Below are 114,130 nucleotides of genomic sequence, written 5' to 3' on the forward strand. Positions count from 1 at the left end.
GACTACAATTTTACGTCATTACGAGCGTTCGCTGAAAGCGTTCCCGCAGGGTAGCGAAGTAATCGCAAAGGCTTAGTTTTTCGTCACGAGTGCGTAAGTCTTATAATTGTTCGGTTTTTTGTTTAATAATTATTTGTGAGCTTTGTTGTCAATGAATTTTCTGAACTGAACTTTATTGGCCTATGAGGGGAGCAAACCCTCTCGTCACTAATAGATTTCCGTGTGAAAATCAAATTCTAAATATTTTTCCTGGTCGAAGATTCCCCAAAACCGCCCGCTGCCATATATTTCCAGTGGAAAATGGCTGCATTACCTGGTTAGTCTTTATGAATCTTTGACTGTTTCTTTACGCAAGCTTAACCTAAATTTATTGAAATGTTAACCAAAAGGCTGTTTACTAAATAGTAATTCACTTTTTGCTGCAACATTTGGACCCCTCACATAGCCTAAAATTTGTAGGCATTGGGGGGATTCTTTGTTTTTTAAAGATGAGAATTTAAAGTTGAGTAACAAAAAGACTCAGCTAATGCGCTTCTAAATTGAACATTTTTTCGTGAAGATAATTAATAAATCAGAGATTTTTACTCAGCATTACGTAAATAAATATGTCTCTTTAATTGCATAAAAAATAGTATTTAAATTAGACATAATTTTGTCATAGTTTTGCAATAGCTCTGTCAATAAGATGTGTGATGCTTATTTCAACTCTGGATGAGTAAATAGTATCAAGCTACAACAAACACCAGTGTTTACTAGTTAAGAATCATCAGGCAATAGCCCTGATTCAGATTACTGACATTGCAATTTCTGTGTGGTGAAAAAAGAAATATGAATTGGAAATTACTCGCTGTGCTCCCAATGCTGACTCTAGCTACTGCTGTGCCAGCTTACTCTCAGACAAATACTAAAACTCCAAATACTACTAACCCTACTCAAGTTACACAACCTAGTCAGCAAGGCAACACCACCAAAAAGCCTAATGCTACAAAAAAACCTGTTACTACAGCAGCAACACAAACTACAATCCTTACATTAGGTAGCCAAGGACAATCAGTTAAAGTTGCTCAAGACTTTTTAAAGAAGCAGGGATTTTACACCGGAAATGTTAATGGTGTCTTTGATAAACAGACACGTTCAGCTGTGATGAAATTCCAGAAATCTAAAGGCTTAAGAGCAGATGGAATCGTTGGACGCCGGACTTTGGCTGCGATGAAGTAATAATAGCTAACTCAAGTGACACATCATTAGGGAGACTGGTTAACAAAACTACCAGTCTCTTTATTTTTCTTGTGATTTTAAGTATCAGAAATTTGGTTTTTTGCTTAATCTCAGACTTGACGGTAACCTTTAAAGCACGTCAAAATTAGTACAAAAGTTCCAGTGGATTAAAAGCTGGAGGTCTTAAAGATGACTACTGCATTAAGTTGTCGTAATTACATCGACGGTCAATGGTTGAGTGCTTTAGGGGAAGCTACTTTAGAAAGTCGTAACCCTGCTGATAAAAATGAAGTTGTTGCTACTTTCCCCCGTTCTGTAGCAGATGATGTGAATACAGCAGTAGCCGCAGCCCGCCAAGCCTACCAAAGTTGGCGAAAAGTTCCAGCCCCAGCCAGAGCAGAATATATTTTTCGCGTTGGGGAAATATTACTTAAATATAAAGAAGAACTCGCTCAGTTAATTAGTCGAGAGATGGGTAAACCCCTAACTGAAGCTAGAGGAGATGTTCAAGAAGGAATTGACTGTGCCTTTTACAGTGCTGGCGAAGGGCGGCGGCTATTTGGGCAAACTACACCCTCAGAAATGCCCAATAAATTCGCGATGACAGTCAGAATGCCTATAGGGGTATGTGCTTTGATTACTCCTTGGAATTTCCCTGTGGCGATTCCTTGCTGGAAAGCTATGCCAGCATTGGTATGTGGTAATACTGTGATTCTCAAGCCTGCTGAAGATACCCCCGCTTGTGCAACTAAGTTAATTGAAATTTTTGCCGAGGCTGGTTTACCACCTGGAGTAATTAACCTGGTGCATGGTGTAGGTGAAGAAGCCGGGAAAGCTTTAGTTGAACATCCTGATGTTGATTTGGTGTCTTTTACTGGCTCTTCGGAAACAGGTGCATTTGTTGGTGCTACTTGCGGACGCACTCACAAGCGCGTTTGTTTGGAAATGGGTGGTAAAAATGCCCAAGTGGTAATGGAAGATGCAGACTTAGAACTGGCGTTAGATGGTGCTGTTTGGGGAGCCTTCGGTACAACCGGACAAAGATGTACAGCTACTAGTCGCCTAATTTTGCATCGCGATATCAAAGAAAAATTTACTGCTATGCTTCATGAGCGTACCAGTAAGTTACGCTTGGGGGCTGGCACAGATCCTAATACGGAAATCGGGCCGTTAATCAATGAATCGCAACTTCAGCGGGTAAATCATTATATGGAAATTGCCCGTGAGGAAGGGGCAAAGATTTTAATTGGTGGTGGAATTGCTAACGAGGAGCAATTGAAAAATGGTCACTTCTTTCAACCAACGATTTTGGATGATGTAACTCCCGAAATGCGTGTGGCTCGTGAGGAGATATTTGGGCCAGTAGTGGCATTAATTGAGGTTAGTTCTTTTGATGAAGCGATCGCTATCCTCAACAACACCAATTATGGTCTTTCTTCCTCAGTTTACACCCGCGATATCAACCGGGCTTTTACTGCCATGCGCGACATTGAGGCGGGTATCACTTATATTAACGGCCCTACTATAGGTGCAGAAGTACACTTGCCTTTTGGTGGTGTGAAACATACTGGTAACGGTCATAGAGAAGCTGGGACTACTGCTTTAGATGTGTTCACTGAATGGAAAAGTGTTTATGTTGACTTTTCTGGAAGTTTACAACGCGCTCAGATAGATAATCGGGAGTGAAATGAACGGCGCATTTATAAGTTTTGTGGAACCAAAGTTAATTTGGTTCCACCATTTATAGAAAAGAATGGACTTTTCATAAGTTTTGTTTAACTAAAGTTAATTTGACATCAGCATTTATAGAAAAGAATGGAATTTTCATAAGTTTTGTTTAACCAAAGTTAATTTGGTATAAGCATTTATAGAAATGAACGGCGTTTTCATAAGTTTTGTCGAACCAAAGTTAATTTGATTCCAGCATTTATAGAAATGAATGGCGTATTTACAAGTTTGACTGCATTTTTGGCAATAAACACGAAGCTGTTCTTGTCACTCAGCGATGCCTAAGACAATAAAGTGGAGTTGATGATTGTGCGCTTCCTCTCTATTGTCCCAACTCTTTAATGTTGTTCATCACTTGCTGGTACAAGTCCTTATTATCTTCGCCTTGAAAGATATCGGCGGCTTTTTGTAAATCTTTGAGTGCGCCTGGTTTATCTCCTTGGGCTGCACGAGCATTACCTCGGTTATTGTAGGCAGGGCCAAAGTTAGGATTGATGCGAATAGCTTGATTGTAATCTGAGATTGCGCCTTGATTATCTCCTTTGGCGGCGCGGAGATTACCTCGGTTATTGTAGGCGATCGCATATCTGGTATCGAGGCGAATAGCTTGATTGAAATCTTCCAATGCTCTGTTTCTATCTCCCCCAGCGGCGTAAGCATTCCCTCGGTTATTGTAGGCTTCGGCATAGTTGGGAGCAAGGCGAATGGCTTCGTTATAATCTTCTAGCGCTCCTTTTTTATCTCCTTGGGAGGCGCGAGCATTAGCACGGCTATTATAAGCTTCCGCATCGTTAGGATTGAGCTTCAGTGCTTCGTTATAATCTGCGATCGCTGCTTGTTTGTTTCCGGCATCAAAGTGAGCTAGTCCCCGAGCTTTGTAGGCTGCGCCATATTGGGGATTGAGGCTTATTGCTTTATCATAAGATGCGATCGCAGCTTGCGAATTTCCTTTGGCGTGCTGATTTTGTCCTTGCAAATAGAATTCTACAGCCTTGGATGTTCTCGCTGGACGGCGGCTAGGAGGACTGACTCCAATTTCTGTTACTAATACATCGCTATTCTTACTACATGAAAGGCTGGTAATTGCACTCAATATAGTCATTAAACCTATAATTAATGCTCTACCTATTTTTGTCCACTCTTGCTCAAACAATTGCAATTTCATAAGTTGTTTTAAACCGTCATTATACCTAGATAAAATTATTTTTTCGATTAATCATTTGACTGTAAGCTTATATGGCAATCCAAGCTGATTTATGAAAATTATTTTTTTAGCGAACCGCCAAGGAAGAGAGAGAATATTCCACAAATCATTTAGGCTTGCTATATTATCTAGGTTTAATCAACGATTCTCTTGAGGATAAGATGTGAAGTGCGTAGATGTCACCATCATTTTTTGTAATAAAGAAACTACAGCAACACAGTATTAGACAGAGAGTGGCTTGTTCCAGGCTAGAGTGAAGTATAAAAACTGTTATCTCTCCTGATTTATCTGTTGAGTTTCTCTCTTTCTTCAAGTGATATTGTAAGCAGCAATACTCTATTTTTGCCGCCTTTAATTATACTTTTTAAAGTCTATCAAAATCATAATTTCATTGTTTTTACCAAAATCTTCATAAATATTAAGTTTTTTGCTGAAGGTCACTCAATACTGAACATTACGTGTATCTGTGTAAGTAATTTATTCACGCTCAATGTCACTTTCTGAGTTTTTGGGAGTCAACCGCCAAGCAGTAGTCTCATCAATCTCTACAGACAATTGTTCTAGGTTATTACCTAAATCTTTTTGGAGTTTCTGAGTCAGTGTGATGGGAAAATCTAGATTAATATCTTGGGTTTCTACTAGTCTGACTAGTTCAGCAAATGCTACTTTTACTGTTTTTCGTTCGTAACTAGTCAACTTGCAGTAAGATGTTTCAGATACATTCTGAGCCTGCATAGCTTTTTTAATTCGCTCTTGCAGATGCTCTAATTCCGAATTTAATAGTTGAGATTGCTGTTCAACTTGAGTATATCTTGCACCTAGTAATGCTAAATCTTCTGTTGTTGGATCGGGACTAATTTGCGATTGTAATTCTAATAATTTTAAATGCACTTGCGCAAGATATATACAGTCTAGGTAAGCATACTCAATTTGTTCTTCAGTTAAGGGTCGCTTTCCCCAATCACTATTTTGCTCTTGTTTATCAATATTATTAAAGTTACAAAGTACTGTTGCTAAAGTCTTGAGTTGATAGTTAGGTAAGGGCAAGAGATAGTAGGGTATTTTTTTAGATATTTCTAACGTACAAGTAACATTTTTAGCTTGCTTGTTACCAAGAAGTTTTAAATCATAACTGGCATTATGAAAAACTTTCTCAATATCAGGATTCAGCATTATTTTTTCAATAAATTCTTTGATGATATCAGGTTGATCTAACACATCCAAAAGGTAGACGCGATCGCCACTCATATCATGGGGGTCATTTAATACTTGAATCAGCGATAATCTGGGATTACGACTTTTATAATCAGCTACTTCGGTATCTATCCACAAAGTTTGAGCTTTCGTATATTTAGCGATAATTGCATGAATTTTACTGACATCATTCAAGTATGGCATTGGCTAATCTTTCTCGCAGCAAAAGGGATCAATATTTTTCAGATAAACCCAGATAGAGTTAAAACATCAACATCATTAACTAATTTCTAAATTCTCTTGCATTGCTGCACCTATAGCTTGAGCCTCAGGGTCTATACTTTCAAGCAAGGCATGAGCAACATTATATTGGTCTGTGTGACTGCGGTTTTGGCTGAGTTTATATTTTCCTTCCAGTCGTGTAGCTGTCATCTCAAAACCAACGATACCGTTCATCATTCCCTGACGAAATTTATCAGATAAGCTTTGCCACTGCGATTTGTAATCAGAACCATAGGTAGCAATCATTTCATCGATCATCTTGTCCATCAATTCTGGTGAGTCCTGAGAGTAATAATTTGAGGTATACCATAGGCATGAACAGCAATATAATTCCAAGTCGGTACACTCTCGCGCTGTTCATATAAAGATGGTGAAATGTAGGCATGAGGCCCGGTGAATATAGCAAGGGATTCACTCTGCTCAAAGACTTGCCACTGGGGATTTTGTTTGGCAAGATGACCTGTTAGCTTCACAACGTTGTTTTGCACAGTGACGACGAGTGGAACATGGGAAGCAACAGGAATATTATTTTGCAACGATACCAGTGTGGCAAAACTATTGGCACGCATGAAAGCGACTAGTTTCTCAATGTCTTCTTCGCGAAAGGCATTTGGAATGTACATGATACTGAAATCTTGCTCTCAGTCTTCAAAATTATCAGACTTTTACCATTGTGAGCGATCGCAGATCATTCTTGCAGGCATAAAGTTTTATCTCTCAAGCTGGATAAGCAAAGCTCTAGGTTTAGTCATTCTATAAGTGAAACAAGCGCAAGTTTTCTACTACCCCATCCATGCGTTACTTTGTATTAGCTACCGATTACGATGGCACTCTAGCCACAGATGGTCATGTAAATGAGAAGACTTTAGCAGCGATGGAACGCTTTCGGGCTTCCAGGAAAAAGCTAATCTTAGTTACAGGTAGGGAATTAGATGATTTGCAGCGCGTTTTTCAACGCATCGATTTATTTTGCGATCGCGCACTGGTCGTCCTCATTGGATAGTTGTAGATGAAGCACATCATCTCATCCCTGCATCCTGGCACGCCGCTTCTGTGACATTACCCCAAAAACTCAAGGGGATGATGTTAATTACAGTCCATCCCGATCAAGTTGCAACCGCAGGCTTATCATTGGTAGATACAATCCTCAGCGTAGGTAAATCACCAGAACAGAACATCAAAGCATTCGCAACTCACATCCCAAACTTTAGAACCAGGGGAAGCACTAGCCTGGTTTAGCGAAGAAGATTTAGAACCATTCCGCTTTCAGATTACCCCAGGACGTACCGAACGCCGCCGTCATTTTGCAAATATGCACAAGGTGAATTAGAAGAAGATAAAAGCTTTTACTTTTGCGGGCCACAAGCAAAGTTAAATCTCCGCGCCCAAAAATTGATTTTGTTCACGCAAATTGCTGAGGGTGTCGATGAAGAAACTTGGTTATTTCATCTGCAACGAGGAGATTATTCACGTTGGTTTAGAGAGGCGATTAAGGATGAATCCTTGGCAGAAGAAGTAGAGAAAATAGAAAAAAAAAAGCGATGTCTACGACGGGCTACGCTTACACACATCCGCTAGTGAAAGTCGCGATGCAATTAAAGCTGCGATTGAACAACGTTATACTTTACCTGCTAAATAGCCGCCATTAACTGTGTACACCAGGCAGATCTCAAAGCTACTATCTTAACGTTCTTGTACTAGTCAACACGAACACGGAAAATAAATTCCATTACCTCTATTTGAGAAGGTAATGGAGATCTAAAAGGTATGCTATTAACTAGAAAAACCGGAATTAACCAACGTTTTCAGCTGTGGACTGAAGCTTTTTGCTATACTTTTTCCTCATCAAGCTACCAAACCCAAGAGCGACTCCTGATCCAAGAATGGTAAGTGGTTCGGGAACAGAGGACGGAGATACAGGACTGGCAACATAACTTAAAATGTTGGCACGCAAAATGGTAGCTTCTGGCTGTGGTGAATGAAAGTTCGGCGTTGTCAATCCACCAAACAAAGCGCGTCCTGAACCGTAGTTTAATTCAGCTAAAACAGAGCCTGCTGTACCATCAATTATGGACTTTAATCCTGAACCACTTACGGTATCGTGAGCGAAATAATTTCCCGAAAAGGATGTTCCTGTGACTCCGTTTGGGCCAGAAAAAATGGGGTGGCTGGGATTGACTGCTGTTCCAGTATAACTAGCAGTATCATAAAAATTGTTATGCAGGTTCACACCAAAACCCAAATCTAGATCGCCAAAACCGTTATTTCTGGCAGCATTCAATAAGAGCTTACCGCCATTACTTACCCATGTTTGCAGGGTTGTGCGATTATTGTCGATAAACGTTCTGAAACTATCTCCATTACTATCGCTACCTTCAATGAATAGTACATGATACGCTCCTGGGTTAAAAATTGTTGGCAATGCACTGACAAAATCTAATTTATCCCAATTACTGGCACCAAAAGCAGTATTTAACGCAGCATCATTGGTAGTGTTACCCCAAGGCTCAGAAGCTGTGATATATCCTACACTAGCAGCAAAAGCACTGTTAACTGTGCCTACAATACTCAACACTATTCCAGCGCTAACAACAGAAAGCTTTTTGATACCTAACATTCAATTCATTCCTTAAAATTTGGTTCGTAGTTGAAGACAAATAAGCTACACAAGAAGAATTAGAACAGTATTTTTACAACACTAAGCTGTTGCTCAATTTACCAAGAAGAAGTTGGACAGCCAAAGCATTTTTTCTTTTAGCAGCAAATATGTTTCAGTAATTATCCTGCTTGAGTAACCTATTTAATCTATTTTTTATACAGCATTTTTTTAGCTATTTATAGATTTGCTAGATTCTTTATAGAAGATTAATAAATGCCCTATTGATTTTAAAGATAATATATTGTCTTTCAGTACTTATACTACAATTGCTAAATAAAATAAGTAAAATATAATACTTTAATATCTATGTATATTATTAAATCACGGAAAAACCCTTACCTTAACAAAGCATGAAAATTAATACCCCATGCCATATTTCAAGCTCTGTGAGAGGCTTGGGAAGAAAAGCCAAGACAAAATTTAAAGACAAAATTTACCTGAAATAGGCGATCGCATTGAGAGCAAACCTCTTGAATCAGCCGAGTAGCATCTTCTGGATTAGTCCAAGTCAAAGCCAACGCACCCATCACACCTGCATTAGAAACCGCCGCTGCTAACTCTGGCCCTGCAAGACTATCTGTCGGTGCTTGGAAGATGGGATAATCTAGTCCTAATTGGCGAGAAAATTCCGACTTCATAGCTTTAGATAGTTACCACAGCCTAAAATCATGCCATAAGTCTCGCGACTGATACCTGAATATCTGAAAATGCCAATGGTATAATTGTGCCTTTCCCAATGGTTTCTTCTGAAGTGTACTCACCATTTTGGGGATATCGAAACACAATTATCTGCTTGCTAGACAAATTTAAAACCCAATATTCCTGAATATTAGCTGTTGCATAAATAGACGCTTTCAGTTCCAAGTCTTTCTACAAACTAGTCTTAGCAACTTCCACAATCCAAAAGATATCCTCAGGCTGGGGATGACGATGATTGTAAGCAGACTCCGGTAATCGAACAATAGCAATGTCTGGTTCTGGTTCAGAGTTAGATAGAGTGATTGGCCCGTTGAAACGAACATCGGCTTTATCTATCAATAACTCTTCTAGGTATTTCGCCCCGCGTTTTGCAGTACTGTAATGGATTGGTGATTCTGGACTCATTTCTACAATTTCACCCGCTAGTAATTCCACACGGCGATCGCGCAGAATCCCTGCTTGGATCATCTGATGATAGTCATGCACAGACCATTTAGCTAGCGTCTTCATTGCAGAATCACACTTGATTTTCAGACCTGAGTCAATTTTATCTTCTCTTAATTGATGCTCTAAATAATGGTTCTGGTGCCGCACATTGTTAGCGATCGCCTACTTTATTCGACAATCTGGCAAAAGTGATGCTAAATTTGATTCAAATTTTGATTCAATATTTGGTTGTGAATAAAGTTCAAAAATTAGCACACAAAGTTTTGCAACGTCAAGAAGATTCCGTGAGATTTTCCATCACGCTCACAAAAACAGACAACTTGCGCTTAGAAAAACTGGCTGAAGTTATAGGTCGATCGAAAAGTGCCTTCTGTAGTGAACTAATTTCAGCTGCATTGGATGATTTTGAGGAAGTAATCGACACTCCTGACTTTAACATTGATTCTTTTCTCCCTTCTGCTGAGGAATATGCAAAAGCTTTCAATAGCATTGGAGAGAAATTAACTGAAGGACATAGAGCCATGCTCAAGGCTCATTACCATACACCTAATTACATTACAACCACTTCTGAACTAGGTAAAGCTGCTGGTTACGAGCACTCCGCAGCAGTTAACCTTCAATATGCAAGAGTAGGGAAGATGCTTGCAGAACAATTAAATTGGTCTTTACCTCAACACTCTGATGGCTCGCCATTTCCTACAGCATTTCTTGTGGAATGGCATAAATTTGAGGATGTCTGGTACTGCACGTTGCACCCACAAGTTGTTCAGGCATTAGAAATTGTTGGTTTAGTCTTTTGAGTTATCCACTCGATAACAACCACCTGGTATACACTAACTGCATAAATGATTGCAATTTTGCCTACTTTCACGAGAGCCTTTATATATGCCTGAAATTATTGAAATACCTGTTGAACTCACTCACTTTCAATTGCCTAACGCTGTTCAACAGCGTCTTCAATTTTTGCTGGATCGTCAAGATGCAGGTGAGGAATTGACACAAGCAGAGCGTCAAGAAGCAGAAGGACTGGTTGATTTGGCTGAATTTTTGTCTCTGCTTCGCCTACGGTCTCAGCGCGTTACAAAACAATAATCAATGTCTAAAATTCCAGCTTCTTTACGGCGGCTAGTTATTCAAAGAGCAGATAATCGCTGTGAGTATTGTGGGTTATCCCAAATAGGACAAGAAGCAACCTTTCATATTGATCACATCATTCCTATTGCCGCGAATGGTGAAACAACAGCAGATAATTTGGCACTGGCTTGTGTATCATGTTCGCTCCACAAAGCTGCTCAACAATTAGTTAAAGATCCAGACACAGGTGAGATGGTAAACATATTTAACCCTCGTCAACAAGTGTGGAAAGAACACTTTTCTTGGGATGGTGTGAGAGTTATTGGATTGACAAAGACTGGACGAGCAACCATTAATGCTCTTCGCATGAATCGTGCAGTAATACTGGCAATCCGGGCAGAAGAAGAACTTCTTGGTCGTCATCCACCATTATTATAATCATGCCAATACTATGAAATTGCTAATAGATAAATTAAGTTCGGAAATCTGGATCATTTCAATTAGTTTCTAAACTTTTTAGCCATTCTTTTGCAGCAGCTTGGCTATCAAAGTATTCCACACGGAACTTATCTGATTTAACTCTGTTGACTACATTTTCAACAGCTACACGATTGAAATAAAAGCGAGAGTTAACCATTCCACAAGCATGATAACCTGCTTCAATCGCACGGGGTAACCAGTCTTCATTCACCCAACGCTGATCCTCAGCTGCAATGATTGGGAGATTAGTTGTATCAGCAACAACTTTACTAAGGCCTTTATCGATCAGTAATTGTAATACGTTTTCACTAATCAGTCGGAACTGAGTACTCGTTCCATAGGCGTGCCATTCCATAATGATGCATGGGACATCTGAATCATACAAAATTGAGCAAGCTTCATTACTAAGTTCGTCAATACGGACTGAGTTCACAATGTAGATAGCCTCCATTCAAAACAAAATAACTCACGAATATATAGTAACCGCCACAAGTACACAGTGATTATTTTAGAATTAGAGCTGATAACTACATTTTTTCAGTCACGCCATTACTGTGAAATTGCTAGTTGATAAAATTAGTTCAGAAATTGGAACGATTTTGATTGTCTGGGATGGAGAGAAACTTTGCTCTCTGGACTTTGCCGATTATGAGCAACGAATGTTGAAACTACTCCAGAGACGTTATGGTAGCTTTCAGTTCCAGAATGAGAAAAACCCACAGGGCTTTAGTAGCAGAATTCAAGCTTATTTCAATGGCGATGTCTTACGACAAGCCGCTAGCCTGCGGGTTCTGCGTTGGGCGTAGCCCTTCTCGCAGAGTAGCAGTACGCGTCTACGCACTAGCTTAGATGATATTCCTGTAAGCACTGGCGGAACGGCCTTTCAGAAGCAAGTGTGGCTTGCATTACGAAATATTCCTTGGGGAACTGTAATTTCCTATGGTGAGCTAGCAGCAAGAATTGGTATGCCTACTGCTTATCGTGCTGTTGGCATGGCAAACTCACTTAATCCAGTGGCGCGCTCTTCCTTGTCATCGGGTGGTTGGTGCGAACGTTGCACTTACAGGATACGCCAGGGGACTGGAGCGAAAACGTTGGTTGCTCAACCATGAAGGAGTTGAAATAATTTAGCCCACGGGCGATCGCGCTGTGGGCTGGGTAGATACATACTAATTTAATAAGAATTTATCCTTGACTTGCACTACTAGAGGGAGGCATTATTACTTTTTTAGCTAAACCTAAACTCTTGAGAGCTTTGATGCTCCACCAAGTAACATCAATTTCCCACCAAGAAAATCCTGATTTCGCTACATGGGGATAAGTATGATGGTTGTTGTGCCATCCTTCACCATAAGTAACGATAGATACCCACCAAAGATTACGTGAGTCGTCAGTAGCATTAAAGGAACGATAGCCCCATTTATGAGTTGCTGAGTTCACAAACCAAGTGGAGTGCCAAAGTAACACTGCTCGCAGAAAAATGCCGTAGATTACGAAAGACCAACCACCTAAGGCGTATAACAACAGACCCAAAGGGATTTGCAGTAGCACGAAGTACTTATCCAACCAACGATAGAATGGTTGACGTGCTAGATCGGGCGCATATTTTTGATAAACTTCGTAATCAAAGAACTCCGCACGAGGATAGAAAATCCATAACATGTGACTCCACCAAAACCCTCGCTTGGCAGAGTATGGGTCTAGATTTGTATCTTCAGTGTGGGCGTGATGCTGGCGGTGTCCACCAACCCAGAAAATCGGCCCACCTTGGAGAGCTAAAGCGCCAATGAGAGCGATCGCATATTCTAACCACTTCGGTACTTGGAAACTCCGATGACTCAGTAGTCGATGATATCCCAAACAAATCCCAATGCTTCCGAATAACCAGTGCAAAAACAGCAGTAAACCTAACGCTGACCAAGAGAACAACCAAGGAGCTACTAGCAGAGCTAAAGCATGAAATGTACCGAAAAATACGACATTCGTCCAACTGAGGCGAAGTGACGTTCCTCGCTCTGGGGCAAACGCCAGAAATTTTGCAGTCATAAAAATTCCTGTTGATGAATAATCAAGCGACCTGCTTTTCTTTTGGATCTACTCTTGCATTGGGTGTATTTGGCTATTGCGCTTCACAACCTACAAGGGATTTACCCGTTCTGTATAAGTTGGTTACAGTAAAGTAGAGCAAGTATCACTTACATTTTTATCTTAACAACTTCCTTTTTTATATGCAAGTGCCGCTTGCATTGCTTTTATGGCATCTCCAACCCATTCAGCTCGTCAACGTCTGATTCAAGCAGCATTGGAACTATTTGCTGCTCAAGGAGTCAGTGGCACTACAACCCGCCAAATTGCGGAAAAGGCAGAAGTAAACGAAGTCACGCTATTTCGGCATTTTGGCAATAAGCATGGATTGCTGTTAGCTGTTTTGGAAGAATCTGCGGCCTTTAAAAATTTAGGTGAATCTTTGGTAAGACGCGCCAGCCCTCCTGGTAGCGTCTACCAAGCCCTCAAAGATTATGCAAGTGATAGCTTGCTTGCACTAGAGCGTGTACCAGAGTTTGTTAGGTCTGTAGTAGGTGAAGCTGACCAATACCCTGCGGAAAATCGCCGTGCTTTGGGAAGGGGTTTAACAGAAGCTAACCGCTATGTGGCCCAGTATTTAGCTACGGTAATTCAGCAAGGGCACTTAAATACCTATCTCCCGGCAGAAAAATTAGCCAGTTTGCTAAATGGAATGCTTTTAGGATATGCAGTTATTGAATTTACTAGCGAATTTCATGAACTTTGGGAAGACCGAGATGATTTTCTGGAGAATTTAGTGGAGTTGTTTTTACGCGGTGCGATGTCACCTTCACCAGAATCAGTAATAAATAACTTACCAGAAAGCGCAATTACCACAGAGGTAGCTGATTTACCTGGGACTTTAGTCCATGAAATTCTGCGACAAGCCAAGAGATTGGGACTACAAGATTATGCTTTGGCATATATATTATTTGCTGCTGGCTTATCTCCCACAGAAATAGTTAGCTTGCAGCGATCGCACCAAATCTATGATGAGCAAGGGCACTTTTTGCAAATTACCACTCCCGGATTAGTCCGCCAAGTGCCTGTAAATCAATGGATTATGGGTAAACACTATGGCTCTTATACTAATAATCCTTTAATTAAATGGCTGAAAAGTCGTAAAGATACTCAACAAGCTATGTTTCTCAACGTTTCAGGAGAACCAATTTCCGATTTAGAAATTCAGAGTTGCTGGGAAACTTGGACTCAGGGAATGTTAACACCCCAAGGACAACCACCAGAGATCACCCAAGCACAACATACCTGGCGTGTCGAAATGTTAATGCGAGGTATCAGCTTAGAAAATTTGAGCATCCTCACTGGTTGCGATCGCACCCAATTACAACCCTATGCTCGCAGATCTAGAGAAAAAGCCGCCTTAGAGCAAGCCACCCGTTTAGATCATAAACCTACGTAACTAAAAGGTAGTCTCAATGGCAGAAGGGTTAGCAGTTACAATCGTGTTCATGACTTAGCACTCAGCTTGACTAATTGGTCTAACTCTTGCTGCATCTGACTAACAACTAACTCATAACATTCATTGACATACTCGCGATCGCACGCCGCTTCTCTGCCATAATATTCAAACTTAATCGGTGGACAAACCCGCGTGTGGATAGTCACAGGCAATGGGATGTTGGGCAATGGGCCAAGTGCTAACCCCCAAGGTAAGCCTAGATAAATTGGAAATACTACCGGATCAATTCCAAACAACCAAGGCATCCCCAATTTGTGGAGTTGCTGCACAATGTTATAGCATTCAGTCAGTACAATTAGCGTATCGTGGGCACCAGTGGAAATCACAGGTACAATTGGTACTCGCTCCCGCAGTGCTAGCTTGATAAACCCTTGTCGCCCTGCAAAATAGATTTGGTTCCGTAAAGAATGCGGTCGAAAGACATCTTCAGCACCACCAGGATATACCACTACACTAGCGCCAGAGCGCAAAGCAGCATAAGCCATTTTAGGATGAGCTATGATTGCTCCAACTTTGGCTACTAGTTGTGCTATTGGCGGGGTTACCTCCCAGACTTTGGGATGCATCAAACCGTAAACTGGTTGCTCTACACCAAATCGTCGGAACCAGTCATACATCATCATCACCATATCAGGAGCCGCTAGTCCGCCGTTGTGGGAACCAACAAATAAAACTTTCTCTTGGGGTGACACATAGTGCCAACCACTAGTTTGGACTCGAAAATAGTGGTCATAGAACCACCCAATTAGTGGCATGAGTGATTCGATGAATCTTGGATCTCGCTCATCCAAAGACCAACCGAGTTTTTTCTGGAGGTGATGTTGTGTTTCTGACATCAAGGCATATTAACAGGATTGGTAAAGCTCAGACAATTACTCTTGTTTAGATTCCAGGACAATCTTTAAGAAGGCAATCCCAATGAGAAAACTTCATTGCTATGTATGAAAAACTGACAAGCAGGATAATTAAACACCCTTGCCTATTGCCTCTTGCCTTGCTTAGGTGATTCTGAAGTAATTGCTAATCAGTTAACAGTTTACAAGTTGTTAACTAATAACTGATCAAGATTTTTGAGTAGGTTGTGATACGCTATCTGCGAGAAAGAGCTAAGAGGTACTGAAGATGACTAAACTCCGGGTGGGGTTACTATTTGGCGGACGTTCTGGGGAACATGAAGTTTCGATTAGTTCAGCACGGGCGATCGCTAAAGCATTAAGTGCAGAACAAAATGCTAATAAGTACGAAATACTGCCTTTTTATATCCAAAAAGATGGATTTTGGCAAGCTGGGGAAGTTGCCCAACAAGTTTTAGCATCTGGCGCTGCTATTCAGAACCAAGGAACAACTCCTAATCTTTGGCAGTTTCCACCACAGACACAACAAGTAGATCTTTGGTTTCCGATTCTGCACGGGCCCAACGGAGAAGACGGCACAATTCAAGGATTACTTAGCCTGATGCAAGTTCCGTTTGTGGGTTCTGGGGTGTTAGGTTCGGCAACAGGGATGGATAAAATTGGTATGAAAGTCGCTTTTGCTCAAGCCGGACTACCCCAAGTCAAATACAAAGCAATAACAAGAGCGCAAGTTTGGTCAAATCCTTGCGTATTTCCGAAATTATGTGATGAAATTGAGTCCACCCTGGGCTACCCTTGTTTTATCAAGCCTGCGAATCTAGGTTCATCGGTGGGGATTGCCAAAGTGCGATCGCGCCCAGAATTGGAAGCGGCATTAGATAATGCTGCTAGTTACGATCGGCGGATAATTGTGGAAGCGGGAGTAGTTGCTAGAGAAGTAGAATGTGCTGTTTTAGGCAACGATCAAGCCCAAGCTTCCGTTATTGGCGAAATTACTTATAATAGCGATTTTTACGATTACGAGACAAAATATACTGAAGGTCGAGCAGATTTACTGATACCTGCCGCGTTGCCAGAGGCGATCGCTCGTCAAATTCAAGACATGGCATTAAAAGCCTTTGCTGCTGTTGATGCTGCTGGACTGGCAAGAGTAGACTTTTTCTTCGTAGAACCCACAGGAGACGTATTAATCAATGAAATCAACACCTTACCTGGTTTCACTGCAACTAGTATGTATCCTCAACTTTGGGCATATAGTGGAATATCCTTTCCTGAACTAGTGGACAAACTAATTCAACTAGCTATAGAGAGACATTCTGCTGTCGCACCGCAGAGTTAGGCAAAGCAATAAGCTAATAAAAACTCATACATGTGTCAAAATTAGCGTTTTTGTAGAAACTTATTGGATTTAGTAGCCTAAGCTGCACACAAAAGTTACTTTATTGCAAAATCTGGCTACGGATACCTGATACTTGAATCCTCCAGTATGATCTTGAATCAAGAGGGGTACAAATCTGAAAGTAATCTATGGAAAATAGTCAGAGTGTACAGCACGAGCCAACCCAATCTACTGGGGCCACTCCAGAGCTGACAAACAGTAAATCGAGAGCAGACAGTAGCTCACAAATTTTGATACGTCTGGTCACACGCCATCCTTGGCTGTTGTTGATTGGGTTATCAGCAACGTTTTTTGCAAGTGCTGTACTTGCCTTGTATAACCTGGGTTCTGTGGGAAATGTACAACAGACAGAAGAACCAGATAAAAACCCAGATGTAGCAACTACAACTGTAGCCGAAGTAGCAATCAATACGCCCTCTGAGAATAGCAATCCTATGCCTTTATGGATGGTTTTTGCGATCGCCCTCAGCTGTGCTAGTGGTTGTGTGGTAATTTTGCGCATCCTCAACCGTCCAGCGAAGGGTCAAAAAGTCCAGAAACATCTTAAACGCTATCCAACACGTACGGTACAAAGTCAACCGCAAAGAGTAGAACCACAGTCTCCCAAAGCTCCCCAAGTCTTTGTACCACCGCCATCACTAACGCCTCTAGCCTCCATGCAATCTAGAACAAAACCGCTGATGACAGTTTTACCACCAGAACACAGCTATCGTCTGGAGAAAAGTAAAGAGTCTTTGGCAGATTTGATGGATCTTCGGAAACAAAGTTCTTTGTCTGCTATTCTACGCAAGTATTAATATCGTTGCAAAAGAAAAATCTGTCAAATTAACTATTTTGTAATTAAGGGTATGGTAATTCCCATACCCTTACTTGTGTTTAATATTATATAGTCGATTTTTAATCACATTAATTAGATTACAGCAGTTTCCAGGTTATTGAACCACAGATCCAAAGTAGGGGCACGGCATCCACAATCTTCCGGTACATATAATAATCTTACTGGTGCCGTGCCCTAACTAACGCGTGGTCTATTTACTTAAAAAACGCTGTAAAAAAGTTAAACATGAACAATTCAAGTATTTTAAAAATGCCAATTTGGCAACTAACTTGCAATTATTACAGTTAAGGTATAGAAGATAAACGACTTCAAGGGTGTTGTTATCAGGGTCTACCAAGCCATTAGATTACTTCAGGAAAAACTGAGTAATTACAAGTTTTTCGTATTTATTTACTAGGAATATATTTATCTAAAAATTAGAAGATAAAAACATAATAATTAGACTTAACATTTACTGCACCAGGAATTCTAATCGCGGATAGATTTTGCCTTAATTATAAACATTAACCCTCAAAAAAAGGCAATTTCTCTAGATATTCCTGCTCTATACAGCGGTAAATGCCAGGGTGGAAGAATGAAGCGACTGTTATGCTTTCTTCCACTCTTTTTTTACCTATAGGATTCATACTTGATTTTTTAAATTTTCGTATGGAAGCCACTGCCTTGGAGAGCCAGTACGTTGCAGTGAGTCCAGCGCTCTTGGTAGGGTTTCCAACGCCCTTCGGGTTACCCAATTCCCTACGGTGGGAAACCCGTTTACCCTTCTCCTGCAAAGACGCTATGCATAGCTTGCTTCCCCATAGGGGTACGGGAACGGCTGCGCCGAGCAGGACTGGACTCACCACTTGCTACCCTGCGGGATACACTATTTTACATGGTTGGAAATAATAGCATCAATAGCTACGAACTAGGTAAATAAGAAATAACGCTTAATCGGCCTTAACACTTCTATAGATTATAGGAATTTATGGAAATTTAGCTAAAGATAAAGTCTCAGAACAAGGAGTTATTGATGTGTAGCACAATTGTTGAGCATAGGTCTAAGATTGGCTGCAACATCTCATCCTACAGCTAGAAGTAAATGGCTTAATATCTTAGTTACGATTACAGAGGAAATGTACCTCTAAACACCAGCGATCTAAAACCTTGTTTGTTGCGGAAAGAACTAATGAGGTCGTGACCTAATTTAGAGTTTTAGGACTTAGTCATGTATGAACTAGTTCAAGCTGCCTTAAACAGTGATGATAAAACGGCTCTGCATCAGCTAATTTTGATGCTGAGTAATACAGGTAAGCGTTATTTCCTGAGAAATGAAATTTTACAAGCTTTTGCGGAATACTGCCAGCAAACCCAAAGACCTAGTTATTTTTACCATTCTTCTTCAGTAGGCAAGCTCATTCACTACTGTCATGAAATCATTTTGGAAGAGGAAAGTACTTGGTTTGTTATTCGTCCCAGGATTGGTAGTCAGGAGGTTTGGCGATTAACAGCCGAATTTAGTAAATTTGAACTCATGACACCCCAAGCATTGCTGGATGTCAGAGATCGCCTAGTTAATCGCTACCAACCCCATATTCTAGACATAGATCTCCATCCCTTTTACGCTAATTCCCCAACGATTAGCGATCCGAGAAATATTGGACAAGGTCTAGCTTTTCTCAACCGTTATCTGTGCAGTCAAGTATTAACAGATCCTCACTACTGTTTAGAGGTCTTATTTAAAGTTCTACATCGGCTGAGTTATGACGGGATTGAAATGCTGATCAACGATCGCATTCACTCAGGTACTCAGTTAGCTCAAAAAATTCAGCAAGTCCTCAAATTTCTCAGTCAGCAACATCCTGACACACCCTACGAAAAATTTCGCTTTGACCTCGAAGAACTCGGCTTTGAACCAGGTTGGGGTAACACAGCCTCACGGGTTTCTGAAACCCTAGAACTTCTCCAACGCTTTATTGACAATCCACAGCCTGCAATGCTGGAAGCATTTGTGGCTCGTGTTCCCGCCGTCTTTCGTGTCGTGCTGATTTCCATACATGGCTGGGTGGCGCAGGAGGGAGTTGTTGGCAGAGATGAAACATTAGGTCAAGTTGTTTATGTGCTTGAACAAGCGTGCAGTTTAGAAAACAAACTACGTACAGAAATTAAACTTGCCGGTCTTGACCTTTTGGGCATTCAACCCCACGTAATTGTTCTGACTCGGCTGATTCCTAACTGCGAAGGCACATACTGCAATCTGCGCCGGGAAAAAATCGAGGGTACAGAAAATGGCTGGATATTGCGCGTACCTTTTAGAGAATTCAATCCCGAAATTACTAATAATTGGATTACTAGATTTGAGATTTGGCCTTATTTAGAAACATTTGCCCAAGATGCAGAAACAGAACTGCTAGCTGAATTTAAAGGTAAACCACATCTGCTGATTGGTAACTACACCGATGGCAACTTAGTCGCCTTTCTCCTGGCCAAACAACTCAAAGTCACCCATTGCCATATTGCCCACGCTTTAGAAAAACCGAAACACCTATTTAGCAATCTTTACTGGCAAGATTTAGAGGAGCACTACCACTTCTCGGCACAGTTCACTGCTGATTTGATCAACATGAATGCAGCCGACTTTATCGTTACCTCGTCCTATCAAGAAATTGTTGGCACACCAGAAAGCATCGGACAGTATGAGTCTTACAAATGTTTTACCATGCCCCAGCTATATCATGTGATTGATGGCATCGATCTATTTAATCATAAGTTTAATGTGGTGCCACCAGGAGTAAACGAGAACATCTTTTTCCCCTTTAGCCATTCGGAAAACTGCGATCCGAATCTGCGCCAAAATCTCAACGATTTACTCTTGAACCGCGAAGATCCGCAAATTTTGGGTTACTTAGAGAACCCTAACAAGCGGCCAATTTTGTCTATAGCTCCCATTATCTCAATCAAAAATCTCACTGGCTTGGCTGAGTGCTTTGGCAAAAGTCAGGCTTTGCAAGAACATTGCAACTTGTTCATATTAACTAGCAAGTTGCATACATCAGAAGCCGTCAACGCTGAAGAAGCCGCAGAAATCCAAAAACTTCACGATATTATCAACTATTATAATCTCCACGGTCATATCCGCTGGTTGGGGATGCGTCTTCCTAGCGGTGACATTGGCGAAGCCTACCGAGTAGTTGCTGATAAACAAGGTATTTATGTCCACTTTGCCCGTTTTGAAGCTTTTGGTAGAAGCATATTAGAAGCTATGATTTCCGGTTTGCCAACTTTCGCCACTCAATTTGGTGGTGCTTTAGAAATTATTGAGGAGCGAGAACATAAATTTACTCTCAATCCTACAGATTTGGAAGGATCTGCTAACAGGATGTTGGATTTCCTTCACCAATGCGATGCTCATCTCCAACATTGGGCTGAAGTTTCGGATTGGATGATTCAACGCATTCATAATAAGTACAACTGGCAGATACATAGCAATCAGTTACTTTTGCTAGCTAAAATCTACGGTTTCTGGAATTTTGTAGCCCCAGAAAATACCGAAGCTAGAGTCCGCTACGTGGACAGCTTATATCATCTGATTTATAAACCCAGAGCCGAAAAGATTTTAGAACAGCACATGCGCCGCTAGTGTGTAAGGGGATGAGGGAGACGCAAAGATGTGGAGACGCGGTGAGTCCAGTGCTGCGGGAGAATTTCCAACGCCACTTGCAACAAGAGCGGCTCGCCGCCCAACGCAGTGGCTCCTCCGCAGGCAACTGGCGTTAGCGTAGCGTTAGCGACGAAGGAGCGTCCCCCGTAAGGGTGACGCGGAGATAAATGAATGACACATGACCAATGACAAATGACAACAAAAGATATTAACAATGGATATAACAGGTCGTTCTCGCCATTTTATCTATAGCGATTGGATATTAACTGAAACCCAGTTTGACCCTGACCAATTGCACTCTAGAGAAACCATGTTCACAATCGGGAATGGTTACTTAGGAACCAGGGGTAGCTTTGAGGAAGGGTACATTCGTGCATTGCCAGCTACCTTCATTCACGGTGTCTATGATGAGGTTCCTGTAGTATACACAGAACTGGTAAACTGTCCTGACTGGCTACCATTGCTTGTAACGATTAATGGCGATCGCTTCCGCCTCGATCAAGGAGAGATATTAGACTATAATCGGCAACTTGATGTGCGCCGGGGTCTTCTCAGTCGTTCTGTGCGTTGGCGCAGTCCTACAGGAAATACGATAGACATACATTTTGAGCGCTTCGCCAGCATCGCAGATCAGCATGTGTTGGGTCAACGCTGCCAAGTCACCCCCTTGGATTTTGATGGTTTGATTGAAATTCAGGCTAGCATCAACGGCTATCCAGAAAATCCCGGTTTTAATCACTGGGAATGTCTAGAACAAGACAAAACAGAGCAAGGTGTTTGGTTACATCGCCGCACCCGCAACTCGCGAATGGATATTGGTCTAGCTACTAAGTTGACAATTTCTGGAGCGGAGGCATCTTTGCAGGTTAACAGTGCACCAGGGTATCCTACGTTGAGTGCCACCTTCTTAGCGTCATCAAACCAGACAGTAACGGCAGAAAAGCTTGTCACAGTTTTTACATCGCGAGATGTTACGGCACCAGAAAAAGCCGCGCGAGAAAAACTCAAGCTGCTAGCAGAATATGCAACGCTACTTAAAGACCAAGAACAGGCATGGCATGAGATCTGGCAAAAAAGTGACATTCTAATTGAGGGGGATAGTACCGCCGCTTTTGCTGTACGCTACAACCTGTTTCAGCTATTAATTGCGTCCCCAAAAAATGATGACAAGGTAAGTATTCCTGCTAAGACTCTGTCTGGTTTCGGTTATCACGGTCATATATTTTGGGATACAGAAATTTTTATACTGCCATTTTTTATTTATACTCAACCTAATCTAGCCCGGAATTTACTTAGTTACCGCTACCACACTTTGAATGGAGCGCGACGCAAAGCAGGCCATGATGGTTATAAAGGAGCAATGTTTGCCTGGGAAAGTGCTGATACAGGAGATGAAGTTACACCCCGGTGGGCATTACCTAACGATCCCTATGGAGAAGATGTGCGGATTTGGTGTCGCGATCGCGAAATTCACATCAGTGCAGACATAGCATACGCTGTCTGGTACTATTGGCAAGCGACTGGCGATGACGAGTGGATGCGAGATTGTGGTGCAGAGATTGTTCTCGATACAGCGATATTTTGGGGTAGCCGGGTTGAGTTCAACCCCAAATACGAACGCTACGAAATTCGCGGAGTCATCGGTGCAGACGAATACCATGAGTTTGTCCACAACAATACCTTCACCAACCGTATGGTGCAATGGCATTTAGAAAGAGCAATCAAAGTTTATGATTGGCTGAAGGTTACCTTCCCCGAACAGGCGGTGGAACTAGAAGAGAAATTGCACCTGAGTACCAAACAGCGATCGCGCTGGCAAGATATCATCGCTAATATCTGGATTCTCCACGATCCGGTAACAGGCATGATCGAGCAGTACGAGGGATTTTTTCAATTGGAAGATATCGACTTAAATCAGTACGAGCCGCGCACTCGTTCTATGCAAGCCATCTTAGGTATTGAGGGAGCTAATAAGCGCCAGGTACTAAAACAACCAGATGTCTTAATGCTGCTGTATCTGATGCGGCAATCAGCGGAATTTCCCTACGACCAAAAAACCTTGCAGACAAACTGGGATTACTACGCACCTCGCACAGATATTACCTATGGTTCTTCCTTAGGCCCAGCTATTCACGCCATCTTAGCCTCAGATTTAGGCAAATCAGCGGAAGCTTACGAACGGTTTATGCAAGCAGCAATGGTGGATTTACAAGATGTCCGGGGTAATACTAACGACGGGATTCATGGAGCGAGTGCTGGTGGTATCTGGCAAGCGGTGATTTTTGGGTTTGGTGGCATCCAAATGACAGAAAATGGCCCTGTAGCTCATCCCCAGCTACCCCCTGGTTGGACGCGCCTGAAATTCCAAGTACATTGGCGTGGTCAGTGGCACGAGTTTGATTTGCACCAGGAAGAGGCAGAGAAACAGGAAGCAGGTGAAACCAGCCCCCGTCTTGGCGATCTGCGTCACGATGGGGGACTGGCGAACCCGAAGGGGAGCAAGGGAGAAAGTTTGTCTTCCTTGGCTTCTGAACCCCAATTACAGAACGAAGCGACCCTTTCCTCTGATATCCGAGGAGTGATTTTCGATTTGGATGGCGTTTTGACAGATACCGCAGAGTACCATTATCGCGCTTGGCAAAGGCTAGCAGATGAAGAAGGGATACCCTTTAGTCGGCAGGACAACGAGGCGTTGCGAGGTGTGTCTCGTCGGGAATCACTCATGCTAATTGTCAAGGATAGACCGTATTCGGAAGCCCAAATCCAAGAGATGATGGAGCGTAAGAACCGCTACTACGTTGAATCTATTGAAAATATTACACCCCAGGATTTGTTACCAGGCGCGATCGCCTTATTAGATGAACTGCGCCAAGCTGGAATTAAAATCGCGATTGGTTCAGCTAGCAAAAATGCCCACACAGTTGTCGAAAAACTGGGGATTGCTGCCAAAGTAGATGCGATCGCAGATGGTTATAGTGTCCAAAAACCCAAGCCAGCACCCGATTTATTTCTGTTCGCTGCTGACCTGCTAAAACTACTACCAAGTCAATGTGTGGTCGTAGAAGATGCCGCAGCTGGCATTGAAGCTGCTTTAGCCGCCGGGATGTGGACAGTAGGACTCGGCCCCGTTGAGCGTGTAGGTACAGCTCACGTCGTTCTACCCAGTTTAGCTGGTATCAGATGGGCAGATCTCAAAGCCAAATTGAGCAATCTTGTGAGATCAAAAAAATAAGCCATCTCATCTGGGGTTGTAAGGTAAGTTTATTAGCAACTAAACTATGGGATTTTGATTATCCTTAGCCTACCACTAACATTAAACCCTCTCTCAATAAAGAAAAGAGGGTTTGACAGCTTCCTTGAAAATTCTTGGTATCCATCCAAAAAAGGATGTGGTTATATTTAGACACTATGCTGAATTAATGATACCTTGCCACTTGCAGAACGAGGAAGATTCAAGATAGCAACAAAAGATTTAAAAAGCGGTAAGTGAGAAACCAATAGTAAATAGCAACAAAATCCCTAATGCAACCAAGAAGATTTTAGGATATGGAGCATGATTAGCTTTGTCTAGATATTGATTTTTCTTGCGCTCTTCATCAGTTAAGGATATCAAGGGCATTTCACGCATGAGTTCTTACCTCCAAGTTTCATTAACTTAGGGAATAAAATTTATCTCCTTATGTTTTTCATTAAACTATAAACCAATAAATATGATGAGTAATTGATAGAAACATATATAAAAATTCAACTCTTGTAATTAATTACAAATATAATCAAAACTTAATACAGCTTAAACATGTAAGCTAATAATCATTAAAATTGCATCTTTGCGTCTTCCTTTCTCCGCGTCGCCGCGTCTTTCTGAGGCTAAGGATTCTGTAACTTAAAGGCGGGTTAGCTTATTTCTGGGTTGGTTGTTGTTAGCTGATTATAGTTCTTTTTCAAAATGGTAATAAAAAATCAGTTTATAGCATATAGTTGTTTTCTCGAATGGTAATAAAAAATCAGGTTGCAAAAATACTATTGAGTTAATCATAATTATAGGTATGCTAACGCACAGAGAAGAGGTCACTAACCGTGTGATTATTAAGTAATAAAGAAAAAATTTGGAAAATGGTCATAATCCTCTAAATTGGGTAAATAGCTTAGTTTTAAAAATATTGTAATTATCTCAACCACCTAGTTTTATAGTATGCCAGGAGAAAAGTGATGGAACAGTGCAACAACACAGACAAAGATAGCTTTTTCTATACTTACGCTCGTGATTATGGACGAATTAAAGCAGAAAATCGAGAATTTACTCTTAATCTCAGAGAATTTTCTCAAAGAGTAGAATTTATTACTTGTTTAGAGACTAGCGGAAAACTATCTACTGAAGAAGCCTACAAGCAGATAAAATCTTTATGGCAAGATTTGAAAAATTCTAAAAAAGTAAGAGAGATTAGCAACAACTCTTAAGCATTAAAATAAAAAAGGCTCACTAGCAACAATAAATCTTTGATTTTAAGATTTATTATCTCGTTAGGATGACAGTAAACGTAATTCAGCAATTTCTGATGCTATATCAGCATCAACAACACTTTAATAAGCTTAGTTTCCGCTTAAATCCAGAATTTAAAGACTTTTTGAGCATGTACTTTACGAGTTAAAGCTTATAACCAATTTGGCGTAAAAACACCTGACGCGTCTTTACATCCTCAGGTGTTTCTAATCCTTTAGGTGAAAATCCATCAATCACACCAAGAATCCCCTTTCCTTGCTTTGTTTCAGCTACAATTACCTCTACTGGATTTGCCGTTGCACAATAAATCGTGCAGACCTCTGGACACTGCTTGATCGCATTGAGGAAGTTGATGGGGTAAGCTTCTCTGAGTAGAATTATAAAACTGTGGCCTGCACCAATAGCTATAGCATTCGTAATTGCTGCTTCTTCTAAAGGGCGATCGTTTCCTGTGGTTCTGATGAGGCATGGTCCTGAGGCTTCACAGAACGCAATCCCAAATTTCACTTGTGAAGATATACCCACCATAATTTCATGCAGGTCTTCTACTGTTTTGATAAAGTGGGTTTGCCCCAAGATGAGGTTACAGCCTTCTGGAATTTGCATTGCAACTGCTTTGAGTTCCATGTTTGTTTTACCCTCGTAGCGCAGAACTCAGAGAAAACAAAGTTGTTATGTCACTATTGTTGTATCTCTAGGAATGTTTATCCCAAGAACTACACAATTCCTAACTCAAGGCTATTTTCCTATTTTTGATAGGACTAAGTGATGATTAAGGCTGAATCAAATCCGCTTGGCAGAGAATACGCTATATTAATAAATTCTATTTATTGAATTAAAAAATAAAAATATTTGCTTCTATCGTTAAGAGTCTCTAAAGTTAAATCAACTATTCAACTAAAGATTAATTATCAAGTTTTTTAGTTCAAAACTTGAAGCAAAAGTCAACAGTAACATTACAGATTTAAGCTTAACATATTACACCTGTGGAAATCTCTAACAAATCTGAATACGCACTTCTAGCTCTGTTAGAGTTGGCGAGTCGTTACCCTAGTGGTGAATCTCTACAAATCCGGCAGATGGCAGTATTGCAAGATATACCGAACCGCTATTTAGAGCAATTGCTAGCAACTTTGAGGCGTGGCGGCCTAATTAAAAGCATACGTGGGGCCAAAGGCGGCTATGTTCTGGCACGAGATCCTCGGAAAATTACTTTGCTGGAAGCTTGGAGCTGCATTGAGGGAGTAGATGCTGTTACATCTACAGTTGAGAAAAATTCTAAAACACTAGAAACTCAAATCATTGAAGAAATCTGGCAGGAAGCACGTCAAGCGGCTAATTCTGTTTTAGAAAAATATACGCTCCAAGACCTTTGTGAACGGCGAAGCCAACAGCGCGACAAAGAACTAATGTACTATATTTAACAGGGAAAAGGTGAGTCGAAGCGGTCTTGGGGATATCCTGTAAGAAGAACTACCGAAAGGGTTTCCCGACTTGAGGAGCCAGTGCGTTGCGTGGGTTCTCAAGACACTCAGTTCGATCGCTAGACTTGTTCGCTCTCAAGCATTCCCGTTCTCTCATACCCCTATGGGGAAGCAAGCTACGCGTTAGCATCTCCGCAAGAGAAGAAGGTTCCCGCAGGCGAGGGTAGGAAGTGCAGTCGCGTTCAAGCAACTAGCGTGCGCCTGGCATAGCAGGGAGCAGGGAAAAAAGTCGTGTTGAGTCCATAAATTTGGATAATTTATTTTTTAGAGTTCCCTAACGTTTTTCTATAAATCTGAAGAGAGAATAATCTAGGCGATTAGAAATCGCGCCTACACAAACAAAGTCTGCGTGGGCGGACTAAATTCAAAGTAGGGTTTCAAATTTAATCTGACGATAGTAATAAAACGTGAGTTCGAGGGTTGGAAAAAGGCAAAAATCTTGCTATAGGAATTTGATAAACTGGGCTGGGATATAGCGATCGCTAAGATTGATTGAGAATCGAGAAAAAACGCGATCCCCTAGTCCCTAAATTCAAGCTATAAGCCAATACGGTTCAGTTAAGGTGATAAGAGTTCTTATCTGTCAGACAAAAACCAAGATTTGGGGGAGAATCCCCCAAACCCCCGATTGGGGGACGCAAACGTCCCCCAAGCCCCCTCCAAAATAATTGTTCGGTTTTTTGTTTAGTAATTATTTGTGAGCTTTGTTGTCAATGAATTTTCTTAACTGAACCTGAGTTCGGGTTAAGCCAGAAGCTAAAAAGCTTATTGTGTATAGATTGAGCAAAATTCTAAGTGGTAAAAGAAGTGATTAAAGTGGAATCGTTTCGTCAATAAGGTTCACAAATGAGATTAATATCAACAACATGCCTTATTGAAAATATATGAAAACAAAGTTTCAGACCAGACAACGAAAAATCAAGGGGTTTGAGGATTTCTTATCCCGAACTCAGGTTAACTGAACTGTATTGAGCTATAAGCAGCAATTGTGGTCACTTCAGCCCCTCAAACTCACGTTGGTTTAAGAGAACTATTAAAAAATAACCCCTCCTCAGTGCCGAGGAGGGGTTTTAGAGTGGTTTAAACTTAATATCCGCCTTCTTCTTCGTATTCTGGCTGCTTTTCTTTGACTTTCTTGGGAATGTTCACAGGTTTTGGTGCATCATCCCAAGCATCGCCATCTACATCGTCATAATTGTCGTATTCGTCAACGTATGGCTTTTTGTAGGGTTGAGCTTCGTATCTAGCAGGCTGTTGATACCTGTCTTTATCTGTCGCCTCACTCCAGTTGTCTTCTTCGTCGTCTTCTTCGTATTGAATAGATTCGTACTGACGCGCCTGCATTACTTGACGCTGTGGTCTTTCTTCTTCCACATAGTCTTCATCCCATTCTTCCCGGGCTACGGGTTCGGGGGTGCGAACTTTTGGCTTGGGTGGTTGCAATGGTACACCGCTTGGTAGTTGATTCGCAGGTGCTACAGTGCGTGGAGCACTATAGCCGTATTCTTCATCAACATCACGTTCCCAAGGTGCTTTACCTATACCCAGTCGTTCTAGGAACCCGACTGTCAACTGATTGACTCTTTCTTCGGCTCCCTCAAAGACAATCAATCTGCTGGGGCCTGTGCTGACGATTTCATCGATTGAAAGTTCGTAAGTACTCAGCACTTGCTCAGGTATTTGTGGCAATCCGAAAGACGCGATAACTATAGAGTGAAGTTTCCCATTTTCACCATTGAATTTGAAGCCTCTCACTCTGCCTAGTACTTCACCGGTTTCTGTAATTACTTCCCAGTTAATCAGGTTGCTTAAAGTTTCAACTTCAATATCTTCAATTACGTCCTCGTTATCTACCAGGATTACATCACCAATCTGGCTGATACTGCTAAGGAACATATTGCGCGGTATACCAGAAATAGAGATCAGGCTGTCTCTCAAGCCAAGAGCCACAACCTCTCGTTGGTCAATATCCACCCAGACTTGACTGACGATGCCTACTCGCTTACCGTTATCGCGGGTAATCACCTGGGTATTTAGTATGTCGGAACGCCTAATTATCTGTTCAGAGGTCATTCTATACCGAGTCCTGATCTCGAATCCGGTTAATCTATACACTATTATTAACAAAAACTCAAGCAGATGTATGGTCGGTTTGCAATTTAATTCCCAAAACTTGGGTGTAAGCGCCCCGTGCTTGAGTAACGCCAATTGTGCGTTCGGCTGATTCTATCATCGGTCGGCGTAAACTCACAACTATAAATTGTGCTTGTTTTGCCTGTTGTTTAATCATTCTAGCTAATCGTTCTACATTTGCCCCATCCAAAAACATATCTACTTCGTCAAAGGCATAGAAGGGGGAAGGGCGGTAACGTTGCAGGGAAAAGATAAAGCTTAAGGCTGTTAGAGATTTTTCGCCCCCAGACATGGAAGCTAATCGCTGTACTGGTTTGCCTTTGGGGTGTGCAACTAAATTCAGTCCACTACTAAAGGGATCTTCGGGATCGTCTAGTTGCAGGTAGCCATCACCATCGGAAAGGGTGGCGAAAATTGATTGGAAGTTTTCGTTAACTGCATCGAAGGCTTCTTTGAAGGCGCGTTGACGCAATGTAGTAAAGTTTTCAATCCGCAAAAGTAATTCTGTGCGCTCTGCTTCTAAGGTTTCCAGCTTTTGTGTTAGTTCTTGCAGGCGGTTTTGAGTACGTTCGTATTCTTCCAAAGCCAGCATATTTACTGGTTCCATTGCTTGTAAACGTTTAGCAAGCGATCGCAATTCTTTCTGCAATTCTTCTAAGTCTACTTGGTCTGGCACTTCTGGCAGAGGATCGGGCAATTCTGGCGCTAGGGTTTGCAGTTGCTCTTTGACGTTAACTAATTCCTCACGCCGTGCTACTAGAGTTTCTTGAAGTTTTTGCAGTTCCCATTCTAATTGTTGCTGACGCAGAAGATGCGATCGCAATTCTTGTTCGGTGCGATCGCGTTTTTGCTTTTCTTCCCCTAAATTCAGTTCCATCTGGCTCAACCTTGCACGGATTTCAGCAATTTGCGTGCTGAGTGCTGAGTGCTGGGTGCTGAGTGCTGTTAGTTGATTTTGCTGTGTCTCTTGTTCTTGCTGGTATTGAGCAATCCGTTCTTCTGCTTCTTGAATTTTCTCTTGCAAGCGCTGTTGCTGATTTTCGAGATTTTTTAATCTTTGTTCGGCTTCCCGTAACGAAGTTTCTCTTTGTTGTAATTGTTGCTCTTGATTTTTAATAGTTGCTTGGATTTGTTGCCATTCGCTAGGAGTTTGCGATGCTTCTAACTCTGCTAAAGTTTGTCGCAATTGTTGCAACTGAGTTTCTTGCCCTGGTAATTCCCGATCTAGAACTTCCAAACGAGATTGAGCAGTAGCAAATTTTTCGCTGTTTTGAGCTAATTGTGATCGCGTATTTTCTAACTGCGATGTCAAAGTTTTAATTTCTTTTTGCAACTGTTCCAATTGCAACTGCTGTTCTCGCCGTGCTTGACGCGCTTCTGTGACTTCTTGCGCCAAGGCTTTAGTTTTGATTGACAGCTTATTGATAGCTTCACCACAACGATCTAAAACTCGCTCAATCTCCCCTAAGCGGTTTCTTAAGGCGGCGACTTCCTCAGGTTCGGCGGCTTCCACATTTCCAAACCGCAAAGCTGAACGCTGGGTGTTGCTACCACCAGTCATCGCACCGCTAGTTTCCAACAATTCTCCGTCAAGAGTAACGATGCGGTATAAGCCTAAGTTTTTCCGCGCTTGTTCTAGGGTAGAAAATACTACAGTGTTACCGAAAACATAGCTAAATACATCTTTATAACGGCGATCGCACTCAACTAAATTTACAGCATAGTTGACGAAGCCACTAGCTAAACGTAGGGTGGCATCTTGGGTAAATCTGGGAGCGTTAATTTTGTTTAAGGGTAAAAAAGTAGCTCTTCCAGCACGTTTCTGCTTTAGCAGTTCAATCCCAGTTGCGGCGACACCATCATCTTCCACCACGATATGTCCCAAACGCCCACCAGCAGAGATTTCCAAAGCCAGCTGATAGCGCGGTTCTACTCTGCCTAACTGTACCACTAAGCCACAAAGTCCGGGCATTCCCGATTGCATGATGACTTTGCTAGCTTGCGTTCCTTGGACTTCTTGCTGTGCTTGCGCTTGGGCCTCTAATTTATCTAACTGCCGTTGTTTTTCCCGTTGTTCTTGTAGTAAGCGCTTTTGGGTATCTTGTTGAATTTGCAGTTCTTGTTCGGTGGCTGCGAGATTTTGCGCTAAGTTTTGGATGGGTTCGCTAGAAGCATTAAATTCTGTTTCTAAGCGACTACAATCAGCTTGTTTTGTGGCTAATTCTGGCTCTAAAGTAGCAACTAGCTGGGTTTGCTCTTGAATTTGCTGCTGTAGTTGGCTATTGCGCTCTGTTAACTGCGCTTGCTCGGTGCGTTGAGGTTCGAGAGTTTGCAGCAGAGTTTCAATTTGACGATTTAAGGCTGTTTGTTGCTGTACCCATGCTTCCGAAGCCGAAGCAATTTCCGCTGCTGCTTGGCGAGAAGTTTCTAAAGCTTGTTGTGTCTCATCCCTTTGCTGCTGACAGTAAACAATCGATTGCTTTTCGACAACCTGAGTTTGGGCAATTTGTTCTAGGGAACGTTGGTGTTGCTGAATTTCTTGCTGGTTTTGCGCCTGACGTTTTGCAGTTTCCTGAATTGCTGTTTCTAATTCGCTGCGCTGACGCTGGAGTTGTTTGTACTCAGCTTCTTGGGTGGCGAGGGTAGATTGTACGGCTAAAAGTTCCTCTTCTCCCAAAGCTTTGACATGAGCATTTAGTTGATCTAGTTCAACAGTTTTTTGCGCAATTGTGGTGTTAAGAGTTGTCAGTTCCGCAGAAAGTTCTTCAGATTTGCGATCGCCACTTTGAATTTGATTAGCTAATTTTTCTTGCTGTGCTTGCAGAGAACGCCACGATAATACAGCTTCCCATGATTGCTTAGACAAAAATTCCGCCCGGAGTTTTTGGTATTTTTCCGCTTTGGCGCGGTCTTGAGAAAGGCGATCGCGTTGTACAGTTAATTCTGTCTCAATAATCCGACAACTATCTTCCTTCTCCTTCACCTCATCTAAAGTATCCTTAGCTTGGTTAATCTTGCGATCGAACGCCGCTACCCCTGCCAATTCATCAATAATTTCTCGCCGTTCTCTGGCATTCATTGAGATAATGCTGGTGACATCCCCTTGCAGTACAACGTTGTAGCCTTCGGGATAAATCCGCAGTGTCTCTAATGCTTCATGTAACTCTGTCAGAGTGCAAGATGCACCGTTAATATAGTAATTCGATGTATAAGTTCCCTGGTGTGTCACTCGCAGCTTTCTGGTGACACTCCATTCTCCCGATTTTAGATTTGGGATGTGAGATTTGGAATTTTCTTCCTCAACTGCCTCTACTACTTCTACAACTTCTACTTCCTCTAAGTTATCTTCGCTGCTTTGTGCCTTTGTATCGTTATGCGACACTGCATCAGTGATATCAAACGTCACTGTAACACTAGCTTCGACAGTGGCACGACTTTTAGCTGTTTGAGTATTATTTACCAAATCTGGGAGGCGATCGGCTCGCATTCCCTTAGAACTAGCGAGTCCGAGACAAAACAGCAGCGCATCAAGAATATTCGATTTACCAGAACCATTTGGCCCAGATATGACAGTAAACCCCCCCAGCAAAGGAACTTGGGTAGTACCACCGAAGGACTTGAAGTTGGTAAGTTCGACGCGCTTTACATGAACCATAGGCGCTCTTTTGCTGGGCTAATGAAGTAAAAGTGTAGCAAGGAAATATAGATTGTCTACTAGTTCAGCCAGAGAATTTCGGATTTATCCAACAACTCCCGGCGCAGAGAAATCAGATATAGAGCATGGGCTATGGGTCATTGGTAATTCTGCGCCATTCCCTTAATGCTCGTGTCGAACATTTGTACTATCGTTAAGATAGCAGTCTTACTTATATCATGTTTGAAAAATAAGTGTTAGCAGCAATGAAATTTTATAAACTAGTTTTCAATTGAATGTTATAGATATATTTTGCAATTCTGTAAAATTATATTTAGCCCAATAAATAATAATGTAAATTATGCTTCTAGAAGATTATTTTGATTTCCAGCGTCCTGATGATATTCGACTCAAAGGTACAAGGGTAGGCATTGAAACTATTCTTTATGAGTACATCTACCGCGCTCGAACTCCGGAGGAGATTGCTAACATTTATATTTCACTAACATTAGAACAAGTTTACGCCACTATTCTTTATTACCTGCATAACAAAGAAGCTGTCAGCGCTTACTTGACTGATTGGTTAGAGTGGAGTCATAGAATGCAGGAAGAACAGCGACGTAATCCCCCGCCAGTTGTTGCCAAGCTGCTAAAATTCAAAGCGGAAAGAGAAGCCATGAAACAAGCAAAGGGCAATGACTCTCAAATATCTGCTAGATGAAAATGTTGCTCCTCTTTATCAAGTTCAACTAAGACGACAAAAACCTGATTTAATTGTTTGGGTAGTTGGAGAACCTGCTACTCCTCCTAAAAGCACACTCGACCCAGAAATATTATGCTGGTGTGAAGAACACAACTTTATTTTAGTGACAAATAATCGTAAATCTATGCCTGTACATTTGGCTGAACACATCGCCCAAGGGCAGAATATGCCAGGCATTTTTATTTTGAATGATAAATTAACTATTGGTCAAAATATTAATGAATTAATTATAATTGCTGAAGCATCTTTTGATGATAAATATCAAAACCAAATAGTGCATTTACCATTGCTTCAGTAAAATCAAAGCTAAATCAATGCCTATAGATTGGCAGTGCATCGCAACCCTAACAGAACCTTTTGCAGTTAACTGTATCGCTGTTAGTGCAGACAAAAAAATCTTGGCTAGTGCTGGTTACAACTCACTCTCAATTTGGATCGCGATCGCGTAGTTCATGAAATGCTTGGATCAGAATAGGCACGCTATTATAACTACATATTTTTCCTAGCGTAGAGATTACCTGTTTGCGGATGAAGTGATTATTTATAAATACAAGATGCTCTAGTTCTGCAATAATTTTTGGCTGTAACAGAATTTCCCAAGATTCTTTGCAAATTTCGTTTCGAGAACCGCTAAGAACAAAATCTGTAATAAAATTAACGCCCTTTGTGATTGAGTAAACTTGTAATCGCCCTGACTAACACCTCTGGCTCCACTGGTTTTGAAACATGCTGTTGAAATCCAGCTCTTAATGCTTGTTGCTGGTTAAAGTCTCCTGCGTAGGCAGTGAGGGCGATCGCTGGAATTTGCCCCCCCTGTTCTGGCGGCAATGCTCTCACTTGTTGCATCAGCATATAGCCATCCACTTTTGGCATCCCGATGTCACTGAGCAGCACATCTGGCTTTGAGTGAATGAGTGTTGTCAATGCTTCATCGGCGGTCGTTGCGGTCATTACGTTTGCTCCAGCTTGCTCTAACACAAAGGCAACAAACTCCCGTGAATCCGGTTCATCATCCACGACTAACACTTGAATACCGTTCAAATCAGAAGATGAATCTGATGATTGATCGTTCTGATTGACGGTTGCTTGTATGGGCATGAGTGGAAGTCTGACAGTAAAGGTTGCACCCATGTCAATCCCTAAGCTCTCGACCCCAACTGCTCCACCATGCAGTTCGACTAGGTGCCGCACGATCGCCAGTCCTAATCCTAGCCCACCAAATTTTCGAGTCGTTGCCGCATCTGCTTGGCGGAAGTAGTCAAACAAGTAGGGCAGAAACTCAGGCGCAATTCCCTGCCCAGTGTCGCTGACGGTAATGTAAGCATGAGCCTCTTGGTATTCTAAGCGAATGTTCACCTGTCCTCCTACATCGGTGAACTTCACCGCATTTGAGAGAAGATTCCAAATCACTTGCTGCAACCGAGTGGAATCACCCCAAACCAAACCCACATCCGGAGCAAGGCTTGCCTCTACTTTGATTGACTTGGCTTCTGCCGCCAGCCGTACCGTTTCCATCGCCGCTTGAATGATGGAGACCAGATTAATCGAACTGACGTTAAGGTTGAGCTTGCCTTGTAGAATCCGAGAAACATCCAGCAGATCTTCAATCAATTCCGATTGTAGGTGGGCATTCCGTTCAATCGTCTTCAATGCCTGCTGGGTTTTTGTCGCGTCTAGTTTGCCGCTCTGCAACAGTTTCGACCAGCCCAAAATTGGATTGAGAGGCGATCGCAATTCATGGGACAGCACTGCCAAAAACTCATCCTTGATCCGGTTGGCACGGTCGGCTTCCGCTCGGGCGGCTTGTTCGCGGGCAAGAAGTTGTTCTCTTTCCACCTCAATGCGTTTTTGCTCAATCAGGTCAGCAGCTTGACGAGCGAGTAAATCGAGAAACCGCAACTCGCGATCTGCGCTTCGCAGCAGCGCTTCGCTATCGCTGGGTTGGTGGCGCTCTCGCCAATGCGTCGAAACCATGCCGATCGGTTTGCCCGAACGGGTAATCAGCGGGGTGGACTGCGCAAAGAGGTATCCAGCCTCCACATGCATTCGCAATGAACCATCAAGGTCTTCGCTCTCCGGCACATCGAAGTCAATAAAGGTGCGATTGCCATTCTTGAGGGCGATGCCACAAGACGTCTTAGAACTGGCATTCACGCGGTGAAAATGCTCAGTCAGGTTGCGCTCAAATCCCTGCGTGGCAAGCAGCACCAAGTCTTGTGTTGCGGTATCGAGAATTTGCACCGTTCCGGCATCTGCCTCTGTCAGCACAATAGCAGTTGCCATAATCTCGTCATACAGTACCTGAATATCGGTTTCGGTAGTGAGTTGTACGCTTAGGTCATGCAACAGTTTTGTATCTCGAAGGTCGGCTGCAATGGCTGCTTCTGCTCGTTTGCGATCGCTCAGATCGACGGTGACCGCTAGTACAGTGCGCGGACGACCCTGCTCATCCTCAAGGCTCCTGAGGCTGCTGTTTGCCCAGACAATCGTGCCATCAGGACGTAGATAGCGCTTGTCGAGCGAGACTGGCTGACCCGTTGCCAGCAGTTGTTCAAAAGCCTCCAGGCTCTTGAGTACGTCTTCGGGATGGGTGACATCGGGTACGCCTGCTGCCAGTATCTCCTCACGCGATCGCCCCAGAATGCGGCATAGCTCGTCGTTGACACGCTGAAAATGTCCATCTAGTGAGATTTCACAAAGCCCTACTGCGGCTTGTGAGAAGATCGCCGATAAGCGCTCCTCGCTATGACGTAAGCGATCCTCAGCCTGTTTGCGTTTGTCTTCGCTTTGCCTACGCTCAGTAATGTCCCGCGAAATGCACAACAGCCGTTCAACTTGCCCATCTACTCCTCGAATAGGACTAATTTTGCAATCCCACCACTTGGGTTCGCCCAAGAGCGTCGGACGATACCCTTGAAAGGAGCAAACTTCCCCGGCTCTTGCTCTGGCGATCCCCTCGATTGCCGCTTGCTGAGCTGCTCCTTCCCAGAACTGGGGCCAGGACGTGTTGAGGAACGGTGTTATATCCTGGATGCCCAGTAGTGCTTGCCCTCCCTCACTCATGAACAGAATTCGCCCCTCTAAGTCCAACACCTTGATGCAGTCATCACTACTATTGAGGATCTGCTGATTAAACTTCTCGCTTTGAGGCAACGCTGTTGTTGCCGCCTGTTGCAACTTTGGCATACTGTGAAGGGCAGAAGCGGCAAAGCCTCTAAAACTCATCATCAGCCGTTGATCTTCAGCATCAAACTGACGAGCTTCTGAATGCGATACAATCCACAGCGTGCCCAAGGGACGAGCGTTGACGCACAGCGGAATCAACAATTCTTCCACAATCGGAAACTGCGGATCAGCCAAATAGGTGAAATAGCGTTCAGGATGGGTGTAGAGTTGGGGCTGGTTACAAGAGACAGTTGTGCCACAGGGACTAAAATTGCCTGGTGTCGTGGTTTGTTCCCACTGCAAGAGCGCACCTGCGATCGCCACCCAGCGAAAGACTGATTCACCATTGGGTGCGGTTTCGAGTAGGCTGACTCCGACCGTATCGGCTCGACACAGATCGAGCACAAGGCCAACGAGAGTTTTAAGTATGGACTGTGGATCGTCTGTCAGATGTTGGGCAAGGGTGCGAAGCGCTTGGTTCTCAGCCGCAAAATCAGGCGATCGTGCGGGACGGCTAGCTAGTGCTGCTGCGATCAGAACATCCGCTTCAGTTATTTCCTGAGAACTTTGAAGTGAATCTTTACCTGCAAAGACAGAGCGGTGGAGGTCATTAGTCATATAGTCTCCGCCCTCACTACCAAAAGTATTTGGCGAGCAAAGCTTTGCCAGGCTCGCCCATTTGATGCAGCAAGTACTCAATCTGCTTCAACGCAATGGGTAAGGGTTTTGTCCGCCCGTTCTCCCAACAATTGACGCTCCCAAATGAAACCCCTAACTTCGTAGCAAACTTGGCTTGCGAAAGTTCCAAGCGTTGTCGCATTTCTCGCACCAGATATGCTATCTCTGATTGCTCGATCGCAGGCATAAGGCACGAAGGGTCAAAGTGCATTCTTACCACTTATAACACTTGGTATATCTGACATTGTATCCATCAAAGGAAACAAACCTGGCAACTGAAATTCTCGTGATTAATTTTTTGAGCAGTTTTAGTTTGGATTGATTGTTGTCATAGCAAACTTATTTTCTAACTGCTGCATTATTCTACAGTTTGATTTAACTACTCCACTATCACTCTAAATGGTAGAAACAGACTTTGCGTCTGTGTGTTTGAGCCAGTGGCTTCTAGCTGCGGGCTGATATGTGCGCAGCGATCGCGCGTATGTTGCTAAATTAACAAAGAAGAGACAAAATCACAACTAGGTGCAATCCACAATGGTATCTATTTCTACACCGTTCTCAGATATTAATAACCATTGGGCACGCTTATTTATTGAAGCTTTATCAGCGCGTCGCGTTTTAAATGGCTATCCTAACGGGACTTTTCGCCCAGATAACTCAGTGACTCGCGCTGAATTTGCTGCCATTATTGCGGCAGTATTTACAGTACCTCCAAAGCGGCAATATGTTCCTTTTAATGATGTGCCTGCTAACAATTGGGCTTTAAGTGCTATTCAAAAATCTTATGAGACTGGATTTATTAGTGGATACCCCGATCGCACTTTCCGCCCCAACAATAGAATTGCTCGGGGCGATGTTTTCGTGGCTATAGTCAACGGTTTAGATATTGCTACTAAGATAAAACCTGACTTGGTAAGTGCATTGCCGCAATTATACAAAGATGCAACAGCGATCGCAGCTTATGCCAAAAATCAAGTAGCCATTGCTACTAGTGCAGGGTTAGTAGCTAGCTATCCAAATATAAAATTACTCAGCCCAAATATTGCGGCGACTCGTGCTGATGTAGCAGTGATAGTCTATCAAGCATTAGTTTATCTGGGGCAAGCAGACAAAATTAACTCTGCCTACTTAGTAATCCCACCAACGCCAACACCTACTCCAACACCTACCCCCACTCCCATACCAACACCTACTCCAACACCCACTCCCATACCAACACCTACTCCAACACCCATTCCAATACCAATACCAACGCCAACGCCAACACCCATTCCAATACCAATACCAACACCCACCCCCACTCCTATACCAACACCAACGCCAACACCCATTCCAACACCTACCCCAGTACCATCTAATACGGTTAAGGTAAATCATCAACGGGAGTTTAGAGGGGCGTGGGTAGCAACAGTCTGGAATAGTGATTGGCCTTCTAAAGCAGGACTACCTGTTGCACAACAAAAATCTGAACTACTGGCAATTATCACCAAATTACAGCAGCTGAACTTTAATGCTTTGATTTTCCAGGTGCGGCCAGAAGGTGATGCCTTATATGCTTCATCATTAGAACCTTGGAGTGCTTGGTTGACAGGAACCCAAGGCAAAGCACCAGAACCATTTTATGACCCCTTAGAGTATGCGATCGCAGAATGCCACAAGCGCAATATTGAAGTTCATGCTTGGTTCAACCCTTATCGCGCCAAAACTTCAATTCAGCAAGGGTTGAATGTCAGTCCCCATATAGCGGTAACTAACCCCCAAGTTGTTTATCAATGGGGTAATCAGTTGTGGATGGACCCAGGATTGAAAATTGTTCAAGACAGGGCTTACAACGTTATTCTTGATGTTGTACGTCGTTATGAAATAGATGGCGTTCACTTAGATGATTACTTTTATCCCTATCCCATATCTGGTCAAAATTTCCCTGATAGCAAAACCTACGCAACTTATAAAGAAGCTGGCGGTGGACTTAGCTTGGGTGACTGGCGCAGAGAAAATGTCAATCTCATGGTGCTGCGTCTAGCTGAGGGAATTAAAGCTGCAAAGCCCTACGTTAAGTTTGGTATTAGTCCCTTTGGTATTTATCGTCCCGGACAACCATCAGGAATTACCGGCTTGGATGCTTACGATGTACTTTATGCTGACTCGAAGAAATGGCTAGAACAAGGTTGGATTGATTACATTGCTCCCCAACTTTACTGGCGTACCGACCAAACACAACAAAGTTATTCTGCCTTACTCAAGTGGTGGACACAGGTAAACACAAAACAAAAACACGTTTATGCTGGTAACAATTTAACGGAACCTAGCAACAAGAGTCGGGAGAGTGAAGAGATTGAAAAGCAGGTAATAATTAGTCGTAGCCAAGCTGGACTGTTATCACTGGGGAATATTTTCTTTAACTTGGGTGTGTTGATGGACAATAGCCAGGGAATTGCTGATAAGTTCCAAAGTCTGCTTTATAACAAGCCCGCCCTACCTCCTATTTTGCCTTGGCACGATACCACACCACCAGTACCCCCCATAGCATTGCAATATATTAACGGCAAACTTAATTGGCAACCTGGTGATAATCAACCAGTTCGTTCTTGGGCGCTTTATCGGCAAACTGGAGATAGTTGGGTACTTCAGCGAGTTTTATCTGCTGGGACAAACTTTGCCACTGTAGGGCCGGGAACCTATGCAGTCTCCGCAGTTAACAGGTTAGCGAATGAGAGTTTAGGAACAGCGATTACAGTCAGTTAATTTCTGAGCTTTACATTTGCAAATTGATGTCGCTTGTCCAACTTCGTGTCATCCAATTGATGACGCGGAGATTTTTTCTCATTAGAACGACAAATACATGAGGTAGGGACGTAAGGCTTTGCGCGGAGATTTTTTGAATTACTATTGCTTATTTTCTGAAATCTATTTCTAATACCAAATCAAATAATGTTTGCGACACATCAATAAATATTCTAGAGGTCACGGCAGTGCCGTGCCCCTACAATCTGTCGCATTCTTTTTTCAAATTGGTATAACATCCTAAAGTATCACAGTAGGGTATTTTGATTATTTTCTCGATTTATCATAAATGACTTGTTAAAATTAAATATAATGATAATGATGGTAGCGCCACAGTGCAGTTAGATAAAATTAACTGATACTACCAACTAGAAAAATGATTGAGACAGATGGATTTACAAAAGCTATGCCCAGAAGGCGATTGTAATCCATCTAAAATCAAAAATGTATGATTTGCAGTCTATTGTAATGACTTGAGATTAATCAGATTGTTTTTCTCCGCATAGCCTATTGTGAAAAAATACTACCTATGATTGCAAGTTAGTATGAGTCTAAAGCGGCAATTTGGAGTTTTATTTCAACATTATAAGTTATACAAAAATTTTTCAAATGTCCGTAATATATAGATATTTTTACTTGTTTATTAACTTAATTCGAGTCAATATTATGACAATTCAATCTAACCAGGATTATCAACATGACGATCAATCAAAACGGTGTACTAATGCAGCCTGGTCAAGGTGATTCTTACTTAGTAGCTGGTGATATAGTTACTTTTAAAGCAATTAGTGAAGATACAGATGGAAAATATGCTTTATTTGAAATTTTTGTAGAACCACAAATAGGGCCACCGCCACATATTCATACTCATGAAGATGAAGCTTTCTACATTCAAGAAGGTACGTTTGAGTTTCACCTAGACGACCAAACGATTGTCGCTAATGTTGGCACTTTTCTGCACTCCCCCAAAGGTCAACTCCACTATTTTAAAAATATTGGTTCAACAACTGGTAAATTGTTATGTTGGACTACACCAGCAGGTATTGAAAAATTTTTTGCAGAAGTGGGTACTAAAGTAGCAAGTCCACTAGCTCCACCTCCACCTATTACCCCTGAAGTCATCGAGAGAATTATCGCAACTGCCCCCAAGTACGGTATCCAAATTCTGATTCCTACTGCTGATGCTTCTGCTTAGGAATGAAAAATTCATGGGTCGGTCACTGATTTCAAGGTAAGCTCAATTGCCCAAGCTTTCAAAATCATGTGTGTTTTTCTCTCATGACCGCACTGATTCACAATGACAGAAAGAACAAACCTGATTAGTTACAGTGTAAATAGGTTATAGCTTAACCCTGGAAAACTTTTTGAGAATTGCTATCTCGATCATGCCTTCTCCTTTCCCCGGAATGGACCCTTACTTAGAACACCCAGAAATTTGGCCTGGGGTTCACTTGCTACTCATTGCTGCGCTGACAGAGTCTTTGACCCCCCAACTGCGACCTAAGTATTCTGTCTCCGTTGAGGTGCGAATGTACGAAACCAGTGGGGAACAGTCACTCTTAGTTGGAATTCCTGATGTTTCAATCCAGAGTTCAGTTAGTAACGCACAGAGACATCCATCCCAAGTTACCGTTTCTGCTTCTCCCGTACAACCAATCCGGGTGACTGTTCCTATTCCGGAGACTGTTCGCCAAGGCTATTTAGAAATCCGGAAGGTGGCAACAAAAGAGGTTATAACGGCTATTGAAGTTCTCTCACCTGTTAACAAGCGTCCGGGAAAAGGACGGCAAACCTACGAAAGCAAACGGGAACGAATCTTAGGGAGTTCTACTCATCTAGTGGAAATCGATTTACTGCGGGTTTGGGAACCCATGCCAGTGTTTGCCAACGGTAGTCAAAATCACTACCGGATTTTAGTCAGTCGGGGAGACTGCCGTCCCAGTGCAGATCTCTATGCTTTTAACCTACAGGATGCGATCGCGCCATTTCCTCTTCCTTTGCGGGCGGGCGATCGCGAACCTATTATAGATTTACAGGCTTTGTTAAGTGACATCTACGATCGCGCAGGTTACGATCTCAAGCTCGATTATACTTCCGATCCCATACCACCACTATCAGCAACCGATGCAGCTTGGGCAAATGCTTTATTAATAGAGAAAGGTTGGCGCTGAAACTATTTGTGTATTAAGTAGCTCAGTGTTAAAAATTATCGTTATGGTAAGGCAGGAGGCAGTAGGCAGAAGGGAAGAGGATTCTAGCTTTTTTTACCTTTCTTAACTTAGTTTTGTTTTTTCCCACTGACTTACTTATTAATTTCACAGTTTATTGTAATAATTTGGCATTGATAAGATGGCTTCCCTTAATAAAGTTTTTTACAAGGGAAGCGTGCCAATATCTGTTGCAATTACAGATATTAATTTTGATTCCAATATGGTACGAGATTGAGATGCTATTAAAGCAGCAAGCTGGATTTTTACGTATCAGGTTCAACGTTGAATAGTCTGGGCAGATTGATTAAATAATAAATCCCGTGATTTTTCAATATCTAATGCCTGATTTTTGAATGCTTCTGCTTTTTCGTAAGCGCGAATTGTTGCCGGACGTGCTTTGATTGCCTCAAACCAACGCTTTAAATTAGGAAAATCTTCTAAGTTTTGACGTTGATTTTCATAAGGCACAATCCAGGGATACGCAGCAATATCAGCAATGGAATAATCGCCAGCGACAAATTCTCTATCTGCCAATCTTTTATCTAGGACTGCATACAAGCGTCCTGTTTCTTTGACATAGCGATTAATAGCATAGTCAATTTTTTCTGGTGCGTATTGGCTAAAGTGGTGGTTCTGTCCCGCCATTGGCCCTAAACCTGCCATCTGCCAGAATAGCCATTGTAAAACTTCTACACGTTGGCGTACATCTTGCGGAATCAACTTCCCGGTTTTTTCTGCTAAATACAGCAGAATTGCACCAGACTCAAATACTGAAATCGCCGCACCTCCATTTGCAGGTTCACGATCAACAATTGCAGGGATGCGATTGTTAGGTGAAATCTGTAGAAACTCTGGTTTGAATTGATCGCCAGCACCAATATTTACCGGAATAATGTTGTAAGCAAGTCCAACTTCTTCCAAGAAAATTGTGATTTTGTGACCGTTTGGAGTTGTCCAATAGTAAAGGTCAATCATGATTATTTCTCCGGAATTTTGTGATTAAGTAAAAGACATGAAGGCGGAAGGAAAAATTTAATTTTTGAGCAATTTGAATTATCTCTACTTAGTCTGAGGTATTTCGTGCTACCGACTGATATAGTTTATGAATGTGGTGATTTAGCGATCGCAATGTAACCATCTTCTTTCAAAATCCGCTTGACTTCCTGCACAGCGCGGGGACGATCAAACCAATGCCAGCATTGTCCAGCAGTCACTACATCAGCGCTAGCATCTGGTAAACCAGTATTTTCCGCAGTTGCTATGCGATACTCTACCTGAACCTGGGCGGCTTGGTCTAATTGCTTGGCTTGTTCTACAAGTGATACTGATGGGTCTATGCCAATTACCTTCGCGCCTCTAGTAGCAAAGCCTCGTGCTAGGGTTCCTGTTCCTGTACCGAGATCAACAATGTTTTGCCCTGGTAAACCAATACCATATTCAGATAGTCTGTCAAATAAAGAACTAGGAAAACCAGCGCGGTGTTTGGCGTAATCAGTGGCAGTTATACCGAAATCTATTTTCATCTTTAGTAGCTCGGTAAAAATCTGAGAAACTTGATTAAAAACGCTCGACCCAAGGACGCAATTCTACTTCCCAAGTCCAAGCGCTGCGGGGTTGATTTAAGATGTTGAGGTAAGTTTGAGCGATCGCATCCGGATCGAGGGTACTATCAGGGTTGTCTGCTGGATCTTGGCGTTCTGCAGAACGAATGGCACCATCTATTACAAAATGCGCAACATGGATATTCTTGGGTGCTAATTCTCTGGCGATGCTTTGAGCTAAACCTCTGAGTGCAAATTTTCCCATTGCAAAAGGTGCAGATTGTGCATAACCCTTAACGCTGGCTGAGGCTCCGGTAAAGAAGATAGCACCGCCTCCTTGCTGTAACATCCTTTTAGCAGCAGCTTGGGCAACGAGAAAGCCTCCATAGGCAGTGATGTCTAAAGTTTTTGCAACTTCGTTAGGATCTAAATCAATCAGCGATCCGCGTACTCGAAAACTAGGATTGTAAACAACAACTGTCGGGGCACTGAGTTTATTTTCAACATCGACAAATAACTGATTTACCTCCTCTGGCTTGGAAGCATCAGCAGCAAAGCTAACCGCCCCAATTTCACTATTAAGCTGAGTCAGTTTCTCAATGCTGCGAGCAGCTAAGGCTATGTTCAGTCCTTCTTTGGCAAATAAGCGAGCGATAGCAGCACTTAATCCATTACCGGCTCCGACTATCAAAGCTGTTTTTGGCATAGGTGCGATTTCCTTTTGTTGACTAGGGATTAATGGTGGCTGAAGAAAGCTGTGAATTATTCTTAGTAGGGCTTTGACCGATTCGCAGCACTAAAACTGCGGCTATTAAGCAAAGAACACCGGAAAAAATAAATGCCTGAAGATAAGTACCCTGCCAGGTTCTTAGCGCTCCGGCTCCAAAGGCGGCTGTTGCTGCACCGAGTTGATGTCCGGCGACAATCCAGCCGAACATAACACCGACATTCTCTTTGCCGAAGACGTTAGCAACGAGGCGAACTGTAGGTGGTACTGTAGCAATCCAGTCGAGTCCGTAGAAGACTGCAAAGATTGAGAGTCCGTAGAATGAGAAGTGAAAACTGAAGGGAAGAAAAATTAAGGATATACCCCGCAGCCCGTAGTACCAGCAAAGTAAGTAGCGATTGTTCCACCTGTCAGACAACCAACCGGAGATAGTTGTCCCAAAAAAATCAAAGATTCCCATAATCGCTAACAGTCCCGCAGCCTTAACTTCAGGGATACCATGATCAATACAGGCGGGAATTAGATGAGTGCCAATGAGTCCGTTAGTGCTAGCACCACAGATAAAAAAACTACTAAATAACAACCAAAAATCTCTAGACTTAAAGCCCTGCGAAAGTTTGTTCAGAGTTGAAGTGATGGAATTGGCCTTTGGCGGTATTAATTCCACAGTTTCACTGTAATCGCCAAAAGGACGCAAGCCAACTTCCGCAGGGCGATCGCGCATGAATAAAGCGATCGCTGGAGTAACTGCAAGTGCAATACCAGCCAGAGCTAAAGTAGCTGTGCGCCATCCAAACCTTTCCACAACCGACGCCAACATCGGCAGAAATACTAATTGTCCGGTAGCTGTGCTGGCGGTAAGAATCCCCAAAACCAAACCCCGCTGCTTCACAAACCAGCGATTGACGACAACCGCACCTAATACTAAAGCGATGACTCCGCTACCACTACCGACGATGATTCCCCAAAGTAAGATTAGCTGCCAGGAAGCTGACATGAAAGTGGTTAAGCCAACACCAAGAGCGATAAAAGCCAGTGCGAATACCATTGTCCGGCGAATCCCGATGCGCTCCATGACAGTGGCGGCAAACGGGCCAATCAGTCCATACAGCACTAAGTTGATGGAGATTGCCAAGGAGATAGTAGCTCTACTCCAGCCAAACTCCTGCTCCAAGGGTACAATCAAAACTCCAGGTGCAGAACGAATCCCGGCTGCTACTAATAACGCTAAGAATGTTAAACCTGCGACAAGCCAGCCATAGTGAAGCGAACGACGTGCTAAAAACGAGGCTAGAGACATGGTTTTAAGGGATTTGGGAAAGGAAACAGATAAACACCAATAAATATCTGTGTTTATCTGTAGTTTTATTTCTACAACTAAGAATTACCCCTGATAAGGATTGCCGATTCTATCTACAGAAACGTTAGCAGATAGAGGCAAACGACCGGGATTGAGGCGTGGTTCTGCGGCATAGCCAACAGGTACTAAAACTGCGATCGCTAAATCTGGATCGTCTGTTGCACCAATTACTGCCTTTACTTGATCCTCAATCCAACCGTTCATAAAACAGGTGGATAAACCTAAACTTTCAGCTGCAAGTACCAAATGAGTAGCAGCAATGATTGCATCTTTGATTGCATATTCGCGTTGTTTGCCTCCTAGAGAAGCTTGAAATTGCGGTATGGCATTCTTAAAATAGTTGACTGTACCTTCATTCCATGCACCAGTTTCCAGCGCCTTTTCATAAATTGGAGTCAAGTCTTCTTCTCCAGCCTTGGGATTGGCAGCAAACACAAATGTTACAGGTGCTTGGATAATTTGTTGTTGATTCCAAGATGCTGCTGATAATGCTGCTTTTTGAGCTTCATCTTGTACGAGGATAATTTGCCAGTCTTGGATATTAAAACTGCTGGGTGCGGCTACGGTTAACTCTACTAGTTGCTTGAGTAGTTCTGGGGCTATGGGATCTGATTTGAAAGTTTTGATCGACCGACGCTTGAGAATAGCACTAGGTACATCTAGGGCTTGAGTTTGTGTAATAACACTCATGAGATTCTCCTGATTGTTGTAGTTCCTACGCTGTTATAGCGCTTTTTGTTCTCGGGCTAAATACTTTTTTGGTGTAAAAGGTTGCTTCCCATTACATCGCAGTCATTATAGACTAACTACTTGTTCGCTAGTAGCAGACCAAAACGGATAATCTGTATATCCTTTTTCGCCACCACCATAAAAGGTTTCTGGATTTGGTTGATTCAACGGTGCATTTAAAGCAAAGCGTCGGGGTAAATCTGGATTTGCTATAAATAGAGTGCCAAAAGCGACTAAATCTGCTTCCTTATTAGCCAAGACAGCATTGCCCTTTTCACGGGTATAACCAGCACTAGCAATCAGCGTCCCTGTATACTTTTCCCGTAAATATTTGGTTGGTACTGCTGTTCCACCATATTTGATATCTGCATCTGTGGAATCAACGATATGTAGATAGGCTAAATCAAATTTATTTAATGCTTGCGCGGTGTAACCAAATGTCTCTAAGGGATTGGAGTCACGCATATCGTTAAATGTACCGCTAGGAGAAAGGCGTACTCCTACCCGATTAGTATCCCAAACGCTAGTTACTGCCTCTATTATCTCTAGTAAGAATCTGACGCGGTTCTCAATACTGCCCCCATACTCATCTGTACGGTGATTCGTACCATCCCGAAGGAATTGGTCAATTAAATAACCGTTAGCTGCGTGAATTTCTATGCCATCAAACCCAGCTGCTAGAGCATTTATTGCTCCTTGACGGTATTGTTCGACAATCTCTGGAATTTCTGAGGTTTCCAAAGCGTGAGGAGTTACAAAAGGTTTAGGGCCATCGTAGGTGAATGCTTCGCCTTTGGGTGCGATCGCAGAAGGTGCTACAGGCAATGCCCCATCAGGTTGGAAGTCTGGGTGAGAAATTCTGCCTACGTGCCACAGTTGCAGAAATATTCTTCCTCCCTGTTGATGCACGGCATCGGTGACTAATTTCCAGCCCGCTACTTGTTCGGCTGAATAAATACCTGGTGTATTAGGATACCCCTGTCCTTGAGGCGAAATTTGAGTTGCTTCTGCAATAATCAATCCAGCAGAAGCGCGTTGAGCGTAGTATGTAGCATTTAGTGAGTGCGGTACATTACCCTTACCTGCTCTTTGCCTGGTTAAAGGAGCCATAACTATCCGGTTAGGCAGTTCTAAGTCACCCAATTGGTAGGGAGAAAACAAGTTAATACTATTATTCATTGGTCAGATCTCTAAAATAATGGTGAAAAATAGACTAAATAATCGACCGAATCACGCCACCATCTACCCGCAAAGCTGCGCCATTAGTAGCTGAAGCGAGAGGACTGGCTAAGTAAACAACGATCGCAGCGACTTCTTCACAAGTTGCAAAGCGTTTGAGTAGAGAAGTAGGACGCAGAGTCCGGAAAAATTCTGCCTCGGCTTCGCTAGGAGTAACGCCTCGTTCTTGCGCTATCTGAGTGATAAATTCTTCAACACCTTCTGAGCGAGTCGGCCCTGGTAATACAGAGTTCACCGTTACGCCAGTACCAACACTTATTTCTGCTAATCCTCTGGCGATCGCTAGCTGAGATGTCTTTGTCATGCCATAGTGAATCATTTCTACAGGAATCTGCACCGCAGACTCACTGGAAATAAAAATTATTCGCCCCCAATTCTGCTCCTGCATCTTTTGCAGATATTGCCGACTTAAACGAACACCACTGAGTACGTTAACTTCAAATATGTTCAACCAGTCTTCGTCAGTAATATCAAAAAATCCTTTTGGCTCGTAAATGCCGAGATTGTTGACCAAAATATCGACGTGAGGAACTTCCGCAAATAGTTGCTTGATTCCCTCTTGTGTCCCTAAATCCGCAACTACACCCGAAACTTTTGCTTCTGGATGACTGTGCTGAATTTTAGCGATCGCTTCTGTCACTCGTGCGGCAGATCGCCCATTGACTATGACTGATGCACCTTCTTGTACCAACGCTTGCGCAATGGCTAAACCAATACCTGCGGTTGAACCACTCACCAGCGCGGATTTACCTTGTAATTTCAAGTCCATTTTATTCTCCTGAGAAAGAAGGCAGGAGGCAGAGAAGGGAGTGTGGGGAGACAAGGTGAGACCAGCACTGCGGGAGGGGAGCGAGAGCCAGTGCGTTGCGGTGAATCCAGCCCTGAAGGCGGGTTTCCCGCCGTAGGGGACTGGTGAACCCGGAGGGAGGTTCCCTCCGTTGTAGCAACTGGCGTCGGGTTTCCCGGCTTGTACTCCTGCGGAGGTAGCAAGTGGCGTTTTCCCTCCGCAGGCGACTGGCGTTAGCGACGTTCGCGAAGCGTCTCCCCTTGGGAGAAGGAGCGTCACCCGAAGGGGAAAAATAACCAATGACAAATGACCAATGACTATTGACCCTTTACCCTTGACTTCAAGAAACAAAGATTCCCCTCATTCAAGTCTTATAATTAGCCCACTCTAGGCGGTTAACTTTCAGAAATATGCTGTGATAAAGTCTTAGCTAAAGTGGTTTTGGGCACGGCACCCACGACCGTATCGACTTGTCGGCCCCCTTTAAATACCATTAGCGTGGGAATACTCCGAATACCATAGTGACTGGCGACAGTGGGATTTTGATCTGTGTTCAGTTTTACCACTTTTACCTGGCCATCGTATTCGGTAGCAACCTCATCGACAACCGGAGCCACCATTCTGCAAGGGCCACACCAAGGTGCCCAAAAGTCTACTAAGACAGGAACGTGGCTTTCAAGGACTTCTTGCTTAAATGTGGCTTCGGTGACATTTGTAACGGATGACATAATCGTCCTCCTGATTTAATTCTATTATTCGATAATATCGAATAAGTAAAATATACGCCATTTTATGAGATAGTGCAACTATGAGATTCTTGTATCATCCAGATCGAAAAGATATATCTTTAGCGGGAGTGTTATACGCCTTAGGCGACCCAGTAAGGCTAGAGATTGTGCGGCTTTTAGCAACTCAGGGAGAACAGTGCTGTGCTGGATTTGATTTTGCGATCGCCAAATCAACAATGTCAAATCACTTTAAGATTTTACGAGAGGCGGGGGTAGTATTGACTCATAAAGAAGGAACACAGCACATCAATAGATTGCGGCGCGAAGATTTAGAGGTGCTGTTTCCGGGCTTGTTGGATGCTGTTTTACAATCGGCTCAACCATTAAATATCTGCGCTTCGGCTGATCAACAAACAGCCTCACAAGTTTAGCGTGAAAATAAGGCAGAGGAGCCAGTGCGTTGCGGGGGTTCCCACGGCAGTTCCTTCAAGTCGGCAAAGCCGCCCAACGGACTGCCTCCCCGTTGTAGCAACTGGCGTGGCAGGAGGCAGAAGGACAAAGGAGTGTGGGGAGTGTGGGAGAGAGTGGGGAGAAATAATTAATGACAAATGACTAATGACAACTCTCGCCAGTATTTTCTTTGTCCCGACCTAGTCAAGATTAAGCAATTTGAGGTGGTCGAAAGTGATAGATATCGCGAATCACTTGCACCCAACCGTCGGAGACAGATTCGAGAATGCGATCGCCTTTTTCTTTCGTTGCTGTTGTCGCATCACCAATGACTCCACTTTGACTGATATCTCGCGTTACCCAAGCCACAGGTAGTTGACCTTCCCAACTCAGCAAACTACTTTGTGATTGTTCTGGCGGATACTCAGCCAAAGCTTTATCCAGTTTCACCTGCTCTGGTAAAAGTGCCAACATTAAACTAGTTTCAGCATCTCCAGCGTGCATACCTAACTTTGCTTCCTTCGGAGTTAGCAACTCTTTCGTAATATTAGGCACACGCCATGTGAACAAAGGAAACACCGAAAAATCGCCATACTTAACGTGTAAATCCCGCGCTGCTAATTGCATAACTTGGGGCTGTCCGCCGTGGGAGTTCATCAACACTAATTTTCTAAATCCGGCTCGGTAAATACTATCTCCCACCTCCATAATTATTGCCGTGAGTGTTTCCGTACTCAGGGTAATAGTGCCAGGAAAGTGCCAGTGTTCGTTAGATTTACCATAGTTAATACTGGGCAAAGCGTAGGCAGGAATACTAGAGTCCAGTTTTGCCAAGGCTTTTCCCAATACCCCAACACCGATCGCAGCATCAACAATTAGCGGTAGATGGGGACCATGTTGTTCAATTGCTCCCACTGGTTGGATGATTACCACATTTTCTTTATCTGGCATCGTCTGGATGTCAGTCCAACTGAGGTAGGGAAAAAAGCGTTCTGGGGGTATGAAGCTATGCATTTGAATAATATCGCGCCATTTTTATATTATCGGGATGGGCGACTGGAATAGAGCAGGGGGGCAAGCGGAAAATTTCCTTCTGCCACGGCAGTTGCTTTATGCCGACGGCAGTCCGCACAACGGGGGGAACCCCCGCAAGCGGCTGCCTTGGAAACCCGTCCACCGCACTGCCTCCTCTGCCATCTGCCTCTACCTTATTTTCTTAGAGAAAGGTTTTAAGATTTTCTAAAATTGTTATCTACTATACCGATTATTAATAGGACAGGTGATATTGTTTAGTTGTGTGTGAGGAGCAAGTTAAAACGAAAAGCACCTGGGGTGGAAACACGGCAACACTCCCGGGTGTTTTTTGTTTCATATACTAAAATAATTTCTTTCACTAAAAATAGGCAAGGCGATCGCTAAATGGCTGAAATTAGGGCGGAGATGCGGTCAACTCCCGAATTACATTTAGAAATTCGTGCAAGACAGGTGATGAATCTTCTTGTCGCCAAACGACTACAATCTCTCGCGAGAGATTTACGCCTTTGATGGATCTGTACACAACACCTGTGCGCTGAAGATTTTGGACATTGCTGGGTAGAAGTGCGACTCCTACACCACCAGCAACAAGGCTGAGAACGGTAATCACCCAAGTTGCTTCTTGAACTACCTTGGGGAAAAAACCAGCCTGCTGACAAAGGTTAATAATTTCAGTGTAGGAAGGAACGATTTCTGGCGAAGGTAAGACAAAAGGTTCATCAGCCATTGCTTCGAGAGGAATTTCTGCTTGGTTAGTAAGAGGGTGTGTTGTTGGTAATGCAATCACTAACGACTCGCGCACAATTGGTAGATAGCTCAAGTTAGCATCCTGTTGATGGGAATGGGGTAAGCGGTCAAATCCCAGATCGATACGACGATTGTGCAGTTCTTGAATCTGCTCGGAAGCTGTGAGTTCGCGCAAAACTAGTTTTACATTAGGAAAGCGATCGCGAAATGTTCGCAGCATCTCAGGTAGAAGGCTGTTAGCAATAGAACTATTAGTACCCACTACCAATTGTCCAATCTCGCCGCGACTAGCTCGTTGTGTTTGCACAATTGCGTGTTCAAGTTGAGCTAAAACTAACCGTGCTTCTTCTAAAAATACTTGTCCCGCAGATGTGAGTTGCAGCGGACGCTTTTTGCGATCGAGCAGTTTCGCGCCAATTTCGACTTCGAGGGCGCTAATCTGCTGACTGAGGGGAGGTTGGGCTATATGCAAGCGTTGGGCTGCGTAGCTAAAATTTTTTTCTTCAGCCACAGCAATAAAGTACCGCAAATGTCTAAGTTCCATTGCTTACTATGACTACTATATTTTTTATATATAGTGTACTCGTTAAAAAAGTATCTTCAATATAGTTGCTTTCCCTTATAGTGACAGATAAAGACTGTTGATCAAGATTTATCACAGCAACGTCTAAGCTTATCGGGGTAATCACTATAACTATGAGCAAAATCAAGCGTGTTGTGATTGTCGGTGGAACCCACGGAAATGAACTGACAGGAATTTATCTAGTCAAAAAATTTGAGCGATCGCCTCATTTGATTCAGCGCTCAAGTTTTGAAAGTCTGACACTGATTGCAAATCCTAAAGCGTATGCGATCGCTAAACGGTATGTTGATACTGACTTAAATCGCTGTTTTCTCCGTCAAGATTTAGACAATCCTAATTTGTCTAGTTATGAAGCGCAAAGAGCAAAGATAATTTATCAAACCTTTGGCTCTCAAGGTAGCCAGCAAGCAGATTTTGTGATTGATTTACACACTTCTACAGCCAATATGGGGCTGTCTATCATTTTAGGTAATGAGAATTTATTAAATATTCAATTAGCAGCTTATCTCACCTCACTAAATCCAAGAGTCAAAGTCCTTTATTCAACAAGTAAAAATCAAGACAGACCTCATCTAGATTCAATTTGTGAATTTAGCTGTACCTTAGAAGTTGGTGCAGTTGCTCAAGGTGTTCTAGATGCTGCTTTATTTCAAGAAACTGAAGAAATTATTCACGCAATTTTAGATTATTTAGAAGCTTATAACCTGGGAAATCTACCGACTGGAAAAGATACCCTCGATGTTTATCACAGTATTCAAACAATCGATTATCCCAGAAATGAGTTAGGAGAAATTCAAGCAATGATTCATCCTCAACTGCAATTTAGGGACTATCAACCGCTTCATTCAGGAGAGCCAATTTTTTTAACTTTTGAAGGTAAGGAAATTGTCTATCAAGGCGACTCAACTGTGTATCCAGTTTTTATTAACGAAGCCGCCTATTATGAAAAGGGTATTGCAATGTGCATTACCCACCTAACCCATAAAAATATTACTAATTCGTAATTAATAGCCTTCTTGTAAAAATTTGAATTAAGAATAAGAATAAAAAAATACAGATAAACACAGATAAATATCGGTGTTTATCTGTGTTCATCTGTGGTTCGATATTCAAAAAATCGACTCATGCAAGAAGTCTAACGGACAGAGAAACTCAACTTAATCCCTGTTTCAAGAAAGCGCATTCATGCGTAGAGTAACAATTACGAATTATGTTGACTTATTTTCTGACTAACTCTTCACAAATGTCCACTCCAGTACTTTGCGGGGAGCTTCTTGGAGTGCTTTAGACAGTTCAGCGCTGCTTTTAAATTTCAACTGGGATAAATCGCAGGCTTCTATATTGACTGTAAATTTCTCATTCTCAAAAGGCCAAGGTTTGACAGTAATTAAGGAATCGCTACGCTGCATAATGTCATACCGTTCATCTTCAGGGCCTTTGCTAATTTCTAACCATCGCTCATCAGCAGGTAATTCTTGTTGACAGAGAATTAAAGACAGGCGATCGCACCATTGCATAAATGCATAAGCAGCTTCTACGTCTGTCTTTTCAATACCCAATTCCTTTCGCCAAAGTTCTTGGTTCTCCAATTGCTCATCTAAAAATTTGTCTAATTCTGGAATCTCGCCGCGTTTTGACTCGTGTAACCGACTCATGTGCTTAGAAATTAATAAAGCTACCCACCGTCCCCGATAAAGCGCATTCTTCACTAGTTTGGCAATTTTCTCTACATCGGTATCTTGATTTAGGGTAAAGTCCATTGGCGCACCAGCGTCAGTTAAAATATCCTCTTCCCATTCTTTCTCTAAATCATCATGATGGGAAATTGCAGCAAGTGTTTCATATAACCTGGCTGGAGCATTTTTGCGTCGCCACTGTCCCGCTAATTGAGCTGCTAGCAAAGCATGTGCACGGTGATAAATAATTTCCCAACCATTTTGTGTAGCATTGACAATCACCTGTTATTTCTCCATCATCTAAACTCTAATTTTTGCCTGAAAAATGAGCCAGAGAAGATACTTCTAACTGGCTCATCTTATTGTCCTACCTTAGTTAATTAGGAATGTTTTTGCAGCGGATCGGCAATATATTTGAATGTTGGTTCAGAATTCCAAGGACCGCGCTCATCATGACCATTACCATTTGTAGATAGGTTGTAGTAGAGAGCAACAGTTTCGTCAGGCTGAATATTACCAAATAGTGGATCGGTCAATTTACCCAGAGAATCTAGTGCTTTCATAAACATCTGGGTATGAGAGATTTCTCTAGTTAACAGATGCACCAAAGTCTTCTTAGTTCCATCATCTGTTGCTAACTTAATCAACTCTTCGTAAGTCTGACGAGCACCAGCTTCAGCAGCAATATTAGCTCTCAGATCGCGCACTACATCTCCACCCTCATTCAAGTAATTTGCAGTCCAAGCGTTACCCTGACTATCTAGAAAATGAGGACCCACTCCTCGGATCGCAAACAGAGTGCTTTTAAAAGCTTCTGTTTGATCCACATTTTTGGTATGAGCTTCGATGAGTTTACCCACCATTTCTAAATGGCTAAATTCCTCGATAGCTATGTCTTGCAGCATATCTTTAATGCCAGCATTTTCGACATGGAAAGATTGCACCCAGTATTGTAGAGCAGCCGAAAGTTCTCCTGTTGCTCCACCAAACTGTTCTAGGAGTAACTGAGCAAAACGAGGATTTGCATCGCTAACGTTTACTGCATGAATCGGTTCTTTTTTGTGAAAAAACATGTCGTTTGTTATTCCTGAAGCAATGATGTGGTCAGTGGATCGAATGGTAATCTTTACGACCTACCAGTTTTGGGTAAAACTGGTAGTTCCAAAAAATTACTTAGTACAGCGTGACGTAAATAAAGCCTTGTAGAGTAAACGTCTTTTGACTTCCGCCCCGCAGTACTTGTTTGCTCCTCTACTTTTGACCTGCCATTTAAATTAGACCCTACTGCTTCTGCTTAACAGTCCCCACAGGTAAATAGCAATAATTGCACCAATTACAGCTATAAATAAACCTGGGAGGCTGAAACCAGCACCAGCGGCAGTTAATTGTAGAGTTCCTGTTTGTAAAAGTGTGTACAGACTTCCACCAATGAAAGCACCGACAATACCTAAAACCATTGTTGATAGAATTCCGCCACCCTGATAACCTGGATAAATTGCTTTCGCGATCGCACCAGCTAAAAGTCCTAAAACAACCCAAGCAATAATGTTCATAAAATCCTCAGAAATCTTATCTGGTTTGTACTTAATTTATCTATAAAAACTCTAAATTGTTTCTATCGGTTGAGATAAATGTTACAACCAGAAGATAGAGAAGAATTTTTACTATGTTTTTGGGATTTTAGGGTTCAATTATTAGCGTTTCTTAACTTAAAAATATGTGACAATGTTTTTGTAATAGTAGTGGTTTATGCTTTCTTGCTAAATGCTAAGAAACAATTAGGGTGTTTATTTCTATCTTGAGGAGGAAACAATCTATCTACCTTTTTATAGATGTATTAGTAAAAATAAATACTTTTAGATATAAATATTGTTTATGTAGCTGCATAAATAATTTAATTAATCTGTCTTAGCAGTGATGTAATTGAATCTCAAAAATATAAATACAGAGGTACTAGACAACTGATTGAAGGTTCTAGTTTTTTGCAGATGAAGATAACCATAAGTCTTAACTGAACCTGAATACTTCCTCAAATCTTGAGTAACAAAAAGGAGGGTTATTCTGTTGCAATAAAGACGATAACACTCAAGTGCAGAATCCCTATTGATTACTCAACATCAATCAGGAGTCCAAGTGAGTAGACGTGAAAACTACAGTTCAATTGAGCAGTTAGTATCACCTGAAAAAGCAGCACCTCAGCAATCGCTAACATTACCGGACGCTGTGGCGCTGATTATAGGAATTGTAATCGGGGCAGGGATTTTTCAAACCCCTGCTTTAGTGGCGAATTATGCAGGTAGTGAGCTTGCTGTCCTGCTTTTCTGGTTAATTGGTGGTGCAGTATCTCTGGTAGGAGCATTATGCTATGCAGAGTTAGCAACAACTTATCCTCATGTTGGAGGTGCCTACTATTACCTGAAACGTGCTTTTGGGCGGGAAGTCGCCTTTTTATTTGCCTGGGCACGGATGACAGTGATTCAAACGGGTTCGATTGCACTTTTGGCATTTGTCTTTGGTGACTATGCTTCTCAGATATGGAGGTTAGGTACATTTTCACCATCTATTTATGCAGCAGTAGCGATCGCACTTTTGACTGCTTTAAATATTGTTGGTTTGCAACAAGGTAAGTGGACGCAAAATTTGCTGAGTGCTGCTAAAGTCCTGGGTTTGTTGTTGGTGGTAATTCTTGGATTGGCTGCCACACCTAATACTAGTACGCTTGTAGAATCTGCATCATCGGGTACTTGGGGGCTGGCACTGGTGTTTGTTCTATTGTCCTACGGTGGATGGAACGAAGCAGCCTACATTTCCGCAGAAATCCAAAATAGACAACGCAATATTCTGCGCTCGCTTCTGATCAGTATTGGCGCGATCGCCGTTATTTACTTGCTAATCAATTGGGCTTACCTGCGGGGGTTGGGATTAGCAAACATGGCTAAATCAGAAGCCGTGGCCGCAGATTTAATGCGATCGCTTTGGGGTGAACCAGGGGTCTTTTTTGTAAGTCTACTGATTGCAATTTCTACTCTAGGGGCAACCAACGCCACAATTTTTACCGGGGCGCGTACTAATTACGCTATGGGTCAGGATTTTTCGCTGTTTAGTTTTATGGGACGTTGGCAACAACGACCTAGCACTCCTACCTATGCATTACTTTTGCAAGGAGCGATCGCCCTCGCGTTGGTTGTCTTGGGTACGCTTACGCGCAAAGGCTTTGAAACAATGGTGGATTACACCGCCCCAGTATTTTGGTTTTTCTTCTTGCTTTCAGGCGTATCGCTAATCGTGTTGCGAAAGCGCGAACCTCACATAACGCGATCGTTTCGCGTACCTTTTTATCCTTTTACACCCTTACTCTTTTGCGCAGTCTGCGGCTATCTGCTTTACTCCAGCTTGGTTTATACAGGCATAGGAGCAGTTGTCGGTGTTGTGGTTGTGGTAGCAGGTATACCACTACTGCTATGGAATAGCTACCGCCAAGGTAGAGCCTAAATAATCCAACATTCCAAATACCAAAATGATACAGGAGGACAGTGATGAATTTCTCAAAAATCCTGCTTTTACTAGCTACAGGGGTTAGTGTTGTCAGCTTCGGGATTACTGGATGCACAACTCAACAGCAAGACTCGGAAGCAGGAACACAACAGCCTGTTGTGACTGTTCAGCAAACCGATATACCAACTCCTATAACCACAACTCAACCTCAAGAACGTCCTGGTGATGTTCCCTATGTACCAACACCACAACCAGTAGTGGATGCAATGCTAAAAGTGGCAAAAGTGGGCAAGAATGATGTGCTTTACGACCTTGGCAGTGGTGATGGGCGAATTGTGATTACGGCTGCTCAAAAATATGGTACGCGAGGTGTAGGTATAGATATCAACCCAGAACGTATCGAAGAAGCTAATCAAAATGCCAAAAAAGCAGGAGTCAGCGATCGCGTCAAGTTTGTGCAGCAAGATTTGTTCAACACTAATTTGAGTGAAGCCACAGTAGTCACACTCTATTTGCTACCTGATATTAACCTCAAACTTCGCCCGAAGCTATTTAAGGAACTTAAACCCGGAACTCGGATTGTTTCCCACGCTTTTGATATGGGTGATTGGAAACCACAACAAACATTACGTGTTGATGGCAAAACCGTCTATTACTGGGTAATTCCTGACAAGATACCCTCGAATTTACAATAAGGTTTTGAACTTTAATTAACATCGCTGCTTCGTAGGTGGGCAATGCCCACCTACTAAAACTACCCAAAATTGCGTTGTCATAAATACTTTTATATCAACCACAGATGCACAGAGATTAATACCAATTCCAGTAAAAAATGAGACAGATGCGTAGGTTGGGGAGCCACTCACGTGGGCGGGTTTCCCGACTTGAGTGAAGTGGCGTTTGAACTGAGTGAAACCCAACAATTAAAAGACTTTGGAATGTTGGGTTTCGTTCCTCAACCCAACCTACTAGTGCGTCAGCCTTAAAACTTTGGGTTCAAAAAATCTATAAAATCCACAATTAAACTATTTTTATGATTACTCAACCCAACAAATTCAGCTTGCAGTGCTACTACATCTACATCATATTTTTTGTGAAATGGTATAACACCGATAAATATACAGCAGAATTCAGAAGTAAAATAGGCTTTTTACCTGTGTTTGAGGCTTAGAAATTGGACTTCATCAAGCTGAAATCCGCTGTAAGTATTTATCTGCATTTATTACAGATTTTTTCTGATTTATATTGCCCGTGAGAATTGTTTTTCTCTAGTTCTAATGCGACCATCAAAGATAACAGCAATATTTCTCACTAGCAATCTGCCAATGTCTGTAATTACAATGTGGTTTTGTGATAAGCTGACCAGTCCATCGGCTTCTAGAGGCTGTAACATCTCTAGTTCGTGTGAGAAGTACTCATCAAAACAGATGTGATATTTATCTGCAATGTCTTGCTTATGCAATTGAAAGTGAGACATGATGCTCATGATTGCATCTCGTCTGATAATGTCATCTTGAGTTAGTTTAATACCCTTACTCAGAGGCAAAGCACCCTTAGTAATTGCCTGATAATAATCCTTTAATTGCTTGTGGTTTTGAAAATAAGCATCTTCTAGCATACTGATAGATGTGGCACCAAAACCAAAAAGTTCTGTTTCAGCGTGGGTGGTGTAGCCTTGAAAATTGCGCTTCAGAGTGCCATTCCTTTGGGCGATCGCCAGTTCATCATTAGATTTAGCAAAATGATCCATACCAATGAAGATATACTCATTACTTGTCAGTTCTTCAATGGTCATTTTCAGAATTTCTAACTTTTCCTGCGGTAAGGGTAAGGCATCTTCAGGAATATTTTTTTGTGCAGCTTTAATCCACGGGATATAAGCAAAGTTAAAAACAACAATCCGGTCTGGATCTAATTCAATTGTCTTTTTCACCGTTTCCCGAAAAGTTTGCCGGGTTTGATAAGGTAGACCATAAATTAGGTCTACATTCACACTTTCAAATTTGGCTTCTTTGATCCAACTCATTACATCAAATAGCATTTCTTCTGGTTGGACACGATTCACTGCTACTTGAACTTGGCGATTAAAATCCTGAATGCCAAAACTAATGCGATTAAACCCAATCTTTCTTAAGAATAAAATGTAGTTCCTATCCACATAGCGGGGATTAATCTCAATTGAGATTTCTGCTTGTGGATCGATGGTGAAGTTTTGAGTAATGTTTTTCCACAAGAATTCTACTTGATCGCGCTCTAAGTAGTTAGGGGTACCGCCACCCCAATGGATTTGGAGTACTTTGCGGTCTGAATCGATTAACGCTGCGGTCTGCTGAATATCTTTAACCAAGTTTTCTAAGTAAGGTTTGGCAATATTTTTGTTGTTGGAAATTACTGTATTGCAGCCGCAAAAGTAACAAGCACTCTGACAAAAAGGAATATGGAAATACAAAGACAGAGGAGTTTTTCTTTGATTCGAGGCGGCGATCGCAGTTTGGAAATCACTTGTAGTAAATGCTTCGCTTAACTCAGTAGCAGGTGGGTAACTGGTGTATCTGGGTGCAGGAGCATCATACTTTTGGATCATCTCCAGATCAAACTTGACACCAGGTAAGAGAAAAACCATCAAAACCTCCGAATACCGCCTAGCGATTAGTTGTATGGCCAGCCACAGACTCAGAATGTCTGTTAATTCACAGTCAAAAGCAAAGTTAAAGAATTGTTATTCTGGGGTTAGACAGGATTTGCATCACTCGATCCAGCAAATACCACTGCCGATGCCATCGCTGCCATTTTTATTTCTCCCAAAATTATTTAACTATTTATATTTGTATAACTATAAAGCTATTAATATTTCTTTATTTTCGTCTGTGTGTGGAGGCACATTTTGGTTATGGGGCATGGGGCATTTGTCATTTCTTTGCGCCGCCCCTGTCCTCCTACGGTGTACACACAATTCTTAAAATCACACCTAAAGCTTGGTTTCGTCGTCTAGCTTTAGGCTGTTGGATCGTTCCGGAGGCCCGTCATTGCGAGGAGGAACGACGTTGGCGGAGCCTTCCCGTAGGGTAGCAATCGCAAAAACTACGGGATTATGCGATTACTTCGCTCCGCTCGTAATGACAATTTAAAGGGTCTATAAGCCTTGAAACTCTTGCAGACAAAACTTGTGTGTACACCGTAGCCTGTCCTCTCATTCTCCTTGTCTCTCTTGCCTCATCTCCCTAATCCCTAGTCCTTTGCAGAATTTAACTTTTTTGAACAATATTTTATGCTTATATAACTATTGGAAGATTAAATGATAAAAGGATTTTCATGGTGAAGTCTCTTGAAACCCCAGAGCCTGAGATATTGAAGCCAGGTGTGAAAGCGCCTGTGCAGGAAACATTATTAACACCCCGGTTTTATACCACTGACTTCGAGGCGATGGAGAAGTTAGATATTTCAGCCAATGAGACTGAGCTACTGGCAATTGTCCAGGAGTTACGGGCTGATTATAACCGTCATCACTTTGTGCGCGATGAGGAATTCAAGCAGTGCTGGGATCGCATTGATGGCGAAACCCGCCGTTCGTTTATCGACTTTTTAGAACGCTCCTGCACTTCTGAGTTTTCTGGGTTTTTGTTGTTTAAAGAATTATCGCGCCGCCTTAAAGAAAAGAACCCGATTTTGGCAGAAGCTTTTCAGTTAATGGCAAGAGATGAAGCACGCCATGCGGGTTTTCTCAATAAATCAATGGCAGATTTTAATCTTTCCTTAGATTTAAGCTATCTCACCAAAAATCGTACTTATACCTTTTTCCCGCCAGAGTGGATTATTTACACAGTCTACCTATCGGAGAAAATTGGTTACTGGCGCTATATCTTGATGTATCGCCATTTGCAGCAAAATCCTCAATACCAAATCTATCCTCTGTTTCGTAAATTTGAGAGTTGGTGCCAGGATGAAAATCGACATGGAGATTTCTTTAAAGCACTGCTCAGGTCGCAACCGCAATTATGGGATAACTGGAAAGCGCGGTTGTGGGTACGTTTCTTCTTGCTGACGGTGTTTGTTACCCATACAATTACAGTATTTGAACGTGCCAGCTTTTATGAATCTATTGGCATTCATCCGCGCCAATATAATAACAGAGTCATTCAAGAGACAAACAACACCGCCGCCAGAGCATTCCCTATCATCTTGAATACTAATCACCCTGAATTTTTCTGGCGGTTAGAGCAGTGTTACGAAAATAATCAGAAATTGGCAAAGATTAATCAAAGCGATCGCCCTAAGTTTCTCAAGTTCTGCCTGAAATTACCAGCTATCATCTCAATTATCTGGCATATGTTGCGGATTTACCTCGTCAAACCCATTAATGCCGAATTATCACGAGAAACAGTTCTTTGAAAAAGGAAAACGTAGACGCGTAGCGTCTTCCTACAGGGTAATGCAAAGAACGCAAAGTAGATGAAGAGATACAGAGCTTTATTGCGTAAACCCCAAATAGCGAAAGAAAAAGAACCACAGATGAACACAGATAAACACCGATAATTTATCTATGTTCATCGGTGTTTATCTGTGGTTCTATATCCAAATTTAACAACTGCTTATCCAACAGTCTGAGCTACTACCTTGTCAGCAAAGCTTTGAGTACCTTGCATATACTCCTCCAAAGTGAACGAATCTACCTGAATCGCATCATTACGAGCAAACTCTGCCTCGCAAATTAGCTCAACATCTTTCTCGCTAATCACTCCCGCTTTGAGGGCTGCTGAAATTAACTCATCTGGTTTTAGCTGTGGTAGTTTCCCTGTATGGCTAGCATTTTTGATGGTTTTGAGTAATGGTTCAGCTTGGGATAACAACGTGAAAGCTTTTTCCAAACGTCCCAATGCTTCATCGCTACTGCTAGGAATATGAATACCTGCGGTGAGGCGATCGCGTATTTGTCCAGGAGTTTGTAATCTATGGGCAACTGCGCTACCAAGTTTATCAGTAGGTAGGGAACCAATTGGATTGAGTCGCCACCACCAAGCAAAAAAGTTACCTAAAACTGGCACAGGCAAGTTTTCGAGAATCCCCTCAAAAGCTGACTGCATCTGAGCAAAAGCATATTGCATTGTCCAGTGAACAAAAGGTAGGTCTTCCGATTTTCGTCCTTCGGCTTCAAATCGTCGTAGGGTTGCAGTTGCTAAATACATCCAAGTGAGAATATCCGCAAACCTTCCTGTCAGTTTCTCCCGTCGCTTCAATGTTCCCCCAAAGGAGAACATAGCAATATCAGTCAGTAAGGCAAAGGTAGCAGATGCCCACTCTAGTTTGCGGTAATATTTAGCTGTCGCACCTGGGACTGGAGAAGCAGCCAAGTAACCACGAGTAAGATTAAGAATTACAGATCGGAAAGTATTACGCACCGTCAACCCTAGATGATGCCAGAAGGCTCGATCGAAAGCAGTCACATCTGATTGATTTAGGGCTGTAATTTCGTCATAAACATAAGGATGACAGCGAATCGCTCCTTGCCCAAAAATCATCAAGGTGCGGGTGAGAATGTTTGCACCTTCGACGGTAATTGAAATTGGAGTGGCTGTATAAATATTTGCCAATAAATTTCTGGGACCGCGACAAATTCCTGCACCGCCCATAATATCCATGCCGTCGTTGATGATTTTGCGGGAGATTTCTGTCAAACTGTATTTGGCGATCGCAGAAACTACCGCAGGCTGTTCTCCCTTATCTACTGCACCGCAGGTATAAGTTCTAGCTGCTTCCATTAAGTATGTCAGACCACCAATCCTTGCCAGAGGTTCTTCTACACCTTCAAAGCGCCCAATCGATAAACCAAATTGTTGCCGTACCACAGCATGAGCACTGGTAACTCTGGCTACTAACTTGGCTACTCCGGTACAGCTAGCTGGGAAGCTAATTCCCCGACCTGCGGCTAGACTTTGCATCAGCATTTTCCAGCCATTACCAGCTTGTTCCACACCGCCGATAATTTGGTCTACAGAAATGACAACGTTATGTCCTTCAGTGGGGGAATTGTAGAAAGGCACACCCATTGGATCGTGGCGTCTACCCATGATGACGCCTGGTGTATCTGTAGGAATTAAAACGCAAGTAATGCCAACTTCTTGACCTTTGCCTAAGTAATTCTCTGGATCGCGTAATTTGAAAGCTAGCCCTAAAAGAGTGGCGATCGCAGCTAAGGTAATATAGCGTTTCTTCCAATTCAACCGCAGATAAAGCTTGCCATCCTCGCCTCTAAATACTGTTCCTTCAGATTTGATACTGGCTGCATCTGACCCAGCAGTCGGTTCTGTCAGAGCAAAACAAGGAATTTCTTCACCCTTGGCGAGGCGGGGTAGGTAATAATTTTTCTGTTCCTGTGTACCGTAGCGGAGTAATAATTTTGCGGGGCCTAATGAGTTCGTCACTCCCACAGTAGCGACGTGGGTAAAAGAACGAGATGCTAATTTAGTCATCACGTTGCTATAAGCGAAGTTAGAAAATCCCAAACCGCCATACTCTTGAGGAATCATCATCCCTAAAAAGCGTTCTTGTTTGAGATAGTCCCAAACTTCTGGCGGTAAATCCTTGCGACGGTAAATTTCCCAATCACTCACCAGGCGACAAACTTGTTCTACTGGCCCATCGAGAAACGCTTGCAGTTCTGGTGTGACTAGAGGATATGGTTCTTGATTAATTCTTTGAAAGTTTGGTTTACCTGAGAAGAATTCGCCATCTACCCAAACATTGCCGGCTTCAATGGCTGCGCGTTCGGTATCAGAGATTTTTGGTAATAAATTAAAAGCTTTGATGGCTTTAATTAAGGGTGATGTGAGGATATTTTGCCGCAGAATTGGGATATTTAAGATGAGGGCGATCGCGCTAAAAATTCCCCAAATCCAAATAGGCGCATGAACAGATACTAGTAATGCGGCGAAATACAGCGACCAAACCCACAATGGAACGCCGATGTAACCGAGTAATAGTGATAAAAAAATTAGTGTGGGAATAACTATGGTTGGTTGGAGAAGGTTCATTAGTGTTACCCCAAATTAGATAAGTCTCACGCAAAGGCGCAGAGGCGCAAAGAAGAACGCAAGAGTTTTGAAGGCAAAGTTTGAAAGATCGCTATTCATTCCTTCTGCCCTCTGCCTCCTGCCCTCTGCCCTAAAGCATCAAATTCTCAAACACAGCCGCTGCACCCATTCCACCGCCTACACACATCGTCACCAAACCATAACGGACACTACGCCGTTTCATTTCGTGGAAGAGGGTAGCTGTGAGTTTCGCACCTGTACAACCGAGAGGATGGCCAAGGGCGATCGCACCACCGTTAACATTGACAATTTCTTCGTTGAGTCCGAGTTTACGAATGACAGCCAAGCTTTGAGCTGCAAAGGCTTCGTTGAGTTCGATTAACCCAATATCGTTTAAGGTCAAACCAACTTGTTTTAAGACTTTTGGTATTGCTTCCACCGGGCCAATACCCATGACTTCCGGGGCGACACCTGCAACCGCATAGCCTAACATCTTACCTAGAGGACGGACATCAAGCATATGCATCATGCGATCGCTCATCACCACTGTTGCAGCTGCACCGTCTGACATTTGGGATGAGTTACCTGCTGTGACACCACCACCCATCCGAAATACAGGCTGTAATTTCATCAACGCTTCCATACTGGTATCAGCACGTGGGCCTTCATCCGCCGTCATGACCTTTTCTATCGGTCGCGGAGTGCCATCAACATAAAGGACTTCTTGCACTGTTAGTGGTACAGTTTCTTCTGTAAACCGACCTTGCCGAATAGCAGTTAAAGCTTTTTGATGAGAACGTAGCGCAAAAGCATCCTGTTCTTGACGAGAGATTTCGTATTGCTGCATGACGTTTTCGGCTGTCATGCCCATCGTGCAATAAGCTTTGGGCGTATCTATCATCATGCCTGGATTGGGAGCCAAATAATGTCCGCCCATCGGAATCAAACTCATAGATTCCGCACCACCCGCAACAATTACTTCCGCGTGTCCTGCCATAATTGCTTGGGTTGCCATTGCGATCGTTTGCAGCCCGGAAGCGCAGAAGCGGTTCACAGTTTGACCTGCGACAGAATCAGGTAAACCTGCACGCTGGGCAATTAACCGCCCAATATTAAATCCCTGTTCTGCTTCTGGAAAAGCACAACCCATAATTACATCATCAATGTAAACAGGTTCTAAATCTTTGACTTTCTCAATTGCTGCTTTAACTACAACTGCACCCATATCATCAGGACGCATATTATGTAGCGTACCTCGTGGTGCTTTTCCTACAGGTGTGCGAACGCTACTCACTATATAGGCTTCTTTCATAAATAACTCCCACCTATTGATAAATAAAGCAAAAGAGAGATTTAACAAATTACTTCTTTCTTTTCTTTCTTCGTGTTCTTTGCGCCTTCGTGGTTCGTTAACAAGATTCAGAACGAACCGCGAAGAACGCAAAGGGCACAAAGGTAAGAGGGATTAAAAGGGTTTGTGCGTTAGTTTCTGAGAGGTTTTTTTGTCTTTAACGTATGCGCAAACCGTTCTTGGGTTTTTGGTTGCTGTAATAGTGGTAAAAAGGACTCTCTTTCTAATTTCGATAAGTACTCTTCATCAACTAAAGCAGGCGCAGTCAGTTCCCCTCCAGTCATGACATAGGCCAAGCGGCTAGCTAAATAATGGTCATATTCGGAAATAAAACCACCCTGCTGCATAACATACGCCGCGTGTTCTAACATCGCCCGCGCCGGACGACCTAGTACCATGATGGCGTTACGTTCTGGTGGTGGCATATAACCTATGCTGTCTAGACACAGCACTTCCTCTTTCGCCACAGACAAAATTCGGTCGGCATTCATCACAATCTTGGTTGTGGGTGAAAGGAAGCCCAATTCTTGTCCTTCGTAGGCGCTACTAGAAACCTTCGCCATACCAACCGTTTCAAACACTTTCCTGAGGAAGGGTAGAATATCTTGTGGTGATTCGCTTGCGGCTTTGTCAGCTGCCCAGGTGACCATTCGCATAATGCCGCCAGCCCCAGGAATCAACCCAACGCTAAGTTCTACCAGTCCGATGTAAGTTTCTGCGGCGGCTACTACATGGGGACAAGCTAAGACTAATTCACAACCTCCACCTAACACCCGCCCAACAATTGCGGCGACAATTGGTTTGGGGAAATATTTTAGTCGTTGCAATAATGCTTGGAATTTGACGATTAAATCAGCAATACCTCTACCGTTATCTGTCTGTGCCAACATGGCCATTTCTGCCAAATTCGCACCACCAGAGAAGTTAGCACTTTCGTTACCAATGACCAATCCCCGGTAATCGCTGTTCTCGATAATATCTAATACCGCAGCTAATCCTTCTACGACTTTTAAAGTCAGGGTATGACCTTTGGAATGAAACTCATATAAAACAACTCCATCGCCTATGTCTAAGAAAGAAGCTTCTGAGTTTTGCCACAAGATATTTTTGGCATCAGCTTTGATAACTGGTATGAGAATTTCATCGGTTGGGGCTTTTGGTTGTTCGCTAATACAAACAGCGCAAGCATCAACTACTTTTTGTTCAGCCCAAGATAGTCTGTCTTTTTGATAGAAACTATGCACGCCATTATCATGCATCTTTTCTACCCACTCTGGCACAGATATATCAGCAGCTTTCATATCTGCTAAGACAGTTTCAAAGCCGAGGGTATCCCAAATTTCAAAGGGGCCGAGTTCCCAAGCGAAACCCCAACGGATTGCCCGGTCAATATCTGCGGGTTTATCGGCAATTTCTGGAATGCGACGGGCGCTGTAACCCAGAATTTCTAAGGTTGATTTGCGGAAGAAGGCACCTGCACGACCAGGATCGTGGTAAAGTTTGCGTAGGCGATCGCCTAAATCAGAAATCTTACCAATCGCTTCAATATCCCCTAAATCTATTGGTTTCGCTGTTTCATAAGCTAGTGTCGTGGGATTGATCGAAAGAATTTCTTTACCTTGTTTCTTATAAAATCCTTGACCTGTTTTTGCTCCTAAAGTCCCAGTTTCTACGAGTTTCTTCATTAACGGAGGCACTCGCAAAACTTCGCGGCTTTCATCGTGGGGAATAGCCGGGTAAAGGTTGCGTGCCACATACATCAATGTATCTAGCCCAACCACATCAGCAGTGCGAAATGTAGCTGATTTCGGTCGTCCTGCGATTACTCCTGTTAAAGTATCAATTTCTTCAATTGTGTAACCTTGTTCAGTCACACCCTTGATTCCCAGCATGGTTGCATACATACCAATGCGGTTAGCAATAAAGTTTGGTGTGTCTTTGGCTACTACTACGCCTTTACCGAGGTGCATTCTGCCAAACCATTGCATTCTTTCCAGAATTTGCAGGTCAGTATCAGGTGTAGGAATTAACTCTAATAATTTTAGATAGCGTGGCGGATTAAAAAAGTGAGTACCTAAAAACCGCTTCCGAAAAGACTCAGAACGCCCTTGAGCAATTTCATTGATTGGTAAGCCACTAGTATTAGTAGATACTACCGCATCATCACGAATTGTACTTTCTATCCGCGCCATCAAATCTTGTTTAACAGCGAGATTTTCTACTACAACTTCGATTACCCAATCAACATTATTAATACGGTGAAAATGTTCGTCAAAATTGCCCAGAATGATGCGACGAGCTGTTTTTTCTGTAAATAAAATTGGTGGAGATTGCTTCAGCGCTTTTTTAAATGCTGTTTCCACTACATCATTTTTATTGTCGCCTTTAGCCGCAATATCCAATAATTGAACTGTGAGTCCCGCATTGGCTAGATGTGCGGCGATTTGAGTTCCCATCACCCCCGCACCTAAAACTGCGGCTGTTCGGAACGGCTTAAACATACATCACCCTTCCTTCTTCGATTTTGGATTTTGGATTTTGGATTAAATAATCTACCTCTTGCATGATGAAATTTATCGAACCGCCAAGCCGCCAAGAGTGCCAAGAGAAGAAAGAATCAATGAATTTTATTGGCGGTTAATTTTTTCGCCTTTTACAAGAAGTCTAATTGTTATGAATTGAGAGACTGAGCAAATGCAGGACATGAAAATGTCGGATTAGCAGGACATAATTCATCTATTTTTCCTATATTTACATCTCCATGTCTTTGCATCCTCTTTTCTTCATACATTGAATTAATTTCTTGAGCAAACACTTCTAAAATTTTTGCTCGATTTACCTCCTGAGTTGGTGTTAGCAGTCCATTTTCTATAGTGAGTGTGGCATTAATTAGCTGGAATCTTTTTACAGTTGACCAATGAGGTAAGTGACAATTTGCTTCATCGATTAATGCTTGATATAAAGCGATAATGCAAGGATGTTTAAGCAAATCTTCGATAGGTAAATCAATTCCGATTGATAAAGCCTGCTGATGCAAGTTTTCTAAATTAGGAAAAATCAGCATGGCGCAGAATTTACATTCCGAACCGACAGTAACAGCGTGCGCTACCAGAGGAGATTTTTTTAGCTTGCTTTCTATTGGTTGGGATGTTACATACTTACCAGTGGAAAGTTTAAAGCGGCTTTTCTTTAAACCAGTAATCTTGAGAAAACACTCAGAAGTAAATTCTCCTAAATCGCCTGTATGTAACCAACCTTGAGCATCAATTAGTTGCTGGGTAGATTCCAGGTTTTTGTAATAGCCTTGAGTAATGTAAGGACTTCTTGTGAGGATTTCCCCATCTTCGGCGATCGCAATTTCTACGCCAGCAATTGGTACGCCTACAGTTCCTGCACGGTTGAATTGACTACGATTACACGCTACCGCTGAACTGGTTTCGGTTAAACCATAGCCTTGCAGAATTTTTATTCCCGCCGCCGCAAATAAATTCACAATTTCTGCTTTTAAACCCGCACCTCCGCTAAGTAGGTATTTTATATTGCCACCAAAAACAGAACGCCATTGCGAAAATATCAATCTATCTGCCAACTTCAACATCAAAGCATCTTGACGTTGTGGTGTGATTCCCAATTCATATTTTTGGGCTATTTTTATTGCCCAATTCATCATTGATTGAGATAGAGGAAGATAGAATTGTCGCAGTGAAACAGCAAGCAGTTCGGTGGATGGCTTTCTTCCAAAAGAAACTGCGGTACTGCGGGAGGGAAACCACTGCTTTACGAGAGTTCTCCCTGTTGTAGACACCTGAATAGAGGCTTCTCGCAGGGTATCAAGTGGCGTTTTTCCCGACCACATAGCTGGGAACTTGAAGGGTAAGATGGTGATGCGACGACGCGGTAAATTTACCCTGATCTCGTTTTCTTTTTTGCTGCGTGTCTTATTTTTATCTCCTTCTTCTATAAACTTGCTATAAACTTTTTCTAATAGCAAAGGAACGGTAGCAAATATTGTTGGTTTGACTTCTTTGAGATGTTTTAATACCCGATTAGAATTGCTGAAATAAATGCTGTGACCATAGTTAATGTGACCGTAGACAAAGACACGAGCCAAAACATGGGTTAATGGTAGAAATGAAAGAACTACCTCCTGTGCTCCAAATGCCAAATCAGGGATGCCGGTAAACATGGCTAATGCATTCGCAGAGAGATTTTCGTGGGTGAGCATTACCCCTTGAGGTTCTCCTGTAATGCCGGGAATGTAAATGATAGTTGCCAAGTCATCAGCTATTATTTTGGAATTAAGTTCGTGTATACTAGCTTCCGAATTCTTAATCTGTCCCTGAACGCGAATTTCCTCCAATGAAAAGACTTGAATACATTGGGGAATATCTCTAACTGATTGCGCTGATGAGTGTAAGGTTGGTAGCAACAAACAAAGATTATCAGGAATTATTTGAATATCGCTATTTAGCGTTTTTTCATATTCCGTACTTTGTTGACAGGTTAATTGTTGTCGCTGTTGATGCCAATCAATAGGAACATCAGCAACTATTACTGTCTTGAGATGAGTTGCATTTTCCAGGTAAGGAATAATTTGAGAAAGCAACTCTAAATTAGAAATAAACAGCGCCTTCGCTTCTGTGTGCTGCAAAATGAAGATAATGTGTTCAATTGTTTGGGTTAAATCAATTGGCACATTTACCAAACCTGCGAGTAAGGAACCCATGTCAGCAATACAAAAGTTGATATCGCTGTGCATGAGTAACGCAATCCGATCGCCTGCTTTCATTTGCAAGCCCAGCAAACCCAACGCTAATTCTGCCGTAGCCGTGCGCAATTCGTGATTAGATAAAGGTTGCCAGCCTGTTTCTGTAAACTGGTTTAAGGCGCGGGGGTTGGGAAAGCGATCGCACGCTTCATCTAATAAGGAAGGCAAAGTACGCCCTAAGACTACTTCTCCTGAGTTGGGAGGCGCTCTATAAGTCTTATTGGTAGATAACATTTTATCTAAGAAGAGTTTCTTACTCTTCCCCTCGTTATCAGTTATCGGTCATCAGTTATCAGATGTTCGCTATTCACTGATAAGTAATATAGGTATTAGAAAAAATTTTTCCTAATTACCAAATTTTTTATTCAGAATAAAAATGCTCTAAGTCTCTGTTGAATAATTATTTCTCTTCAGATACTTGAGCGCAGCTTCATGCCAGACCAGGTAATGCCTAAGATGCCGACTTCTGATACCTTAATCCTGACACCTGCCAAATTTCTCCTTCCAAATAGGTATCTCTTAAAGACAGAATTAGTGTTGCTTTAAGTCTTAGGAGTATTCCCTACCTAATGACTTAAACTAAGCTCTTCTGTACTAATAATAATGTAGTTCATGCTGGGGATCAACGACAACGTTTGTATCTTTTTCGCAAAGAAAGCCATCAATGAGTAATAGTTTCAGTCTGTAAGGTAGGTATTTTTATCAAACACCTTGATGGTTGATTGTCTATATCTCCATCCAAATGCTTTTCTAGCCAATGCTCTAAATCTACAAGTACTTTTTGGTAATTAATATCAGCGTGAAAGTCGTGATAGTCTCCAGGATACTCATAGCTTTCTTTATCGGGGAAAGTTACCTTTTGGAAAAACGCCACGCTGCCTTCTGGCGGTGTGATTTTATCGCCACTGCTATACATAATTAACAAAGGGACTTGTAACTCGCAAGCATGAGTAGTAACCCATTTTTCAGTAGCGAAAAATTCGGCGGCCAGTCGCGCACTGCCATACTCGTGCCGTAATGGGTCTTGGGTAGCAATGAGATTCGGTCCGCGTAAATTTGTGCCTTTATCAAGACCTACTTTCAGGCTAAAGTTTGGCCAAACTTGTGAAAGCATTCGCCCCAAAGCCACTTTCAGCAACGGCAGGTTAACTTTTCCTAAAGCAGGTGCTGTGAGGATTACTCCCTGCAAGCTTTGGGGAAAGCGCAAGGCATAATCTACAACGATCGCGGCTCCCAAACTGTGACCCCACAAAAAATATGCACAGCCAGGGCCTCGTTCTTGAATGCGCGTCAAGAAGGTGTGTAAATCTTCTCGCAACTCTGCCCAGGAATTAATATGTCCCCGTTGTCCGGGCGATCGCCCATGTCCTCGCAAGTCAAAAGCGTAGATAGCATAACCCAAAGGTAGTAAATGCTGCGCAGCATCCATAAATAATCCGCTATGCGCTCCAAACCCGTGTACTACGGCGATAACTGCCCGTAATTCACCCTCTGGCTGCCAGCTTTGGTAATAAAGTTCAAGCCCCCCTGCTCCGGTGAAGGTGCCTTCGATGTGTGTCATTGCTGTACCTACCAAATGCGTTTTTCTAGAATTTATGTCTCAAGACGCAATTGGAGATTGTTGTGTTTAGTTTCTGTGATTAGTAACTGTAATTATGTAGTGAGCACTCAATTGCTAACTACAAACTCTGACAACTAATCCACTATTACCTAGTTAAAACTTGGCCCTGAGTAGATATAATCTTGCCCGCTTTGTCGCTACTTTACGGCGTTTGCCGATATTATCAGGCTTTGATTTAACGTAAGTAAAAATGCTGGTATTAACAATCTACGTTTTGAGACCTTGATACAAATTGATTGAGAATTTGTTCGGTCTCAAGACATAGGTTTCAGAAGTCGTTGTGCATCTTTTTATATTGTATTAATTCTATTCAATTCAGTTGGGAGTCTCAACAATTATTAGCGCTTAATTATTAGATGTGTATTTTGCCAAGTTTGTTGCCAAAGGTGGAAGTAGACGTGGGGACGCGGGAAATGTAGTTAATGGCGATCGCACTTCGTGTCAGCTAGTGCGGAGTCTCCAGTTGAAAATACCCTTCTGTCTTCTGCTTTATTTCCAAATCTTAGGCGCGATCGCAGCCATGAACAACAGAAAACCAATTTCCAGCACATAGCTGATAAAAACGCTTCTATTTAATAACCCATCCCAGAGATAGCCTTGACGTTTAGGCGTAGCGATCCGCTTAAAAGTGAGAGATCTGAGAATAAGTATTGTAGGGTGGGCACTGCCCACCATATTTAGATTTTGATAAATACTGCCTAATACAGAGATTTTAATACTCATTCACGAAGATAAAAGCCTCATTCATGGAGCTAAAAGCTTCATTCACGGAGATAATAGGTTCATTCACGAAGATAAAAGCCTCATTCACGGAGCAAAAAGCTTCATTCACGGAGCTAAAAGCCTCATTCGCGGAGATAATAGCCTCATTAATGGAGATAATAGCCTCATTCACGGAGCAAAAAGCTTCATTCACGGAGTAAAAAGCCTGATTCACGGAGCTAATAGCCTCATTCACGGGGCTAAAACTTTCATTAGAGACATGAAATTCCTCTCGCGTAGTCAGCACTGAAGTCCTGTCTACGAGTTGCTACTTTTCCCCACCATTGATAAGTCACTCTGATTAACAACATCAGCCTTTTATTGTCAATAGTAGTTGACACTTCGTTACAAAGTTGTTAAATTTAGTCACATAAGTTAACAACGGGGCAAACAAACTATGTACACCACTATTAACGAAGAAGGTATTCTCAACAACTACGCGACTGAACCCCAAACTTACTACGCTGCATACCCTTCAACTGAGCAGCAAAGTCGCTATGCCTTCCAAGGTGCAGTTGCAACTTTATTAGTTACTGCTTTGGTGTTGTTTGCTTCTGGTATTAGCTAAAAGTTTCCCTTTTTAATAGCTGTATCTAATCGTCATTTGGACTTCTCCCATCAGCCTCGGTTAATCACCGGGGTTTTTTGTATTTGGAGGAGCATCTGTTGAAATTAGGACTTACGCACTCGTGACGAAAAACTAAGCCTTTGCGATTACTTCGCTTCGCTCGTAATGACGTAAAATCGTAGTCCTTGCGTAAGTCCTGGAAATCTTGGATTGTCACAGAGTTACTCAATTAACCATACTTCCTCGGAACCCCACCCCCAGCCCCTCCCCGCAAGCGAGGAGGGGAGCAATATGGAAATCTCAGAGCTAATGATATTAACTGCTAGCGCAACTGATTGATAATGCCACTCATATCAATGCCCAACTTTTGTCCTAACTTTAGCAAGCGATCGCATTTACTGTTTTCTCGCTCATTACTGAGGGTGGCGATACAAATTGGTAATATTTGACTGTGCAAGCAACTAAAGTATAGTTCTTGGGATCGATGCAGAGAAATACCAAAGTTTAGATGATATGCGGTATCAATCAACCGTTCTAAGCGTTGGATATCTGCATCTAAGCTGCCATTGGGATCGTGTAACAATTGCCAAAGCAATCGCGTAATTAACTGTTCCAATATCTGCTTGCCTTCAGGAATATCCAGCCGACAGCGCATATGCTTGGCTTCGTTGGCGATCGCTTCTAATTCTACGATGTGATTTGAGGTTAATTGCGGTTCCGCGATATCTTGCTCAAGCGATCGCAATGTTGTCAAACAGCGATATCCTAAAGCAATCTCCACTGCTACCTGCAACTCTTTTGGTACAGCTAGTTCATCTCGATGAAACGCTGCAATCACGCCGTAATTATCACGGTACGCCTGGGTATAAAGCTGGTCTAATCGTGTCAGTGTTTCTTGACTCAGCAGCCGCATAATTCGGTGGCGTTCTTCCGCAAACAGAGTTTGTAAGCTAAAAGTTTCTTCCCCAAATAACTGCGTCATGATCAAGATAGTTTGAGCCGCACTAGCTTGTTGCAGCGAGGCAAACAGCTTGTCTTTTAATTGACTGTAGTCGCGTCGTCCGGCAAATGGTTGAATGCAGCAGTGGAAATCCCAGCCGCCCAAATGGAGAACTGCAAACACCAAATCTTCGCTTTCCCAAGTAATATCTGACACTAGCCGCAAATGACCAACTGCCAAAGTTAGCGATCCCATGCGTTGCATTTGGTAATCCAACTCATTAGCGGTGTAGCAGTAAACCCGCTTTTGGGAAACATGAGGATGTTTGCCATTAGTATCTTGTCCAGATAGGAAATTACGTGTCTCTGCTGGTTTGTGGTTGGCAAACAGAGAAGTAATAGCGTAGTGCGAGGCTACTTGTTGACAACTAATCTGGGCAGTCAATACTAGTTGGCGATAAATTTCGGTACCGTGCTTGAAATGGTCAACATTACTGGGGGCTAAACCCAGACGTTTGAGAAAGCCTTTTTCTAGCTGCACACCTGCTACATCCCCTGCTAGTTCTAAAGCGCGGGCGGCATAACGCAGAATCTGCGTACCTTCAGGGCGAGAAATTTCTTCAAAAAACCAACCACAACTAGTAAACATCAGCAAAGAATGACGCTGCATTTCCAATAAACGCAAAGCATCTACTTGTTCGGCGGCTGTGAGTTTGTGGGTTTGATGGCGGCTGAGAAAACGGCTAACATTGGCAGAAGAGCGATCGCGGATGACTTGAATATATTCATCTCGTGCTAGCCAGGGATCGCGGAATAGTTGTTTGCCATATTCTTCATAGACTTCAAGTAGCTGATCCCGCAGCCAATTCAAGGCATTGCGCAGAGGACGACGCCATTTCTGATGCCAAACGCCGCCTTCACCGCCGCAACCACAGTCATCTTGCCATCTATCTACACCGTGGGCACAGCTCCAAGCGGTAATCGGCTTTAATTCTACTTCCCAAGCGGGAGTATTTAAACTCAGGTAGTGAGCATAGTTTGTCACTGTCCAACCGTGGTTAGGAAACTCGCCCTTAAAAGCGTAGGCTAGAGTTTTCTCGGTTCCTTTCTTGTGGTGTCCAAAGGTTTCCCCATCGGTGGCGACAGAAATCAATTGCGCTGGACGATGATCCCCACGCACAGCTGAACCTATGCGTCCAGCAAAGTGATTGGAACTATAAATAACGTCACTAAAACCCATATCCCGAGAGATCGGGCCATCGTAGAAGAAGATATCAATGTAGGGTAATCCTTCTACGGATTCTGCATCCAATGCACCTTTGTCATGGTTGCTGTGAATTGCATTCAGGGGTGAAGATGCAATGCTGAGTTCAGGCTTCAAATAACAACGATAGGGACGCGTGGGATCAATCTGACTACCACCAACTTCGTGCCATTCGGGGTGGGGATCGTCTTTCGTCGGCAGAGGACGACAACGCTGTGCTTGCGATGGTGCGAGGACAATAAAGCGAATTCCTTCAGCCACCAAAGCTTCGAGAGTGGCATAGTCTACAGCAGTTTCCGCTAACCACATACCTTCGGGATCGCGGTCAAAGCGGGAACGGAAGTCTTCTTTGCCCCAGCGAATTTGGGTATATTTGTCCCGTTCATTAGCCAGAGGCATGATGATGTGATTGTATACTTGCGCGATCGCATTACCGTGACCGTGCAAGCGCTGCGAACTCTTGGCATCTGCTTCCAAAATCCGCTGATAAACCTCAACATCGTAGCGTTCTAGCCACGACATTAACGTGGGGCCGATATTAAAGCTCATGTACTCGTAATTATTTACGATATCTATGACTTCGCCCCGGTCATTTAACACCCTGGCAAAGGCATTCGGACGATAGCATTCCCAGTGAATCCGCTCATTCCAATCATGGAAAGGTGCAGCACTCGGTTGGCGTTCAATCGCGTCCAGATATGGGTTTTCTCTTGGTGGCTGGTAAAAGTGACCATGTACAGTCACATAAACACCCGTTGCCGTTCTTAGGGGATCGCTCTGGGAAGTGTGTCTGGGATCGTATTGGGACGTGAATTTTGAGCCAGAACTAGCTGGCAGTTCAGCAGCAGAAGTCATGTATATTTATCCAAAATCAAAAAAACTTGCAGTTGTGTCAAAAATGGGTCTGTTAACCTTTATTCAAGGGCTTGAACACAAAATCCGGTACCGATAACAACTATGTAATACAGTCAAAATTCTAACAAAGCGGTCTTAGTATAGCGGGAAATCTGCGTTATCGCACAGCCCTTTCCCAAAAGGCATCAAAATTATTAGCCATTAAATAACTCCTAATTGCGGAGTCTACACTGTTGGTAACGCCAATAAATTTAATTGTCTTTTAATATATTAAACCGCATTTTTTCAGTAAAATATCGACCTCAAGTCATAGTTTTGCTACGAAACATTGCAAAATCTACGCAAAACGCAATCTTATATTACATATCTAGCTTGAGAATGAAAACCGTAAAATCTCGGAACTACTTGATGAGAATGTTGATGAGTAATGGCTGAGGCAGTGACACAGCACTGCGGGAGAGTTAGCTCGACCCAGACGATTGCGAACCTGAAGGCTGAGGCGGAGATTAAGAAAATTAAAGTTCACCGCGTCATCGCCTCTTTTTGCGGGTTTGCACTCATTTAGATTAACCGCACCAAGATTCAATTCGTTAATGTTGTTGTGATCGACTCATAGTGTATCTAGGAAAAGTCTGGGCAAAATAAAAGGGCTAACTAAGGTTCTTGGTTAGCCTTTGAGCAAAAGGAAACAATTGTTTGATGTCGACGGCAATTTTATCTGCGATCGCATCTGCTACCCATCACTTGCCAAACCAAAATCTGCATTTTAGCAGGGTTGTCATCAACGCAGGTTTTGGTAGCTAATAGTGATCAGTGCTACACAGATGCTAACCTTTTTGTTCAAAGTCGTTCTCTTACTTGGGAACGAATTTCAACCCTCAGCCAGGTTGAACAACTGAGGCTGATGACTTCCAGCCTCTTGATGTCATAGTCAATATTCCTAATGACTATTGGCTATACAGGCATCTGTGACTAAATACCCTCAACTCAAAGTGACCAATGTCAGGCAAAAACATTTTTTTTCTCGTTTTGTTATTTTTTATCCCGGTTTCCTTAGCAGCTCACTTTTTGGGGTGGGGAGACTTGATAGTTTTCATCACAGCTGGATTAGCAATTCTGCCTTTAGCAGCTTGGATGGGTGCAGCCACAGAAGAAATTGCTGTAGTAGTTGGTCCCTCCTTAGGGGGGTTATTAAATGCCACCTTTGGTAATGCTACGGAACTAATTATTGCTTTAGTTGCGCTAAAGGCTGGGCTAGTCAATGTAGTCAAAGCTAGTATCACCGGATCGATTATTGGCAATCTACTACTAGTGATGGGTCTTTCTATGCTTTTGGGAGGATTACGTCATAAGGAGCAGACCTTTCAGCCAATTGTAGCTCGTGTAAATGCTTCAGCCATGAATCTGGCGGTAATTGCGATGCTGTTACCCACAGCTATGGACATTACCTCTAAGGGAATTGGCCGACAAACTCTACAACATTTTTCTGTTGCCGTTGCCATAGTCTTAATCTTGGTCTATGCACTAACACTGCTATTTTCAATGAAAACCCACTCCTATTTATATGAAGTGGGCATGGTAGAAGCAGAGATAGACGAAATGCCTCATACCAAACCAAATCTTTGGTTATGGAGTGGCGTGCTGTTAGTATGTACTCTCTTAGTAGCTCTAGAGTCGGAAATGCTAGTCGATTCTTTAGAAGTAGCTACATCCCAGCTAGGTTTGACAGCACTGTTTACTGGGGTGATTATTGTTCCTATTGTGGGTAACGCTGCGGAACACGCCACAGCAGTCACCGTAGCGATGAAAGATAAGATGGATCTTTCTCTTTCTGTAGCTGTGGGATCGAGTATGCAGATTGCTTTATTTGTCGCTCCTGTTTTAGTGGTAGCAGGCTGGATATTCGGCCAACCTATGGATTTAAATTTCCAACCTTTTGAATTAGTAGCTGTTGCTGTAGCCGTATTGATTGCCAACAGCATTAGTTCTGATGGTAAATCTAATTGGCTAGAAGGAACCTTATTATTAGCTGCCTATACAGTCTTGGGAATAGCTTTCTACTTCCACCCAGTCATTGATGGCATCGGTTAGTTACCAGCAAACATCAACTTCATGGGCGATCGCTTACACTTTAATCGAGAGCGATCGCTTTTTAATAGAATTCAAGAGCATTGTCAGTTGTTGTAGCGATCGCTAATCATCCACAAATAATTAAGTAACGGTTAGTTATTGAACATTACCTCAGAATTATGGAAACAATACCTACAACTCAATCACAACCTTTAAATTCGCTTACTAGCGCTAATCCCAGCCTGCCAAATCTACGTTTTGGTGATTCTGGTGATGCTGTTAGAGTATTACAGCGACTGTTATTAAATAATCGTTATGCTGTTAAAGTTGATGGAGTTTTTGGTGCATTAACAGAGACGGCTGTCAAAGCCTTTCAGAACCAGCGAAATTTAAATGCAGATGGGCTAGTTGGTCCTCGAACTTGGCGCGAGTTAACATAATTAGCTATCAGAGATTATTCATTAGTAATTAATCACGTTTTTAGCTAAATTATGCCTTGGTATCGCTAACTTACGATAAGCTACTCTTCTGCCATCTACTCAGCGACTATGAAATTTGGAAAGCTATTATTGTAAATTTTATAGCTGTTTTGTAGATGGGAAGCAGCTTAAAGTAGAGTATGTTATCTTTATTTTCACACCTGCTGTACTTTCAAGATACAAGGCCGAAGACAGACGGCAAACGGCAGACGGGAAGAGGATTTGACTTGTTTGTTTTATTAGTAGCGCGTGGTGCGCCGCCAGTGGGGCCGCTCTTAAGAAAAACAAGACACAGATAATGAGCTAAGTAAGTATCTCTTTTATTCGTTGCTTGCCTCTAAAAGCCATAGTTAGAGGTTATTATCTAAAAGTGAAAATGCAGTTATTAACCATCAACTAACTGCATGTCTATAAACATGAAACTAAACAGTCTACTCTTAAGTATCGATTGTAAAACAGTTGGGATTAACTACGTCTGCCATATTCATAAATAAATAATTGACATTGATAGTGAAATCCATTAAGTACTTAAGGGCATAACAATGTTATACCCTACCATATTTTATATCCAAGTAATAACAAGTTTTTGCTAATAAATTATTACATGACTTTTTTATTTATTCCTATGCATTATTCCGGAATAATAGAAATTCGGTGTGTCAAAAGGAATATTGGTGTTAGTACAAAGAACTATAATGAGTGAAATTGGCCTGCTGATGACGGGCGTGTTAACAACAGGACAACCATCTTTGCCCGATTTACCGGAGCAGCAACCGCCTCATCTAGAAAATAGCTTACAAAACTCAATACAAAGCCAATTATCTCAAGTAGTTCCAACTGCTCAAATTACACCACCAGAATTTATGGAGACAGATGGAGCTTCCCTAGCTACTCCGCTATCTCCTAAATTCAACAAAGAAAATCTCGTTAAAGAAATCAGCAAAAAGCTATCGCAGCATACTCGCTCTGTAATCGCAGACAATTTAATAGCCAGAACAAGAGTCCAAAAGTACAATAGCCAACCGCCAACTATACGTTTTGGTAGTTCAGGCGTGCTCGTCAGAGTATTACAACGGCTGTTAGTGGCTCATGGCTATGGAATGCGGGTTGATGGGGTATTTGGCCCATTAACAGAGGCGGCTGTTAAAGCATTTCAAAATCGGCGTAATTTATCGGTAGATGGAATAGTTGGTCAAAGAACCTGGCGTGAGTTAACAATTTAGTTAAAAGTCAAAAGTCAATGCTCAACAGTTAAGAGTTATTAGCCAAAGCTTGAGTAGGGTGTATTACAGCTATGTAATAATTTGAGCCTTTAAGAGAGTGAGAAATAGCCGTAACGCACCACTATAATACACCCTACAATTTAACGTTGACTGGCGTGAGTTGAAAATTTAGTGAGGATTCAAAAGTTATTAGTAGTAGCAAATGACTAATGACTAATTAGCGATACTTATGCTGCTCCAATAGTTGTTGTGCTCTTGGCTTGTAAATTAAATAGAACAAAGACTCTATATAGCGCAGCAAATCCTCTCGATTTTCGTGAGAAGTAAAGTTCCAAAAACCGTAAATTCTTGCTAAAGATAGCAGCTTTGTTGTGTGAATTCTCCAAGTATAGGTGCTGTAAACTCGCTCAATGCTTTGCTGAGAAATTGACTGCCAATAATTAAGATTATGTTCACACTTAGTGACAAAATCTAAAATTTTAGCGGCGGTTTCTTCTAAGTTTGTTGGATTAATGTAAAATCCATTAACCTTGTCTTGAATAATTTCTAGAGGACCACCGAATTGTGTGGCAAAAGTTGGTATCCCTGAAATCATTGCCTCCAAAATTGTCAAACCGAATGCTTCAAATAAAGCAGGTTGCACAAAGATTCCCTGATGATCTGCAATTACTCGGTAAATTTCACCAGAATCAGTTTTAGATAAGCGTACACCCAACCAGCGAATCTTGCCGTGGAGATTGTATTGGTCGATAATTTGGTAAAGTTTAACAATTTCGTCTCGTTCTTCGTTGTCGCCTGATTCTTCAACACGCAGCTTACCTGCTACCAAAATTAAGTTGCAATGCTCTTGTAATTCTTGACTTTTACCAAAGCATTCTGCCAAACCAGTCATATTTTTAATTCGATCGAGACGTGCCATTGAGAAAATAGGGCGCTTGTTAGGATCGTCGAGTTTCCCAAAAATTTGACTGGGATCATCTAGAGTGAAAAGTATTTCGTTAAGGCGCTGGCGATCGCTCTCCACTCGGTCTTCATTCCGCGTATAGGGGAAGTAGTAATTCTCATTCACCCCTGGTGGAACCACATTAAATTTAGGACTAAATAATTCAATTCCATTCACTACATGATATAAATCCGGCATAGTGAAGCATTTATACGATTCATACTGTCCTACACTATCCGGTGTTCCCACAATTTCTTGGTAGGTGCTGCTAATAACAAAATTGGCAGCATTCATGGCAATTAAATCAGCAGTAAATTGTAAGGAAAAATGATATTTATCCTCTAAATCGTTCCAGTACAAATTACTAAACAAGTATTTAGATTTTTCTAAAGCATGAGCAATGTTACACTGGGTAACTTTCATACGTCTTGCCAGTAGAAACGCTACTAAATTTCCATCAGAATAATTACCAACTATTAAGTCGGGTCGTCCGTGAAATTCTGCCCGCAGTTCTTTTTCGGCATCAATGGCGTAGGTTTCTAAATAAGGCCAAAACTCAAACCGCGAAATCCAGTTTTGCGTCATGTTGGGATTAAATTCTCGCAAAGGTACTCGCAAGATCCAGGCGTTTTCTGTGCCGTGAACTTTTTCTAAACGTTGGTTACAAAGAGTACCATCACTATTGGGAATTAGACGGCTAAGAATAATTACCTTGGGTTGTACATTTAGTCCTTCTAAACCGGCTAATCTGACATCTTCTTGCAGCTGTGTTTCCAAAGACTTGGCTTGATCGAGGACGTAAACCACCTGACCACCAGTATCAGGTCGTCCTAATACTCCCTCTTGTCCGAACCATCCGTGGGGAGACACCAGGACGATTCTAAAAATCATCGGAATCCGAGAGATGAAGGCTTCTAGAGCCTGGGGATCGGGAGAATCTATTAGTTCATCAAGGATGTTTAAAGTCTCCTGGGTGCGCTGAGCTGTGTTTCCCCAACCTGGTTCAAAACCCATTGTTTGTAGGGTGAAGCGGAATTCCTCATAGGGTTCATTGCGGGGGCGATCGCTCACAAAGGCTAAAGCTTTCTTAACTTGCTCTGAAAGTTGTTGGTGTGATTTAATGCGATCGTTGATTAGCAGCTGCACACCATTATATTGATGTAACCGCAAGAAATTAAATAAGCTCTCCAGCCACTGTTTAGCGTCTTGTAATAATTTGCTAGATAAGTAACGGTTGAGGAAGTTTACTCCCTTACCTATATTTTTCGGATCGCGAATTACAGGCGAGTAGTCATAAAACGGCCCAAAATCCAGTTCTAGCAGGTCGCCTTCATTGGGATGAAATCTGTTGACTATGCGATCGCGCATATCCAACAATTCCTGCACAGTCATTTGTTCTACTTTTAAGTCTTCTGTTAGCCGATAAACTTCTTGGCTGGCTATCTTGGGACGAATAATAAAACAGAGGTTGGAGTCCTCTTGAATAATTTCTTGAGTATAGTAAATTAATTTGCCTAAATGAGAAGAACTGTCTGACTTCCCAGTATTCTTGTACTTGGAGCAATATTCACTATATACATTAATGATATCGTTACGTAACAAATATTTCTTTTCTTGCTGGCGTAACTCACTAATAAAAGAACGCAACTCACTCTTCTCTTCACTATCTAGCAGTATTTGGAACAATTCAGACATAGCAACTCCTCCAAAAGATGATTTTGTATTTTCGACTCTAGAACCAAATCAGTAAGCTAATGCGCATCTAAATTGGACATTTTTTCCTGTTCGCGCAATGTCTTCAACAAGAGAAGACCGTCATTAGTCATTTATCCTTTGTAAACACAAATTACCAATAATCAATGACGGCTCTGATCAGTCAATATACACTTTAAAGGCGTCACAGCTTATTGACTTATTATTGAATCGGATATCAACAGGATCTGTATTACAGCTGTATTCAAACTGCCGAGCAAATCATGTTCACTTTACTTAAAGTATCTATTACTCAGTACTTTGAACTCTAACTAAAGGCATAGAATTTTACATACTTTTTCTAGATGCATTCGCTCTTAGCCGTTCAGCGACAGAGCTTAGAGATACTTTATATTTTCCTAGTAAATTATTTTAAAAGGTAGATGTTTTGTACTTACGATAAGTACTAACCTTTAAAGCTGATTTGGAAAAATTCTTGTTTCATAACTCAATCTAATTCATATATTGACGGTCAACTAAGTAAATTTTTCGCAGAAAAGAATTCTCAAACTGATTCTTCTGCTAGTATATAGATGAACCGCTTTGATAGTTTTTGGACAATAATAAAATGTCAATGTTCAACTAATTGTAAATTGGTATTATTCTTTATAATAATTAGTTTTCTATTTTAACATATAAATATTAAGTAAACTTAAATACATTTAAAATATTAATTTAATAATATTTTAAATTGTTAATTCATATGCCTACAGCATCGATAACATCATGATTATCTCTTAGCTAAGATTCTATAGCCTAATACCAATTCACGAAATTATTGATACAAATTACTTCCTCTGCTCCTCTGCTTCCTCTGCTCCCTCTGCTAGCCGATACGATATGTATCATTTTTAAAGTGAAATGGTATAACCTTAATTTTTATTATTTGAGTTCTTTAATAGTTGATTGTGTACGAAATAACCTATTTAGAAGCAGATTTAATATCTAGCCAGATCTATTCTATTTTTATTTAACGGCTGTCTTAACAATAAAATAAAAGACAAAAAAGAAATTTTCTTTCTTTGCTGTTGACTCAAATTTATAGAGGCTCTTATAAATTAGTTTAAGGCAGACGTGAGAATACAGAAAGTACGCTTATAAATAAACAATATAAGCTTATATATATTTAAAATATACATAATTTAAAGTAATATATTTGTTTAGTTATTTCTATATGATCGATTGATTCAACTGTCGATGACAAATTTTTGCTACATTGAAAGTTATTGGTATTGCCAACAACAGTCTATATATCAAGGATTAGCCAGAATATATGAGGAGTCTAATTTTATAGAGGGCGAACGATGGGACTCGAACCCACGGATGGTGGTACCACAAACCACTGCCTTAACCACTTGGCTACGCTCGCCATTAACTATTTGATTATAACACTTCTCTGCTGATTTGATCCAGAGAATTTTTGTTATTGGAACGGACTCAGTTAATTTGCTGTCTAATGACTAAAACAAATCATAGCTGATAAAACATGAAAGCCTCAACGATTATTGCATATTTAGGAGCCGCAGGACTAGTCGTATTAGGAGTAATAATGACGAAATCAAATCCCACTGAGGTTGAATATCAAGACTATGCTGTACAACGGTTGACGCAATATTTAAAAACCGATGTTTGTCAGAAAACACAAGACATTATAGAAAATTTAATACACTTTAATTGTGAAAAAGCAGTGGATTCCGTTAACCCGCAAATGCGGGGAATTATCGCAGGAACTACAAAACGTCAAGATTATATGATTTTTAGTATTTACAGTACAGATTTAAAACTGAATTCTTTTATACCGTCTTACAAATTTGAGACTGTGGGAGCATTTAATAACTTTTATACGTACTCTGCTGAACAGCAGTAGCAGCAAGCACAGGGGGAGAATTCGGAATTAGTTGGGAATACTTCTATGTAGACCCAAGGAAAACTCTACCTTGTAATGAAACTCTGTCCTAACATTGGCTGTCTGTATCCGCACAATTTTGACACAGCAAGATTTTGTACCAGATGTGGTAGGCAACTATTGCTCAAAGACCGCTATCATTTGCTTCATCTGATTGGACGTGGTGGCTTTGGCATTACTTTTTTAGCTGTGGATGAACACCATTTCTCCAAACCCAAGTGCGTCATTAAACAATTCTGCTTTCCAGAACAAAATGGGGCAAGCTTTGAGAAGGCGGTGGAATTATTTCGCCAGGAAGCCGTCCGCCTGAGTGAGTTGCAGCATCCCCAAATACCCCAACTGCTAGAGTACTTTGAACAAGAAAATCAACTATATTTGGTAGAAGAATGGATTGCAGGACAGACGCTAGCACAGGAGTTGCAACAGCAAGGAGTTTTTAGCGAAGCGCAAATTTGGGAACTTCTAAAAGAATTGTTACCAGTGCTGCAATTTATTCATGTCCGACAAGTGATCCATCGGGACATTAAGCCAGCAAATATCATGCGTAGATCATCAGGAAATGATCTAGTTTTAATTGACTTTGGAGTTGCCAAACAGATCACCGCTACAGCTTTGCTACATACAGGTACAACAGTCGGAAGTCCAGGATATATGGCTCCTGAACAAATGCGGGGTAAAGCGCTACCAGCTAGTGACCTTTACAGTTTAGGGGTGACTTGTATTTACTTATTAACGGGGATTTCTCCCTTTGATTTGTTTGATATAACTAGCGATCGCTGGGTGTGGCGCGATTATATTTTAGGTAAGGATACAATAAATCCTCGTCTCGCTGACATTCTCGATAAACTACTGCAAAATGCTCTCTCCCAGCGTTACAAATCTGCTGTTGAAGCTCTGCAAGTGCTGAACTGCGCGCTCAAACTTGATTCTTCCCAACCTGCACAGAAAAAGCCAGTTCATACTTTGAAATCACAAGCAGGAGTGGATTACCATCACTTGCGCGATTTACTTGCTTTAAGACAATGGCAATCAGCAGATGAAACAACTTGGGCACTGATGTGTCAAGCAATCAGAAAGCCCATAGGCAGCTATTTTTTTAGTAGTGATATTGAAAATTTGCCTTGTGAGGATTTAGAAATAATTGACGAATTATGGATGAAATATAGCAAAGGGCGTTTTGGTTTCAGCGTGCAAAGGCAAATTTATGAAAGTGTTGACGGTGACTATGGCAAGTTTTGCGCTGCTATAGGCTGGAATCTACCCCACTCTACTTCTCCACTTCAGAAATTATTTTTTCGGTTGTCAGCGCCTCCAGGACATTTACCCTCCCACAATTGGGCTGGTGGTACTCAATTGTGGCGACACCTCAGTGCTTTAACAGCAAAACTGGCAAACTGTAATACTAATTTAATGTGAGTTCGATGAACCTCTCCCCAACCCCTCTCCGCATCGGAGAGGGGCATACAATTTCTTATTTTGGGCAGAAAATTAAATTTATCACAACGGAAACATCAGCTTTTTAAGTCTCTCTCCGCAACGGGAAGAGGAATGGAAGTGGGGTTCTTTGAATACATCGAACTCACGTCAATTTAGGATTTTAGATTTTGGATTAAAAATACTAATTGATACCAACAATCTGTAACAGGTAATTATTGATAGGAGTGTATTCCCCCGTTATTGAATATTTAAACGCCTTAGTGTTATTAAGGTCTGGCTCAATGCTTTACCCATCTGCTAGCCCTGACCTAGCAAGAAAGGTACGCAGCATTGGCAGATGAAAGCCTTATCAATACTGCTCTTTAGCTAACTCAGAATATTTTTTCTTAGTTAGTTTCTTAAAATATGAGATTAAATTTATCTAATTAATATAGAAAGTATAATTCAAGGCAAATTAATCAAGCTTTTTCCTTGATTATCAGATGAAGTGCGAAGCCATTCTAAAAAACTAGAATCTAATTTATCAACATTTTTTAAACTTTGTAAATCTTCACTTTGTTTTGCAATTTCTCGCATTGCTAACGGGTGCAGGGCAAATTCTTTCTTTTGCTCTTCAAGCGATTTTTCATCCCACCAATTAGGATTTTCAATATCTTTCATGGCAGTGAGATAACCATCAATTGTGTTCATTACAGACTTTGCAACCTTAATAATGTTTTTTGGTGTAGGGTCAAGACAGGCTTCCAAAGAGAAGCAAATTGCAGAAGCCGCTTCCTGTGCTTCAACATCGTACTGCGAGCCTGACACATCATCGGCATGGGGAACTACTTCACTGCACACCTTCAATAGTTGGCGAATTTGTTCACCACTTATTGGTTGTCCTTGAATAAAAAACCATACTTCATTTAGTGCATTTCTTAGAATAGAAGGATCGCCCCAACCATCTTCTTGCCTGACCAGACTATAATTAGGTAAAAGCCGCTCGCAACAAGCAGCAGCAAATGCAAGTCTGTGAGCAGATAGAAGCCATGTTAATTCTGCTTCTAAAACATCAAATTCGTAAAGTTTAAGATTCATATTTTTGCTCGGTGCATTAAAGTCAAATGTTAGTGAATTCAGTGATGAAGTCAAGCAATGGCTTAAGTAATGCTTTACGCATTCATGACGAAAAACTAAGCTTTTGTGATTACTTCGTTTCGCTCGTAATGACAAAATTCGTAGTCCTTGTATAAGTCCTGATTGATTAATATTTAGTAAAATATTACAAATAACTAGTAAAAGTTCAACTTTTGCCCATGCCATCTGCATACCTCCTGGTATCTCACGGAAGTCGCGATCCGCGCCCAGAAATTGCTATGCAGCAACTGGCGAGGTTGATACGTGACAAATTACAAAACACTCACAAGCCAGAATATCTATTTGATATAGTTTACTTAGAACTAAGGCCGGAACCTTTACACACGCAGATCAAACATTTTGCCGAAAGCGCTTTTGCTGCTAACTGCGATCGCCTCAAAGTTATACCCTTATTTTTATTGCCGGGAGTGCATGTTATGAAAGACATTCCCCATGAAATAACTCTAGCTCAACAGGCTCTTGGTCAAGATATGATGATTGACCTACAACCATATATAGGTAGTCATCCCAATTTAGAAAGCTTAGTTGCCAAGCAAATATCAAGCAAAAATACAGCAGCGTGGATTCTATTAGCGCATGGTAGTCGTCGCCCTGGTTCTCAACAGCCAGTGGAAGCAATTGCTGAAAATCTGGGTGCAGTGGCAGCTTATTGGTCTCTAGCCCCAAGTTTAGAATCACGAGTCAAAGAGTTAATTGCTGTTGGCAAGAGGGAGATTGCAATTTTGCCATACTTTTTATTCCCTGGTGGCATAACTGATGCGATCGCTCAGTCAGTAGAGACGCTAAAATTACAATTTCCTCTCGTAAATTTCCATTTGGCGCAGCCCTTGGGAGCAAATACAGAAGAATTAGCCCAGCTAATTTGGGATTTAATAGATACATGAACCGCACAGACACACAGGAGAACAAGTTTTTGGGAAAGGTTTATTTGGTAGGTGCGGGGCCAGGAGATCCAGGACTGATGACTCTCAAGGGTAAGGGTCTGCTGGAATGTGCTGATGTGGTTATCTATGATGCTTTGGTGAGTCCAGCAATTTTGGAGATGATTAACCCGCAAGCAGAGCAAATCAACGCGGGTAAGCGGATGGGGCGACATTCCCTATTACAAGAAGACACAACCCAACTACTAATTGATAAAGCGCGGGATCATGCAATAGTCGTGCGGCTTAAGGGTGGCGACCCGTTTATTTTTGGTCGTGGCGGCGAAGAAATGGAAGAATTGGTAACAGCGGGAATCCCAGTAGAAGTTGTGCCTGGTATTACCTCAGGAATTGCGGCACCAGCCTATGCGGGTATTCCTTTAACTCATCGGTTGTATAGCTCTTCAGTTACCTTTGTTACGGGTCACGAGTCGGCGGGTAAGTATCGACCTACTGTAAATTGGGGTGCGATCGCCCACGGTTCGGAAACTATAGTTATTTATATGGGAATTCATAATCTGCCCTATATTGTGGAGCAATTGCGGGTAGCAGGCTTGAGTTTAGAAACGCCAATTGCCTTAGTACGTTGGGGTACACGACCAGACCAAGAAGAGTTGATTGGTCAAGTTGGGACAATTGTCGAGCAAGTGGAAAAGACTGGATTTGGCGCACCAGCGATCGCAGTCATTGGCTTGGTGGTCAATATGCACTGTATTTTATCTGATTGTCGTCCCCGGTCATGAACGGAATTGCGGAGATGAGGGAAAAATAACAAAAGACAAATGACCGATGACAAATGACAAAATGACAAGTAGTCAATTATAAATGACAAGTGACAAATAACAAATGAGTCTTGTTAATTTGTAACTATTCATGATAGAATACAATTCCACTCGGTGGCTGATTGAATCGCACTCAGTAAATCTTCAGGAGTATACGGCTTAGTTAAATAGACATCGGCACCTTGTTTCCTCGCCCATAAATGATCAACTGCCTGATTTTTATTACTACAGACCACAATCGGTACTTTTTGACTATTTAAATTTATTTTCAGGAAGCGGCACAACTCAAACCCACTCATTCCTGGCATCACCACGCTGGTAACAATCGCATCGGGTCTTTCTTCCAATGCTATTTCTAAAGCCTCTTTAGCACTAGAAGCTTTAACAATGTTGTAACCCCAATCTCCGAGATAATGACTGATAATTTTCCATTCTCGCAGAGAGTCTTTGACAATCAAAATTTTCCCAGCCCAAGTAATACTCAACCCTCAACCTCCTACAGAAATATGTTGGCTTGGTATCGTTATAGTGCTGATTGCGAAATTACACCAGGTGTTTACACCATGTGTTGAAAGATAGTTTTAAGTAAATCTCCTTGAGTAAAAGGCTTAGTTAAATAACCTGATGCTTTCACCATTTTGGCTTTTGCTCTATCTATCAACCCAGTTTTTCCTGTTACCATAATCACAGGTGTATTTTTAAACTGTGAGTGTTTACGCAGTAGAGAACATAACTCATACCCATCTAAATTTGGCATGGTAATGTCTAATAAAATTAAGTCAGGTTTGGTACGGAGAATTTCCATTAAAGCTTTTAATGAATCTGTGACACCAACAACAGAAAACATTTGCTCATCCAAAAAGTTTTTGATAGCATTTAATACACTTGGGCTATCATCAATGCAAAAGATAGTGTAGATTTTTTTGTCATTAGCGGAAGGAGAAACATGCTGAAGGCTGTTATCTCGATTGTCAGAATAATTGGGCAAATAGTTAGAGTTTTCCACTACTTGAGAGCTACCAGTTCTCAGCGCTGATGGGGCTTTTATTGGAGGTTGCGATGGCTTTTGACGTGCAAATGACCCCTGTCTTTGAGAAATGGATGAGTGAATATTTCCTTGTGCTGGTGATGTTTCGCGACCAGCAAATTCTCCCCTATATTTTTGGCACTGTTCAACCAGTAGGCGCAGATTTAAATAACAGAACTTTGGCAAATCATCTAAAAAGGATTCAGGAACAAATTCATAACTTCCTTCCTCCACGCTTAAAAAGGATTCTAAAACTTCTAGCGCCAATTGTTCTATTAAAATTCCTGCTTGTGTAGGACTAATATATTTCTGATTGACTAACCAACAAATAGCTAGATAATCTGGATTTGGTATTGCCTGATTCTCAATCCCTGTTTCAAATATTGCTCGTAGCTGCTCATCAATTCCTTTAGGAATAGTAGAAATCTGCTTACTCAAGCGCTGCAAGTTTCTATAAAGCGGCTCAAACATTTTCTCCGAGTAGCAAGCATATATCAGTTTGCCTTCATCTATATATATTGACCAAGAACCTGATGTACTAAATACTTGTAAGCACCCGGTCACCGACTTATTAGTGATTTTTTTTAAAAGAGATAGGGGCTGTAGTTTCTGAAAAAACCTGTATCTACTAATAGGAAGTGTCTTCATTGGGACGGCTCTAATATAAAAGCAATATTTGCAGTTGAATGTTGTGGAAACCCTTTCCCAGCATCACAGGGATTAAGCTAGAAGTGCTTTCAGATAAAAATAGCGCTTCACATCTACGTGAGTACAGGCGAATTGCCCACTCTCCAACTCCCCACTCCCTGTCACACTATAGTGCATCGAACTGCACTCGTGCTGAAGTAGAACAGCCATGCTATTGCCAAATAGCAAAATGGCTATACTTGCTGCTAGGAAACAGTATTCCAAAAATCAGCTTTACTTTCTGTATCTTTCGCTAATCTAGCTCATATCACAGTAACGCAAGTGTTTACTAGTAGCCACCGCTTTCAGCTTTTATGAAATGACAGTGATACTGGTAAAGGGTTTTTACGCTATGAGATTGTAGCTAATTTCGCCTTGGGTATGACTCCATTTTAATTCACCGTATTTATTGTAACTAAGTAAACGAACAGTTTATTATTTTATCCAAATTGGAGATTGTGGAGATTATCTCTGTATGCTTGGATAAAATTATTACTTGTACAATAATAGCGAATTACCATCAACGGTGAGTTAGTTAATATTTTGAGCGATGATTGTGCGTAATTCGATGTAATTGCTACCAACTTGGCAGAAGGCAAGCTTTTCACAAGCATTGAGGACAAATTTTACTGTTATGGGAGGAAATTACTTACTCTGCACAATATTAAGTGCTAAATTCTCAAATTTATAGAGAAATTTAGAGAATTACATAGCAAATCTCAGCCAGTTAGAAAACTCTATGTAGGCTGATTCTCTATGTATCACCGATTTACCGATGTCTGATCCCAAACCATCACACAGAAGTGTATGTTATTACCTGCTGCGGGGAATGCTTTTAGGGTTTTGTTGATCCATAGGCTGATTTTACAGATAAAAAGAGATTGTCATACTTAAGTAGTTGAAAAATAGTAATTTTCAGCTAAATGGTAGATATTAAGTACGTTCCTTAATAAGACCTAGGTTACTTCAAAATTTAGGAACAGTGAAAGAAAATATGTGAAATTTATGATAAGTAAATCTAGGAAATATAAAAAAAAATTTATTTATTTGCTACTCCGGGCTAAGCAGAAATGTACAGTAAATTATCATTTTTTAGTTATTAAATCATATTTATGCAGTAGTAAAACACTTAGACAGTTTAAAAAAATATTTAAGAAGTTAAATAGAATTTAGCCCTTGTAATTATAAAGAAACTATTGGTAAATTGCTGAGGGGTTAGACCCCCAATAAATTCTCCAACATTCTTCATAAACTCTCTGAACTTTAGAGCGATATGAAGAAGAGATCGCTTCTTGCGATGAAGCCCTGTACCTAACAGATTATCAATAATTGGCGAGATTGGGAGAATAGAGGTATGGCAGTCCTCAAATCTCAAGATTATCAGGCTACTGTAAAAACCTGCAATGAAGCCATCAATGCACAGATTACGATCAAGGTTATGACGAATAATATAGTCGCAAAGGCAAAAGTTTGTATAACTACCGTAAGCAGCAAAATCCTGATTCTTAGCTTGGCGCTTGAGTTCGTTAAAATTAACTAGCAGAAACTCAACAACAAGCACTCTGCGTTTTACTTCCAGATAGGGGAATTAATCCAGACCAATTGTGACCGAATTTAATTTACAAGTCCAAGCAAACAGCGATGGCCTCACCAACGCCTCTAGCGAACGCCTCGATCGCTACCTTTCTCAAGAACTACCAAATTTATCCCGTTCCCGCATCCAACAGCTAATCGAACAGGGTAATGTCCATCTCAATGGTCAAGTCTGCACATCTAAAAAAATCAATGTCAAAGCAGGCGATCGCATTACTCTAGAAATCCCAGAAGCTCAACCTCTAGAACTGCAAGCAGAAGATATTGCCTTAGATATCTTATATGAAGATGACCAGCTACTCATTCTGAATAAACCCGCAGGTTTAGTTGTGCATCCTGCACCTGGTCATCCAGATGGCACACTAGTTAATGCTTTGTTGGCACACTGTCCCAACTTACCTGGAATTGGGGGAGTCCAGCGTCCGGGAATTGTGCATCGATTAGATAAGGATACAACCGGGGCGATCGCTATTGCCAAAACAGATATCGCTTATCAAAGCTTGCAAGCACAACTCCAAGCCAAAACTGCACGAAGAGAATACTTAGGTGTAGTTTATGGTGCGCCAAAAGCTGAAAGTGGTCTTATAGATTTACCCATTGGTCGCCACCGCCAAGACCGTAAAAAAATGGCAGTTGTTCCCATTGAACAAGGCGGACGTGCTGCTGTCACTCATTGGCGAGTACTAGAACGTTTGGGAAATTACACATTAATTCACTTCCAACTAGAAACCGGACGCACCCATCAAATTCGCGTCCACAGCTCCAAAATTGGTCATCCCATTGTTGGCGATCCAGTTTATGGTTCTGGTCGTTCTATTGGAGTAAATTTGCCTGGTCAAGCACTGCACGCTTGGAAGCTCAAGTTACAGCATCCTTTATCAGGAAATCTAATTGAGGTCACAGCACCCCCTCCACAAACATTTCTCACTTTGCTAGAAGTTTTGCGGCGGCGTGCGGCTATTTCTTATTAGATAAGTTAAAAATATTGGTCAATATTTCTGATTTCCTTAACTCTGCTTTACAGAAGTACATAAATAAATGTTACATCTAAAGTGATAGCAAAAACCATAGTTTAGCTGTCCAAAATGAGTAATTATGCTGGATATATAAAAACTATCTTGATTTTTAGCAATAATTAATTATTATTTTGATTCAACTTATTTAATAAAAAATGTATCTATTAATACTTTCTAAATTTGAATTCTCTTCTTTTAAAGCTTGAATTATACGTATTTACTGTTATAAATAATTTAAAAAATGGTTATTTATACAAATAATTTTCGTCTACCAAAATTTTGTTAACTAAAGTAAATAAATGTTATTAAATGTAAAGCTATTTTGTTATCAATCTAATTCAAAACTGTGCAGAGAAACGATTAGCAGAGAAATCTGTATGGAGTAACACTAATTTACAAAACTTTATCAAAAATTTAGGCAAGCGATCTATACAATACAAAAAGGTTTTAAAAGCAATTAAAAACTAATCAAATAAAGATTTTTTGCCAAATTATTGCACACATCAAGGCGATTTTATCGAGCCTTATGTGCAGTTTTGCCATACTTTATCTTTAGTTTTGTTAGTGATTAATTAATTGCTATTAACCTATAAAAAGCTGTAATAACCTTTAGGAGAAATTGAAAAATGCGTGATGCTTTTTCTAGAGTAGTTGAACAAGCTGATAAACAAGGTTCTTACCTGAGCGGTGAAGACATTAATGGATTATCTGCGCTGATTGCTGATAGTAATAAGCGGTTAGATGTAGTCAACCGACTCACCAGTAATGCTTCTGCAATTGTGTCTAATGCTTATCGCGCTCTAGTTGCTGAACGTCCTCAAGTGTTTAACGCAGGTGGTGCTTGCTTCCATAACCGCAATCAAGCTGCTTGTATCCGCGATTTAGGATTTATTCTGCGTTATGTCACCTATTCAGTACTAGCTGGTGATGCTAGCGTCATGGACGATCGCTGCTTAAATGGTCTGCGCGAAACCTACCAAGCTCTTGGCACTCCTGGTGATGCGGTAGCTTCGGGAATTCAAAAAATGAAAGACACTGCGCTCGGTATCGCTAACGACTCCAACGGTATTACCAAAGGTGATTGTAGCAATCTGATGTCTGAATTAGCTAGCTATTTTGATCGTGCGGCTGCTGCGGTTGTTTAATAACAATATTTTGTCAAGAATTTTTTCAAGCTGATTGTTAGTAATTTAGCCAAAATTTGAGGGGATTAAGAGAATCATGAAAACACCTTTGACTGAAGCGATCTCTGCTGCTGATATCCGCGGTTCCTACTTGAGCAACACCGAAATGCAAGCAGTGTTTGGTCGTTTTAATCGTGCTCGTGCAGGTTTAGAAGCTGCTAAAGCCTTCTCTAATAATGGTAAAAAATGGGCAGAAGCCGCAGCAAATCATGTCTATCAAAAATTCCCCTACACCACTCAAATGAGCGGTCCTCAATATGCTTCTACTCCAGAAGGTAAATCTAAGTGTGTGCGGGACATTGACCACTACCTCCGCACTATTAGCTACTGTTGTGTAGTTGGCGGTACTGGCCCATTAGATGAATATGTAGTTGCTGGTTTGAGTGAACTTAATAGCGCTCTTGGTTTATCGCCTAGTTGGTATGTAGCAGCTCTAGAATTTGTGCGGAACAATCATGGTTTACATGGTGATGTTGCGGGTGAAGCCAATACTTACATCAACTATGCAATTAACGCATTGAGCTAAGACAAAACTATTGGGTCTTTGGAAATAGATAAGTGTCTCGTAAGTAGGTTAGCAGAATTAACTGTTTTGTTGTAGTAATTAACCTCCTTTCTACTACAAAAAGTTTAATTATTGTCTACGCTACTCAAGTGCAGTATTTATCTATTACTAAAGACCCAAATTTATTTACAACATAAATTTGAAAGGGAGCGATTGTAGGAATGAGTAGTTCAGTCGCCGAACGGCTAGCAATTAGAGATGAGATTGGTAAAAAAGCTGAACTTCGCCCCAATTGGAGCGAAGATGATTTGCAAATAGTATTCCGGACTGCTTACGACCAAATCTTTGGACGGCAAGGAATATATGCCAGCCAAAAATTTGTGAGTGCTGAAGCTTTATTGCGTAATGGCAAAATTAGTGTTCGGCAATTTGTTGAGATTTTAGCAAAATCTGAATTTTACAAAGAGTGCTTTTTTTACAAAAACTCCCAAGTGCGTTTTATCGAATTGAATTACAAGCACTTATTGGGGCGTGCAATCTACGATCAATCAGAAATTGCTGAACATGTAGACCTTTATGCTGCTAAAGGCTACGATGCCGACATTGAATCTTATATTTACAGTCAAGAATACGAGACTGGATTTGGTAATTCTGTTGTTCCTTATTACCGTGGATTTCAGTCAATTCCGGGAATGAAGACTGTAGGATTTAACCGCATATTTGAGCTTTATCGCGGCCGTGGTAATAGTGATAATGCTCAATCAGGACGGAAAACTTCGCGCCTGCAAACAAGAGTTTCGATGAATTTGGCTAACTGGATTTCGCCACCTTCATCAGGAGGCGGTAAGTTTGTGTCCGCAGCACCGACATTGATTAGTTCCACTCCACGGGGAGATAGTCGGATGTTTATGATTGAAGCGATCGCGGGTGGAATTAATACAAAAGCCGCAGTTCGTCGTAGTGTACAAGTTTACACTGTTCCTTATGAACGGCTCTCTGCTACTTATCAAGAAATTCACAAGCGCGGCGGTAAGATCGTCAACATTTCTGCCGTATAGAAGAGGCGGCAGGGGAGAGGAATAAGGGCAAGGGAGAATGATTTAAAGCAGTCTCCCCCTCTCCCTTGTCTCCCGATTACCAAAATTTTCATACTTTGCAATGACTGCTGCTAACTCTGTCGAACCTATTCTTTCTCCAGAAGCAGCGATCGCTGCTTTGTCGTGTGACGATAACCAAATCCGCTATTATGCTGCTTGGTGGCTAGGTAAGCATCAGGTGCAAGCTGGTTGTGCAGCACTGTGCGATGCTTTGTTTGATGAAAGCTATCGCATCCCCGATGGCGGATATCCACTGCGCCGTCAAGCTGCACGTGCTTTGGGACAACTCAAAAATCCGCAAGCTGTATCAGCGTTAATTGCAGCGTTGGAATGTGATACGGATCTACGTCTACGAGAAGCAGCGATTGTTGCTTTAGCTGCTATTGGCGACAAGCAAGCTGTAACGCCATTATTGAAGCTTTTGCAATCTAGTTATGAACAACCTTATGAAGCTTTAATTGAAGCATTAGCGACTTTAGAAATTTGGTCAGCGCGTCCTTTAGTTGAGCCTTTTTTTGCTCATTCTTCTGAGCGGGTGCAATGTGCTGCTGCTCGATATATGTATCTTTTAACTAAGCAGCCCCAGTACCTAGAACGTATTGTCCAAAACCTTAACCATGACAATATGTATTTACGCTGGGCTGCCGTATTTGACTTAGGAGCAGTTGGTCATCGGCAAGCTATAGAAGCGATTTTAGCAGCTAAAGTTCCTAACAGTTTGAAGCTGTTAAATTTGAAGCGCATTCTAGAAGCAATTTTGGATAGTGATGCTTTTCAAAAAGAGCTATCCCAGTTAATTTTCAAAGCAATTGATGATTTATTAATTCAGCTATGAAAGGAATTAGGGATTAGGGATTAGCAATTAGGAATTGGGTACAAGTTTTTTCCCATTCCTAGTAATTTGTCACAAAAACGATGATGAGTTTGTAGTCAGCTTTTGCGATCGCTTGGCTTTCAAGACAGTCGCGACTGGCTATAAATCTTCAATGCTGTGACAGAATTCTAGCCCCCAGTCCCTAGTCCCTTTTTTTATACTTAACACACTTAACCTATTGAACTACAATGAATACATCCAACTCTCGTAGTACTGAGCAATTGATTTCACAATTAAACTCAAACCAAGCATCAACACCCCAAGAAGCGATCGCGGCAATTAATGCCATAGCTGCGACTAGTACACCAGAACCAGCAGCGATCAATGCCCTAATTCAAGGGTTAAGTCATCCCTACCCCACTGTCGGCGCTGCGATTGTTGAGGTGTTAGTAAAATTAGCGCCGACAACTGTGCAACCGTTAATTGCTGCTTTTAATGCTTCTAGCGATCAGGGGTTACAAGCTTACATTATTCAGGCTTTGGCTCAAATTGGCGACTCGAGAGCTTGTAATTTGTTGGCGGAAGTTGTTGGTACAGCAGTAGCCAATCACTGTCAGGGAAATGTCCGCCGTATCGCCGCACGGGGACTTGGAAAAATCGGCAGTACTGCTGATGATGCAGAATTTACTCGCTTTGCTCAAGAAAAGCTAATTTGGGCGTTGCTCAATCCAGATGATTGGGGTTTGCGTTACGCGGCTGCGGTATCTCTACAGGAAATCGCTACACCAGAGGCTCAGGTCGCCTTACAACAGGCGATCGCCCAAGAGACAGACAAAGTTGTCCAATCTCGAATTGCGATCGCCTTAGAGGCGTTACTCGCGGTGGATGAGATTTCTGCCTCTCAGAGGAACGAATCGAAGCACTCACAAAAATATTGAGAAATATAAATTTTATATTTTGTAACATAGCTGCCAAAATTAAAAATCTACACGCAAACTACAATATGCTTAAATTTCAAGGTTTTCAAGAAGATTAAGAAAATATAAACTTGAAAAATTTTCTTGATTAACGAATTTAATGTAAAGCAATGTTACGAAAATATTGAGAATTTCTCAGGTGTAGCCCTTATATGTAAAGGATTTGAGGCTTTTCTTATTCGTGCAACTTATTTATTCACAATTTGTAACAAATAATGGATCTATAGCGTTGTATAAACATAAGCTGGAGGGGTTAAACAACAGACAGAAGTTAAACAAGGTAATCAATTCACAAGGTTTGCCAGTTTCTCATAAAATCACCCCAGATTCTCATAATTTCTCGTTCATGAATTGTGGCAGGGAGTTAAGAGACTTAAATTTGAGAAACAGTTTTAATTTCAGTTTTTGTTAACTGTTCCAAAAGATAGTTTGATAAAACATTCCCCGTTTTAATCTAGACATCTCTCAACTAAGTAATTAGGAGATTAGAGTCCATGACATTAGATGTATTCACCAAGGTTGTTTCTCAAGCAGATGCACAAGGCGCGTTCCTGAGCAACGAACAACTAGACGCTTTGGCAAACGTAGTTAAAGATGGAAACAAGCGCTTGGATGTAGTAAACCGCATCACCAGCAACGCTTCTGCTATCGTTACCAACGCTGCTCGTGCGTTGTTTGAAGAGCAACCCCAATTGATTGCTCCTGGTGGTAACGCTTACACCAACCGTCGTGCGGCTGCTTGTCTCCGCGACCTGGAAATCATCTTACGTTACGTTACCTACGCTATTTTAGCTGGCGACCCCAGCGTTCTTGATGATCGCGCTTTGAACGGTCTGCGTGAAACTTACCAAGCTTTGGGCACCCCTGGTTCTTCCGTAGCTGTAGGCATCCAAAAGATCAAAGATGCAGCGATCGCTATTGCTAACGATCCTAACGGTATCACAAAAGGTGATTGCAGCTCCTTGATTTCTGAAGTAGCTAGCTACTTTGATCGTGCTGCTGCTGCTGTTGCTTAATAGCGCTAAAAAAATCCGGAACCTAAAGATTAGGTATCTAGGCAAAAAATTACGAAACACCAAGGAGATTTTTAATCATGGTTAAGACCCCAATTACTGAAGCTATTGCAGCTGCTGATACCCAAGGACGTTTCTTAGGCAACACCGAACTTCAATCTGCTCGTGGTCGTTTTGAGCGTGCTGGTGCTAGCTTAGAAGCAGCTCGTGCGTTGACCTCAAAAGCTCAACAGCTAATCGATGGTGCAACCCAAGCTGTGTACCAAAAGTACCCCTACACCACCCAAACACAAGGTAACCAATTTGCTGCTGACAGCCGTGGTAAGTCCAAGTGTGCTCGTGACGTTGGTCACTACCTGCGGATCATCACCTACAGCTTGGTTGCTGGTGGCACCGGTCCCTTGGATGAGTACCTAATTGCTGGCTTGGCTGAAATCAACAGCGCTTTTGATTTGTCTCCCAGCTGGTATGTAGAAGCTCTGAAGCACATCAAAGCTAATCATGGTTTGAGTGGTCAAGCTGCTAACGAAGCCAACACCTACATTGATTATGCAATCAACGCTCTCAGCTAGATAGCGTTATGCCCGGAGAGGGGTGCAGTTGCTGGATGAAGTCACCTAGCAGTTGGATCTCGCCCCGGGCATCGTTTTATGTAGGAAAAATAAAAAGTTAGCTTTAGCACAGCAAGCAGTCGGCAGCAGCCGAAGTGCAAATAAAAAGGGGGAAGAAAAAAATGGCGATTACAACAGCAGCCTCCAGGCTAGGAACTGAACCTTTTAGTCAAGCAGCTCGGATTGAACTTCGTCCCAATGCAAGTCGAGAAGATGTTCAAAATGTGATCCGTGCAGTTTATCGGCATGTTTTGGGTAACGACTATGTTTTGGCCTCAGATCGCCTTGTGAGTGCAGAATCACTACTGCGAGATGGCAATCTGACTGTGCGAGAGTTTGTCCGGAGCCTTGCCAAATCAGAACTCTACAAAAACAAGTTTTTCTATAACAGTTTTCAAACTCGGTTAATCGAACTCAACTATAAACATTTGTTGGGTCGCGCTCCCTATGATGAGTCAGAAGTAGCTTACCACTTAGACTTGTACCAAGAAAAAGGGTACGATGCTGAAATAGACTCCTACATTGATTCTGTTGAGTATCAAAACAACTTTGGCGACAACATTGTCCCCTATTATCGTGGTTTTGAAACTCAACCTGGACAAAAGACAGTAGGCTTTAATCGTATCTTCCGGTTGTATCGTGGTTATGCCAATAGCGATCGCGCTCAAGTAGAAGGCAAAAAATCTCGGTTGGCACGCGAACTAGCAAGCAACAAAGCTAACTCAATTGTTGGGCCATCTGGTAATAACAACAATTGGAGTTTCCGTGCATCTGCGGATGTAGCGCCGAAAAAGAATTTAGGCAATGCTGTAGGTCAAGGCGATCGCGTTTACCGCATTGAAGTCACAGGAATTCGTAGTCCTGGCTACCCTAGCGTCCGGCGGAGTAGCACCGCATTTATCGTACCTTACGAGCGGCTGTCAGACAAAATTCAGCAAATTCACAAGCTAGGTGGCAAAATCGTCAGTGTCACATCAGCTTAAGTTAGTTAATTTGCAGCGACTGTTAGTAATCAAAACAGTAGAGGAGATATAGAAGTAATGTTCGGTCAAACCACACTTGGTTCTGGTAGTGTTTCTTCATCTGCTAGCCGGATATTTCGTTACGAAGTCGTAGGCTTGCGGCAAAATTCAGAAACAGACAAAAACAAATACAACATCCGTAACAGCGGCAGCGTGTTTATCACAGTTCCCTATAGCCGCCTCAACGAAGAATACCAACGGATTACCCGCTTGGGTGGCAAAATCGTTAATATTGAGCTACTGACTCCAACAGTGGCAGAATAGCGCCCTGGCAATGATAGAACCCAGTGCAGAAGAGTATGCTGCCGAGAATGCGTCACCGCTCACACCAGAGCAAGCGATCGCTAACCTACAATCATTAGATTTAGGTCTGCGCTATTATGCCGCTTGGTGGTTGGGTAAGTTCCAAGTTAGCCAGCCAGCTGCTGTAGACGCTCTAATTGCAGCTTTAGAAGACGAAGCCGACATAACCGAACTGGGAGGTTATCCTCTGCGACGCAACGCGGCAAGAGCGCTGGGAAAATTAGGTGATAGAAGAGCCGTACCGGGTTTAATTAAGTGCTTGGAATGCTCCGACTTCTATGTGCGGGAAGCAGCAGCTCAGTCTCTGGAAATGCTGCGCGCCACAACTGCGGCACCAGCACTGATGCAACTGCTCGATGGGGGTGTAGCAGTAGCCGTGCAAGTACCAGGAAGACCGCACTTAATCCAGCCCTATGAAGCGGTGCTAGAAGCCTTAGGAGCTATTGGTGCAACTGAGGCTATTCACCTAATTGAACCGTTCCTAGAGCATTCAGTACCAAGGGTACAATGCGCCGCAGCCAGAGCAATGTATCAATTGACACAAAATCCTGCCTATGGTGAGCACTTGGTGAAAATATTAGACGGCAACGATCTAAAATTACGCCGTGTTGCTCTGGGGGATTTAGGTGCTATAGGCTATATAGAAGCAGCAGATGCGATCGCTAACGCCAAGGCAGAAAATAGCTTCAAACTCATTGCCCTCAAAGGATTGCTAGAGCATCAACTTCCAGAGGAGTTCGACGCCTTCTGTATTGCTGATGATGCAATCCGGGTTATGAACCTGATGGATTCACTATTGTAGTCAATAGTTATTAGTTGTTAGTCATTAGTTATTAATAATGATTAAGAACCAATGACTATTGACTACTGGCTATTGATTACTGAGTAATGACTGATGAACTAATTCGCGCCATTGCCCTTGCAGACACACCAGCGCGAATGGTGGCGGCAGTGCAAAAGTTGGCAGCAACAAAAGACGTAGCGGCGATTCCCACATTAATTGCTGTGTTTGGTTATAACAATCCAACAGCAGCAGCAGTGGCAGCATTAGCGCTGACAGAGCTGGGAGAATTAGCAGTGCCTCAATTGCTAGAGCAAATTGATGATTATAACTATGGCGCACGAGCTTATTCGATTCGCACCTTAGCAGCAATCGCCGATCCTCGCGCTTTAGATGCACTAATCAACGCAGCTATCACTGATTTTGCTCCCAGCGTCCGCCGCGCCGCTGCCAAAGGATTAGGAAATTTGCATTGGCAAAAGTTGGGATTTCCTGAAAGTCAAACAGCACCCCTAAGAGCGCTGGAAGCACTACTGCATATTTCCCAAGACTCAGAATGGTCGATTCGTTATGCTGCTGTTGTCGGATTGCAAGCCCTAGCAAAGATACCTGATTTGCAGCACCCCATTCGGGCTAGACTCGAATACATGCTAGCCAGCGATACCGAGAAAGCAGTCCGCGCCCGCGTGCTGTTGGCTCAGAGCCAATAGATTGTTTTATTACCATAAAACAAAGGTAAAAGTAAAGATGTCAATACCACTGCTTGAATATTCACCAACCACACAAAATCAGCGTGTAGAGGGCTACGAAGTGCCCAACGAAGATACACCGATAAATTATCGGTTGGCAGATGCTACTTCAGATAAAGATATTGATGGGATTATCTGGGCAGCATATCGACAAATTTTTAGCGAACACTTAATTATCCAGAGAAATCGTCAAAAAAACTTAGAATCTCAACTGCGGAATCGGGCAATTAACGTCAGAGATTTTATCCGTGGATTAGGTAAGTCTGAAGTCTACCGCACACAAGTGGCAGATCTCAACTCTAACTACCGCCTGGTTGATATCACATTGAAGCGGTTTTTAGGACGCGCTGCTTATAACAAAGACGAAGAAATTGCCTGGTCAATTGTTATTGGCACTAAGGGATTGCATGGTTTTATTGACGCACTATTAGACAGTGACGAGTACCGCCAGAACTTTGGTGATGACATCGTACCTTTCCAGCGCCGTCGTTTCAAAGACCGTCCCTTTAACTTAGTTAACCCCCGGTATGCTTCATACTGGCGCGATCGCCAGACATTGACGTATTTAGGAGGTCGATCTTTCTATCAGGCCCGCACCAGTGGCTCTTTAACCAAAGAAGATATTCGTCAGGCTATCCCCTCTAATTTCTTAGCATTAGCAGGACAAATTCTTCCCAACGAACGTAACTATCAGCGAACGATTGCGACAGTAACGTCGCAAATCAAAAATATACAAATCCCGGATAATAGCCGCGAACCAGTTACAGAACAACCAACAGTGAAACCTACAGCTGTTGCTCTGCCTTATCGCTATATTCCCGGAAATCGGACAACTTAGGGCAGGAATCAAGGGTAAAAGTCAAGATTCATTAGCAATAAGACAACTGACAACAACCATTAACTATGTCAATTCCTTTACTAGAATACAAACCCAGTTCCCAAAACCAGCGTGTCCCTGGTTACGAAGTTCCTAACGAAGATACTCCCAGGACTTACCGCATCGAGGACTATGCTTTTGAAGGTGAAATCGAAGAATTAATTTGGGCGGCCTATCGCCAAGTTTTCAGCGAACACGTCATCCTCAAATTCTATCGTCAGAACTATTTAGAATCGCAGTTGAAGAATAAAGCAATTAGCGTGCGCGACTTCATCCGGGGTTTAGCTAAATCAGAGGCTTTCAAGGATTTAGTAATCAAGGCTAACTCCAACTACCGCCTCGTAGAATTAGCCCTCAAACGGCTTTTAGGTCGTGCGCCTTACAGCAAAGACGAAGAAATTGCTTGGTCAATCAAGATTGCAACCCTTGGTTGGGATGGTTTTGTCGATGCTTTGCTAGATTCTCAAGAGTATCAAAGTAACTTTGGTGAGAATATAGTTCCCTACCAACGACGTCGCTATAAAGATAGACCTTTTAATCTGGTGACACCCCGCTACGGCAACTACTGGCGTGACAAGCTAGAAAACGGACGTTATAAATGGGGTGATATCAATAACTTCTTGGATATGGCGAATTCCATCGCTATTAGGACAGTTACCTATACACCAGTTAGCATCGCAAACATCAAAATTCCCGACACCACCAGAGAAACTACACCGCAAGGTATTCCCCTTTCCATAAATACCAGCGCTAATTTCCCCGTACGGTGAACCGAATGCGAGACAATAAATAAAGAATGAATGAGAAGTTTGAGTTATCAAGCCTCTTTCAGTTTTCATCAGCTAGCTCTTTGTTTAATTTGTTAATAAAAGGAACAACGCAGCATGGCACTGCCATTACTTCAATACAAACCAAGCAGTCAAAACCACAGAGTCAAAAGCTTTGGCGTCGCTGATCTAGATGACGATTCACCATATATCTACCGAATCGAAGATGTCAGTTCCTACACTGATATCCAGAATATTATTTGGGCTGCTTATCGTCAGGTATTCAGCGAACATGAGATTCTCAAATTTAATCGCCAAAAAAACTTAGAATCTCAACTGAAAAATGGCTCCTTGTCAGTAAGGGACTTCATTCGGGGTTTAGCTAAATCTGAGGCTTTCTATCGTTTAGTTGTCTCGGTTAATAACAACTACCGTCTAGTAGACATTACTCTGAAGCGCTTGTTAGGCCGTTCTGCTTATAACAAAGACGAAGAAATTGCTTGGTCAATTGTTATCGGTACTAAGGGTTTCAGCGGCTTTGTTGATGCTATCTTGGACAGCGAAGAGTACAGCCAAGCCTTTGGTGAGAATACTGTACCCTACCAACGCAAGCGCTTAGAAGGTCGTCCCCATAACTTGGTAACTCCTCGCTACGGCGAAGACTTCCAAGAAAAAGTTGGCACCGTTCAGACCGACTGGCGTTTCACCTTGGACAAATTCTATACCCGCAAGTTCCAAGAAAAACGCTTGCCAGAAGGCGATCCACGCAAATTTGCAGATGTGGCAGCCGCAATTGGTGCTCAAGGTAACTACGCACAAAGAGTATCTGCGTTTAACATCGATTATCTTAATGCAGTACCTTATCGTGGTGGTAGCAGACGCTAGGATTTAAAATCCGAATCGCCTAAAATTTTATACTGGGTCTAGTTTCCGCGTTGATGTGACCGCTAGTTTGCAGTTTAGCTGTTAGCTGGGTGTGATATTAAGTGGAGATTAGACCCAGTAATTTTACTTAGTTAAGATGGAATCATTAAAATCGTCGAACAATTCAATTGCGCGATCGCGATCAGTTTATTAACGTTAAATACAATAAATAAGGAGTATCACAGTGCATTGGAGTAGATAGATATCAGCCTATAGTGTAGAGGTTGGTTATCTAAGAATTGTTTGTACTGGAACCTAACTCTTCGTTATTAATATCAATAACCTTTTGAATCGATTGCTTGACTTCTTCTTCCGTCAAACTTTGCCAGAAATATAATTTTTCCAGCAGTTTTGCAACATCTAGTAGAGAACTGTGCTGCATAACAGCTTGTAGCCGCTGCAATGCTATTTCTTCCAGTTCTTTCAAGTGTTCTCTACTGAGAAACCATTCTTCTGGAGAACTACAGTCTTCCATTCTATATTTACCTTGTTCCTGAATCAAAGTTGTAATTTCACTAACAATTGTAGATACAGCATTACTATTTGACATTGCATGTTTCAATGTTTCAAACCGTTCTTGTTCATTGAGCCGACGTAACAGTTGCGCGATAATACGCTCAACTCTGATCTCAGTTCCTAAATCAAATATGCCGTCAAGTTGATCTTCCGAACGTAGAAGATGATCGCCTACATCAAAAAAAGCTTGAACAATTGTGGCAATACAATTTAAAGGAATTGCTGTTTCAGTATAATCCTCAAGCTGCTCTAGAAAAGCCCTAATTTGGGTTATACCATCAGGATGTTGTTGATTAGCAAGTTCTATTAGCTTGTCCCCAAATGCTTTTGGATCGCAAGCTAAGGTAAGAACAGCTTTCATTTCTATATCTGAGAATTTACCTTCTGTTAACGTCAGACGAAAATAGTTAGCAAACGTTTCTAGGCTACATATACGCAGGTACTTACGCCATATTGACTCATGTTTTGCATCGTAGTAAGTTTTACAATAAACAGCCTCTAATTTAGGAAAAAGACGCATTAGCAACCGTTTAATTGGTTGTTTATCCTCATCTTTTATTTGAGCTAGCCAAGAATTATGAAAATATTTTAGTTCGTCTACTGTAGGAATTGAAGAATCTTGAGTATTTATATATCCAGCAAAAAATTGAGGATTTTTATGGATTATGTCATAAATCTCTGGACGAAAGACTCGAAGCGATTCAATCGCCACAATATCGGCTGGATTCACTTCACCTTGAACCACTGGATATGTCACGGTTAACATGTTGGTCAGACGAACAATGTCACGGGGTGTATTAATAAAATAGTCTAAACCTTGAGAGTAAATATTACTCCAGTGGGTAGTATCAAATATCTGCTTTGGTGTATCAGCAAATATAATATTGAGTTTTTCAAAAAGCAGCCTACGAAGTAAAGTTTTGTCTGGAAGTGGTAATTTAAAAGTAGCTTGAATAATTTTCTCAAGATAAACGTCTCCTGGTATATTCTGCGTCTCCGAAATAATTTTGTGGATAACTTCTTGATTGAAGGCTAGAACATAAACAACATTATCAAAATTAGGAATTGCCTTCAGAAGGCGAAATAGCTGCATAATATCGTCACTATTAAGCCTGTCAATTTCATCAATAGCGACCACTATTCGCGGATGTTTATCTTCTAGTGTTTCTTCCAGGTCTTCTTTTAATTCAGAAATATCTTTTTCCTTATTATCAAATAATTTGACTACCGCTTTACCAGCTTGAGCGTAAGGAACAGGAATTTCAGAAACAGCTTTTACAAAATCGGCTATTCGTTTTCTAAAGCCTTGAGGGACAGCTTTCAATTGGCTCAAACTGATCTGTAATTGATTAACAAAGCGCCTTGTAATATCTTCATCTCCAGTAAATAACCAAGGATTAAAAGGAACGATAATAGGTTGTTCGTTTTCTGGCTTGTCCTTAAGGTAGTGAACTAAGAAATTTAACAGTGTCGATTTGCCAAATCCCCAAGGCCCATAAATTGCAATAACGAATCCTTCGGGAAAATTCATTTTGCAAATACTATCTGCTAGATGTCTAGCAAAGGCTGCGTATCCTAAACGATCGTGTTTTGGATCTGTTAAAGGATTGTCTGCAAATTGCTCATTTATATTCTCAGTTTCGCTGCCAGAATGACTCGTTATTTCAACCATTAGACTTCCCCTCTGTAGCTATTTCGCATCATGCAGCATTAAAAAAAGAAATCCTTCCCTCTCAAGGAAGGAAGGATTTTGTTAGTCATACCAATTGAGGAAAAATTTTTGTGTCAGATACTACAGCTGCCCTATGAAGGGTTTTTCTTCATGGGATGACCATGATGAAGAAAGGAAATAGAAATTATGAGTTAGTCAAGAAACTCTTTGTTTCTACCCTCTGCCTTTTTCCCGCCAACCTAAATTAAGCTGCCATTTTCTCTGTTGAAACTAACTCTGCTTTGGGCTTAAAGGGCAGAATTTTTTCCATCAAATGAGCAATAGGCTTGCTGCGTGGTTCTCGCACAAATATTAAGGGCAACAGCGCCATTAATCGCAAAGCAGCAGACAGGGCAAATAGCCCAGGTAAGCCACCAATAATATCCAGTTGGGCTAAGAAACCACCAGCCGCCGAACCTAAACCACCACTAACACCAGTAACAGCAGCAGCGATCGCAAAATACTGAGAAGGACGATCCAGTGGAGCCATTTCCATCTGAATATTACTGTTACACAAATCGATTGCTGCTCCAAAACCACCAGATACGATGTGGATGAGGGGTAGCCATATCCATACAGAGATTGAGTCAGCCCCAGCGCCTAGCCAGAATAATGGTGTGACTGCTATTAAAACGCCCACTAACAATAGCAGTGGACGATTTCCTACCCTATCAGCCAACTTACCCCAGAGTACCAGCATGACTAAGTTTGCCCCAGCAATCAAACTGGCGTAAATCGTGACTGTAGTCAGTTCTAAACTCAAATTTTCCAGCATGTAAAGGTTAAAAAACGGGGCGCTGAGGTTCATGGCGAATGTCCACACGCCAACATAGAGCAGAAACTTCAAGAAGTTGATGTCGTTCAGGATGCTGAATGTCTTTGATTGAAAACTGCCAGGATTTTCCTCATGTTGAGACGAAGCTTTGCCAGAGCGATAAACTTGCGGATTTACATCCACCATCCAAAACTGACAAGCCAAACTGATTAGTCCGATGATTACCCCGAAGAACAAAATTACGCCGTAACCTTGGATTCCACCACCAGGCCAGGCCGAAATAACATATCCAAGGACCGGCACAGAAAAGAGATTAGCCAAGCTAGCGGCACTATTACGCAAGCCAAAATAACGCCCTCGCAAAGAAGGAGGAACCAAAGCAGCCATCCAGCTAAACCAGGCACAACCGCCTAAGGCTCCTAGAATATTAGTAACTAGAATTATTCCCAGCGTCCAAGTTACTAACTGGTGAGATTTGGTGTCAGAATAGCAGAACCAGGCAATACCTCCTACTAAAATCAACCACAGCAGTCTGGAAGGACCAAAAATTGCCAGAGTATACCAATGGCGGCTGGAAGTGCGATCCGCTAGATAGGCTCCTAGTGGTTGTAAGAAATTCACCAGTAGAGGAATTGAAGATAGTAAGCCAATTTCTACTGGGGTAGCACCCAGCTGGAGTAAGAAGTTAACCAGCAATACACCACCAGTAATGTTAGAAAAAATCGTGGCAAACACTCCATCAATAGTGGATGCCTTTAAGCTAATGCGAGTAGCTTGCTTAGAGATTTTCGGCGGCGAGTCTGTCTTAATTATTGGTGCTGATGCTGGCAGGGGCTTGATTACTTCTATAGGAGGCGAGTATTCTAGTAGTTCTTCAGCAGAGGGAGATACAGTCTTCACTAGAGGAAAATCTTATTAGTTATGGGAGTTAGATAAGTAGGACTAACCCACCTGCGTCGGTGGTTATAAACTGACAATAAGCTGCTAATTAACGCTAAGTAACAGCCAAAAGAATGATAGATTTTTCAATCTATCGAAACAAAACTTTAAATACAATTTTATACCTAAAGACTCTTCACAAAATACTGGCAAAGAGTAGGTCTTGGATAAGGCAAAAAAATTACCTAAGGAAGGTTTTAAGTCATTTTCCCAGCAATTTCGAGTAGAAGTTTGCTGCCTGTTATCCCACTACCTGAGTATTCTCTATTTTGATAATATTACAAATTATCAAGAATATTATAATTCTGTTTAAACTTTTCTCTGCTCCAAAACTGAAGCCAAATAAAGCTCTAGGGCATGAAATAGACTTGCACTTTCTTCGCTTTTGTATTTTGTCTTGTTTTATTTGATGCTATCGCAAACGTGTCGATCGCTCTCCCTAATTTCTGTGCTAGTTTGCAGGTAGTCCCGCAGCAAATGACATCCATAGGCTAGCGGTTCTACTTCAGAAATCTGTTCTGACTGCCGCTGAGACGTTTCTAGTTGAGCGATCGCTTGTGGATTCGATACAGCTTGTTGAAGTACTCTATCTACCTCAAGTTCTAGGTTAGCATCAACTGCCTCTAATTTTTGGAGCGATCGCTTAGCCCGAATTGAATCAATCAACGCCTGAAGCGGTTGATTAGCTGCGAAATGTCCCTGAGATGATGAAATCAGTGCTTCAATTTCACCTACTCTTGCTTGATGAAGATTTATAGATGCTTGACGATATTGCGAGAGGGTTGATAGCCATAACCACAAGAAGATGAGGAACTTAATAGTCATCCCGGTAGTTAAAAAGGCGAGGATACGATTGGCTCTTCGCTGCTGTATAATACGCTTTTGCTCTATTGCTAATCGTGCTTCTACTTCTTTGGCTCGTGCGGCTTCCAGTGTTTTCTCAACTTCCTGGCGATCCAATTCTTGACTTGCTGCTAAAAATTGATAGTCTAAATCGCTCAATCGCTTATCCTGTGACCATTGTTGAGCATCTTTAAGAGCCTGTCCCCGCAGCAGTCGAGATTCGTCGGTTCTTGCAGAGGCCATCCAAGCATCAAATGCTTGGGAATATGGACGGAGGTTCTTTAGTTGTTGCTTAACCCAAGCCAGGTTAAAAATAGTTCGATAAATGGGATTGGTAATTTTCAAATAACCTTGATGCTTAACAACCAACCCACTCAGTAATAACTCAATTTGTTCGCGACCATCATCTGTATGGATATCAGTATATTGTAGAAGTTGCTGATAAGTACTCAACAATCGCCCTGTTAGTTGCTCATTCCACAACAGGCGATCGCGGATGGTACGCAAATGCTCTGGTTCGTCTTGTAATTCCCAGTTATTTATAATCAGGGATTTTACGAAATTTTCTACCCAAAATGCTTCTGTCCCAGGAGGAATAACAATTATTCCTTCTTTGTCTGGATGCATCTGGCTCATTTTTAACATTACATTACACAGTTTTTGTGTAAGAAACGGTTGTCCACCTGTCCAGGCGAGGATTTCTTTTAAAACAATCTGAGGACGCTCTACTCTTTCTTGAAATCCTCCTATCAATGGCGTAGCCTCATCTAGCTTAAATCCTTCTAGTTCAATTGCTTTTCCAATATTAAAGGGCGTTTTTGTTGGTTCTTGAATTAAATAAGATGGAGTAGCAACTCCAAAAATAGCAAAGGTAATACGGTTATACTCTGGATTAATAGCTCTTTGGTTATAACAAAATCTAATTAGTGAAAAAAAGTCATCAACTGAAAACTTTAGATTCAGGATACTATCGACTTCATCTATAAAAATGAATATTCTTTGGTCGGGAAAGTGAATCAGCAATAATTCTTCAATAAATAGTTTTAACTTTTGCACAAAAGAAATATCTGCTTTTTCATTCCACCAAGATTTTAAGTTAATTTTTCCTATTAAATTAAATTCTGTCCATAAATCGCCAACAATTCCCTTATACCATTGCAGTGGAGTAATACTCTCACTCCCCATAATACTTAAATCGATTGATTTGCATTGAAAGCCTTCTTGTTGCAAACGATATTTCGTTTGTACTAATAAAGAAGACTTTCCCATCTGCCGAGAGCTAAGGATGTAGCAAAACTCTCCTTGCTTCAGTGCTTCATACAACTGCACATCAGCTCTTCTTTTGACATAGCTTGGTGCATCAACGGCTAAACTTCCACCAATTTGATATCTGTAATTGGTCATTTTGCCTCTTTGCCAAGTAATGACATTTTTAGGATACTAGTAGTAAGTTATCTGATAAATATAATTTAAATTTAATTATTTAAGTGTAGCTATCTATTGATTTTTTTATTGTTAGATTTGTTTCTAGACAGTTTCTAATGTTCTTTGCGAATTCGTAACTATACCAGATAATAGTGGAATTCCAAATATAAAATCGGCTTTTAGGTAAAATTTTAAATTTTAGGTGAGGTATCACCAGTAAATATTACACCAACTGCTCCCCTGCCAGTAATCAGCCACTAAATTTTAATGTCCCTATTGTCACGAACGAGCATGATCGACAAATCCCTTGAGAAGCAAACAGTATTTTGGTTACAACTGAGTATATTTTTCTTGCTTGGCAGCATAAGTTCTCAAGCAGCAAAGGCCCAGACTATTAATAATGTACAGCTACTTTCCCAACCACTGCCGCCGCCCCAAGATGTACAACCACCTGCGCCCTCCCCAGCCCCCGCACCTATACAGCCACAGCCATTACCCCCACCAGAAGAGCTACTGCCGTCGCCTAGCCCCAATCCCACACCTGAGCAGCCCCTCCCAGACAAGTTGCCAGAAACTATTATTGTGGATAGATTTGAAGTTGTTGGCAGCACAGTATTCAGCCAGGAAGAGTTAGCCCAAGCCACTGCGGAATTTACCAAAAGGCCTATATCTTTAGCTGAGATATTTCAAGCTCGGTCTAAAATCACCGATTTATATGTCAAGAAAGGTTATATTACGTCTGGTGCTTATATTCCACCCCAAACTATCAAGTCTGGCGTAGTTAGAATTCAGGTTGTTGAAGGCAAATTAGAAGAAATTCAGGTAACTGGAACTCAACGATTAAATCCTAATTATGTACGCAGTCGCCTAGCGATCGCCACTGCCGCTCCTCTCAATCGGGAGCGTTTGCTAGAAGCACTGCAATTACTGCAACTCAATCCTTTGATTAAAAACCTGTCTGCTGAACTATCTGCCGGTTCTCGTCCCGGTGTCAGCGTATTACAAGTTGAGGTAAAAGAGGCAAAAACTTTTAGTTCGCAAATAGTTCTTGATAATGGGCGATCGCCTAGTGTTGGCAGTTTCCGCCGTCGATTACAACTCAATCAAGCCAACTTACTAGGATTAGGAGATGGCTTAAATTTCGCTTACACTAATACTGACGGTAGCAATGCCTTTGATGTTGGCTATACGTTACCATTAAATCCCCGTAACGGCACACTTTCCTTTAACTTTGGCACCACATCCAGCAATGTCATTGAAGAACCTTTTAATATTCTAGATATTCAATCCTCTTCTCGTTACTACGAAATTACATACCGCCAGCCAATCATCCAAACTCCTACCCAAGAATTTGCTTTGGGCTTGACTGCTTCTCGTCGGGAAAGCGAAGCTAGTTATATTGAAGGGGATCGGATACCTTTTCCCTCATTGGGAGCAGATGAACAAGGACGCACACGAATCTCTGCACTGCGATTTTTTCAGGAATGGACAAATCGTAACAGCCGTGAAGTTATTGCCTTGCGCTCCCAATTTAATTTAGGTATAGATGCGTTAGATGCAACTATTAATCAAGATGCTCCCGATAGTCGCTTTTTTTCATGGCAAGGTCAAGCACAGTGGGCAAGATTGTTGGCTCCGGAGACATTGCTGTTAATTCGGGCAAATACTCAACTAGCATCAGGAGCACTGCTACCTTTAGAACAGTTGGGCTTAGGTGGGATTGATAGTGTTCGGGGCTACAGACAAGATTACTTGTTAACGGATAATGGCGCTTTTGCGTCGGCAGAAGTGCAAGTACCAATTCTGCGCTTACCTCAAATAGATAGCATTTTACAGGTCATACCATTTGTTGACTTCGGCGTAGCTTGGAATAATTCTAATCGAGACAACCCAGATCCTAACACTCTAGCATCCGTTGGTTTGGGCTTACGCTGGACACAAGGCGATCGCTTCACTGCGCGTCTTGATTGGGGTATTCCTTTAGTACCTGTGGAATCCAGGGATAACACCTGGCAAGAGAACGGGCTGTATTTTTCTTTAATCTATAATCCATTTTAAATGCTGTCTTTTTGGAAGAACTGCTCTATGGTGTTGTTTTTGTTTTCATAAGTCAGTGTCGCAGGAGCGATCGCAGAATCCCCCATCTGCACGCCCGTATATTTACCAGACGTAACATTATAGATGTGCATTAGTGCTGAGATTGGCTCGGTCAAAGTCTCATGCGATCAGCAAACATACATCTGCAATATTGATAAGAAAAATAAATAACTACTATAAAGAATAGTTAATTAAAACCCTTTACAAATCTAAATATTAGTTTTATAATTTTTGCCAGGTAAGCAAGATTACCTACCAAATTTATAAAAAAACAGCACTCATAAAGCAATGACAACAACCTTACAACAGCGCTCTAGCGCTAACGTATGGGATCGGTTTTGCGAGTGGATCACCAGCACCGAA

98 protein-coding genes, 1 tRNA gene and 3 pseudogenes are annotated in these 114,130 nt (G+C 41.9%); 55 read left to right on the forward strand and 47 right to left on the reverse strand.

Annotated features, from left to right (window positions below):
• The first annotated feature begins 828 nt into the window (after positions 1 to 828).
• Together BV375_RS01990 and BV375_RS01995 are read left to right on the forward strand one after the other, a co-directional pair.
• Positions 829 to 1,218 carry a peptidoglycan-binding domain-containing protein gene (locus BV375_RS01990; protein ID WP_086756704.1) on the forward strand — a complete coding sequence of 130 codons (390 nt, stop codon included), beginning with the start codon at positions 829 to 831 and terminating at the stop codon, positions 1,216 to 1,218.
• Between the two features lie 189 nt (positions 1,219 to 1,407).
• Positions 1,408 to 2,904: an aldehyde dehydrogenase family protein gene (locus tag BV375_RS01995; RefSeq protein ID WP_086756706.1), complete on the forward strand. Its 1,497-nt coding sequence runs from the start codon at positions 1,408 to 1,410 to the stop codon at positions 2,902 to 2,904.
• A gap of 364 nt (positions 2,905 to 3,268) precedes the next feature.
• Here the strand turns inward: BV375_RS01995 and BV375_RS02000 are convergent, their stop codons facing one another.
• The 4 genes from BV375_RS02000 to BV375_RS37950 form a co-directional block, all read right to left on the reverse strand.
• Complete coding sequence (locus tag BV375_RS02000) at positions 3,269 to 4,111, reverse strand: tetratricopeptide repeat protein (RefSeq protein ID WP_086756709.1); 843 nt, start codon at positions 4,109 to 4,111, stop codon at positions 3,269 to 3,271.
• A 516-nt stretch (positions 4,112 to 4,627) separates the two neighbouring features.
• Positions 4,628 to 5,548, reverse strand: a complete 921-nt coding sequence (locus BV375_RS02005; RefSeq protein ID WP_086756711.1) for a ribonuclease D — start codon at positions 5,546 to 5,548, stop codon at positions 4,628 to 4,630.
• Positions 5,549 to 5,623: 75 nt separating this feature from the next.
• On the reverse strand, positions 5,624 to 5,893 hold the full coding sequence (locus tag BV375_RS37945) for a hypothetical protein (RefSeq protein ID WP_243713817.1): 270 nt from the start codon (positions 5,891 to 5,893) through the stop codon (positions 5,624 to 5,626).
• Positions 5,893 to 6,249: an FMN-binding negative transcriptional regulator gene (locus tag BV375_RS37950; protein ID WP_243713818.1), complete on the reverse strand. Its 357-nt coding sequence runs from the start codon at positions 6,247 to 6,249 to the stop codon at positions 5,893 to 5,895. The genes BV375_RS37945 and BV375_RS37950 overlap by 1 nt, the downstream gene beginning before the upstream one ends.
• Before the next feature lie 170 nt (positions 6,250 to 6,419).
• Here BV375_RS37950 and BV375_RS02015 point away from each other — a divergent pair, with 170 nt between their 5' ends.
• The 3 genes from BV375_RS02015 (at position 6,420) to BV375_RS37960 (ending at position 7,204) form a co-directional block, all read left to right on the forward strand.
• Positions 6,420 to 6,629 carry an HAD-IIB family hydrolase gene (locus BV375_RS02015; RefSeq protein ID WP_086756714.1) on the forward strand — a complete coding sequence of 70 codons (210 nt, stop codon included), beginning with the start codon at positions 6,420 to 6,422 and terminating at the stop codon, positions 6,627 to 6,629.
• A complete protein-coding gene (locus tag BV375_RS37955) occupies positions 6,596 to 6,865 on the forward strand; it encodes a hypothetical protein (RefSeq protein ID WP_243713819.1) in 270 nt (89 codons plus the stop codon). The genes BV375_RS02015 and BV375_RS37955 overlap by 34 nt, the downstream gene beginning before the upstream one ends.
• A 159-nt stretch (positions 6,866 to 7,024) precedes the next feature.
• Positions 7,025 to 7,204, forward strand: a complete 180-nt coding sequence (locus BV375_RS37960; RefSeq protein WP_243713820.1) for a hypothetical protein — start codon at positions 7,025 to 7,027, stop codon at positions 7,202 to 7,204.
• Positions 7,205 to 7,418: 214 nt separating this feature from the next.
• On the opposite strand, the gene BV375_RS02025 is transcribed toward BV375_RS37960, so the two are convergent.
• From BV375_RS02025 to BV375_RS02035, 3 genes and pseudogenes are all read right to left on the reverse strand, one after another.
• Entirely contained in the window at positions 7,419 to 8,243 is an 825-nt protein-coding gene (locus tag BV375_RS02025; RefSeq protein ID WP_086756717.1) for a PEP-CTERM sorting domain-containing protein, read from the reverse strand.
• A 419-nt stretch (positions 8,244 to 8,662) separates the two neighbouring features.
• Entirely contained in the window at positions 8,663 to 8,923 is a 261-nt protein-coding gene (locus BV375_RS02030) for a nitronate monooxygenase (protein ID WP_086756719.1), read from the reverse strand.
• 28 nt (positions 8,924 to 8,951) lie between these two features.
• Positions 8,952 to 9,494, reverse strand: a pseudogene (locus BV375_RS02035) (Uma2 family endonuclease).
• A 128-nt stretch (positions 9,495 to 9,622) separates the two neighbouring features.
• Between BV375_RS02035 and BV375_RS02040 the strand changes: the two are divergent.
• From BV375_RS02040 to BV375_RS02050, 3 genes are all read left to right on the forward strand, one after another.
• The gene (locus BV375_RS02040) at positions 9,623 to 10,231 is read left to right on the forward strand and encodes a hypothetical protein (RefSeq protein ID WP_243713821.1); all 609 of its coding nucleotides are present in this window, start codon (positions 9,623 to 9,625) and stop codon (positions 10,229 to 10,231) included.
• Between the two features lie 85 nt (positions 10,232 to 10,316).
• The gene (locus BV375_RS02045; protein ID WP_086756721.1) at positions 10,317 to 10,523 is read left to right on the forward strand and encodes a hypothetical protein; all 207 of its coding nucleotides are present in this window, start codon (positions 10,317 to 10,319) and stop codon (positions 10,521 to 10,523) included.
• A gap of 3 nt (positions 10,524 to 10,526) precedes the next feature.
• Positions 10,527 to 10,943 (forward strand): HNH endonuclease signature motif containing protein, encoded by a 417-nt coding sequence (locus BV375_RS02050; RefSeq protein ID WP_086756724.1) that lies wholly within the window; start codon positions 10,527 to 10,529, stop codon positions 10,941 to 10,943.
• 58 nt (positions 10,944 to 11,001) lie between these two features.
• On the opposite strand, the gene BV375_RS02055 is transcribed toward BV375_RS02050, so the two are convergent.
• Positions 11,002 to 11,418, reverse strand: coding sequence for a hypothetical protein (locus tag BV375_RS02055; RefSeq protein WP_143841954.1), 417 nt, complete (start codon positions 11,416 to 11,418; stop codon positions 11,002 to 11,004).
• Positions 11,419 to 11,539: 121 nt separating this feature from the next.
• On the opposite strand from BV375_RS02055, the gene BV375_RS37965 reads away from it, so the two are divergent.
• The 3 genes and pseudogenes from BV375_RS37965 (at position 11,540) to BV375_RS38585 (ending at position 12,116) form a co-directional block, all read left to right on the forward strand.
• Entirely contained in the window at positions 11,540 to 11,791 is a 252-nt protein-coding gene (locus BV375_RS37965; protein WP_166509233.1) for a methylated-DNA--[protein]-cysteine S-methyltransferase, read from the forward strand.
• 87 nt (positions 11,792 to 11,878) lie between these two features.
• Positions 11,879 to 11,944: pseudogene (locus BV375_RS38580) on the forward strand (cysteine methyltransferase); the annotation flags it as partial.
• 79 nt (positions 11,945 to 12,023) lie between these two features.
• Positions 12,024 to 12,116, forward strand: coding sequence for an MGMT family protein (locus BV375_RS38585; protein WP_279432889.1), 93 nt, complete (start codon positions 12,024 to 12,026; stop codon positions 12,114 to 12,116).
• Positions 12,117 to 12,170: 54 nt separating this feature from the next.
• Here BV375_RS38585 and BV375_RS02065 read toward each other — a convergent pair whose 3' ends face one another.
• Complete coding sequence (locus tag BV375_RS02065; protein WP_086756730.1) at positions 12,171 to 13,031, reverse strand: fatty acid desaturase; 861 nt, start codon at positions 13,029 to 13,031, stop codon at positions 12,171 to 12,173.
• Positions 13,032 to 13,239: 208 nt separating this feature from the next.
• On the opposite strand from BV375_RS02065, the gene BV375_RS02070 reads away from it, so the two are divergent.
• The gene (locus tag BV375_RS02070; protein WP_086756733.1) at positions 13,240 to 14,469 is read left to right on the forward strand and encodes a TetR family transcriptional regulator; all 1,230 of its coding nucleotides are present in this window, start codon (positions 13,240 to 13,242) and stop codon (positions 14,467 to 14,469) included.
• 47 nt (positions 14,470 to 14,516) lie between these two features.
• Here BV375_RS02070 and BV375_RS02075 read toward each other — a convergent pair whose 3' ends face one another.
• Positions 14,517 to 15,365: a lysophospholipid acyltransferase family protein gene (locus BV375_RS02075; RefSeq protein ID WP_086756736.1), complete on the reverse strand. Its 849-nt coding sequence runs from the start codon at positions 15,363 to 15,365 to the stop codon at positions 14,517 to 14,519.
• Positions 15,366 to 15,651: 286 nt separating this feature from the next.
• Between BV375_RS02075 and BV375_RS02080 the strand changes: the two genes are divergently transcribed.
• The 5 genes from BV375_RS02080 (at position 15,652) to pgmB (ending at position 24,492) form a co-directional block, all read left to right on the forward strand.
• Positions 15,652 to 16,722 (forward strand): D-alanine--D-alanine ligase family protein, encoded by a 1,071-nt coding sequence (locus BV375_RS02080; RefSeq protein ID WP_086756739.1) that lies wholly within the window; start codon positions 15,652 to 15,654, stop codon positions 16,720 to 16,722.
• A 188-nt stretch (positions 16,723 to 16,910) separates the two neighbouring features.
• Positions 16,911 to 17,579, forward strand: coding sequence for a hypothetical protein (locus BV375_RS02085; protein ID WP_086756742.1), 669 nt, complete (start codon positions 16,911 to 16,913; stop codon positions 17,577 to 17,579).
• A 1,248-nt stretch (positions 17,580 to 18,827) separates the two neighbouring features.
• The gene (locus tag BV375_RS02095) at positions 18,828 to 21,239 is read left to right on the forward strand and encodes a sucrose synthase (protein WP_086756746.1); all 2,412 of its coding nucleotides are present in this window, start codon (positions 18,828 to 18,830) and stop codon (positions 21,237 to 21,239) included.
• A gap of 11 nt (positions 21,240 to 21,250) precedes the next feature.
• Positions 21,251 to 21,376: a hypothetical protein gene (locus BV375_RS38590; protein WP_279432890.1), complete on the forward strand. Its 126-nt coding sequence runs from the start codon at positions 21,251 to 21,253 to the stop codon at positions 21,374 to 21,376.
• A 98-nt stretch (positions 21,377 to 21,474) separates the two neighbouring features.
• Complete coding sequence (gene pgmB / locus BV375_RS02100) at positions 21,475 to 24,492, forward strand: beta-phosphoglucomutase (protein WP_086756749.1); 3,018 nt, start codon at positions 21,475 to 21,477, stop codon at positions 24,490 to 24,492.
• A gap of 240 nt (positions 24,493 to 24,732) precedes the next feature.
• Here pgmB and BV375_RS36470 read toward each other — a convergent pair whose 3' ends face one another.
• A complete protein-coding gene (locus BV375_RS36470) occupies positions 24,733 to 24,888 on the reverse strand; it encodes a hypothetical protein (RefSeq protein WP_166507349.1) in 156 nt (51 codons plus the stop codon).
• A 581-nt stretch (positions 24,889 to 25,469) separates the two neighbouring features.
• Here BV375_RS36470 and BV375_RS02105 point away from each other — a divergent pair.
• Complete coding sequence (locus BV375_RS02105; protein WP_086756751.1) at positions 25,470 to 25,718, forward strand: hypothetical protein; 249 nt, start codon at positions 25,470 to 25,472, stop codon at positions 25,716 to 25,718.
• A gap of 187 nt (positions 25,719 to 25,905) precedes the next feature.
• On the opposite strand, the gene BV375_RS02110 is transcribed toward BV375_RS02105, so the two are convergent.
• A complete protein-coding gene (locus tag BV375_RS02110; protein ID WP_086756753.1) occupies positions 25,906 to 26,388 on the reverse strand; it encodes an adenosine-specific kinase in 483 nt (160 codons plus the stop codon).
• 359 nt (positions 26,389 to 26,747) lie between these two features.
• Here BV375_RS02110 and BV375_RS02115 point away from each other — a divergent pair, with 359 nt between their 5' ends.
• Entirely contained in the window at positions 26,748 to 27,185 is a 438-nt protein-coding gene (locus BV375_RS02115; RefSeq protein WP_086756755.1) for an Rrf2 family transcriptional regulator, read from the forward strand.
• A gap of 1,146 nt (positions 27,186 to 28,331) precedes the next feature.
• On the opposite strand, the gene BV375_RS02120 is transcribed toward BV375_RS02115, so the two are convergent.
• Positions 28,332 to 29,318 carry a PRC-barrel domain-containing protein gene (locus BV375_RS02120; RefSeq protein WP_086756757.1) on the reverse strand — a complete coding sequence of 329 codons (987 nt, stop codon included), beginning with the start codon at positions 29,316 to 29,318 and terminating at the stop codon, positions 28,332 to 28,334.
• Between the two features lie 58 nt (positions 29,319 to 29,376).
• On the reverse strand, positions 29,377 to 33,033 hold the full coding sequence (gene smc, locus BV375_RS02125; RefSeq protein WP_086756758.1) for a chromosome segregation protein SMC: 3,657 nt from the start codon (positions 33,031 to 33,033) through the stop codon (positions 29,377 to 29,379).
• A 340-nt stretch (positions 33,034 to 33,373) separates the two neighbouring features.
• On the opposite strand from smc, the gene BV375_RS02130 reads away from it, so the two are divergent.
• The 3 genes from BV375_RS02130 to BV375_RS37975 are packed head-to-tail and all read left to right on the forward strand — an operon-like array spanning position 33,374 to position 34,224.
• A complete protein-coding gene (locus BV375_RS02130) occupies positions 33,374 to 33,733 on the forward strand; it encodes a DUF433 domain-containing protein (RefSeq protein WP_086756761.1) in 360 nt (119 codons plus the stop codon).
• Positions 33,708 to 34,073 carry a DUF5615 family PIN-like protein gene (locus BV375_RS02135; protein WP_086756763.1) on the forward strand — a complete coding sequence of 122 codons (366 nt, stop codon included), beginning with the start codon at positions 33,708 to 33,710 and terminating at the stop codon, positions 34,071 to 34,073. The genes BV375_RS02130 and BV375_RS02135 overlap by 26 nt, the downstream gene beginning before the upstream one ends.
• A gap of 16 nt (positions 34,074 to 34,089) precedes the next feature.
• Positions 34,090 to 34,224, forward strand: coding sequence for a WD40 repeat domain-containing protein (locus tag BV375_RS37975; RefSeq protein ID WP_243713822.1), 135 nt, complete (start codon positions 34,090 to 34,092; stop codon positions 34,222 to 34,224).
• 205 nt (positions 34,225 to 34,429) lie between these two features.
• Here the strand turns inward: BV375_RS37975 and BV375_RS02145 are convergent, their stop codons facing one another.
• Both BV375_RS02145 and BV375_RS02150 read right to left on the reverse strand, forming a co-directional pair.
• Complete coding sequence (locus tag BV375_RS02145) at positions 34,430 to 37,558, reverse strand: PAS domain S-box protein (protein WP_086756765.1); 3,129 nt, start codon at positions 37,556 to 37,558, stop codon at positions 34,430 to 34,432.
• Positions 37,559 to 37,574: 16 nt separating this feature from the next.
• Positions 37,575 to 37,805, reverse strand: a complete 231-nt coding sequence (locus tag BV375_RS02150) for a helix-turn-helix domain-containing protein (RefSeq protein ID WP_086756767.1) — start codon at positions 37,803 to 37,805, stop codon at positions 37,575 to 37,577.
• Positions 37,806 to 38,152: 347 nt separating this feature from the next.
• On the opposite strand from BV375_RS02150, the gene BV375_RS02155 reads away from it, so the two are divergent.
• From BV375_RS02155 to BV375_RS02165, 3 genes are all read left to right on the forward strand, one after another.
• On the forward strand, positions 38,153 to 40,363 hold the full coding sequence (locus BV375_RS02155) for a family 10 glycosylhydrolase (RefSeq protein WP_086756770.1): 2,211 nt from the start codon (positions 38,153 to 38,155) through the stop codon (positions 40,361 to 40,363).
• A gap of 736 nt (positions 40,364 to 41,099) precedes the next feature.
• Entirely contained in the window at positions 41,100 to 41,597 is a 498-nt protein-coding gene (locus tag BV375_RS02160) for a cupin domain-containing protein (protein WP_086756772.1), read from the forward strand.
• Positions 41,598 to 41,787: 190 nt separating this feature from the next.
• Positions 41,788 to 42,573 carry a DUF4058 family protein gene (locus tag BV375_RS02165; RefSeq protein ID WP_086756774.1) on the forward strand — a complete coding sequence of 262 codons (786 nt, stop codon included), beginning with the start codon at positions 41,788 to 41,790 and terminating at the stop codon, positions 42,571 to 42,573.
• 315 nt (positions 42,574 to 42,888) lie between these two features.
• Here BV375_RS02165 and BV375_RS02170 read toward each other — a convergent pair whose 3' ends face one another.
• From BV375_RS02170 to trxA, 8 genes are all read right to left on the reverse strand, one after another.
• Positions 42,889 to 43,587 (reverse strand): glutathione binding-like protein, encoded by a 699-nt coding sequence (locus tag BV375_RS02170; protein ID WP_086756776.1) that lies wholly within the window; start codon positions 43,585 to 43,587, stop codon positions 42,889 to 42,891.
• Between the two features lie 125 nt (positions 43,588 to 43,712).
• On the reverse strand, positions 43,713 to 44,135 hold the full coding sequence (locus tag BV375_RS02175; RefSeq protein WP_243713823.1) for a class I SAM-dependent methyltransferase: 423 nt from the start codon (positions 44,133 to 44,135) through the stop codon (positions 43,713 to 43,715).
• A 34-nt stretch (positions 44,136 to 44,169) separates the two neighbouring features.
• Positions 44,170 to 44,859: an SDR family NAD(P)-dependent oxidoreductase gene (locus tag BV375_RS02180; RefSeq protein ID WP_086756778.1), complete on the reverse strand. Its 690-nt coding sequence runs from the start codon at positions 44,857 to 44,859 to the stop codon at positions 44,170 to 44,172.
• A 22-nt stretch (positions 44,860 to 44,881) separates the two neighbouring features.
• Entirely contained in the window at positions 44,882 to 46,180 is a 1,299-nt protein-coding gene (locus BV375_RS02185) for an MFS transporter (RefSeq protein WP_086756780.1), read from the reverse strand.
• An 84-nt stretch (positions 46,181 to 46,264) separates the two neighbouring features.
• The gene (locus tag BV375_RS02190) at positions 46,265 to 46,930 is read right to left on the reverse strand and encodes a nitroreductase family protein (RefSeq protein ID WP_086756782.1); all 666 of its coding nucleotides are present in this window, start codon (positions 46,928 to 46,930) and stop codon (positions 46,265 to 46,267) included.
• Between the two features lie 105 nt (positions 46,931 to 47,035).
• The gene (locus BV375_RS02195; protein ID WP_086756784.1) at positions 47,036 to 48,148 is read right to left on the reverse strand and encodes an alkene reductase; all 1,113 of its coding nucleotides are present in this window, start codon (positions 48,146 to 48,148) and stop codon (positions 47,036 to 47,038) included.
• A gap of 34 nt (positions 48,149 to 48,182) precedes the next feature.
• A complete protein-coding gene (locus BV375_RS02200) occupies positions 48,183 to 48,977 on the reverse strand; it encodes an SDR family oxidoreductase (protein ID WP_086756786.1) in 795 nt (264 codons plus the stop codon).
• A 413-nt stretch (positions 48,978 to 49,390) separates the two neighbouring features.
• A complete protein-coding gene (gene trxA, locus BV375_RS02205; protein WP_086689400.1) occupies positions 49,391 to 49,723 on the reverse strand; it encodes a thioredoxin in 333 nt (110 codons plus the stop codon).
• An 80-nt stretch (positions 49,724 to 49,803) separates the two neighbouring features.
• On the opposite strand from trxA, the gene BV375_RS02210 reads away from it, so the two are divergent.
• The gene (locus BV375_RS02210) at positions 49,804 to 50,154 is read left to right on the forward strand and encodes a metalloregulator ArsR/SmtB family transcription factor (RefSeq protein WP_086756788.1); all 351 of its coding nucleotides are present in this window, start codon (positions 49,804 to 49,806) and stop codon (positions 50,152 to 50,154) included.
• Here the strand turns inward: BV375_RS02210 and BV375_RS38595 are convergent.
• The 3 genes from BV375_RS38595 to BV375_RS02220 all read right to left on the reverse strand — a co-directional run bounded on the left by BV375_RS38595 (position 50,151) and on the right by BV375_RS02220 (position 52,499).
• Positions 50,151 to 50,282: a hypothetical protein gene (locus tag BV375_RS38595; RefSeq protein WP_279432891.1), complete on the reverse strand. Its 132-nt coding sequence runs from the start codon at positions 50,280 to 50,282 to the stop codon at positions 50,151 to 50,153. The genes BV375_RS02210 and BV375_RS38595 overlap by 4 nt on opposite strands.
• A 101-nt stretch (positions 50,283 to 50,383) precedes the next feature.
• Positions 50,384 to 51,187 carry a creatininase family protein gene (locus BV375_RS02215; RefSeq protein ID WP_086756789.1) on the reverse strand — a complete coding sequence of 268 codons (804 nt, stop codon included), beginning with the start codon at positions 51,185 to 51,187 and terminating at the stop codon, positions 50,384 to 50,386.
• A 415-nt stretch (positions 51,188 to 51,602) separates the two neighbouring features.
• A complete protein-coding gene (locus tag BV375_RS02220) occupies positions 51,603 to 52,499 on the reverse strand; it encodes a LysR family transcriptional regulator (RefSeq protein WP_086756791.1) in 897 nt (298 codons plus the stop codon).
• 152 nt (positions 52,500 to 52,651) lie between these two features.
• On the opposite strand from BV375_RS02220, the gene BV375_RS02225 reads away from it, so the two are divergent.
• Positions 52,652 to 53,542 carry an aspartoacylase gene (locus BV375_RS02225; protein WP_086756794.1) on the forward strand — a complete coding sequence of 297 codons (891 nt, stop codon included), beginning with the start codon at positions 52,652 to 52,654 and terminating at the stop codon, positions 53,540 to 53,542.
• A gap of 225 nt (positions 53,543 to 53,767) precedes the next feature.
• On the opposite strand, the gene BV375_RS02230 is transcribed toward BV375_RS02225, so the two are convergent.
• The 3 genes from BV375_RS02230 to BV375_RS02240 form a co-directional block, all read right to left on the reverse strand.
• Positions 53,768 to 54,496 (reverse strand): DUF3891 family protein, encoded by a 729-nt coding sequence (locus BV375_RS02230; protein ID WP_086756797.1) that lies wholly within the window; start codon positions 54,494 to 54,496, stop codon positions 53,768 to 53,770.
• 98 nt (positions 54,497 to 54,594) lie between these two features.
• A complete protein-coding gene (locus tag BV375_RS02235) occupies positions 54,595 to 55,287 on the reverse strand; it encodes a manganese catalase family protein (protein ID WP_086756800.1) in 693 nt (230 codons plus the stop codon).
• Positions 55,288 to 55,488: 201 nt separating this feature from the next.
• Positions 55,489 to 55,767: a GlsB/YeaQ/YmgE family stress response membrane protein gene (locus tag BV375_RS02240; protein ID WP_086756803.1), complete on the reverse strand. Its 279-nt coding sequence runs from the start codon at positions 55,765 to 55,767 to the stop codon at positions 55,489 to 55,491.
• A gap of 580 nt (positions 55,768 to 56,347) precedes the next feature.
• On the opposite strand from BV375_RS02240, the gene BV375_RS02245 reads away from it, so the two are divergent.
• A complete protein-coding gene (locus BV375_RS02245; RefSeq protein ID WP_086756890.1) occupies positions 56,348 to 57,706 on the forward strand; it encodes an amino acid permease in 1,359 nt (452 codons plus the stop codon).
• Positions 57,707 to 57,750: 44 nt separating this feature from the next.
• Positions 57,751 to 58,404, forward strand: coding sequence for a class I SAM-dependent methyltransferase (locus tag BV375_RS02250; protein WP_086756806.1), 654 nt, complete (start codon positions 57,751 to 57,753; stop codon positions 58,402 to 58,404).
• Positions 58,405 to 58,949: 545 nt separating this feature from the next.
• Here BV375_RS02250 and hemN read toward each other — a convergent pair.
• Positions 58,950 to 60,332 (reverse strand): oxygen-independent coproporphyrinogen III oxidase, encoded by a 1,383-nt coding sequence (gene hemN / locus BV375_RS02255; protein ID WP_086756807.1) that lies wholly within the window; start codon positions 60,330 to 60,332, stop codon positions 58,950 to 58,952.
• Positions 60,333 to 61,021: 689 nt separating this feature from the next.
• Here hemN and acsF point away from each other — a divergent pair.
• Positions 61,022 to 62,098 carry a magnesium-protoporphyrin IX monomethyl ester (oxidative) cyclase gene (acsF, locus tag BV375_RS02265; protein ID WP_086756813.1) on the forward strand — a complete coding sequence of 359 codons (1,077 nt, stop codon included), beginning with the start codon at positions 61,022 to 61,024 and terminating at the stop codon, positions 62,096 to 62,098.
• Between the two features lie 200 nt (positions 62,099 to 62,298).
• On the opposite strand, the gene BV375_RS02270 is transcribed toward acsF, so the two are convergent.
• From BV375_RS02270 to BV375_RS02295, 6 genes are all read right to left on the reverse strand, one after another.
• A complete protein-coding gene (locus BV375_RS02270) occupies positions 62,299 to 64,737 on the reverse strand; it encodes an acyl-CoA dehydrogenase (RefSeq protein ID WP_208099035.1) in 2,439 nt (812 codons plus the stop codon).
• A 130-nt stretch (positions 64,738 to 64,867) separates the two neighbouring features.
• On the reverse strand, positions 64,868 to 66,049 hold the full coding sequence (locus BV375_RS02275; protein WP_086756815.1) for an acetyl-CoA C-acyltransferase: 1,182 nt from the start codon (positions 66,047 to 66,049) through the stop codon (positions 64,868 to 64,870).
• A 170-nt stretch (positions 66,050 to 66,219) separates the two neighbouring features.
• Positions 66,220 to 68,589 carry a 3-hydroxyacyl-CoA dehydrogenase/enoyl-CoA hydratase family protein gene (locus BV375_RS02280; protein WP_086756818.1) on the reverse strand — a complete coding sequence of 790 codons (2,370 nt, stop codon included), beginning with the start codon at positions 68,587 to 68,589 and terminating at the stop codon, positions 66,220 to 66,222.
• Positions 68,590 to 68,759: 170 nt separating this feature from the next.
• The gene (locus tag BV375_RS02285; protein ID WP_086756821.1) at positions 68,760 to 71,090 is read right to left on the reverse strand and encodes an AMP-binding protein; all 2,331 of its coding nucleotides are present in this window, start codon (positions 71,088 to 71,090) and stop codon (positions 68,760 to 68,762) included.
• 427 nt (positions 71,091 to 71,517) lie between these two features.
• Complete coding sequence (locus BV375_RS02290) at positions 71,518 to 72,417, reverse strand: alpha/beta hydrolase (protein WP_086756824.1); 900 nt, start codon at positions 72,415 to 72,417, stop codon at positions 71,518 to 71,520.
• 549 nt (positions 72,418 to 72,966) lie between these two features.
• Entirely contained in the window at positions 72,967 to 73,200 is a 234-nt protein-coding gene (locus BV375_RS02295; RefSeq protein ID WP_086756827.1) for a hypothetical protein, read from the reverse strand.
• 436 nt (positions 73,201 to 73,636) lie between these two features.
• Between BV375_RS02295 and BV375_RS35710 the strand changes: the two genes are divergently transcribed.
• Complete coding sequence (locus BV375_RS35710) at positions 73,637 to 73,807, forward strand: ssl1498 family light-harvesting-like protein (RefSeq protein ID WP_134075790.1); 171 nt, start codon at positions 73,637 to 73,639, stop codon at positions 73,805 to 73,807.
• Positions 73,808 to 74,129: 322 nt separating this feature from the next.
• Here the strand turns inward: BV375_RS35710 and BV375_RS02305 are convergent, their stop codons facing one another.
• A complete protein-coding gene (locus BV375_RS02305; protein WP_086756832.1) occupies positions 74,130 to 76,865 on the reverse strand; it encodes a DUF3536 domain-containing protein in 2,736 nt (911 codons plus the stop codon).
• A gap of 999 nt (positions 76,866 to 77,864) precedes the next feature.
• Between BV375_RS02305 and cax the strand changes: the two genes are divergently transcribed.
• From cax to BV375_RS02320, 3 genes and pseudogenes are all read left to right on the forward strand, one after another.
• Positions 77,865 to 78,956 carry a calcium/proton exchanger gene (gene cax, locus BV375_RS02310; protein WP_086756835.1) on the forward strand — a complete coding sequence of 364 codons (1,092 nt, stop codon included), beginning with the start codon at positions 77,865 to 77,867 and terminating at the stop codon, positions 78,954 to 78,956.
• A gap of 209 nt (positions 78,957 to 79,165) precedes the next feature.
• Positions 79,166 to 79,375: pseudogene (locus BV375_RS02315) on the forward strand (peptidoglycan-binding domain-containing protein); the annotation flags it as partial.
• Between the two features lie 734 nt (positions 79,376 to 80,109).
• Positions 80,110 to 80,637 (forward strand): peptidoglycan-binding protein, encoded by a 528-nt coding sequence (locus tag BV375_RS02320; RefSeq protein WP_086756839.1) that lies wholly within the window; start codon positions 80,110 to 80,112, stop codon positions 80,635 to 80,637.
• 217 nt (positions 80,638 to 80,854) lie between these two features.
• Here the strand turns inward: BV375_RS02320 and BV375_RS02325 are convergent, their stop codons facing one another.
• The gene (locus BV375_RS02325; protein WP_086756841.1) at positions 80,855 to 83,275 is read right to left on the reverse strand and encodes a sucrose synthase; all 2,421 of its coding nucleotides are present in this window, start codon (positions 83,273 to 83,275) and stop codon (positions 80,855 to 80,857) included.
• 1,353 nt (positions 83,276 to 84,628) lie between these two features.
• Positions 84,629 to 84,701: transfer RNA gene (locus BV375_RS02330), tRNA-His, on the reverse strand.
• 117 nt (positions 84,702 to 84,818) lie between these two features.
• Here BV375_RS02330 and BV375_RS02335 point away from each other — a divergent pair.
• Together BV375_RS02335 and BV375_RS02340 are read left to right on the forward strand one after the other, a co-directional pair.
• Entirely contained in the window at positions 84,819 to 85,199 is a 381-nt protein-coding gene (locus tag BV375_RS02335; RefSeq protein WP_086756843.1) for a DUF4359 domain-containing protein, read from the forward strand.
• 75 nt (positions 85,200 to 85,274) lie between these two features.
• Entirely contained in the window at positions 85,275 to 86,654 is a 1,380-nt protein-coding gene (locus tag BV375_RS02340; protein WP_086756845.1) for a serine/threonine-protein kinase, read from the forward strand.
• Between the two features lie 465 nt (positions 86,655 to 87,119).
• Here the strand turns inward: BV375_RS02340 and BV375_RS02345 are convergent, their stop codons facing one another.
• Positions 87,120 to 87,977, reverse strand: a complete 858-nt coding sequence (locus BV375_RS02345) for a DUF416 family protein (RefSeq protein WP_166507350.1) — start codon at positions 87,975 to 87,977, stop codon at positions 87,120 to 87,122.
• On the opposite strand from BV375_RS02345, the gene BV375_RS02350 reads away from it, so the two are divergent.
• Positions 87,971 to 88,696 carry a sirohydrochlorin chelatase gene (locus tag BV375_RS02350; protein WP_086756847.1) on the forward strand — a complete coding sequence of 242 codons (726 nt, stop codon included), beginning with the start codon at positions 87,971 to 87,973 and terminating at the stop codon, positions 88,694 to 88,696. The two genes, BV375_RS02345 and BV375_RS02350, sit on opposite strands and share 7 nt — an antisense overlap.
• Entirely contained in the window at positions 88,693 to 89,475 is a 783-nt protein-coding gene (gene cobA / locus BV375_RS02355; RefSeq protein ID WP_086756849.1) for a uroporphyrinogen-III C-methyltransferase, read from the forward strand. Before BV375_RS02350 ends, cobA begins: the two co-directional genes overlap by 4 nt.
• Before the next feature lie 128 nt (positions 89,476 to 89,603).
• Here the strand turns inward: cobA and BV375_RS02360 are convergent, their stop codons facing one another.
• Together BV375_RS02360 and BV375_RS02365 are read right to left on the reverse strand one after the other, a co-directional pair.
• The gene (locus BV375_RS02360; RefSeq protein ID WP_086756851.1) at positions 89,604 to 89,999 is read right to left on the reverse strand and encodes a response regulator; all 396 of its coding nucleotides are present in this window, start codon (positions 89,997 to 89,999) and stop codon (positions 89,604 to 89,606) included.
• Positions 90,000 to 90,070: 71 nt separating this feature from the next.
• Positions 90,071 to 91,189 carry a response regulator gene (locus BV375_RS02365; protein ID WP_086756853.1) on the reverse strand — a complete coding sequence of 373 codons (1,119 nt, stop codon included), beginning with the start codon at positions 91,187 to 91,189 and terminating at the stop codon, positions 90,071 to 90,073.
• Positions 91,190 to 92,582: 1,393 nt separating this feature from the next.
• Here BV375_RS02365 and BV375_RS35715 point away from each other — a divergent pair.
• From BV375_RS35715 to BV375_RS02445, 16 genes are all read left to right on the forward strand, one after another.
• Complete coding sequence (locus BV375_RS35715) at positions 92,583 to 92,768, forward strand: hypothetical protein (RefSeq protein WP_143841959.1); 186 nt, start codon at positions 92,583 to 92,585, stop codon at positions 92,766 to 92,768.
• A gap of 64 nt (positions 92,769 to 92,832) precedes the next feature.
• Entirely contained in the window at positions 92,833 to 93,792 is a 960-nt protein-coding gene (locus tag BV375_RS02375) for an RluA family pseudouridine synthase (RefSeq protein ID WP_086756858.1), read from the forward strand.
• Positions 93,793 to 94,463: 671 nt separating this feature from the next.
• Entirely contained in the window at positions 94,464 to 94,982 is a 519-nt protein-coding gene (locus BV375_RS02380; RefSeq protein ID WP_086756860.1) for a phycocyanin subunit beta, read from the forward strand.
• A 76-nt stretch (positions 94,983 to 95,058) separates the two neighbouring features.
• Positions 95,059 to 95,547 (forward strand): phycocyanin alpha subunit, encoded by a 489-nt coding sequence (locus BV375_RS02385; RefSeq protein WP_086756862.1) that lies wholly within the window; start codon positions 95,059 to 95,061, stop codon positions 95,545 to 95,547.
• 200 nt (positions 95,548 to 95,747) lie between these two features.
• Positions 95,748 to 96,584, forward strand: a complete 837-nt coding sequence (locus BV375_RS02390) for a phycobilisome linker polypeptide (RefSeq protein ID WP_086756865.1) — start codon at positions 95,748 to 95,750, stop codon at positions 96,582 to 96,584.
• Between the two features lie 100 nt (positions 96,585 to 96,684).
• A complete protein-coding gene (locus BV375_RS02395) occupies positions 96,685 to 97,458 on the forward strand; it encodes a HEAT repeat domain-containing protein (protein WP_086756867.1) in 774 nt (257 codons plus the stop codon).
• 227 nt (positions 97,459 to 97,685) lie between these two features.
• Positions 97,686 to 98,375, forward strand: coding sequence for a HEAT repeat domain-containing protein (locus tag BV375_RS02400; protein WP_086756870.1), 690 nt, complete (start codon positions 97,686 to 97,688; stop codon positions 98,373 to 98,375).
• A 533-nt stretch (positions 98,376 to 98,908) separates the two neighbouring features.
• Positions 98,909 to 99,430 (forward strand): phycocyanin subunit beta, encoded by a 522-nt coding sequence (locus BV375_RS02405; RefSeq protein ID WP_086756872.1) that lies wholly within the window; start codon positions 98,909 to 98,911, stop codon positions 99,428 to 99,430.
• A gap of 77 nt (positions 99,431 to 99,507) precedes the next feature.
• Positions 99,508 to 99,999, forward strand: a complete 492-nt coding sequence (cpcA, locus tag BV375_RS02410; protein ID WP_086689431.1) for a phycocyanin subunit alpha — start codon at positions 99,508 to 99,510, stop codon at positions 99,997 to 99,999.
• Positions 100,000 to 100,160: 161 nt separating this feature from the next.
• Positions 100,161 to 101,021, forward strand: coding sequence for a phycobilisome linker polypeptide (locus BV375_RS02415; protein ID WP_086689432.1), 861 nt, complete (start codon positions 100,161 to 100,163; stop codon positions 101,019 to 101,021).
• A 57-nt stretch (positions 101,022 to 101,078) separates the two neighbouring features.
• Complete coding sequence (locus BV375_RS02420; RefSeq protein WP_086689433.1) at positions 101,079 to 101,324, forward strand: phycobilisome linker polypeptide; 246 nt, start codon at positions 101,079 to 101,081, stop codon at positions 101,322 to 101,324.
• A 10-nt stretch (positions 101,325 to 101,334) separates the two neighbouring features.
• Entirely contained in the window at positions 101,335 to 102,165 is an 831-nt protein-coding gene (locus BV375_RS02425) for a HEAT repeat domain-containing protein (protein ID WP_086756874.1), read from the forward strand.
• A gap of 86 nt (positions 102,166 to 102,251) precedes the next feature.
• Entirely contained in the window at positions 102,252 to 102,854 is a 603-nt protein-coding gene (locus BV375_RS02430; protein WP_086756876.1) for a HEAT repeat domain-containing protein, read from the forward strand.
• Between the two features lie 37 nt (positions 102,855 to 102,891).
• Positions 102,892 to 103,731, forward strand: a complete 840-nt coding sequence (locus BV375_RS02435; protein WP_086689436.1) for a phycobilisome rod-core linker polypeptide — start codon at positions 102,892 to 102,894, stop codon at positions 103,729 to 103,731.
• A gap of 65 nt (positions 103,732 to 103,796) precedes the next feature.
• A complete protein-coding gene (locus BV375_RS02440) occupies positions 103,797 to 104,540 on the forward strand; it encodes a phycobilisome rod-core linker polypeptide (protein WP_086756878.1) in 744 nt (247 codons plus the stop codon).
• 114 nt (positions 104,541 to 104,654) lie between these two features.
• Complete coding sequence (locus BV375_RS02445) at positions 104,655 to 105,422, forward strand: phycobilisome rod-core linker polypeptide (RefSeq protein ID WP_086756880.1); 768 nt, start codon at positions 104,655 to 104,657, stop codon at positions 105,420 to 105,422.
• A 271-nt stretch (positions 105,423 to 105,693) separates the two neighbouring features.
• Here the strand turns inward: BV375_RS02445 and BV375_RS02450 are convergent, their stop codons facing one another.
• From BV375_RS02450 to BV375_RS02460, 3 genes are all read right to left on the reverse strand, one after another.
• A complete protein-coding gene (locus BV375_RS02450) occupies positions 105,694 to 107,649 on the reverse strand; it encodes a P-loop NTPase fold protein (RefSeq protein WP_086756882.1) in 1,956 nt (651 codons plus the stop codon).
• A 244-nt stretch (positions 107,650 to 107,893) separates the two neighbouring features.
• A complete protein-coding gene (locus tag BV375_RS02455; RefSeq protein WP_086756884.1) occupies positions 107,894 to 109,363 on the reverse strand; it encodes an MFS transporter in 1,470 nt (489 codons plus the stop codon).
• Positions 109,364 to 109,804: 441 nt separating this feature from the next.
• Entirely contained in the window at positions 109,805 to 111,649 is a 1,845-nt protein-coding gene (locus BV375_RS02460; RefSeq protein ID WP_086756886.1) for an AAA-like domain-containing protein, read from the reverse strand.
• A 312-nt stretch (positions 111,650 to 111,961) separates the two neighbouring features.
• On the opposite strand from BV375_RS02460, the gene BV375_RS02465 reads away from it, so the two are divergent.
• Positions 111,962 to 113,728, forward strand: a complete 1,767-nt coding sequence (locus BV375_RS02465; protein ID WP_208099036.1) for a ShlB/FhaC/HecB family hemolysin secretion/activation protein — start codon at positions 111,962 to 111,964, stop codon at positions 113,726 to 113,728.
• Here BV375_RS02465 and BV375_RS38600 read toward each other — a convergent pair.
• Positions 113,725 to 113,859: a hypothetical protein gene (locus BV375_RS38600; RefSeq protein ID WP_279432893.1), complete on the reverse strand. Its 135-nt coding sequence runs from the start codon at positions 113,857 to 113,859 to the stop codon at positions 113,725 to 113,727. The two genes, BV375_RS02465 and BV375_RS38600, sit on opposite strands and share 4 nt — an antisense overlap.
• Positions 113,860 to 114,130: the final 271 nt, after the last annotated feature.

It is taken from the genome of Nostoc sp. 106C, assembly GCF_002154725.1.
Classification (GTDB): domain Bacteria; phylum Cyanobacteriota; class Cyanobacteriia; order Cyanobacteriales; family Nostocaceae; genus Aulosira.

Excerpts from the sequence above, each read along its gene's own strand:
- BV375_RS02130 (WP_086756761.1), top strand. The coding sequence starts at position 33,374 with ATGCTTCTAGAAGATTATTTTGATTTCCAGCGTCCTGATGATATTCGA.
- BV375_RS02335 (WP_086756843.1), top strand. The coding sequence starts at position 84,819 with ATGAAAGCCTCAACGATTATTGCATATTTAGGAGCCGCAGGACTAGTC.
- BV375_RS02320 (WP_086756839.1), top strand. The coding sequence starts at position 80,110 with ATGAGTGAAATTGGCCTGCTGATGACGGGCGTGTTAACAACAGGACAA.
- smc (WP_086756758.1), bottom strand. The coding sequence starts at position 33,033 with ATGGTTCATGTAAAGCGCGTCGAACTTACCAACTTCAAGTCCTTCGGT.
- BV375_RS02110 (WP_086756753.1), bottom strand. The coding sequence starts at position 26,388 with ATGGAACTCAAAGCAGTTGCAATGCAAATTCCAGAAGGCTGTAACCTC.
- BV375_RS02325 (WP_086756841.1), bottom strand. The coding sequence starts at position 83,275 with ATGTCTGAATTGTTCCAAATACTGCTAGATAGTGAAGAGAAGAGTGAG.
- BV375_RS02000 (WP_086756709.1), bottom strand. The coding sequence starts at position 4,111 with ATGAAATTGCAATTGTTTGAGCAAGAGTGGACAAAAATAGGTAGAGCA.
- BV375_RS01995 (WP_086756706.1), top strand. The coding sequence starts at position 1,408 with ATGACTACTGCATTAAGTTGTCGTAATTACATCGACGGTCAATGGTTG.
- BV375_RS02250 (WP_086756806.1), top strand. The coding sequence starts at position 57,751 with ATGAATTTCTCAAAAATCCTGCTTTTACTAGCTACAGGGGTTAGTGTT.
- BV375_RS37975 (WP_243713822.1), top strand. The coding sequence starts at position 34,090 with ATGCCTATAGATTGGCAGTGCATCGCAACCCTAACAGAACCTTTTGCA.
- BV375_RS02025 (WP_086756717.1), bottom strand. The coding sequence starts at position 8,243 with ATGTTAGGTATCAAAAAGCTTTCTGTTGTTAGCGCTGGAATAGTGTTG.
- BV375_RS02095 (WP_086756746.1), top strand. The coding sequence starts at position 18,828 with ATGTATGAACTAGTTCAAGCTGCCTTAAACAGTGATGATAAAACGGCT.
- BV375_RS36470 (WP_166507349.1), bottom strand. The coding sequence starts at position 24,888 with ATGCGTGAAATGCCCTTGATATCCTTAACTGATGAAGAGCGCAAGAAA.
- BV375_RS38600 (WP_279432893.1), bottom strand. The coding sequence starts at position 113,859 with ATGCACATCTATAATGTTACGTCTGGTAAATATACGGGCGTGCAGATG.
- BV375_RS02405 (WP_086756872.1), top strand. The coding sequence starts at position 98,909 with ATGACATTAGATGTATTCACCAAGGTTGTTTCTCAAGCAGATGCACAA.
- BV375_RS02385 (WP_086756862.1), top strand. The coding sequence starts at position 95,059 with ATGAAAACACCTTTGACTGAAGCGATCTCTGCTGCTGATATCCGCGGT.
- BV375_RS37950 (WP_243713818.1), bottom strand. The coding sequence starts at position 6,249 with ATGTACATTCCAAATGCCTTTCGCGAAGAAGACATTGAGAAACTAGTC.
- BV375_RS02305 (WP_086756832.1), bottom strand. The coding sequence starts at position 76,865 with ATGACTTCTGCTGCTGAACTGCCAGCTAGTTCTGGCTCAAAATTCACG.
- BV375_RS02185 (WP_086756780.1), bottom strand. The coding sequence starts at position 46,180 with ATGTCTCTAGCCTCGTTTTTAGCACGTCGTTCGCTTCACTATGGCTGG.
- BV375_RS02465 (WP_208099036.1), top strand. The coding sequence starts at position 111,962 with ATGATCGACAAATCCCTTGAGAAGCAAACAGTATTTTGGTTACAACTG.
- BV375_RS02240 (WP_086756803.1), bottom strand. The coding sequence starts at position 55,767 with ATGAACATTATTGCTTGGGTTGTTTTAGGACTTTTAGCTGGTGCGATC.
- BV375_RS02440 (WP_086756878.1), top strand. The coding sequence starts at position 103,797 with ATGTCAATTCCTTTACTAGAATACAAACCCAGTTCCCAAAACCAGCGT.
- BV375_RS35715 (WP_143841959.1), top strand. The coding sequence starts at position 92,583 with ATGGCAGTCCTCAAATCTCAAGATTATCAGGCTACTGTAAAAACCTGC.
- BV375_RS02180 (WP_086756778.1), bottom strand. The coding sequence starts at position 44,859 with ATGCCAAAAACAGCTTTGATAGTCGGAGCCGGTAATGGATTAAGTGCT.
- BV375_RS02085 (WP_086756742.1), top strand. The coding sequence starts at position 16,911 with ATGGAAAATAGTCAGAGTGTACAGCACGAGCCAACCCAATCTACTGGG.
- BV375_RS02430 (WP_086756876.1), top strand. The coding sequence starts at position 102,252 with ATGACTGATGAACTAATTCGCGCCATTGCCCTTGCAGACACACCAGCG.
- BV375_RS02395 (WP_086756867.1), top strand. The coding sequence starts at position 96,685 with ATGACTGCTGCTAACTCTGTCGAACCTATTCTTTCTCCAGAAGCAGCG.
- BV375_RS02190 (WP_086756782.1), bottom strand. The coding sequence starts at position 46,930 with ATGAGTGTTATTACACAAACTCAAGCCCTAGATGTACCTAGTGCTATT.
- BV375_RS02050 (WP_086756724.1), top strand. The coding sequence starts at position 10,527 with ATGTCTAAAATTCCAGCTTCTTTACGGCGGCTAGTTATTCAAAGAGCA.
- BV375_RS02165 (WP_086756774.1), top strand. The coding sequence starts at position 41,788 with ATGCCTTCTCCTTTCCCCGGAATGGACCCTTACTTAGAACACCCAGAA.
- BV375_RS02070 (WP_086756733.1), top strand. The coding sequence starts at position 13,240 with ATGGCATCTCCAACCCATTCAGCTCGTCAACGTCTGATTCAAGCAGCA.
- BV375_RS02450 (WP_086756882.1), bottom strand. The coding sequence starts at position 107,649 with ATGGTTGAAATAACGAGTCATTCTGGCAGCGAAACTGAGAATATAAAT.
- BV375_RS02195 (WP_086756784.1), bottom strand. The coding sequence starts at position 48,148 with ATGAATAATAGTATTAACTTGTTTTCTCCCTACCAATTGGGTGACTTA.
- BV375_RS02400 (WP_086756870.1), top strand. The coding sequence starts at position 97,686 with ATGAATACATCCAACTCTCGTAGTACTGAGCAATTGATTTCACAATTA.
- BV375_RS02280 (WP_086756818.1), bottom strand. The coding sequence starts at position 68,589 with ATGTTTAAGCCGTTCCGAACAGCCGCAGTTTTAGGTGCGGGGGTGATG.
- cobA (WP_086756849.1), top strand. The coding sequence starts at position 88,693 with ATGAACCGCACAGACACACAGGAGAACAAGTTTTTGGGAAAGGTTTAT.
- trxA (WP_086689400.1), bottom strand. The coding sequence starts at position 49,723 with ATGTCATCCGTTACAAATGTCACCGAAGCCACATTTAAGCAAGAAGTC.
- BV375_RS02365 (WP_086756853.1), bottom strand. The coding sequence starts at position 91,189 with ATGAAGACACTTCCTATTAGTAGATACAGGTTTTTTCAGAAACTACAG.
- BV375_RS02415 (WP_086689432.1), top strand. The coding sequence starts at position 100,161 with ATGGCGATTACAACAGCAGCCTCCAGGCTAGGAACTGAACCTTTTAGT.
- pgmB (WP_086756749.1), top strand. The coding sequence starts at position 21,475 with ATGGATATAACAGGTCGTTCTCGCCATTTTATCTATAGCGATTGGATA.
- cpcA (WP_086689431.1), top strand. The coding sequence starts at position 99,508 with ATGGTTAAGACCCCAATTACTGAAGCTATTGCAGCTGCTGATACCCAA.
- BV375_RS02225 (WP_086756794.1), top strand. The coding sequence starts at position 52,652 with ATGAGCAAAATCAAGCGTGTTGTGATTGTCGGTGGAACCCACGGAAAT.
- BV375_RS02435 (WP_086689436.1), top strand. The coding sequence starts at position 102,892 with ATGTCAATACCACTGCTTGAATATTCACCAACCACACAAAATCAGCGT.
- BV375_RS02170 (WP_086756776.1), bottom strand. The coding sequence starts at position 43,587 with ATGATTGACCTTTACTATTGGACAACTCCAAACGGTCACAAAATCACA.
- BV375_RS02290 (WP_086756824.1), bottom strand. The coding sequence starts at position 72,417 with ATGACACACATCGAAGGCACCTTCACCGGAGCAGGGGGGCTTGAACTT.
- BV375_RS02210 (WP_086756788.1), top strand. The coding sequence starts at position 49,804 with ATGAGATTCTTGTATCATCCAGATCGAAAAGATATATCTTTAGCGGGA.
- BV375_RS02075 (WP_086756736.1), bottom strand. The coding sequence starts at position 15,365 with ATGTCAGAAACACAACATCACCTCCAGAAAAAACTCGGTTGGTCTTTG.
- BV375_RS01990 (WP_086756704.1), top strand. The coding sequence starts at position 829 with ATGAATTGGAAATTACTCGCTGTGCTCCCAATGCTGACTCTAGCTACT.
- BV375_RS02220 (WP_086756791.1), bottom strand. The coding sequence starts at position 52,499 with ATGGAACTTAGACATTTGCGGTACTTTATTGCTGTGGCTGAAGAAAAA.
- BV375_RS02015 (WP_086756714.1), top strand. The coding sequence starts at position 6,420 with ATGCGTTACTTTGTATTAGCTACCGATTACGATGGCACTCTAGCCACA.
- BV375_RS02380 (WP_086756860.1), top strand. The coding sequence starts at position 94,464 with ATGCGTGATGCTTTTTCTAGAGTAGTTGAACAAGCTGATAAACAAGGT.
- BV375_RS02030 (WP_086756719.1), bottom strand. The coding sequence starts at position 8,923 with ATGAAGTCGGAATTTTCTCGCCAATTAGGACTAGATTATCCCATCTTC.
- BV375_RS02270 (WP_208099035.1), bottom strand. The coding sequence starts at position 64,737 with ATGAACCTTCTCCAACCAACCATAGTTATTCCCACACTAATTTTTTTA.
- BV375_RS02425 (WP_086756874.1), top strand. The coding sequence starts at position 101,335 with ATGATAGAACCCAGTGCAGAAGAGTATGCTGCCGAGAATGCGTCACCG.
- BV375_RS02235 (WP_086756800.1), bottom strand. The coding sequence starts at position 55,287 with ATGTTTTTTCACAAAAAAGAACCGATTCATGCAGTAAACGTTAGCGAT.
- BV375_RS02215 (WP_086756789.1), bottom strand. The coding sequence starts at position 51,187 with ATGCATAGCTTCATACCCCCAGAACGCTTTTTTCCCTACCTCAGTTGG.
- BV375_RS02040 (WP_243713821.1), top strand. The coding sequence starts at position 9,623 with ATGCTAAATTTGATTCAAATTTTGATTCAATATTTGGTTGTGAATAAA.
- BV375_RS02200 (WP_086756786.1), bottom strand. The coding sequence starts at position 48,977 with ATGGACTTGAAATTACAAGGTAAATCCGCGCTGGTGAGTGGTTCAACC.
- BV375_RS02285 (WP_086756821.1), bottom strand. The coding sequence starts at position 71,090 with ATGTTATCTACCAATAAGACTTATAGAGCGCCTCCCAACTCAGGAGAA.
- BV375_RS35710 (WP_134075790.1), top strand. The coding sequence starts at position 73,637 with ATGTACACCACTATTAACGAAGAAGGTATTCTCAACAACTACGCGACT.
- BV375_RS37945 (WP_243713817.1), bottom strand. The coding sequence starts at position 5,893 with ATGGACAAGATGATCGATGAAATGATTGCTACCTATGGTTCTGATTAC.
- BV375_RS38590 (WP_279432890.1), top strand. The coding sequence starts at position 21,251 with ATGAGGGAGACGCAAAGATGTGGAGACGCGGTGAGTCCAGTGCTGCGG.
- BV375_RS02135 (WP_086756763.1), top strand. The coding sequence starts at position 33,708 with ATGACTCTCAAATATCTGCTAGATGAAAATGTTGCTCCTCTTTATCAA.
- BV375_RS02105 (WP_086756751.1), top strand. The coding sequence starts at position 25,470 with ATGGAACAGTGCAACAACACAGACAAAGATAGCTTTTTCTATACTTAC.
- BV375_RS02150 (WP_086756767.1), bottom strand. The coding sequence starts at position 37,805 with ATGCCTGCGATCGAGCAATCAGAGATAGCATATCTGGTGCGAGAAATG.
- hemN (WP_086756807.1), bottom strand. The coding sequence starts at position 60,332 with ATGGTTTTTCTCTTACCTGGTGTCAAGTTTGATCTGGAGATGATCCAA.
- BV375_RS02120 (WP_086756757.1), bottom strand. The coding sequence starts at position 29,318 with ATGACCTCTGAACAGATAATTAGGCGTTCCGACATACTAAATACCCAG.
- BV375_RS02160 (WP_086756772.1), top strand. The coding sequence starts at position 41,100 with ATGACGATCAATCAAAACGGTGTACTAATGCAGCCTGGTCAAGGTGAT.
- BV375_RS02460 (WP_086756886.1), bottom strand. The coding sequence starts at position 111,649 with ATGACCAATTACAGATATCAAATTGGTGGAAGTTTAGCCGTTGATGCA.
- BV375_RS02045 (WP_086756721.1), top strand. The coding sequence starts at position 10,317 with ATGCCTGAAATTATTGAAATACCTGTTGAACTCACTCACTTTCAATTG.
- BV375_RS02420 (WP_086689433.1), top strand. The coding sequence starts at position 101,079 with ATGTTCGGTCAAACCACACTTGGTTCTGGTAGTGTTTCTTCATCTGCT.
- BV375_RS02080 (WP_086756739.1), top strand. The coding sequence starts at position 15,652 with ATGACTAAACTCCGGGTGGGGTTACTATTTGGCGGACGTTCTGGGGAA.
- BV375_RS02350 (WP_086756847.1), top strand. The coding sequence starts at position 87,971 with ATGCCATCTGCATACCTCCTGGTATCTCACGGAAGTCGCGATCCGCGC.
- BV375_RS02275 (WP_086756815.1), bottom strand. The coding sequence starts at position 66,049 with ATGAAAGAAGCCTATATAGTGAGTAGCGTTCGCACACCTGTAGGAAAA.
- BV375_RS02340 (WP_086756845.1), top strand. The coding sequence starts at position 85,275 with ATGAAACTCTGTCCTAACATTGGCTGTCTGTATCCGCACAATTTTGAC.
- BV375_RS02445 (WP_086756880.1), top strand. The coding sequence starts at position 104,655 with ATGGCACTGCCATTACTTCAATACAAACCAAGCAGTCAAAACCACAGA.
- BV375_RS02390 (WP_086756865.1), top strand. The coding sequence starts at position 95,748 with ATGAGTAGTTCAGTCGCCGAACGGCTAGCAATTAGAGATGAGATTGGT.
- acsF (WP_086756813.1), top strand. The coding sequence starts at position 61,022 with ATGGTGAAGTCTCTTGAAACCCCAGAGCCTGAGATATTGAAGCCAGGT.
- BV375_RS02065 (WP_086756730.1), bottom strand. The coding sequence starts at position 13,031 with ATGACTGCAAAATTTCTGGCGTTTGCCCCAGAGCGAGGAACGTCACTT.
- BV375_RS02155 (WP_086756770.1), top strand. The coding sequence starts at position 38,153 with ATGGTATCTATTTCTACACCGTTCTCAGATATTAATAACCATTGGGCA.
- BV375_RS02295 (WP_086756827.1), bottom strand. The coding sequence starts at position 73,200 with ATGAGTATTAAAATCTCTGTATTAGGCAGTATTTATCAAAATCTAAAT.
- cax (WP_086756835.1), top strand. The coding sequence starts at position 77,865 with ATGTCAGGCAAAAACATTTTTTTTCTCGTTTTGTTATTTTTTATCCCG.
- BV375_RS02145 (WP_086756765.1), bottom strand. The coding sequence starts at position 37,558 with ATGACTAATGACCTCCACCGCTCTGTCTTTGCAGGTAAAGATTCACTT.
- BV375_RS02005 (WP_086756711.1), bottom strand. The coding sequence starts at position 5,548 with ATGCCATACTTGAATGATGTCAGTAAAATTCATGCAATTATCGCTAAA.
- BV375_RS02345 (WP_166507350.1), bottom strand. The coding sequence starts at position 87,977 with ATGGCATGGGCAAAAGTTGAACTTTTACTAGTTATTTGTAATATTTTA.
- BV375_RS02175 (WP_243713823.1), bottom strand. The coding sequence starts at position 44,135 with ATGAAAATAGATTTCGGTATAACTGCCACTGATTACGCCAAACACCGC.